Consider the following 85307-nt stretch of genomic DNA (forward strand, 5'->3'; position numbering starts at 1 on the left):
CAGCCCGGTGACCCGGGCGAACTCCTCGTCCTGGCTGACCGCGAAGAGCTGGCGCCGCAGCCCCACCGAGACCAGCAGCACAAAGGCGGCGAGGAGCGAGATCGCCAGCAGATCGGCGTCGGAGACGGTGGAGAGCGAGCCGAAGAGATAGGAGCCGAGGTCCCCGGTGGAGCCGGTGTCCGAGACATTGACCAGCAGCACACCGCCCGCCATGCCGCCGTAGAAGAGCATCGCGAGGGCGATGTCGCCGCGCGCCTTCCCGTACATCCTGATCAGTTCCATGGTCACCGCACCGGCGACGGAGACCAGGGTGGCCATCCAGATGGGGCTGGTGGAGAGCAGGAAGCCGAGGCCGACACCGGTCATCGCCACATGGCCGATGCCGTCGCCCATGAGCGCCTGGCGGCGCTGGACGAGATAGATGCCGATGGCGGGGGCGGTGACGCCGACCAGGAGGGCCGCGAGGAGCGCCCGCTGCATAAAGGCGGTTTCGAGGATGTCCATGGCGATCAGGTCAGCAGTCCTGTGCGGAGCGGCTCATGGGCCGCGTGCGGATGTACGTGGTCATGGCCGGGGAGGGCGTGCTGGCCCACCGCCTCGGGCGGGGGTCCGTCGTGGACCACACAGCCGTCGCGGAGCACCACGGCCCGGTCGATCAGCGGCTCCAGCGCGCCCAGCTCGTGCAGGACGAGCAGCACACTGGTCCCGGCGGCCACCTGGCCGCGCAGGGTCTCGGCGAGCACCTCCTGGCTGGCGAGGTCCACACCGGCCATCGGCTCGTCCATGATCAGCAGCTCGGGTCCGGCGGCGAGCGCACGGGCGATCAGCACCCGCTGGTGCTGGCCGCCGGAGAGCGCCTCCACGGGGTCCTGGGCCCGGTCGGCGAGGCCCACCAGCTCGATCGCCCGGTCCACGGCGGCCCGGTCGGCCCTGGAGAGCAGCCCGAAGCGGGCCCGGGAGAGCCGGCCGGAGGTGACGACCTCGCGGATGGTGGCGGGCACCCCGCTGGCGGCGGTGGTGCGCTGGGGCACGTACCCCACCCGGTGCCACTGGCGGAAGCGGCGCAGCGGGGTGCCGAAGAGCGAGACCTCGCCCTCGGTCAGGGGGACCTGGCCGATGACCGACCGTACGGCGGTTGACTTGCCGGAGCCGTTGGCGCCGAGGAGGGCCACCACCTCGCCGGGGGCCACGGTCAGATCGACACCGCGCAGCACCGGGCGGGAGCCGAGCGAGGCGCGGGCGCCCCGCAGGGCTATGACGGGGTCGTGCGAGGGGGGCGCCACGGTGGTCTCCGATCTCTGGCGGGCGGTCGGTGGGCCGAGGGGGCTCACTTCGCCCCCAGGGCCTTCTGGAGGGCGGCCAGATTGGCCTTCATGACCTCCAGGTAGTCCGAGCCCGGGGAGGCGTCGGTGATCCCTTCGAGCGGGTCGAGCACGGCGGTGTCCAGACCGGCCTCGGAGGCGAGGGTCTTCGCCGCGCGGTCGCTGGCGAGGGTCTCGAAGAAGACGGTGGTCACCCCGTCCTCCTTCGCGACGGTGCGCAGCTCCTTGATCCGGGCGGGGCTGGGCTCGGCCTCGGGGCTGATGCCGGAGATGCCCTCCTGGATCAGGCCGTAGCGCCCGGCGAGATGGCCGAAGGCGGCATGGGTGGTGATGAAGGTCTTGGTGTCGGTGGTGCGCAGGCCGTCCCGGAAGGCGGTGTCCAGCTTGGTCAGCTCGGAGACCAGGGTGTCCGCGTTCTTGCGGTAGGTGGCGGCGTTCTCCGGGTCGGCCTTGGCGAGGGCCCGGCCGACGCCCTCGGCCATGTCGGCGTACTGGACCGGGTCGAGCCAGCTGTGCGGGTCGGTGCCGCCGGCGTGGTCGTGGCCGTGCCCGTCGTGGCCGTCGTCGCCCGCGCCGGTGTCCTGCTCGGGCTGCTCGGTCTTCTCGGTCTTGTCGCCGGTGTCCTTGTGGCCGTGGCCGTCGTCGTGGCCCGTGTCGCCGTGCTCGTCGCCGTGGTCATGACCGTCGCCGTGGCCGTCGCCGTGGTCGTGCGACTCCTCGTGACCGGATGACTCCTCGTGGCCGTGCGTGTCCCCGGGCTCGTGGTCCTGGGTCTCCTCGCCGGCCTTCGGCAGCCCCTTCGTCAGGGTGGCCGCGTCCGTGCGGTGGTCCACGCCGGACTGCTCGATGGCCTTGTCCACGGCGGGCTGGATGCCCTTGAGGTAGAGGATGTACCCGGATTCGCCCAGCTCGGCGGTCTGGCGCGGGGTGAGGTCGAGATCGTGCGGCTCGACACCCGGCTTCGTCAGGGTGGAGACCGTCACCGCGTCGCCGCCGATGCGCTCGGCGAGGAAGGTCATGGGATAGAAGGACGCCGTCACCTTCAGCCTTCCGCCCTCCCGGCCGTCGCCGCCGTCGGTGAGGGAGCAGGCGGAGAGCGCCGCCAGGCCGAGGGCCAGGGCCCCGGCGATGGCGGTGGTGCGTATGTGACGTCGCGCGTTCATGACTGTCATTTTCAACAAAAATGGAAACGATTGTCAACAAGCGGGGGTGCGGGACCCCGGGCGAGAGGAGTCGCCGGCCGATCATCCGGCTCCGCCCGGGTACGACTCGTGCGTCAGCAGGGCAAACGCTCTCCTTTGCCCCGGCAATCGATTTGGTCCGAGGGGTACGCGCGCCGGTAACCTGAATCAATCGCCGTTCGTCGTCGTCATCAATGAAGAGAGCACCGTGGCCGCCGACAAGATCGAGACCATCGTCAGCCTCAGCAAGCGCCGTGGCTTCGTCTACCCGTGCAGTGAGATCTACGGCGGTCAGCGTGCCGCCTGGGACTACGGGCCGCTGGGCGTGGAGCTGAAGGAGAACATCAAGCGTCAGTGGTGGCGCTACATGGTCACCTCGCGTGAGGACGTCGTCGGACTGGACTCGTCGGTGATCCTGGCCAGCGAGGTCTGGGAGGCCTCCGGCCATGTCGCGACCTTCTCCGACCCGCTCACCGAGTGCACCTCGTGTCACAAGCGCTTCCGCGCCGACCACCTGATCGAGGCGTACGAGGAGAAGCACAGCGGCCGCACCCCCGAGAACGGCCTGGCCGACCTCAACTGCCCCAACTGCGGCAACAAGGGCACCTTCACCGACCCGAAGCAGTTCTCGGGTCTGCTCTCCACCCACCTCGGCCCGACCGCGGACTCCGGCTCGATCGCCTATCTGCGCCCCGAGACCGCCCAGGGCATCTTCACCAACTTCAGCCAGGTGCAGAACACTTCCCGCAAGAAGCCGCCGTTCGGCATCGCGCAGATGGGCAAGTCGTTCCGTAACGAGATCACGCCCGGCAACTTCATCTTCCGCACCCGCGAGTTCGAGCAGATGGAGATGGAGTTCTTCGTCAAGCCGGGCGAGGACGAGCACTGGCAGCAGTACTGGATGGACCAGCGCTGGAACTGGTACACCGGCCTTGGCATGCGCGAAGAGAACATGCGCTGGTACGACCACCCCAAGGAGAAGCTCTCCCACTACTCGAAGCGGACCGCCGACATCGAGTACCGCTTCCAGTTCGGCGGCAATGAGTGGGGCGAGCTGGAGGGTGTCGCCAACCGCACCGACTACGACCTCACCGCGCACTCCAAGGCGTCCGGCCACGACCTGTCGTACTTCGACCAGGAGGCCGGGGAGCGCTGGACGCCGTATGTCATCGAGCCCGCCGCCGGTGTCGGCCGCACGATGCTGGCCTTCCTCCTCGACGCGTACAACGAGGACGAGGCGCCGAACGCCAAGGGCGTCATGGAGAAGCGCACCGTGATGCGTCTCGACCCGCGCCTCGCGCCGGTCAAGGTCGCGGTGCTGCCGCTCTCCCGCAACCCGCAGCTCTCGCCGAAGGCCAAGGGTCTCGCGGCCGATCTGCGCCAGCACTGGAACATCGAGTTCGACGACGCCGGCGCCATCGGCCGCCGCTACCGCCGTCAGGACGAGATCGGTACGCCGTTCTGTGTCACGGTCGACTTCGACACCCTCGACGACAACGCGGTGACGGTGCGCGAGCGCGACACGATGAAGCAGGAGCGGGTCTCCCTGGACCAGATCCAGGCGTACCTCGGTTCGCGGCTGCTCGGCTGCTGAGGACCGTGACGCGGTGACCGTGACGCGGTCCGCCGCGCCATGACGTGCTGCCGAGGGGCCGGCCGGGCGATGTGCCCGGCCGGCCCCTCGGCGTTCCGCTGCCCCGCCCCGGCGGCCCGTCGCGCGGGGGCGGCGGCCGGGTGCCGGAGGGCCGGTGGCCGGGTCGCCCGGGGATACTCTGGTGCGGCGCGTGCGCCCGGTGGCGTACGCTCCAGGGCATGTCTTCGTTCTTCCAGATCTACGAGTGAGAGAGCGGCGGCCGTCCGCCCTCATCTGACGAACCACCAGTCATTCCTCACCACGATGGGAGAACACCGTGGCCAAGAGCCGTAACAACCTGCTCGGCGTCGGCGGACAGCGCAAGAAGCTGTCCCGGAGCGATCAGCAGGGTCTGGGGCAGGCCCGCGAGGCCGACCTCAGGACCGCCGCCGACCACAAGGCCGAGCTGGTGCGCAAGATGCGCGAGCGGGCCGGGAACCCGGCCCCCGCCGACAGCGCGACCGACGCGGACACCACCGCCCAGGGCGGCACGGACAGCTCCGACGCCCAGGGCTGAGCCCCTCGCGGAGCCCCTTGGCGCCCGAGGCTGAGCCCCCGGGGCGCCGCTTTCGGCCCCGAACGGCGAGAACAGCACGGACCCCGGACCGATGATCGGTCCGGGGTCCGTCGTTCTTCACAATCGCGTACGACCGGAACGGCGCCGCCGACCCCTCCGGAACGTGCCGCAGGACGACCCCTCCGGCACGGGCCGGGCGAGGGCTCAGCGCGGCAGCCGGGCCGCCACCGGGACCATGTCGCCGGTGGTGGCGATGCCCACCGTCCACAGGCTCCGGCTCCCCGGCACCCCGGCGATCGACCGGATGACCAGATCCGGGGCGGCGGCCCGCTCCCAGCGGCGGTCGGCGCCGTCCCAGCGCAGCAGCACCGGGGCGGACGCCTTGCCGCCGCCCGCCCAGAGGGCGCCGTCCGCCGTCCGCACCACGGCCCGCAGCCGCCCGTCGGCCACCCTCGGTGTGCTCGGCTCCGTCCAGACCCGTCCGTTCCAGCGGGCGGTGTACGGGCGCTCGGTGCCATCGGTGGCCACCGCGCCGCCCACCGCCCAGACCTCACCGGACGGGGTGACGGTGACGCCGCCGAACCAGCGGTGCTCACCCGCCGCCACCGGGGTCGCCACCCGCTTCCAGGACGTCCCGTCCCAGTGCAGGACCAGCGAGGACTGGGTGCCGTCGGCGGTGGCGTACGAGGAACCCACCGCCCAGATGTCGTCCGCCGCGACCACGGCCAGGGCCGTCAGCTCGCCGGGGCCGGTGGCCGGCAGGGCGTGCCGCTCCCAGGCGGTGCCGTTCCACCGCTGGATCGCGGGCCCGCTGTTCTTGACCCCGCCCACTCCGGCACGGCCCACCACCCAGGCCGCGCCGTCCGGCGCGGTGGCGACGGCGTCCGGCACCACCCGCCCGGCCGGATCGGCGGCGAGGGCACGATTGGTCCAGGTGGTGCCGTTCCAGTGCGCCGTACCGGCACCGACGGCCCAGATGTCGTCCTCGGCCCGTACCGCCAGGGACTGCGGCCAGTTCCCGGCCGGCAGTCTCGACTCCTCCGTCCAGGAGGTGCCGTTCCAGCGCAGGGCGACGGGCTCACCCGTGGAGAGACCGGACAGCCGGTGCCCGATCGCCCACACCCTGCGGGAGTCGAGGCCGGCCACGGCGGTCAGATCGCCATGGGCGAAGGGGACGGCACTGGCCCGCCAGGGGCCCTTGAGGGCGAGCGGGGCGGCGGCGGCCGCGGTGTTCAGGGGGGTGGCGGCGCCGTTCGGACCGAGGTCCGCGGCGATCACCCCGCCGGTGGCTATCGCCGTCGCCGTCAGCACCGCGATCAGCACCGGGCGTCGCCGCCCCGCCGAACGCCGGGGGTCGGTCGTCGTCTTCACGGGTTCCCTCTTCCTCTCCGTATGGTCGGTACTGCCGGTACCACCGGTACGGTCGCTGTGGCCGGTCACGGGGCGGTGGTCTTGATGACGAAGTCGAAGGCGCCCGCGTAGACGCCGTCGGTGGGCCCGGTGAGCGCGATCGTGCAGGCCCGGTTGATGATCGTGTCGGCGGCGTTCAGGGCGGCGAAGTCCCTGCCGTACGCCCGGGTGTCGTCGGGGAAGTACAGCTGGGTGATCAGCACCGGCCCGCCCGGGGTCTGCACCATGGTGTGGATGTGCGGGGCACGGGTGCCCCAGCGGCCCGCGTAGTCCCGGGGGATGATCGTGCGCAGCCGGTAGGTGCCCCGGGCGGTCGTGTACTGGTGGCCCCGGAGCGAGAAGCCCGCGGTGTCGTAGTCGCCGTTCTGGTCGCACTGCCAGAAATCGATCAGGGTGCCCGGCAGGGGGCGGCACGCGGCGTCGTAGACGGTGCCGGTCATCACCACCTCCACCCCCTTGATGCCGGGGGTGATCAGATCGGTCCGCTCCGGGGTCTCCGGCTTGAACAGCGGCCCCTCCATCGCGGCGGGTGTCTCATGGCCGTCGCAGGCGGGGGTGAGGGCGATCGGCCGTCCGGCGCGCCGGGCCGCCTCGACCGCGGTCATCGGCGCCGCGGCGGCGGACGGCACGGCCAGGGCCGATGCCCCGGCCGCGCCCAGGGCGGCGGCGGTCACCGTGATCGAGCCGGTCCTGATGAAGGACCTGCGGGACCCGGGCCGGGGCTCCCGTACCGCGCCCGGCGCGCTCTCGGGGTGGTCGTCACGCATGCTGGGTCTCCTCATTCGTCCACAGTGCGGGGGGCTGGACGGGGGCACACCCGGAAGCCTGCGAGGGGCGCGATGCCCCGGGGTGCCCCGCAGGGCCAGCGTGGCTTCGGTGGCCCGGAAGCGGATCAACCACATGACCGGTCGGGTACGGGGCGACGCGTCCGCGTGACGAAACGAAACCCTGGGGGAGGGCGGCGTACCGCCCGGCGTACGGGGGTAGGGGGCGCTGCTCCCCGGTCCCCACCCGGGTGCGCGGCGGCCTGCGGCCGGGCACAGGGGCACGGGGGCACATGGGTGCAGGCGTGCCGGTTCGGTGCGGGTGGGCGGGTACGCGGGTGCCGGGTGCGGTCGGGGTCACCCGCGCCGGGTACGCCGGGCGGCGGGGTCGGTGGCCTCGTCGCGAGGGTCCCGGGTGCCGTGGGGGCAGGGGGCAGGGCCAGACGTCAGGCGTCAGGGCCTCGGGGTCGGGCGGGTGCGGGTGACCCAGAGGGCGATGCGGGTACGGGAGCGGATGTTCAGCTTGTCGCGGATGTGGTTGAGATGGGTGGCCACCGTGCTCGGGGAGACACCGAGACGGGCGGCAATCTCGCGGTTGGTCAGCCCCTCGGCGATCAGCAGGGCGATGGCCGTCTCACGGCCGGTGAGCCGTTCCTCGCCGGGGGCGGAGACCGGGGCGGCGGCGTCCCCGGTGTCGGCCAGGGCGTACGTCCGCAGCTGCGGCCAGCGCAGCCCCCGGCCGCCCGAACCGGCCCGTTCCCGGGCCAGGGGCGGCAGCGCCGACGCGGCACGGGCCGCCGCCGTGCCGACCCGTCGCCGCCAGGGTTCCTCCGGCGCCGCGCCCAGCCGCTCCCGTAACGCCTCCGCCGCGGCGAGGAGCCGTAACGCCCGCTTCACCGCGCCCTGCTCCGCCGCGATCACCGCGAGCCCCTCCAGGGGCTCCACCGCGTACGGGTCCGGCTCCCGCTGCGGGGCCGACCGCAGCGCCTCGGCGAACAGCTCGCGCGCCGCCCCGGGTTCGCCGCGCTCCAGCCGTACCGCACCGGCGGTGTGCAGGGCGAGCCGCACCCGGTGTCCGGCGCCCTCCGCCCGCAGCACCGGAAGGCATTGCTCCAGGAGCGTGTCGGCCTCGGCCGCGGCCCCGGTGCGCAGCAGTGCCCCGGCCAGCCGGTGGCGGCACCACGCCTCGTCGGCGGGGCGGGCGAGCGCGGTCACCAGGGAGAGGGACGCCCGCAGATCGGCGACGGCGCCGGTGAGGGCGCCCGCGCGCAGCCGTGCCTCCGCGCGGGCGTCCAGCGCGTTCGCCAGCAGCGCGGGATCGCCGTCCGTCCGGGCCACGGCCACCGCCCGCCCGGCGCGGCGGAGCGCGGCCGGGGTCTCCCGCCACCGGCAGGCGAGCCGCGCGGCGAGCGCCAGCGCCCCCGCCTGCCAGGGCGTACCGGACTCCAGTGCCCCGGCGCCGGTCAGCAGGGTGAGCGCGGCGGCGGGCCGGTCCCGCCGGAAGTGGATCCGGGCCAGCTCCAGGACGAGCCGCAGATGCGGGCGGCGGCCCTCGGCGGTGGCGGCGGCGACCACCTCGGCGAGGTTCTCGTACTCGTCGTCCCAGGGGCCCGGGGTCCCGTCCGGGAAGACCGCCCGGCCGCCGGGGTCCGCCAGGCCGAGGAGCCGCTCGGCGGCCCGTTCCCGTACGGTGTGCGCCTCCCCGGCCGAGGCCAGCCGGGCCAGCGCGTACGCCCGGACCGGACCGAGCAGCCGGAAGGGGGCGGGTGCCGTCGCGGTGTCCTCGCCGGGGACCCGGGCGATCAGGGACTTGGCCTCCAGCGCGCAGAGCGTCCGTACCACCTCCGCCCGGCCGCGTTCCGGGACGAGGGCCGTGGCCGCCGCGACCCCGAAACCGCCCGGCAGCACCGACAGCCGCCGGAACAGCTCCCGTTCGCGCGCGTCGAGCCGCCGGTGGCTCCCGTCGATCGCGGCGGACAGATCGCGGTGGCGCGCCGGGCCCGCCCGGCTGCCGTCGGAGAGCAGGGCCGGGCCGTCGTCGAGACCGGCCAGGATCTCGCCGGGGCCGAGGGCTCCGCTGCGCCGGGCGGCCAGTTCGACGGCGAGGGGCATCCCGTCGAGCCGCCGGCAGATCTCGGCGACCGGGTCGGCACCGGGGACGCCGTCCGCGAGGGCGGGTACGGGGGCGGGTACGAGGGGATGGACGGGGGCGTACGCGGCCGCCCGTTCCCGGAAGAGGCGTACGGCGTCCGATTCCTGTCCGGGGCCGGTGGGGGAGAGGGCGAGACCGCCGAGGCGGAACACCACCTCGCCCGGTACCCGTAGCGCCTCCCGGCTGGTGGCGAGGATCCGCAGCCGGGGGCAGCGCCGCAGCAGCTCCGCCACGAGCCGGGCGCACTCCCCGGCCAGGTGCTCGCAGGTGTCGAGGACGAGCAGCACCCGCCGGTCCCCGACCGTCCGGGCGACCGTGTCGACGACGTCGACGGCGTCGGCCGCCCGGCTCCCGTGCCAAGCCCCGCACCGGGCGGGCTCGGGACCCGGGCATCCGCGGGGCGGGTTCGCGGTGAAGGCGGCGGCCACCGCCGGGGCCAGGGCGCCGGGGCCGGTCACCGTGTCCAGTTCGGCGAGCCGGGCCGGGGTCCGGGTCGACGCGGCGAACTCCAGGGCGAGCCGGGTCTTGCCGATGCCGCCGGGGCCGGTGAGGGTCAGCAGCCGGGCGGTACGGAACAGGGCGCGCAGCCGGGCGAGTTCACGGCGGCGGCCGACGAAGGAGTCCAGGGGGCGCGGCGGTTCCCGGCCGGGGAGGGCCCGCGCGGCTTCCGTCTCCCCTTCCGGTACGGGGGCGGGGGCCAGGGGCGCGGGGGCCGCCGGGGGCGTGGGGCGGGTGCGGGGGGTTCCGTCACGGCGGTGACGGAACGATTCCGCGCCGAAGGTCTCCCCGGAGATGCCGGTGACTCCGGAGACCCCCGTGACCCCGGAGACACCGGTGACCCCGGAGACGGCCGCGACGGCGGTCCGGCGGCGGAAGGCGCGTTGCCGACAGACCCCCGAGCAGTATCGGGCCGGACGCCCGCCCCGGCTGCCCCGGCCCGGCAGTCCCGCCCCGCACATCTCGCACCTTCGGTCGGCCCTCATCCGCCGCATCCTGACGCAGCGGACGGCCGGGGACCATCATGTGTCCGGTGGCTCTTCGGCCCCGCTCCGCCACCGGCCCGTGTTTGCCGTGTCCGGGGTACGGACGGGCAGCGGATCGTGCCCTCGCGGACGGCCGGACGGCCCGGACCGGGCCGTCCGGACATGCGACCGTTGCGGTGCCCGGTGCCAGGGATCGGCTGTCGGGCGTGCGCCGTTCCGGGCCCACTCCACCATGGGCCGGTCCCGCTGTGCCGGGCCGCTCCCGGGCCCGGACGGCGCGCATGACGTGGCCCGTTCCCCCGGCCCGTCCGCCCTCTCCCGGCCCTCCGGCCTCCCCCGTACCCGCCCCGCGACCTCCCCCGTACCCACCCTGTGCCGGGGCTGTGCCGGTCCGGTAACACCCCTTGTCCGTAAGGATTCCGTGGGCGTCCCATGTGCACGGGCGGTGGGTTGTCAGTGCCCGGGGTTAGCGTGGAGACACACAACGAGGGGATCACCAGATCATGAATCGCACGGTCGTTCGCGCGCTGTCCGTTACCGTCGCCGTCGCGGCGGCGCTGGCCACCGTCACCGCCTGCGGCGGCTCCGACGACACGGCGGGCGGGGACGGCGGCAAGGGCGGCACCCTGCTGAAGCTGGACCCGGTCGCCGCCCTGCGCGAGGTCCAGCAGAAGACCGGTGACGCCCAGTCGGCACGGATCGAGGGCACCACCACCATGGGCGAGATGATGTCCATGGAGCAGTCGGGCGTCCTCGGCTGGTCCGACGGTGTCTCCGGCGAGATGGAGATCACCTACACCGGCGGCACGATGGCGCGGACCATGAAGAGCTCCGGGGTCACCGGCCCCGTGCAGGCGCGGTACTTCAAGGACGGCTATGTGATGAACATGGGCGCCGCCGCCGCCCAGCAGCTCGGCGGGAAGAGCTGGATCCGCTACACCTACGAGGATCTGGAGAAGATGGCGGGCGCGGCCGGCAGCGTCCTGAAGGACCAGATCCAGAACAGCACCCCGCAGCAGTCGGTGAAGGCCCTGCTCGCCTCCGGCGATGTGAAGAGGGTCGGCCAGGAGAAGATTCGGGGAGTGGAGACCACCCACTTCTCCGGGACCGTCGATGTCGCCGAGCTGTCCACGGCCAACAGCGATCTGGACAAGGGCCAGCTGGAGCAGTTCCGCAAGCAGCTCAGCTCCGCCGGGATCACCACCCAGGAGGTCGACATCTGGGTCGACAAGAACCATCTGCTGGTGAAGAAGGTGGAGAGCGGCAAGATGAAGACCGGCTCCTTCGACAGCACGCTCTACTACAGCGACTACGGCACCAAGATATCCGTGGAGCGCCCGCCGGCCTCGGACACCGTCGACTTCCAGGAGCTGATGGCCGCCGCCGGCCAGGGCTCCTCCTGACCGGGGCCGAACGGGGCCGAACGGGACCGACCCGGGCCGAGGGGGACTCGGGCCGTCGGGGACTCGGCGGGACCGGCCGGGGCCGACGGGGACCGGGCAGGACTCGGCGTGACCGACCGGGACGGGGCGGGGTCGTCGGGGGCACGGGCGGGCCGCCGCGCCTGCCCCTCCGTCTGCCCCGGGGATTCCTGACACCACAGGGCGCCATGAGGACGCTGGAGACAGCCGCCGTCGTGCGGTGGGTCCACCCGCGTGCGTCCCCCTGAGCGTTCCGGCCCCGGCCGGGACCCGCCCCGTGAGGAGTCCCATGAAGCTCATCCGGAAGACGGCGACGGCCCTGGCCGTGCTGCTCGCCGCCACCGTGCTGCCCGTCGCCCCGGCGGCGGCCGCCACGGCGGAGCGGCCCGCGCCGCCCCGCAGCTGTCTGGTCGCCGTCGACACCGGCGAGGCCACCTGCTACGACAGCCGCGCCGACCACACCCGGGCGCTCAACCGGCTGCGGGGGGTCCGCGCCGAGATGGGCTCCCTCTACAGCGACGCCAACTACCAGGGGGCCCGGCTCACCTTCCACGGCACCCTTGGCTGCTACTTCCAGTACCCCGAGTTCGCCGATCTGAGCCGGTACGGCTGGAACGACATCGCCAGCTCGGCACAGGCCACCGCCTACTGCCCCTCGATGTCGCTCTACGACCACACCTGGTGGGCGGGCGACTCGATGTGGTTCCGCGCGATGGAGCCCTGGCTGAGGGGTCTGAACGACCGGATCTCCTCCGTCCGGCTCGGCTGAGGTTCGAGCGGTCTGAGTGGTCTGAGCGGTCTGAGAGACCCCGGCTCCCGGACCGGGCCCGAGGCCCGTGGCCCCGGGTCGGTCCGGGGGCCGGGCTCAGGCCCGTGCCCGGTCCGGGGTGCCCCGGGGCTCGGGCCCCTCCAGCTGTTCGGCACAGCGCAGGGCCGTGCCCATGGCCCAGCGGCCACTGGTCGCCGCGCCCACCACCAGGATCACCAGGCCCGCCGCCGCGACGATCCACCAGGCGGCGCGGCTCGCCTCCACGAACGCCGCCGCGTAGCCGGGGCCATGGGCGCCGACGGTCACCCCCGCCGCCAGCACCGTGCCGATCACCGCGACGCCCAGGGTCTGCCCGATCTGGCGGCTGGTGGAGGCGATGGCGGCGGCCACCCCCGCCTGCGCCCGGGGCATCCCGGAGACCGCCGTATTGGTGATGGGGGTGTTCACCAGGCCGAAGCCGATACCGAAGAGCACATAGCCGAGGAAGAGCAGGGTGTCGGAGGTCTCCGCCTCGAAGGCGGCGAAGAGCACTCCGCAGGCCCCTATGGTCGTCCCCGCGATCAGCAGCGGCAGCCGTGGGCCCCGGCTGCCGACCAGCCGCCCCGAGATCGGGGAGCAGACCAGGGTGAGCCCGGCCATCGGGAGCATGTAGAGCCCGGCGTGGAGCGCCGAGTACCCCCGGACATCCTGGAGATAGAGGGTGTTGAGGAAGAGGAAGCCGGCGAGGGAGGCGAAGGCGCACACCGCGATCACGGTGGCCCCGCTGAAGGGCGCGCTGCGGAAGAACCGCAGCTCGATCAGGGGCTCGCGGCGGCGGGGCTCGTACACCAGGAAGCACACCAGGGCGACGGCGGCGATCCCTCCGAAGACGGCGTTCCGCTCGATGATCGCGTAGGTCAGCGAGCCGAGCAGCACCATGATCAGCAGCTGGCCCACCGGGTCGGCCCGCCGGGGGTGCGGCGCCCGGGACTCCGGTACGTACCGCAGGGTCAGCAGCAGCGCCGCGATGCCCACCGGCAGATTGACCCAGAAGATGGAGCGCCAGCCGACGGTGTCCACCAGGAGGCCGCCGACGAGCGGCCCGGCGGCCATGGAGATGCCCACGACGGCGCCCCAGGCGCCGATGGCGCGGGCCCGTTCCGCCGGGTCGGTGAAGACATTGGTGATGATCGACATGGCGACGGGGTTGAGCATGGAGCCGCCGACCGCCTGGATCATGCGGAAGGCGACCAGGGACTCCAGGGTGGGGGCGAGCGAGCAGAGCGCCGACCCCAGGGTGAAGAGGACCAGCCCGGCCATGAAGACCTTCTTGCGGCCGATCCGGTCGGCGGTCGAGCCCGCCAGCATCAGCAGCGAGGCCAGAACCAGGGTGTAGGCGTCGATCGTCCACTGGAGTCCGGAGACCGAGGCGTCCAGCTCCCGGCCCATGGAGGGAAGCGCCACATTGAGGATGGTGTTGTCGAGGCTGACGATCAGCAGACTCATACAGCAGATCGCCAGGACCAGCATCCTCCGCCGGGAGGTCAGCTCGGACATGGCATCGATAGTACGGCTAACTAACCACTCCCGTCCGATCGCGACGCGCCATACGGGACAATGGACGGATGACCACGCTCGTCCCCGCCTCCGGCCCCGTCCCCCCGCCCGCGCGGACGCCCGCCCCGACGCTGGCCATCGGCCCCCACTCGGTCCAGCCGCCGGTGGTCCTGGCGCCCATGGCCGGGATCACCAATGCGCCCTTCAGGACCCTGTGCCGGGAGTTCTCCCGGGGCAAGGGGCTCTTCGTCAGCGAGATGATCACCACGCGGGCGCTGGTCGAGCGCAATGAGAAGACCATGCAGCTGATCCACTTCGACGCGAGCGAGACGCCCCGGTCGATCCAGCTGTACGGGGTGGACCCGGTCACCGTCGGCAAGGCGGTCCGGATGATCGTGGACGAGGATCTGGCCGACCACATCGATCTCAACTTCGGCTGCCCGGTCCCCAAGGTGACCCGCAAGGGCGGTGGCTCCGCGCTGCCGTACAAGCGGCCCCTGCTGCGGGCGATCCTCCGCGAGGCGGTCGCGGGCGCCGGAGCGCTGCCGGTCACCATGAAGATGCGCAAGGGCATCGACGACGACCACCTCACCTATCTCGACGCGGGCCGGATCGCGGTCGAGGAGGGCGTCACCGCCATCGCCCTGCACGGCCGCACCACCGCCCAGCACTACGGCGGCACGGCCGACTGGGAGGCCATCGCCCGGCTCAAGGAGCATGTCCCCGAGATCCCCGTGCTGGGGAACGGGGACATCTGGTCGGCGGCGGACGCCCTGCGGATGGTGCGGGAGACCGGGTGCGACGGGGTGGTCGTGGGGCGCGGCTGTCTGGGGCGCCCCTGGCTCTTCGGCGATCTGGTGTCGGCGTTCGAGGGCGACGGCACCACCGCCGCGCCGACGCTGCGGGAGGTCGCCGCCGTGATGCGGCGCCATGCCGAGCTGCTGGGGGAGTGGATCGGCGACGAGGCGCGCGGGGTGATCGACTTCCGTAAGCATGTGGCCTGGTACCTCAAGGGCTTCGCGGTCGGCTCCGAGATGCGCAAGCGGCTGGCGATCACCTCCTCGCTGGCCGAGCTGGACGAGCAACTGGGGCTGCTCGAACTCGACCAGCCCTGGCCGCTGGGGGCGGACGGGCCGCGCGGCCGTACCTCCGGCAACAACCGGGTGGTGCTCCCGGACGGCTGGCTGAAGGACCCGTACGACTGCTCCGCCGTCGGCGCCGACGCCGAACTGGACACTTCGGGCGGCTGAGCTACGGCCCCAGCCGGTCCGAGGGGCGGCGCGGAGTGCGTGATTCTCACCACCCTTGATAAGGGTTGCGCTCAGATGAGCGAATCTTTGGTGGATGCATCTTTCGGAAGGGTGGCACCCAGTGCCACCCTTTCTGGCTTCACCCCTCCATGAATCCGGCACTCTGTGTCAGCTCTACGCGGGCTGCGGGTTGCCTTCCGTGGGCATGGCTTCAGAGGTTGAAGGAATCCCTCCGGGAGCCGGGGGAGTGACCGGGCTTTCGATCCGCTGGCGGACGAGTGGTTACGGCCGTATGACGGCCAAGTGGACCTCCCCAGGCGCCTTCGATCTGGGTATGTTCCTCGCCGTCAGGGCAGCCACCGAGCCTCGAAAGGTCGAGAGCCGTGTCGGAAAGCAAAGATCACTCGGGCCAGAAGTTCGTTTATGACTTCACCGAAGGCAACCGGGACCTGAAGGACCTGCTCGGCGGCAAGGGCGCCAACCTCGCGGAGATGACCAACCTTCAGCTGCCCGTTCCGCCGGGGTTCACCATCACCACGGAGGCGTGCAAGGTCTATCTCGCCAGCGGTGAGGAGCCGGCCGCCCTGCGCGACGAGGTGAGTGCGCACCTCGATGCCCTGGAGACCCGGATGGGCAAGCGGCTCGGCCAGGCGGACGACCCCCTGCTGGTCTCCGTCCGCTCGGGGGCCAAGTTCTCCATGCCCGGGATGATGGACACCGTCCTCAACATCGGTCTCTCCGACGAGTCGGTCGAGGGGCTGGCCCGGCAGGCGGGGGACGACCGCTTCGCCTGGGACTCGTACCGGCGGCTCATCCAGATGTTCGGCAAGACGGTGCTGGGGGTCGACGGCGACCTCTTCGAGGAGGCGCTGGAGGAGGCCAAGGCGGCCAAGGGCGTCGGGGTGGACACCGATCTCGACGCCGACGATCTGCGGAAACTGGTCCGCGCGTTCAAGGGGATCGTCTCCGTCCGGGCCGGCCGGGCCTTCCCGCAGGACCCCCGGGAGCAGATGGACCTCGCGGTCCGGGCGGTCTTCGACTCCTGGAACGGCGACCGGGCCCGGCTCTACCGCCGCCAGGAGCGCATCCCCAACGACCTGGGCACCGCCGTCAACATCTGCTCCATGGTCTTCGGCAATCTCGGCCCCGACTCCGGTACCGGGGTCGCCTTCACCCGTGACCCGGCCAGCGGCCAGCAGGGCGTCTACGGCGACTACCTCCAGAACGCCCAGGGCGAGGACGTGGTCGCCGGTATCCGCAACACCGTTCCGCTCGCGGAGCTGGAGACCATCGACAAGGCCTCCTACGACCGGCTGATGCAGATCATGGAGACGCTGGAGAACCACTACCTCGACCTCTGCGACATCGAGTTCACCATCGAGCGCGGACAGCTGTGGATGCTCCAGACCCGGGTCGGCAAGCGGACCGCCGGGGCCGCCTTCCGGATCGCCACCCAACTCGTCGACCAGGGGCTGATCGACGAGGCCGAGGCGTTGCGGCGGGTCAACGGCGCCCAGCTCGCCCAGCTGATGTTCCCCCGCTTCGACGAGGGCGCCACCGTGGAGCTGCTGGGCCGGGGCATCGCGGCCTCGCCCGGCGCGGCCGTCGGCAAGGCGGTCTTCGACTCGTACACCGCCGTCAAGTGGTCCCGCTCGGGTGAGCGGGTCATCCTCATCCGCCGGGAGACCAACCCCGACGACCTGGACGGGATGATCGCCGCCGAGGGCATCCTCACCTCGCGCGGCGGCAAGACCTCGCATGCCGCCGTGGTGGCCCGGGGCATGGGGAAGACCTGTGTCTGCGGCGCCGAGGAACTGGACGTCGACACCAAGCGGCGGCGGATGACGGTCGGCGGCACGGTGATCGAGGAGGGCGATGTCATCTCCGTCGACGGCTCCACCGGCAAGGTCTACCGGGGCGAGGTGCCGGTGGTGCCCTCCCCCGTGGTCGAGTACTTCGAGGGCCGGATGCACGCCGGGGCGGACGACGCCGATGAACTGGTGGTGGCCGTCCACCGGATGATGGCCTACGCGGACCGGGTACGCCGGCTGCGGGTGCGGGCCAACGCCGACAACGCCGAGGACGCCCTGCGGGCCCGCCGCTTCGGCGCCCAGGGCATCGGCCTCTGCCGCACCGAGCACATGTTCCTCGGCGAGCGCCGCGAGATGGTGGAGCGGCTGATCCTCGCCGACACCGAGGAGCAGCGCTCCTCGGCACTGGAACAGCTCCTTCCGCTCCAGCGGCGGGACTTCGTGGAGCTGTTCGAGGCGATGGACGGGCTGCCGGTGACGGTGCGCCTCCTGGACCCGCCGCTCCATGAGTTCCTGCCGGACATCACCGAACTCTCGGTACGGGTGGCGCTCGCCGAGGCCCGCGAGGACCACAACGAGAACGATCTGCGGCTCCTCCAGGCCGTCCACCGGCTCCATGAGCAGAACCCCATGCTGGGGCTGCGCGGGGTACGGCTCGGACTGGTCATCCCGGGGCTCTTCACCATGCAGGTCCGGGCCATCGCCGAGGCGGCGGCGGCCCGGAAGGACGCCAAGGGCGACCCGCGCGCCGAGATCATGATCCCGCTGGTGGGCACCGTCCAGGAGCTGGAGATCGTCCGGGACGAGGCCGAGCAGGTCATCGCCGAGGTCGAGGCGGCCACCGGGGTGGAGCTGAGGCTGGCCCTCGGCACCATGATCGAGCTGCCCCGGGCCGCGCTGACGGCGGCACAGATCGCCGAGGCCGCCGAGTTCTTCAGCTTCGGCACCAATGACCTCACCCAGACGGTGTGGGGGTTCTCCCGGGACGATGTGGAGGCCAGCTTCTTCACCGCCTATCTGGAGAAGGGGATCTTCGGGGTCTCACCCTTCGAGACCATCGACCGGGACGGGGTCGGCGCGCTGGTGCGGAGCGCGGTGGTGGCGGGCCGGGCCACCCGGCCCGGACTCAAGCTCGGGGTCTGCGGGGAGCACGGCGGCGACCCGGAATCCGTCCACTTCTTCCATGAGGTGGGCCTGGACTATGTCTCCTGCTCGCCGTTCCGTATCCCGGTGGCACGGCTGGAGGCGGGCCGGGCGGTGATCCTCTCCCACGGTGGCGGCTGACCCTTGCCCACGGCGGCGGCTGACCCTCACCCACGGTGGTGGCCGACCCTTGCCCACGGTGGTGGCCGCTCGGCCACCACCGCGACCCGTGAGTTTCCGGGGCTTCCTGTGGCTTCCTGGGGTTTCCGGGGATTCCACCCGGCGTTGCGGAGCACTTCTGTAAAGGCCCTGTCGATTTATCGCCTTGCCTCTTGATCCGCCTTGCGGGAGGGCCATGCGGTACGAGTGTGAGGCCGAACACACTCACTGTTGCAAGGATCTTGAATAACCCAATTCGACTGCCGTTCGGCCTGTGAAAACAAGGGGCGGGGCGCGGCCGTGGATCCCCATCCATGGCCGCGCCCCATTACCCCAGCCGGACAGGGAGCCGCACCTTCTGTCACCCGCCGCCGGATGTGCGAAGCCCCCCACGGTCTTCGTCCATCCATCGGAGACAGAGGGAACCTGCCCGACGCCGTACAGCCTTTCGGTTCGCACCCAACTCGGGCGAGACATTTCAACTCTGGCTGAAACCCCATGGTGACCGGCTGTGATGGAGTGCATACTCAGTGATCGGGGGCAATTGCGGGTGCAACAGTGGGGGTTCCGTGCTTCGTATCCATTTCACCGGTGACGACCTGGCCCGGGTACGAATGGCAGCCAAGCCAGACGTGTTGTGGGAAACGATTCTCAGTTTTCACCGATTGAGAGAGCGGCGCCGCGCTCAGATGTTCGGTGAATGGCGATCGGAAGCCCGTGCGCGGTTGAATGGTGAAACAAACCTGCTGTCCGCACTGGTGCCACCCCGGGGCTATTTCCCGGATTTCCTCACTCCGCCCGGAGCCGGTGGCGGTCTGGACGCGGGACTGGAGGTGATCCGTGCCACTCCGCCCGAGCGGATGCACATCGAACTCTCCCTGGTCCCGGCGGGCCGGGGCGCTCTGGAGAAGTTCCCCGAGCGCGCCGCCGAACGGGGCTCCGACGGCACCGCCGAGCGGTCCGGCCGGCTCGCCGGGCTCGCCGAGGGGCGCCCCGGGGCGCTCGCCCGGCTGGTCTGCGTCCTCCGGGGCTACCACCGCGCCGCCATCGAGCCCTACTGGGGACACATCCAGGCGCGGGTGGAGGCCGACCGCGCGATACGGGGCCGCGCCCTCCTCGACGGGGGCGCGGCGGAACTGCTCGGTACCCTGCCCCCGGTGCTGCGCTGGCGGGCGCCCGTCCTGGAGGCCGACTACCCCGTCGACCGGGAACTCCACCTGGACGGCCGGGGGCTGCTGCTCCAGCCTTCCCTCTTCTGCCGGGGCACCCCCGTGGTCTACCGGGATGTCACCCTGCCACCGGTCCTGGTCTACCCCGTCGCCCACACCCCCGACCCGGCCTTCGGCGAGGGCACGCCGGGCGGCCTCGGCCCCTCCCTGGGCCGGCTGGTGGGCCATACCCGCTCCGCCGTCCTCCAGGCCATCCGGTACGGCTGCACCACCAGCGAGCTGGCCCGCCGGGCCGGGGTCTCGCTCGCCTCGGCCAGCCAGCACGCCGCCGTGCTCCGGGACGCGGGTCTGGTGCTGACGCTGCGGCACGGGAATTCGGTGCTGCACACCCTGACCCCGCTGGGCGCCGCCCTGCTGCGGGGCGGCGCCCCGGCGGAGGTCAGCGGCTGAGACCCCCTGGGGCACCCCCGTACAGCAAGATCCGGAAGACACTCCCTAGCGGCGGAAGGGGCCCGTCACCTCATAGGTGATCCCGCCCGACGACGACCCGCTCGTCCCGCGCTGGCTGGAGAAGTACAGCCGGGAGCCGTCCGGTGCGAAGGCCGGGCCGGTGATCTCCGACCCCGACTGCCCCTGGAGCCGCAGGAACGGCGCCACCACCCCGTCCGGGGTGATCACACAGATGTCCATGGAGCCGCCGTCCTCCGCGACGAACAGATCGCCCGAGGAGCTGCCCGTCACATTGTCGACGCCGGTCAGCGGGGCGCCCCCGCTGACCAGCGAGTCGTCATAGGCCAGCTCATAGGTGTCGTCGCGCAGATTCAGCTGCCACACCCGGTTGTCGCCCTTGGTGGTGAACCACAGCCGGTCGTCGGCGTAGTGGCAGCCCTCCCCGCCGCTGAACTTCTTCGCCCCCGCCACCTGGGAGCGGGTCGCCGTCGGCGAACCGTCGGGGTCCGGGACATCGGTCCAGCTGTACGGGCCCGAGGTGGCACTGCCCGCCGTGAGCACCTGGAGGGTCCCGGCGGACAGATCGCCCCAGACGGCGGGGAGGAAGCGGTAGAGACAGCCGCTGGACTCGTCCTCCGTCAGATAGACCGCCCGCCGTACCGGATCGGCCGCCGCCGCCTCGTGCTTGAACCGCCCGAGCGCGTCCCGCCGTACCGCCGGCCGTACCCCGTAGGGATCGGTCTCGTACACATACCCCCGGGAGACCTCCTCGCAGGAGAGCCAGGTGTTCCAGGGGGTCGCGCCGCCCGCGCAGTTCAGCCGGGTCCCCGACAGGATCCGATGGGCACCCGTGATCGTCCCCGAGGAGTCGAAGCGGATCGCGCCCGCCCCGCCCGAGGGGTCGATCTCCGAGTTGGAGACATAGACCCAGCCGGCCCCGTCCCTGAAGCAGGCCCCGCCGTCCGGGGCGTTGTGCCAGGTGTACGAGGAGTTCACGACCCGCTCTCCGGAACGGGCGACCACCCGGCCGGTGAAGCCGCCCGGCAGCCGCAGACCGTTGCTGTCGGCGGAGCCGAGCGCGCCATAGGGTCCGGGGCCCGGCTGGGCGGGGTCCGCGTGGGCCGCGCCCCGCCACAGCGAGCCACCGAAGGCGGCGGCCGACATGCCCACGACGGCGGTACGGAGCAGCCCGCGCCGGGGCACCCCCAGTCCGCCTCCGCCGGACCGTCCGTCGCCGGGCCGCCCGTCACCGCCTCCGCCGGACCGTCCGCCGGGTCCTCCGTACCGTGCACCGGCTGTCTCTCCGAGTCGTTCCCTGTGTCGTTCCATGCGTCGCTCCCGGGGGAAGTACCGGCCCGTGCCACCGATCGGCGGAACGGGTCGCGCGACGAGGGAACCTAGAGCCCCAGGTTTGACAGGGCGTCAACTCGCGATGACGGCAGATGGTCGGCTCCGGGGGGATCCCGTGACGGACAGGGCCGTTCCGGGCCGCCTCAGGGCTTCCGGGACTTCGGCGCGCCCCCAGTATCGGGGCCCAGCCGGAAGCGCAGCCGGCAGATCACCGCCTCCGTGTCCCGCCGCACCGCGTGCGCCAGCACCGCCCCGCGCTGGTTCTGGAGCACCCGCTGCCACAGCCGGTCCGGCTCCACCTCCGGGATCAGCACAGTCACCCGGGTGTTCGGGTGGTACTTGTAGATCCGGCGGACATACTCGGAGACCGGGCGTCCTATCGTCCGGTGCTCCGAGTACAGCTCCACCAGCTCCACCCCCGGACTCCACCGCTCCCAGTCCCGGCGCAGCGCCCGGGAGGCCTCCCGGTCCTCCGCGTCGTGCTGATGGGTGACGGTGACCGCCCGTACCTCGTCGCCCAGGGAGACGGCGGCGTTCAGCGCCTCGCTCGTCAGCCGGGACAGATGCGACACCGGGACGATCACCAGGGAGCGGTCCCGGTGCGGAGTCTCGGGCATCCGGCCCAGACCGATCCGCTCGTCGATCCGCCCGTACGCCCGGTGCACCCGCTCGAAGAGCAGCACCAGCGCGGGCAGCGCCACCACGATCAGCCAGGCCCCTTCGGTGAACTTGGTCGCGGTGACCACGACGGCGCTCACCCCGGTCAGCACCGCGCCCAGACCGTTGAGGACCGCCCTGGGCCGCCACCCGGGCGACCGCCGGGCGCGCCAGTGGATCACCATGCCCGTCTGGCAGACGGTGAAGCCGACGAAGACACCGATCGCGAAGAGCGGCACCAGGGTGTTGGTGTCCCCGCCGGAGAAGAGCAGCAGCAGGGTGGCGACGGCGCTCAGGGCGATCACCCCGTGCCGGTGCACCTCCCGGTCGGCCTTCAGCCGGAAGACATGCGGCAGATAGTTGTCCCGGGCCAGCAGGGACATCAGTACCGGCAGCCCCCCGAAGGAGGTGTTCGCGGCGAGCGCCAGCAGCACCACGGTGGCGAACTGCACCACATAGAAGGGCCAGTCGTGGCCGAGCGAGGCCTCCGCGAGCTGGGCGAGGACGGTGACGCCCTCCACCGGCTGGATCCGGAACCGGCCGATCAGCACGGAGAGCCCGATCAGCATCACCCCGAGCAGCGCGCCGAGCGCCACCTCGGTCCGCTGGGCCCGCCGGGCGGCCGGGGCGCGGAAGGAGGGGACGGCGTTGGCGACCGCCTCCACCCCGGTCAGCGCCGAGCAGCCGGCCGCGAACGCCTTGATGAGCAGCAGCGCGCCGACCGTGGTGGCGTTCTCCCCGATCACGGCGGCATGGCCCTCGGCGGTCTCGGTGGAGACCGGGCCGTCCCGCAGCAGCCCGACCGCGATCACGGTCAGGATCGATCCCACGAAGACCGCCGTGGGGACGATGAACGCCCGTGCCGAGTCCACGATCCCGCGCAGGTTCACCCCGGTGACCAGGACCAGCACCCCGAGGCAGAGCCAGAGGCGGTCGTCGTGGAGACCGGGGAAGGCGGAGGTGAGCGCCGCCACGCCCGCCGTCACCGAGACCGCCACATTCAGGACGTAGTCCAGGACCAGCGAGGCGGCGGCGAGCAGTCCGGTGCGCCGGCCCAGATGGGCACGGGCCACCGCGTAGGAGCCGCCGCCGTCCGGGAAGGCGGCGATGACCTGGCGGTACGAGGCGACCAGCACGACCAGCAGGGCCGCGATGGCCAGGGTGACCGGCAGGGTCCAGCCGAGCCCGATACCGCCCGCCGTCGCCAGGACGAGGACGATCGCCTCCGGGCCGTACGCCACCGACGCCATCGCGTCCAGGGAGAGGGCGGCCAGCCCCTGGAGCGCGGTGAGCCGGTGGCGTTCGGCGGTACGGGGCGGCGACACCGGGGCGGCCGGGCCGGCCGGGGCGTCGGAGCCAGCGTCGGGTCCGGGTCCGGGTTCCGGCACCGTGGTGGCCCCGGAGGCGGCGAGGGGTACGGGGGTGGGCGCGGCGGTGGGGACGGGCTCGGATGGCGGGCCTCCGGATCCGCGCCGTCCGCCCGGTCCGGTGCCGGGAGCCCCGGGCGGCGTGGAGAGAGTCGTCATCGTGCGGGTCCTTCGATGGTGAAGACCCGGGGTGCGGACCGGTACGGCCGGACCGCGCCCCGGGGGGTGGGCAGCCCCAGCGTGAGGCTGCCCTTCCCGCCGGACGGGCCGTGTTGTCGAGTCCCTTGCGCCCATGGGGCCGGTCTTCACGCGACATTGACGCGTGTGGAGAAATCCCGTCAGGGGTTGCCGGTGTCGCGGACAGGGAAGGGGCCGGGGGCCTACCGTTCCCGCCTATGGAGAGTGAGAGAAGCGACAGTGACAACGGCGGGGCCGGTGGGAGTGGAGCGGAGGGCCGGGCGGGGGCGCCGGGCGGCCCGCTCCGCTCACCCGTACTCGCCGAGGACCACCGGTGGGTACGCGATCTGTGGGCCGCCGCCTTCTGCGCCCTGAACCTCTTCGCCCTGCTCCATGTCGTGGACCTCTGCTCGGGCGAACTCGGCGCGGCCCGCTCCGCGCTGTGGACCGCGCTGGCGCTCACCCTCTTCGTGGTCCTCTTCCCGCCCCGGGTGACGGCGGGCCGCCACTGGTTCGCCGTCCGGGGGCTGTTCCGGGAGCGCAGGGTCAGCACCGATCTGCTGACCCAGGTCGCCCGGCGGGAGGGGGTGGCCCAGCGGATCGTGCTGCGGGACGCGTGCGGCGGCCGGGTCGAGGTGGACCCGGTCACCCTCACCGGCAACCCGCTGCTCTGGCACGAGCTGGCCCTCGGGGCCCGCAGGGCGAGGGCGAACGGGTCGCTGACGACCGGGGACGGCGTCCTCCAGGGGCTCGCGGACCGGATGGGCCGTATCGAGGCGGACACCGCCCGGGCGGTCTTCGAGGCGTCCGGGCTCCGCTGACCCCGGCCCTGCTGATCCCTGCCCTCCCGGGCGAGCGGGTCCGGCCAGGTGTCAGCCCGTGGTGGTACGGGGGCCCTCAAGCCCCTCGTACACCACCCCCGTCAGCTCCTCCGACGCCGCCCAGAGCCGCTCCCCGGAGGTGTCGTCCAGGGTCCAGCGGGCCCGCCGGGACGGGGCGGGGGAGCCGCGCCAACCCAGCAGGGCGGGACCGGTGAAGGAGTCGGGCGCCACCCCCGGGGCGGTCGCCGCGTACAGCGTCGGCAGCGCCCCCGCCGAAGGGGACTGCGCGAACAGGGCGTTGGAGGCCCGTACCACCCGCTCCGTCAGCCGCCGCCCCTCCATCCGGGCCCCGGCGCTCTGGAGATTGGTCGAGGCGTACCCCGGGTGCGCCGCCGCCGCGACCACATCGGAGCCCACCGCCGCGAGCCGCCGCGCCAGCTCATGGGTGAAGAGCAGATTCGCCGTCTTGGAACGGGCGTACGCGATCCAGCGGCGGTACCGGCGCTCGCTGTTGGGATCGTCCAGGTCCAGATCGGCGAGGCGGTGCAGGGCGCTGGAGACCGTGACCACCCGGGCCCCCGGGGTGCCGAGCAGCCTCGGCAGCAGCAGCCCGGTGAGGGCGAAGTGACCCAGATGGTTGATCCCGAACTGGCTCTCGAAACCATCGGCGGTACGCCTCAGGGGCGGCGCCATCACCCCCGCGTTGTTGATCAGCAGATCGAGCCGGTCACCCGGGAGCCCCGCCGCGAACTCCCGTACCGAGGAGAGATCGGCCAGATCCAGCGGACGGAACTCCACCTCGGCACCGGGCAGCGCCGCCCTGATCCGGTCCCGGGCCGCCCGGCCCCGCTCCGGGCTGCGGCAGGCGAGCACCACACCGGCCCCCTTGCGGGCCAGCTCCCGGGCGGTGATCAGCCCGATACCGCTGTTGGCGCCGGTGACCACCGCCGTCCGCCCCCGCTGATCCGCCATCGCCCCGCCGCGCCAGCCCGTCATCGTCCTCGCCCTCACCCGTCGGATGTGCTCTCACGGTCCCCCGGGGGCCGGGACCGGCCCCGGACCGGACCGGACGAACAGGGTAGGAGTCCCGCGCGCCGGGTGCCACCGCCCCACGGGTGAGTTCCCGCAGCGGCCCCCGACCGGTGGGGCGGGCCATCCCCGGGTAATTCGCTGGCGGTCCCGGCCCCCGTCGATAGTGTGGTCATCGGTCCGCCCGTGCGCCCGTGTGCCCAGGTGCCCATGCCGCACCGGGGCGGGGCCGCCGCTGTCCGGGCGCGCCGCCGCCGCCCGCCGTCCATCGCACCGCCCGCCGCCTCCGCCGCTGCCTCCGTCCTCCCTGACGCCCCCGCTGTCCGTACCGCCCCTCTCGTCGCCGTCGTCACCGGTACGGAGGAGGCGGCCGCAGGAGCGTCCCCCGCGCCGACCGAAGGACTCCATGACCTCTCCGTCCCCGCTCTCCCCCGCCGATGTCGTCGCCGGACTCCGCGCGGCGGGCTGTGTCTTCGCCGAGGAGGAGGCCCGGCTGCTGCTCACCGCCGCCGAAGCGCCCGGCCCCGGCCTGCTCGCCGCGCTGCTCGCCCGGCGGATCTCCGGCGAACCGCTGGAGCACGTCCTCGGCTGGGCCGAGTTCCGGGGCGCCCGGTACGCGGTCGACCCGGGTGTCTTCGTCCCCCGTCCCCGTACCGCCTTCCTGGTCGACCGGGCCGCCGCCCTCGCACCCCGGGGCTTACCCGGCACCCCGGTGGTGGTCGACCTCTGCTGTGGCTCGGGCGCGCTCGGCGCGGCGCTCACCGCCGAACTCGGCGGGGCCGAACTGCACTCGGCCGATATCGACCCGCCGGCCGTGGAGTGCGCCCGCCGCAATGTCGCACCGGCGGCCGGGACGGTGTACGAGGGCGACCTCTGCGCCCCGCTGCCCCGGCGGCTGCGCGGGCGGGTCGATCTGCTGCTGGCGAATGTGCCCTATGTGCCCACCGCCGAGATCCGGCTGCTCCCGGCCGAGGCCCGGGACCACGAGGGCCACCTCGCCCTCGACGGCGGCGCGGACGGACTCGATGTGCTGCGCCGGGTCGCTGCGGAGGCGCCCGGCTGGCTGGCCCCGGGGGGCTCGTTCCTCTGCGAGACCGGCGAGCGGCAGGCCGCCGAGGCGGTACGGATCATCCGGGCGGCGGGTCTTGAGCCGGGGGTCGCGCGGTGCGAGGAGCTGTGGGCGACGGTGGTGACCGGCACCCGCTCCGGCACCCGCCCGCGCGCCTGACCCCGTACCCGACCCCGTCCTGACCCCGTACCCGACCCCGTCCTGACCCCGTACCCGATCCCGTCCTGACCCCGTACCCGATCCCGTCCTGACCCCGTACCCGATCCCGTCCTGACCCCGTACCCGACCGTGCGTCCGTCCCGACGATCTAAGGTCGCCTTCGTGCCTGACATATCGCTGACCACGCTGTTTCTGCTCGCCCTCGCCGCCCTGGCGGCCGGCTGGATCGACGCGGTGGTGGGCGGGGGCGGACTCCTGCTGCTCCCCGCGCTGCTGATCGGTCTGCCCCAGGCCCCCGCCGCCCATGTACTCGGCACCAACAAGGGGGTGGCCATCGTGGGAACGGCGGGCGCCGCCGTCACCTATCTGCGCAGGGCCCCGGTCGACAGGCGGACGGCGGTACGGATCGGTCTCGCCGCGCTCACCGGATCGATGGCCGGGGCGTTCTTCGCCGCCGGGATCAGCAGTGAGGTCCTGCGTCCGGTGATCATGGTGGCCCTGCTGGCCGTCGCCGCCTTCGTCCTGCTGCGGCCCGGCTTCGGCACCCTGGACGAGGACCGGCGGAAGCAGGTGACCCGGGCCCGTAAGATCGCCGCGATCGTCCTGGTCGGCGGCGGGATCGGCTTCTACGACGGGCTGTTCGGGCCGGGGACCGGGACCTTCCTGGTGCTGGCGCTCACCGCCGTGCTCCACCTCGACCTGGTCACCGCATCGGCCACCGCGAAGATCGTCAATGTCTGCACCAACGCCGGGGCGCTGGCGATGTTCGCCGCCCAGGGTTCGGTCTACTGGCAGCTGGCCGGGGTGCTCGCGGTCTTCAACCTGCTGGGCGCCACGGTGGGGGCGCGGATGGCGCTGCGGAAGGGGAGCGGGTTCGTCCGGGGGGTGCTGCTCACGGTGGTCCTGGCGCTGGTGGCGAAGCTCGCCTTCGACCAGTGGGCCTGAGCCCGGGCCCGAAGGCCCGCAGCGGCGGCCGGTCAGGAGTGCTCAGCCCGCCCGGGTGCCCCCGGTTCCGGCTCCGGAGCCACCCGGGAGCACCCCGATGAGATGGGCGTAGGCGACGACATTCCCCCGGTAGCCGGTCTTCCGGCTGAACCCCCCGCCGCAGGTGATCACCCGTAGCTCGGCGCGGCCCCGGGAGCCGTACACCCGTTCCTCCGGGAACTCCTCCGCCGTGTACACCTCGATGGCGTCGACGGTGAAGACGGCGGTCCGGCCGTCCCGGCGGGACACCTCGACGCGGTTGCCCTTGCGCAGGGCGCCGAGTCCGTAGAAGACGGCGGGTCCACGGGCGTTGTCGACATGCCCGGCGACGATGGCGGTGCCCAGCGCCCCCGGGGCGGCGCCCTCGCGGTACCAGCCGGCGAGATTGCGGTCGCCGGGCGGTGGCACCTCCAGACCGCCGTGCCGGTCGAGCCCGAGCCCCATGAGGGGGGTGTCCACATCGATGTACGGGATCCTCAGCCGCCGGGGGGCCGACGGCGGCAGGGGATCGGCCGCGTCGTCGCTCCAGGCGTGCGGTCCGGCGGCGAGCGCCTGGGCGGCGGAGGGGGAGGGCGGGGTGATGTCCCGGGAGCCGCTGTGCACCAGCCACAGCCCGGTGCAGACGGCGAGGGCGAGGCACCAGCCGGTGAACCGGTCGCTCATCGCCCCTCCGTCGCCGTTGGCCTGTGGTCCCTTGCGTTCTCTCGCGCTCGTCCATGAGGCGGTCCCGGGGGCATGGAGGTCCCCCGTCCCCGGAGGCTGGATCCTCCGGGAACGGGGGACGGGGCGGGCAGGGACAACGGCCCCGGGGCCGTCCGTCCCTCAGCCGCTCAGCGCGCCGCTCGCCCGGCGCCGCAGGAGCAGGGTCCCGCCGGCGGCGGCGGTGACCAGGACGGCCACCCCCGCCGCGACCTGCCCGGTGTCGGGGCCGACACTGCCCCCGACTCCGGTCCGCACATGGCCACTGGGCTGCTCGTACTGCTGCCCCTGGCTCTGGCTGTGGCCCTGGTTGTTGTGGGCCTCGCCCTGACCCTGGCTCTCGCCCTCACCACGGCTCTCACCCTGGCCGGAGCCCTGGTTCTCGCTGTGGCGGCCGGAGCCCGAGTCGTTCTCGTTCTTGTTGCTGTAGGGGTCCGAGACGTCCTGCGCCTGTCCCGTCACCGAGGTCGTATGCGCCCCCGGGGCGGCAAGCGCTCCGGGGGCACCGAGTCCTATGGTGGCGACCGCCAATACGGCCGAGGACAACAGGTGGACGGTGGTGCGCATGGCATCCCTCCGGAGACAGCGGTACTTGTCACGACACACCAGAGGTAAGGCGCACCACAGGGCACCCGCATGCTGACCAGGTGTCAGATCATGGGTCCTTGATCGGCGTGTCGCGCTGGACTTTCTGCATCACCGCAGGTCAGGCAAGGTGACGACGCATCAGTGAACGTCCGTGCCGATCGGGTGACCCCCGTCCCCCGGTCGGCGCAGCCCGGTTCCGGGGCCGGTCGCTTGACCTCAATCTTGGTTGAGGTAGGAGTCTCGTCCCCATGGACCTCAGCACGCGGGAGACCCCGCGCACTCCGTCTGCCCCGGCGTCCCCCCTCCGGCTGGCCGTGATCCTCGCCAGCAACAGGGAGGGCCGCCTCGCCCCCACCGTCGGGAACTGGTTCCTCGAACACGCCATGGCGCACGAGGAGTTCTCCGTGGACCTGATCGACCTCGCCCAGGAGGAGCTGCCGACCGCGCTCACCAGCGACCCGCCGCCCGCCCTGGAGCGGCTCTCCCCCCGGCTCGCCGGGGCGGACGCGTTCGTCGTGGTGACGCCCGAGTACAACCACTCCTTCCCGGCCTCGGTGAAGGCCCTCGTCGACTGGCACTTCAGCGAGTGGCGGGCCAAGCCGATCGCCTTTGTCGCCTATGGCGGGATGTCCAGCGGGCTGCGGGCGGTCGAGCAGCTGCGGCAGGTCTTCGCCGAGATGCACGCCGTCACCATCCGTGACACGGTCGCCTTCCACAACGTGCACGCGCGGTTCGACGCGGAGGGGCGGCTCAAGGACCCGGCGGGCAGCGACAAGGCGGCCGGGGCGATGCTCGACCAGCTCGCGTGGTGGGGGCACGCGCTGCGGGAGGGGAAGGCGGTACGTCCGTACACCGGCTGAGCACCCGGGGGGAGCGGGGCGGTGGCGCGGGACCGGCGCCGCCGCCCGTACCGTGGGCCCCTGTCCATCCGTACGCACGGGACCGAGGGAGCCGACATGGGGGACCCGACACCACGCCCGACGCCGTCACCCGCATCCACGGAGGCGCGGGCGCAGGCACAGGCGCACGTACCGGCACCGGCACCGGCATCCGCACCGGTGGCGCTGACGGTGCTGACGACGACCGACAGCGCGGAGAGCGCCGGGGAGCTGGCCCGGGGCGCGGTCGAGGCCCGGCTGGCCGCGTGTGCGCAGATCGACGCGGTCGTCACCTCGGTCTACCGCTGGGAGGGGGAGATCAGGAGCGACCAGGAGTGGCGGATCCTCTTCAAGACCACCCCGGGCGCCTATCCGGCCCTGGAGGCCCAGCTGATCGCCGCGCACCCCTATGACACCCCGGAGATCATCGCGACCGGGGTGGTGGCGGGCAGCGCCGCCTATCTGGAGTGGATCGCCGCCGAGACGGCCCCGTCCACCGGGACCGCCGCAGCGACCCCCTCCCCGGCCGCCTCCGGTGCGCGGGAGCGGGTGAACGAGGGGTGAGGGGGATACCCGAGCTGCCGTTCTTCGTGTACGGGACGCTCCGCCCCGGCGAGGCGAACCATGCCCGCCACCTCCTCGGCCGCACCGTCGCCGAGGAGCCCGCACGCTGGCCGGGTGCGGTGCTGTACGAGGGCCCCGGCTATCCCTGGGCCCTGGAGCGCCCCGGGGCCCCCGGTGGCCCCGCCGAGGCGGGTGGGACGGGTGACACAGGAGTCGCCGGGGAACTGGTGACCGCCGCCCCGGGAAGCTACCGGCGGGTCCTCGCCGATCTCGACGCCCTGGAGGAGTTCCTCGCCCCCGGGGACCCCCGCAACCTCTATGAACGGGTCACCCGGGAGGTCCGCCGGGCCGATGGCACTCCCGTACGCGCCTGGGTCTACCTCACCGCCCCCGGCCCGGCCGCCGCCCTGCGCGGCGGCACCCCGATACCCGGCGGCGACTGGCTCGCCCGCCCGGTCCGCTGAGCACCACGGGCCCACCGCCCACTGCCCACTGCCCACCGGGCGCCGCCGAGCCCCCGGGGCGCCGGGTCGCCGCCCGCCCGGCCTCAGGCCCGCCGGCCCAGCAGCGCCAGCAGCCGTGCCTGATGGCTGTCCCCGGGCGGCGGCTCGATCGGCGGGGCGAAGAGCCCGGACTCCGACAGCCCGGCGGCGTACGGGGTGACCTCGTCCAGTGCGAACGCCACCAGCGCCTCCGGCAGCCGCTCCGGTGCGCCGATCGCCCGGGACAGATCCCAGGCGTGCACCACCGCGTCCGTGGTCATCTGCGCGCAGTAGGCCACCGCCGGGGTCTGCCCGTACGACAGCCACACCGTCCGCTCCAGCGCCCCCGGGGCCGCGAAGGCGGCCCGGGCGGCCCGGGCCGCCGTGTCCCAGGCGGCGACCGGCCGCTTCCCCAGCACATCGCCGTCGAAGGCGTCGCCCACCTCCGCGACGGTCGCCCCCTCCGTCACCAGATCGGGCACCCACAGCTGCTCGGCCGTGAGGTGGTTGACCAGCTCGCGCACCGACCACTCCGAACAGGGCGTCGGCTCGTCCCACTGGTCCGCACGGACCGCGTGGACCCGCTCCCCGAAGAGCGCCAGCGCCTCGGCGTGCCGGGCCAGCAGGGTCTCGCCGTCCTGGGTGCCGTTTGCGTCGTTGATTCCCATGGGGCCACTGTCGCGCGCCCGGGTGGGCGGCGCGAGCCGCCGCCCGGGTGGCCCCGCTCCCCGTACCCCCGCCCCGGAGACCGACCCGCGCCGCGACGGTCCGTGAACGGGCCCCGCGAGCGGTCAGGAGCCCAGCGCCTCCGCCACGCCCCGCTCCTCCCGGCCCAGATAGCGGGGGTCGGGCCGGGTCACCGCGTCCAGCGCCGCCTTGCCCGCCGCCGCCATCTCCCGCACCCCGCCGTAGATCCAGGTGGAGTCGAACGGCTCCGCGACCGGCACCCCGTACGACTCGACCCCCGCCGCCCGGCAGAGTGCCACCGCCCGCCGGATATGGAAGCCCTGGCTCACCAGGATCGCCCGGTCCACACCGAAGATCTTCTTCGCCCGGACACAGGAGTCCCAGCTGTCGAAGCCCGCGTAGTCGCTGACGATCCGCCGCTCGGGCACCCCCCGCTCGATCAGATAGGCCCGCATGGCGTCCGGCTCGTCGTACTCCGCACGGCTGTTGTCCCCGGTCACCAGGACCACCCGGGCCTTGCCCCGGTGGTACAGCTCCGCCGCCGTATCCAGCCGGTGGGCCAGATACGGCGTGGGTCTGCCGTCCCAGAGCCCCGCGCCGAAGACCACGGCCACCTCCTGGGCGGGTACCTCGGCCACCGAGTGGACATGGCGGTCGGCGACCCGGTGCACCCAGGTCGCCGGGAGGAGTCCCAGGACACAGAGGAGCATGACCGATCGCACCAGCCAACGCCGCCCGCGCTGGGTACGGGGCATCCGGGGCCGCAGACGGTGGAGCCGGGAAGCGGCGGAGGGTCCCTGGTCGGAAGAGGTGCCGGAAGGCGTGTCGGAAGCGGTCATACCTGGTCAGACGCGGTGGGCCGGTGTTCGGTTCGCCCCGGAATACCCGGGGGAGCACCCGGGGACCGCCCGGGGACACCTGGAGGCGGAGCACCCGGGTGCTCCGAAGTGGGCGGGCCGGTCCCCTCCGACGGACCGGTCCGCCCCCAGGGACCGGTCCGATTGTCGGCCGGTGCGGTTACGGTCGGACCATGGCAGGCACCACTGGCACCACCCATGACATGGGTCACCCCCACTCCACCGGCGAGCACACCCCCGGGAGCCCCGGCGACCCCAGCCACGGATACCACCCGGCCGACACCGCCCGCTGGGCCCCCGAGCCCGACAAACGCCCCGGCCGGACCGCCTTCCAGCGCGACCGCGCCCGGGTGCTCCACTCCTCCGCGCTGCGCCGCCTCGCGGGCAAGACCCAGGTCGTCACCCCCGGCACCCGCCACGACGCCTGGGACGCCAGCCCCCGTACCCGGCTCACCCACTCCCTGGAGTGCGCCCAGGTCGGCCGGGAGCTGGGCGCCGCCCTCGGCTGCGACCCGGACCTCGTCGAGGCCGCCTGTCTCTCCCACGACATGGGCCACCCCCCGTTCGGCCACAACGGCGAGGCGGTGCTCAATGAGATCGCCCGCCCCATCGGCGGCTTCGAGGGCAACGCCCAGTCGCTGCGACTGCTCACCCGGATCGAACCCAAGCGCTTCCTCCCCACCCCCGGCGGCGGGGTGGCCAGCGTCGGCCTCAACCTCACCCGCGCCGCCCTCGACGCCGCCACCAAGTACCCCTGGCCGCGCGGCGGCCGCCCTGCCGACCCCGCGTCACCCAAATTCGGGGTGTACGAGGACGACCTGCCCGTCTTCGCCTGGGTCCGCGAAGGCGCCCCTGACCAGCGCACCTGCTTCGAGGCCCAGGTCATGGACTGGTCCGACGACGTCGCCTACTCCGTCCACGACCTGGAGGACGGACTGCACGCCGGACACATCGACCCCCGGCTGCTCACCGCCGACGCCGAGCGGGCCGCCATCGCCGAGGTCGCCATCGGCCGCTATCTCCCCTCCGACACCGACCCCGGGGAGCTGTCCGAGGCCGTCGACCGGCTCCTCGCCCAGGAGTGGTGGCCGCACGGGTACGACGGCTCCGCCCTCGCCCAGGCCCGGCTCAAGGACGCCACCAGCCAGCTCATCGGACGGTTCTGCCTCGCCGCCGAGACCGCCACCCGCCGGGCGTACGGCACCGGACGGCTCACCCGGTACGCCGCCGAACTGGTCGTCCCCGAGGAGGCCCGCCAGGAGTGCGCCGTCCTCAAGGCGGTCGCCCATCTCTATGTCATGCGCCGCGCCGACCAGGAGGCGCTCCGCGCCGACCAGCGGATCGTCCTCTCCGAGCTGGCCGAAGCGCTCGCCATGGACGCACCCGACGGGCTGGAACCCCAGTTCAACGACCTCTTCATGGCGGCCGGCGACGACGCCGCCCGGTTCCGGGTGATCGTCGACCAGATCGCCTCCCTCACCGACGCCGCCGCCCTCGCCCTGCACGCCCGCCTCACCGGGCGCTGACCACCGGGGCGCCCCGCGTGCTCGGCTCCCGGGGCGCTCCCCGGCCGAACACCCGGGTGCTCCGGAGCTGGCCACCGGGGTGCTCCCACCGGGGGCGCCCATGAGACACGCCGGACCACTCCCTCTTCCGCCATCCCGCCCGGTGCGGGACGCTCGCACAGAAGCGATCAGCGCAGCAGCCAGAACGAGGAGGCATCACGTGGTCGACGGACATCGGACCTTCGTCATCGTCGGCGGAGGACTCGCCGGGGCCAAGGCCGCCGAGACCCTGCGCACCGAGGGCTTCACCGGACGGGTGATCCTCATCGGTGACGAACGCGACCACCCCTACGAGCGTCCACCCCTGTCCAAGGGGTATCTCCAGGGCAAGGAGGAACGCGACAGCGTCTTCGTCCACGAGGCCGCCTGGTACGCCCAGGCCGATGTGGAACTCCACCTCGGACAGACCGTCGTCGCCATCGACCGGGCGGGCCGCACCGTCCACCTCGGCGACGGCACCGTCCTCCACTACGACAAGCTGCTGCTGGCCACCGGGGCCGAGCCGCGCCGGCTCGACATCCCCGGCACCAGCCTCGCCGGGGTCCACCATCTGCGCCGGCTCGCCCACGCCGAACGGCTGCGCCAGGTCCTCGCCGCCCTCGGCCGGGACAACGGGCGGCTGGTCATCGCCGGAGCCGGCTGGATCGGCCTGGAGGTCGCGGCGGCGGCCCGCACCTATGGCGCCGAGGTGACGATCGTCGAGCCGGAGCCCACCCCGCTCCACCAGGTGATCGGCCCCGAACTCGGCCAGATCTTCGCCGACCTCCACACGGAGCACGGCGTCCGCTTCCACTTCGGCGCCCGGCTCACCGAGATCACCGGCCAGGACGGCATGGTCCTCGGGGTGCGCACCGACGACGGCGAGGAACACCTCGCCCACGATGTCCTCGCCGCCATCGGCGCCGCGCCCCGCACCGCCCTCGCCGAGGCGGCGGGGCTCGCCCTCGCCGACCGGGCCCATGGCGGCGGCATCGCCGTCGACGCCTCCCTGCGCACCTCCGACCCCGACATCTACGCGGCCGGGGACGTGGCCGCCGCCCACCATCCGCTGCTCGGCGCCCGGCTGCGGGTCGAGCACTGGGCCAACGCCCTCAATGGCGGCCCGGCCGCCGCCCGCGCCATGCTCGGCCGGGAGGTGACCTACGACCGGGTGCCCTACTTCTTCTCCGACCAGTACGACCTGGGCCTGGAGTACTCGGGGTGGGCGCCGGCCGGTTCGTACGACCAGGTGGTGCTGCGCGGGGACGTCGGAAAGCGCGAGTTCATCGCCTTCTGGCTGGCGGAGGGGCGAGTGCTCGCCGGGATGAATGTGAATGTGTGGGATGTCACCGCCCCGATCCAGGCCCTGATCCGTTCCGGCGCCGCCGTGGACCCGGAGGCCCTCGCCGACCCCTCCGTACCGCTGACCTCGCTGGCCCCCGGCGACACCGGCTGATCCGGTGCGTCCCGCCCGCCCCGGCCCGATCGGGTCTCCCGCCCGCGCGGGCCCGGCCGGGCGGCCGGGCGGCCGGTGATGTCCGTGGCCCGCCGTAGACTTCACCCGTGGCCGGCAGGATCAACGATGACGACATCAAGGCGGTACGGGACGCGGTCCCGATCGACGCCGTTGTGTCCGAGTACCTCCAGCTGCGGAACGCGGGCGGCGGCAATCTGAAGGGCCTCTGCCCCTTCCACGACGAGAAGTCCCCCTCCTTCCAGGTCAGCCCGAGCAAGGGTTTCTTCCACTGCTTCGGCTGCCAGGAGGGCGGGGACACCATCGCCTTCGTGATGAAGATCGACCACCTCACCTTCTCCGAGGCGGTCGAGCGGCTCGCGGCGGGCGCCGGCATCACCCTGCGGTACGAGGAGGGCGGCTACAACCCCAGCCATCAGCGCGGTGAGCGCATCCGGCTGGTGGAGGCCCACAAGATCGCCGCCCAGTACTACATCGAGCAGCTGGAGACCGCGCCCGACGCCGCCACCGGCCGCGCCTTCCTCGCCGACCGGGGCTTCGACCAGGCCGCCGCCCAGCACTTCGGTGTCGGCTACAGCCCCCAGGGCTGGGACCACCTCACCCGCTATCTGCGCGGCAAGGGCTTCAGCGACAAGGAGCTGACCCTCTCCGGGCTCTCCCAGGAGGGCCGCCGGGGCCCCATCGACCGCTTCCGGGGACGGCTGATGTGGCCGATCCGCGATATCTCCGGCGATGTCGTCGGCTTCGGCGCCCGCAAGCTCCACGAGAGCGACAACGGCCCCAAGTACCTCAACACCCCCGAGACCGCCATCTACAAGAAGTCCCAGGTGCTGTACGGGATCGATCTCGCCAAGAAGGAGATCGCCCGCACCAGCAGCGCCGTCGTGGTCGAGGGCTACACCGATGTGATGGCCTGCCATCTCGCCGGGGTCACCACCGCCATCGCCACCTGTGGCACCGCCTTCGGCGGCGACCACATCAAGATCCTCCGGCGGCTGCTGATGGACCATGCGTCCGCCGAGGTGATCTTCACCTTCGACGGTGACGCCGCCGGGCAGAAGGCCGCGCTGCGCGCCTTCGAGGACGACCAGAAGTTCGCCGCCGAGACCTCCATCGCGATCACCCCCGGCGGGATGGACCCCTGCGACCTGCGGCTGGCCGAGGGCGATGCCGCCGTACAGGGGCTGGTGGAGTCGCGGACCCCGCTCTTCGAGTTCGCGATGCGGCACATCGTCCGACGGCACAACCTGGAGAATCCGGCGGGCCGGGCCGCCGCCCTGGACGAGGCGGCCCCTCTGGTCGCCAAGATCAAGAACATGGCCGTCCAGCACCAGTCCGCCGTCCAGCTCGCCGGGATGGTCGGCATTCTGGACGAGCAGTTCGTGGTCAAGCGGGTCGGCCAGCAGGCCCGCTGGGCCCGGGACCGGGGCGGCCGGGGCCCCGCGCCCGGCCCCGGCGAGCGGCAGCGCGGGCCGCGCGGAGCGGCCGCCCCCACCGCCCCGGCGGTCTCCGGCCCCGCGCTCCATCTGCGCAGCCCCGCCCACCGCACCGAGCGCGAGCTGCTGAAGCTCGCCCTCCAGCGCCCCGAGCTGGTCTCTCCGGCCTTCGACGCCTATGGCGTGGACGAGTTCACCGCCCCGCCCTACGCGGCGGTGCGGCAGACCGTCGCCGAGGCGGGCGGCGCCGAGCAGGGGCTGACCGACGGCCCCGGCTATCTCGCCCGGGTCCGGGACACCGCCCCCGACGACACCGTCCGGGCGCTCGTCACCGAGCTGGCGGTGGAGGCGATCCACTGCCGCACCGTCGACGAGGTGTACGCCGGGACCCAGCTCGTCCAGGTCCGGCTGCGCGCCGTCGACCGGCGGATCGCCGAGGTCCAGGGCTCACTGGCCCGGCTGGGCCAGCACGCCGACCCCGAGCGCCTCTCCGCCGTGCAGAACGAGCTGTGGGTGCTCCAGCAGTACGCCCAGTCCCTCCGCGCCCACGGCGCCGCGGCCCTCTGATCCCGGGGGCTCCGGGCGTACCGCCGCAGCAGGCTCCGGGCATACGTCCCGGGCGGCTCCCGGCGTACCGCCCCGGGTGGCTCCGGGCATACCGCCCCTCCCGCCCCCCGCACCCCGGAATGGGCCAGGGGGTAACCACCGGGTCACAGCCAGGACTCAAAAAGTCGCCGCACGCCCCTCGTGGCGGCTGTGTGTCGTACCCCACACTGGGGAAGGTGCCTGGGCCTCGGAGCGCGGTCGGTCCACCCCGGTGGGCCATCCCACCCGTGGATCCTTTCATCGGGTACGGGACGACGGCGGCCCGGTCGCCCCGTCCCGCTGCCGCACGCCCCCCAACCGGCAGCGATCACCCTGGAGGTCGCCCCCGTGCAGACCCGGAGCCTGACCGAGACCCTGGCTGAACGTTCGGCCCCGCCCGAGCCGATCGCGACCGTACCGGCGCAGGGGCCACCCGCCCACCACCCCGAGGGCCCCTCCGGCGCCCTCCCGGAGCGGGAGGAGAGGGCCCCGAGGTCCGGGCCCTCCCGGACCGCGCGGGGCGGCAGCGGCAGCGGCAGCCCGTCCTCCGATCTCTTCCGCCAGTATCTGCGCGAGATCGGCAGGATCCCGCTGCTCACCGCGGCCGAGGAGGTCGAACTCGCCCGCCGGGTCGAGGCCGGGCTCTTCGCGGAGGAGAAGCTCGCCTCCACCCCCGACCTCAACAGCTCCCGGCTCGCCGTCGACCTCGACCGGCTCGTCGTCATGGGCCGGATGGCCAAGCGCCGGCTCATCGAGGCCAATCTGCGGCTCGTGGTCTCCGTCGCCAAGCGCTATGTCGGCCGCGGACTGACCATGCTCGACCTGGTCCAGGAGGGCAACCTCGGGCTGATCCGCGCGGTCGAGAAGTTCGACTACACCCGCGGCTACAAGTTCTCCACCTATGCCACCTGGTGGATCCGGCAGGCCATGTCCCGGGCCCTGGCGGACCAGGCGCGCACCATCCGGGTCCCGGTCCATGTGGTGGAGCTGATCAACCGGGTGGTCCGGGTGCAGCGCCGCATGCTCCAGGAGCAGGGCAGCGAACCCACCCCCGAGGAGGTCGCCGCCCAGCTCGACCTCGCCCCCGAGCGGGTCAGCGAGGTCCTGCGGCTCGCCCAGGAGCCGGTCTCGCTCCATGCCCCGGTGGGGGAGGAGGACGATGTCGCCCTCGGCGATCTGATCGAGGACGGGGACGCCGCCTCGCCGGTGGAGTCCGCCGCCTTCCTGCTGCTGCGGGAGCATCTGGAGGCCGTGCTCTCCACCCTGGGCGAACGGGAGCGCAAGGTGGTGCAGTTGCGGTACGGGCTGGTAGACGGCAGGCCGCGCACCCTGGAGGAGATAGGACGGATCTTCGGCGTCACCCGCGAACGGATCCGCCAGATCGAGTCCAAGACCCTCAACAAGCTGCGCGACCACGCCTTCGCCGACCAGCTCCGCGGCTATCTCGACTGAGCCGACTGAGCCGACTGAGCCGCACTGGGCCGGCCGAGCCGCACCGGGCCGACCAGCCGGACCGACCAGGACTGCGACGGCCGGGACGACCCGCTCAGTCGACCTCCGCCACCGCGTCCGCGAACTGCGCCGAGTACAGCCTGGCGTACGCCCCCTCGGCGGCCAGCAGCTCGTCATGGCCGCCCTGTTCCACGATGGCGCCGTTCTCCATCACCAGGATCACATCGGCGTCCCGGATGGTGGAGAGCCGGTGCGCGATCACAAAGCTGGTCCGGCCGTGGGCCAGCCGCGCCATCGCCTTCTGGATCAGTACCTCCGTACGGGTGTCGACCGAGCTGGTCGCCTCGTCCAGGACCAGGATCACCGGGTCGGAGAGGAACGCACGGGCGATGGTGATCAGCTGCTTCTCGCCCGCGCTGACCCCGGTGCCGTCGCCGCCGTCGTCGGAGATCACCGTGTCGTACCCGTCCGGCAGGGTCCGGATGAACCGGTCCGCGTGGGCGGCGCGCGCCGCCTCCTCGACCTCCGCCCGGGTCACCGTACGGCCCTGGGCCGCGCCATAGGCGATGTTGTCCGCGATGGTGCCGCCGAAGAGCCAGGTGTCCTGGAGGACCATGCCGATGGAGGAGCGCAGCCCGTCCCGGGAGAGTTCGGTGACATCCACCCCGTCCAGGGCGATCCGGCCGCCGGTGACCTCGTAGAACCGCATCAGCAGATTGACCAGCGTGGTCTTGCCCGCGCCGGTCGGGCCCACGATCGCGACCGTCTGACCGGGCTCCACCCGTAGCGACAGATCCTCGATCAGCGGCTTGTCCGCCTCGTACCGGAAGGAGACCTTCTCCAGGGAGACCTGTCCGGCTGCCCGCCCGGGGCGCTCCACCGGGGTGGCGTCCGGCTCCTGCTCGTCGGCGTCCAGCAGCTCGAAGACCCGCTCGGCCGAGGCCACGCCGGACTGCACCAGATTCGCCATCGACGCGACCTGGGTCAGGGGCATGGAGAACTGCCGGGAGTACTGGATGAACGCCTGCACCTCGCCGATCGACAGCGACCCCGAGGCCACCCGGAGCCCGCCGACGACCGCGACCAGGACATAGTTCAGATTGGAGATGAAGAACATCAGCGGCTGCATGACCCCGCTGTGGAACTGCGCCTTGAACCCGGCCCGGTAGAGCGCGTCGTTCTGCTCGGCGAACTCCTCGGCCGACTCCCGCTGCCGTCCGAAGACCTTCACCAGGGAGTGGCCGGTGTACATCTCCTCCACATGGGCGTTGAGCCGGCCCGTGGACTGCCACTGCTGGACGAAGTGGGGCTGGGAGCGCTTGCCCACCCGGGCCGCCACATAGACCGCCAGCGGCACCGTCACCAGCGCGACCAGCGCCAGCAGCGGGGAGATCCAGAACATCATCCCCAGCACGCCCACGATGGTCAGCAGGGAGTTGACCATCTGGCCCAGGGTCTGCTGGAGGGTCTGCGCGATGTTGTCGATGTCATTGGTGACCCGGCTCAGCACCTCACCCCGCTTGGCCCGGTCGAAGTAGGAGAGCGGCAGCCGGGAGAGCTTGGCCTGCACCTCCTCGCGCATCCGGTGCATGCTGCGGTTGATCACCTTGATGGAGAGGCGCGAGGCCACCAGCGTCAGCAGCCCGGAGACCACGAAGAGCGCCAGCGCCACCAGCAGCACCTCGCCGACCGCGCCGAAGTCGATGCCCCGCCCGGGGACGAAGTCCACCCCGGAGAGCATGTCGGCGAGACCGCCGTCGCCCTCGGCGCGCAGCCCCTCGACGGTCTGCTCCTTGGTGGTGCCCTCGGGCAGCTCCCGGCCGACGACCCCGGCGAAGACCCGGTCGGTGGCCCAGCCCAGCACCATCGGTCCGGTGACCGAGAAGCCGACGCTCAGTACGGCTGTCGTGAACATCACCCACAGCAGCGTCCGGTCCGGGGCGAACTGCCGCAGCAGCCGTTTCCCCGAGCCCTTGAAGTCCATGGACCGCTCGGCGGAGCCGCCCATCATCATGCGCGGCCCGCTCATGCGGCCTCAGCCTCCGTCAGCTGCGAGAGCACGATCTCGCGGTAGGTCTCGTTCCCGGCCATCAGTTCCCGGTGGGTGCCCGTACCCACGACCCGGCCCTCGTCCAGGACCACGATCCGGTCCGCCTCGCGGATGGTGGAGACCCGCTGGGCGACGATCACCACGGTCGCCTCGGCGGTCTCGGCCGTCAGCGCGGAGCGCAGGGCGGCGTCCGTGGCGTAGTCGAGCGCCGAGAACGAGTCGTCGAAGAGATAGATCTCCGGCCGCTGCACCAGGGTCCGCGCGATGGCGAGCCGCTGGCGCTGACCGCCGGAGACATTGGTGCCGCCCTGGGCGATCGGCGCGTTCAGCCCGCCCTCCAGGGCGCGGACGAACTCCGCCGCCTGGGCCACCTCCAGCGCCGCCCACAGCTCGTCGTCGTCGGCGTCCGGCCGCCCGTACCGCAGATTGGTCGCCACCGTCCCGGAGAACAGATACGGCTTCTGCGGTACGAGTCCCACCGTCCGCGCCAGCAGCCCGGGATCGAGTTCGCGGACCCCGACCCCGTCCACCAGCACCTCGCCGGCGGTGGCGTCGAAGAGCCGGGGCACCAGCCCGAGCAGGGTGGACTTGCCGCTGCCGGTGGAGCCGATGATCGCGGTGGTCTCCCCGGGGCGGGCCAGCAGGGAGACCCCGCGCAGCACCGACTCCTCGGCGCCCGGATAGCTGAAGGAGACCGCGCGGATCTCCAGATGGCCGTGGCGGGACAGCTCCCGCACCGGCGCGGTGGGCGGCACCACGCTGGAGGAGGTGGAGAGCACCTCCTGGATCCGCTCGGCGCACACCTCGGCGCGCGGCAGCATCATGAACATGAAGGTGGCCATCATCACGGCCATCACGATCTGCATCAGATAGGCGAGGAAGGCGGTCAGCTGACCGATCTCCAGCGCCCCGCTGTCCACCCGGTGGGCACCGAACCAGACCACGGCCACCGAGGAGATGTTGACCACCGTGAGCACCGTGGGGAGCATCAGCGCGGTCAGCCGCCCGGTGCCGAGGGCCACCTCGGTCAGATCGGTGTTGGCGCCCCGGAAACGCTCCTGCTCATAGCGGTCGCGGACGAAGGCGCGGATGACGCGGTTGCCGGTGATCTGCTCCCGCAGCACCCGGTTCACCGTGTCCAGCCGCTCCTGCATGGAGCGGAAGAGCGGGCGCATCTTCACCACCAGCACCGACACCGCGATGCCGAGTACCGGGACGACGGCCAGCAGGACGGCGGAGAGCCGCACATCCTGGCCCAGGGCCATCACGATGCCGCCGACGCACATGATCGGGGCGGAGACCATCAGGGTGAACGCCATCAGCACCAGCATCTGGACCTGGAGCACATCATTGGTGGTCCGGGTGATCAGCGAGGGGGCCCCGAAGTGCCCCACCTCGCGGGCGGAGAAGCTCTGCACCCGGTCGAAGACGGCGGCCCGGACATCCCGGCCGAGTGCCGCGGCGGTCCGGGCGCCGTAGTGGATGGCGCCGATGTTGCACACCACCTGGACCAGGCTGATGGCGATCATCACCCCGCCGAGTCTGATGATCTCCCCCGTATCGCCCCGGACCACACCGTCGTCGATGATGTCGGCGTTGAGGTTCGGCAGATAGAGGGTGGCGCTGGTCTGGAGCAGTTGCAGGACCACCAGCAGGGCTATGGGTTGTTTGTACGGAGTCAGATGCGTCCGCAGCAGTTGTATCAGCACGCTGTCTCTCGGGCTCGGCGAAGGAGGGGGTGTGGTTTCGGGGACACCCCATCTTGCTGCACCCGGTGCCGTGAACCCATGGGTTTGTTACAAGCCCCGGTCAAGACCGTGTGTGCGCCGCCCGGTCCGCCGGGCGGTCGCTCAGATGCCGAACGCCATGCCGAACGCCCCCGGATGCAGCTGCTCCCGGGTGGCCGTGTACTGCTGGCGCACCGCCCGGCCCACCGCCGGGTCGTCCCCGGGCTCCAGCACATGGAGCGCCGCCTCGGGCCACACCGGCGGGGCGGTGGGGGAGAGGGTTCCCTGGGCCACCCCGAGGGTCCAGGCCGCCTGCCGGGCGGCGCCCATCGCCGCGTAGTCGGCGGGCTGCGGGACCACGACATGGGCGCCGAAGATCCCCGGGGCGCAGTTCTGCACGGCGGGGAGCGCGGCACTCGCGCCGAGCAGGAAGACCCGGCGGACCTCCACGCCCCGTGCGCGCATCACATCCAGCGCGTCCGCGAGGGAGCAGAGCATCCCCTCGACGGCGGCGCGGGCCAGGTGCTCCGGCTTCATCGACTCCCGGCGCAGCCCGCTGAGGGTGCCCGCGGTGTGCGGCAGCCGGGGGGTGCGCTCGCCCTCCAGATAGGGCAGCAGCACCAGTCCGGAGGCGCCCGGGGTGGACTGGGTCGCCAGCTCCGAGAGGGCGTCGAGGTCGTCGAGGCCCAGCATCTCGGCGGTGCCGCGCAGCACCCGTACCGCGTTGAGGGTGTGGACCACCGGCAGATGCAGTCCGGCGGCGTCGGCGTACGAGGTGATCAGCCCGCTGGCGTCGGCCAGGGCCTCGTGGTGGACGGCCATCACGGAGCCGGAGGCGCCCAGCGAGATCACGGCGTCCCCGGGGCGTACCCCGAGGCCCAGCGCGGCGGCCATGGTCTCGCCGGTGCCGGCCGAGATCAGCAGCCCCTCGGGGGTGGTGCCGGCGGCCTCGGCGGGGCCCAGGACGTCCGGCAGGGCGCACGGGTGGCCGAGGGCCAGCTCGACCAGGTCGTGGCGGTAGGAGCCGGTGGCGGCGGACCAGTAGCCGGTGGCGGAGGCGCTGCCCCGGTCGGTGGTCCGGCGCTGGGGCCGCCCCAGGAGCTGCCAGACCAGCCAGTCGTGCGGCTGGAGCACCGAGGCGATCCGCTGGGCGGACTGCGGTTCGGTACGGGCCAGCCAGCGCAGCTTGGCCACCGGGTGGGTGGCCTGCGGCACCGAGCCGACGGCGTGGGCCCAGGCCTCCCGGCCGCCCAGTGCCTCGATCAGATCGGCGGCGGCGACCTGGGCGCGTTTGTCGTTGCCGAGGATCGCGGGCCGGACGAGACCGCCCTGCTGGTCGAGCGGGACCAGCCCGTTCTGCTGGGCGGAGACCCCGATGGCCTGGACCCCTTCGAGGAGCCCGCCGCCGGCGGCCTCGCCCAGGGAGAGCAGCCAGGCCTGTGGATCGACCTCGACGGCCTTCGGGTCCACGGGGTGCGGGGCATAGCCCTGCCGCAGCACCGCACCCGTGTCCGAGTCACAGACGACGATCTGGGTGAACGCAGATGAACTGTCCAAGCCGGCGACTATCCCCATGGAGGGGCATTCTGCCCCACCGCGGGCCCGGCGGTGTTCAGGTGTTGCTGGTTCCCCAGTCGTCCTCGGCCCCGGAGGTCCGCTCCCGCAGCGCGCGCACCCTCCCGGCCACGGACTCGGGGATCCGGTCGCCCACGGTGTCGCTCACCGCGTGGAAGGCCTTCCCGGCGAACTGCCGGCCCCCCAGCGCGGCGGACTCGGCCGCGTTGCGCACCGCGGGGTTCTGCGAGAACTCCCGGACGCTCTTCCTCAGCTGCTCGTACCGTTCGCGTCCGGCGCGGGTACCGAGGACGTACCCCACCGCGAGTCCGGCGACGAACGTGAGCCTGTAGCGCATGGCACTGCCACCCTTCGCTTGCGTCCGCAGGTGCTCGCCCGCCTACCCCGGACGGCCCGTGATCATCCGGGGACCGTACCGATTGGCGGAGCACCCCCCTGCTTGCGCTAATGTATGTGTCGCAGCGAACAAGCGCCCTCCGGGACCATCCCGGGAGGTACGTTCGGTGCACGCGAGACAATCCCCTGTAGCTCAATTGGCAGAGCAGCCGGCTGTTAACCGGCAGGTTACTGGTTCGAGTCCAGTCGGGGGAGCGCGATCCCCTGTAGCTCAATTGGCAGAGCATTCGGCTGTTAACCGGAGGGTTGCTGGTTCGAGTCCAGCCGGGGGAGCGATCGGAACAGGGCCCCTTCGGGGTCCTTTTTCGTATGTTCCGCACATGTTCGGGAACCGTGCGGGCCGCCACGTGGTCTTCTCCGGTGAGCGTTGCCGACCATCCGGAGCAGGAGATCGTATGAGCGGCTATGCTGCGGCAGACGGCGCGCACACCTGTGCGCGACGCGCCGTTAGGGGCGGTAGCTCAGCCGGTTAGAGCAGCGGACTCATAATCCGTCGGCCGTGGGTTCGAGTCCCACCCGCCCCACCCGTGCGCCCCGCGTACAGAATCGTTCTGAGCAGCGACGACGATTCTGTGCGGGGCGCTTTTGTGTTTCCGGTCACATTCCGGAGGGGTCGTTCGCCGATCCGCCGGCGGCCCCGGAGCAGGATGATCACAGCACGCCCGCCGAAGATCCGCACGTGGACGCGCGGGTCCGGGCGCGGGGAATCCCCATCCGGCCCAGCGGACCCGGTCCGTCCAGTTCCATCCCGGTTCATCCGGCTCCCACTCCCGCCCGGCCCGTCCCGCTCCGCCGGGGCTCCGGGCCTGCCGGGGGGTCAGCCGAAGGTGGTCTCGCGGAAGAGGCGGCGGGCCGTGCGGAGGACGGGCTGGGCGCGGGTGGGGGTGGCGTTGGCGAGGACCGCGACGGCGGTACGCGCGTCCGGGCTGAAGGCCGCGTAGGAGGTGAAGCCGCCCGTACCGCCGGTGTGCCAGAGCAGGGTACGGCCGTTGATCTCGCGCAGGTCCCAGCCGAGGGCCTGGTCGTCCCGGCCGCTCGGGCCCGGCCGGTGGCGGGTGCGGACCACGGCGAGGGCCTCGGCCAGCGGGCCCGGCGCGCCCGCCGGTTCGAGGAGGGCGCCCAGATAGCTGAGGAGATCGTCGGCACAGGAGTAGAGCGCGCCGGCCCCGGCGAGCGCGTCGAAGCGCCAGTGCGGCACCGGACGGCCGCGCCGGTGCCCGGTCGCGGTGTCGGCCGCGAGGTCGGCGGCGTCCGGGACCAGGGTGCGGTCGAGCCCCAGCGGCCCGAGGACCCGGGCGGTGAGCAGCGCCGGGTACGGGGTCCGGGCGGCCCCCGCGAGGAGATGGCCGAGCAGCCCCACGCCGAAGGTGGAGTACCGCACGGGCCGGGGGCCCGGCCGGGGCCGCAGCCGGGCGGTGGCCCGGTGGAGATCGGCCGGACCGTAGGCGGCGTACGGGTCCCCGCGCCAGTTCCGCAGGGCCTTGGCGTAGAGGTTGGCCGGGAGCCGGGGCAGCCCCCCGCTGTGGGTGGCGAGATCGGCGAGGGTGACGCTCTCGGACCCCGGCCGGGGCCGGGCCCCCGGTGGCAGATGGGTCTCGATCGGGTCGTCGTACCCGACCGTCCCGGCGGCGGCCATCTCGGCGAGGAGCAGGGTGGTGAAGGTCTTGGTGAGGGAGCCCAGGGCGAAGAGGGTGCCGGGCCCGGCGGGTGGTGCCCCGCCGCCGGGCCGCCCGCGGTGGCCGAAGGCGGCGGCGGCCCGGTCGGGCCCGCGGATCACCGCCCCGGCCGCCGCGGTGGCGGTCCCGTCGTCCACGAGCCGCCGGACATGGCGGAGCAGGGCCCCGGCCGTGTCGGGACGGCTCATGCGCGGCCCGCCCCCGCCGTGGTGAGGGTGAGGGCGCGGGAGATCGTCAGGGTGCCCGCGACGGCGGCGACGATGGTGGGGTGGTGGTGGTTGACCCAGGCCTGCTGCGCGTCCGGCGGCGGCACGGTCAGCCCGTTGGGCATCATGCCGTCGTCCTGCTGGGCGCGGGCCACCTGCTTCCACACCTCGGGGAAGAAGAGCGGCCGCTTCAGACAGGTCCCCACGATGAGGAACTCCAGCAGCAGATCCCAGAAGCGGGTCTCGGCGAAGACCTCCACCCAGACCGGCAGCCACAGCTGGAGGTAGTCCTGGAGCGGTTCGGCGAGCCCGTCGGGGTCATTGCCGTAGTCCGTCAGATGGAAGACGGTGTGGGTGACCCCGTAGGCGTTGTTGGCGTCCATCATCCAGGGCTCGGGGGTGCCGCCCAGCCAGGTGCGGTCGGTCAGCTCCTTGATGTCGTCCTGGACGGGGACCCCGATCCGCCGGGCCGACGCGGCGACCGCGAGCCTGCGGTTGGGCACATGCTCGGTGGAGCGCGCCGCCCGCAGCCCCATCAGATGCGCCGACAGATCGTCCATCCGCTGATGGCGCAGGCCCACGGCGGCGAACAGCCCGTAGATCTCCATGGGGTGGGTGGCCGCGGGGGTGTAGACCTGGAGCCGGTAGAGCAGCTCCCCCTCGTCGAACTGCCGCCAGGCGTAGTCCAGCAGCGACTCCGCGGTGGCCGCGCACCGCCGGCCGGCGACGGCCTCCCGGTGCACCGTGCTCACCGCCAGGGTCAGTTCGCTGAGCGCCTTGAGCTGGTCGGCGTCGATCTCATAGTCGGGTACGTCACGACCGAGCGCGAACGCGCCGCGCATCCGCCCCAGCCACTCCGTCGCACCCTCACTGACCTGCCGGGCCAGCCGTACCGCTTCGGCGTCCATGCCCTCTCCTTCGTGAACTGTCAGCACGGTGTACGCGCCATCAGGCGGCGGGCTACGGCCACTTCGAGCTGCACCCGGGGATCGTCGGCGCCCAGCACCTCCAGATGCTCCAGCGCGGGGGTGACCAGGTCCGGTGCGGCGGCCGGGGTGTCCAGGACCAGCCAGCGGGCCATCCGTGCCGCGCTCAGCAGATCCCGGCGGAGCAGGGCGCGCACCAGGCCGCGGGAGAGGTCCAGCCGGCGCCCGGCGAGCTGGGAGCGGAGGGCCGTGTCGGTGAAGGGGTGGGCCGCGGAGGCCAGCGGCACCAGGACCGCGGTCAGCGACATCCAGTCGGGGGCGAGCCCTCCGGAGAGGGGCGGGGCGGGGGCGAGCCCCTCCCAGTCGGTCCCGTCCACCCCCAGGGCGGCGAGCGCGCGGACGAGCGCGGCGTCCCGGGCCCCCCAGAGCGCCGCCTCCAGTGGTTGATGCCGCGGTGCGGGGTGAGCCCGCACCGCGGTCCGCACCAGCGCCGCGTCCTCGGCCGGCAGAGGGCGTCCTGTGAGGACGAACGGGGTGAGCACATCCGCGCCCAGCACCCGCACGGCGGCGAGGCCGCCCGTACGGTCACCCCAGGCGTCGAGGGAACGGCGCACACCGAAGGTGTCGCCGCCCTTCTGAAGCGCCCGGGTGAGCGCGCCCGCCAGCACACACGTGGCCGTCTCGACCGAACTCGGCGACGGCTGATGCGAAGTCGTCATCGACCATGCCCTCAGAACGCCGCCGCGCAGGCGAGGTTCTGGACCGAACCGCCGAAGGCGTCCTCGATGGGCTCGTTACGGCGGGGGTTGGCGGAGAGGAGCAGGGCGAGCAGGAGGATGCCCGCTCCCTCGACCGAACCCGGGCCGAAGCTGCGCGAAGCCTCGCCCTCGGCGGCGATGAGGGCGTGGACTTCGTGCGTGACCGTCAGATCGGCGGTCATATTTTCCACAGACATGATAATTCCTTTCTGTCGTGGAATTGCTCTGGACGAAGGGGCTATTCCATATCTGCTATGGGGCGAAACAGATCCGTTCCGGGAAGGTACGCAGGGTGATCAGTGGGGAGGGGTAGGGTGCCTGTGGGTGGTTGGGCGCGCAAGTTTTCTAGCGTATGCGGGCTTCTGGGAATGATGGGAAAGGCGAGTCCGTGTGGTGCGCGTGATGCTGTCGCCCGGGGGGTCGGCGCCGGTGGCGGCCGGGTCGCGAACCCCCGTACCGCATCCCGGTAACACCGCTCCGACGTGCGGTGATCGCCCTCGTGCGGGGGTGTCCGCAGGGCCGTACGGCTCCGTTGGGTGGACGGAATACCCTCACCCGGCCGCTCTCCGGTTGCGCCGGAAAAGAAATTCGGGCAAGGGGCGGCGGCGGTGAATCGAAGACCGGGCGGCGGATGTCGGGAGGCCGGTACACGGTAGCCGATGAGCGGCTTCGATCCACCGGGGAGATACCTTTTTCGCGGCCCGGCCGAGTTCACCCCCGCGGACGAAAGCAGAGGGGAAACGGAGGGAAAAAGGGCGGAGGGGAAGGGGGTGGAGAACAGGTGTACGGGTGCGGGATTCACCGGAACGGCGGAAGAGGGCGCCCGGTGGACCGGGGTGACGGCCGCCCGGCGCGGCCCGCTGATCTGCCACCCGGTATCGGTGCATCACCTTGCAGATGCGTGTTCGATCGACATAGCGTGCCGCATATGCAGTCCTACACCATCGGTCAGGCCGCCCGTCTGCTCGGCGTCAGCCCCGACACCGCGCGCCGCTGGGCGGACGCGGGCCGGTTCGCGACCCATCGCGACGAGGGCGGTCGCCGGGTGGTCGACGGGCGCGACCTCGCCGCCTTCTCCGTGGAGCTGGCCCAGTCGGCGACCGGGGACGACGACGTCCCCCGGACCTCGGTGCGCAACGCGTTCGCCGGGATCGTCACCGCCGTGAAGCTCGGCGATGTGGCCGCCCAAGTCGAGATCCAGGCGGGGCCGCACCGGCTGGTCTCCCTGCTCACCCGGGAGGCCGTCGAGGAACTCGGCCTGGAGGTCGGCATGCGGGCCACCGCCCGGGTCAAGTCGACCAATGTCCATATCGACCGCGTCTGACCGCCCGGCGCCGACCCCGTCCGCCCGCCCGGCATCCGTCGCTTCCGTCCGCCTGCCACCGACCACCCGGCCGCCCGAGGGGCCGGGTCGGGGACCCGAAGGAGTACACCCATGAGGCCCGCCGCCCACCGCCGTTCCCTGACCGCCGCCGCGCTGACCTGCGCCCTCGCGGTCTCCCTCACCGCCTGCGGCGGGGACGACAGCGGGAACGGCGGCGACGGCGGCGGCGACGGCAAGGCCAAGGACACCCGGCTGACCGTCCTCGCCGCCTCCTCGCTCACCGACGCCTTCACCACCGCCGGGGCCGCCTACGAGAAGGAGCACCCCGGCACCAAGGTCGCCTTCTCCTTCGCCGGCTCCCAGGAACTCGCCGCCCAGGTCCGCCAGGGAGCCCCCGCCGACGCCCTGGTCACCGCCGACACCACCACCATGGACGGACTGCGCGCCGACACCGGAAAGCCCACCGTCATCGCCAGGAACCGCCTGGTCATCGCCGTCGCCGACGGCAACCCCCACCAGGTCGACGCGTTGAGCGACCTCACCGACACCGAGCTGAAGGTGGTCCTCGCCGCCCCCGAGGTCCCCGTCGGCCGCTACAGCCGCCAGATCCTCCAGGAACAGCGGCTCACCGTGAAGCCGGTCTCCCAGGAACCGAATGTGCGCGCCGTCCTCAGCAAGGTCCAGCTCGGCGAGGCCGACGCTGGGCTCGTCTACCGCACCGACGCCGCCACCGCCGAGGACACCACCGACGCCATCACCGTCCCCGACGCGCAGAACGCCATCGCCCGCTACCCCGCCGCCACCCTGAAGGAGTCGAAGAACACCGAAGCCGCCGACCGGTTCGTCACCTGGCTCAGCGGCCCCCGGGCCCAGAAGATCCTCCAGGACGCCGGATTCCAGCGGCCATGACCGCCACCGACCGTCCGCCCCGGGACGCGCGGTGAGACGCGCCCCGGGGCGCGCCGGCACCCGGGCACCGCTGCTGCTCACGGTGCCCGCGCTGCTCGCCGTGGCCTTTCTGCTGCTGCCCCTCGCCGGCATCCTCGCCCGTACCGAGTGGGGCGAACTCGGCACCCATCTCACCGACCCCGCGGTGGTCGAGGCGCTGCGGCTCTCCCTGGTCGTCTCCGGCTGGGCCCTCGGGCTCTCCCTGCTCCTCGGCGTCCCCCTGGCCTGGCTGCTGGCCCGGGTCCCCTTCCGGGGCAAGGCCCTCGTCCGCTCCCTGGTCCTGCTGCCCATGGTGCTGCCGCCCACCGTCGGCGGTGTCGCCCTGCTGCTCGGCTTCGGCCGCCGGGGCCTGCTCGGCCCCTGGCTGGAGGAGAACCTCGGCATCGTCCTCCCCTTCCACACCGCGGGCGCGGTCGTCGCCGCCACCTTTGTCGCGATGCCGTTCCTCGTCATCAGCCTCGAAGGCGCGCTCCGCGGACTGCGCCCCCGGTACGAGGAGACCGCCGCCTCCCTCGGCGCGTCGCCGGTACGGGTCTTCGCCACCGTCACCCTGCCGATGGTCGCCCCCGGGCTGCTCGCCGGGGCGGCGCTCACCTGGGCCCGCGCCCTCGGCGAGTTCGGGGCGACGATCACCTTCGCGGGGAACCTCCCGGGCGCCACCCAGACCCTGCCGCTCCAGGTCTATCTGCTGCTCCAGCAGGACCCGAGGGCCGCCACCTCCGTCTCCCTGCTGCTGCTCGCCATCGCCATGGCGGTCCTGGTGGCGCTGCGCGGCCGGTGGACCCCGAGGGCGGCGGAGCCCGCGCCCGCCGGGCCGCCCCCGGCGGACGAGGAGCCCGGCCCGGGCGGAGAGGCCGTGGGTACGGGACCTGTGGGTACGGATTCCGGCGGTACGGGATCCCTCGCCATGGGGCCGGTCGCCATGGAGCCCACCTCCCTCCACGCCGACCTCACCGGCTTCACCCGGCTCACCCTCGACGCCGCCCCCGGCACCACCCTCGCCGTCGTCGGCCCCAACGGCGCCGGGAAGACCACCCTGCTGCGCGCGCTGCTCGGGCTCACCCCCCGCGCCCACGCCGCCCTGCGCCTCGGCGACGACGAGATCACCCCGCTGCCCCCGCACCGCCGGGGCGTCGCCTGGGTCCCGCAGGACGGTGCCCTCTTCCCCCATCTGACCGCCCTCGGCAACACCGCGTACGGGCCGCGCGCCCAGGGTGTGCCGCGCGCCGAGGCCCGCCGCCGGGCCCAGGAGTGGCTGGACCGGCTCGGCGTCGGGGAACTGGCCCACCGCAGACCCGACCGGATCTCCGGGGGCCAGGCCCAGCGGGTGGCGCTCGCCCGCGCGCTGGCCGCCCGCCCCCGGCTGCTCCTCCTCGACGAACCGCTGGCCGCGCTCGACCAGACCACCCGCGCCCGGGTCCGGCACACCCTGCGCACCCATCTCGCGGGCTTCGCCGGGGTCTGTCTGATCGTCACCCATGACCCGGTGGAGGCGCTCTCCCTCGCCGACCGGGTGCTGGTCCTCGACGGCGGGCGGGTCCGCCAGGACGCCCCGCCCGACGAGATCGCCCGCCGCCCCGGCACCCCCTGGGTCGCCCGCATGCTGGGCCACAACGCCTGGGCGGGCACCCTCACCGAGGGCGGGCTGCGGCTGCCCGGCGGGGCGGAGCTGACCGCCGCCGACCCGCTGCCGCTGCCCGCCGGGACGCCCGCCCTCGCCGTCGTCCCGCCCGAGGCCGTCTCCGTCCACCGCGCCCGCCCGGCCGGCGACACTCCGAACGCCTGGCGCGGAACGGTACGGGAGATCACCCGGGCCGGCGGCCGGATGCGGATCCTGATCACCTCGCCGGAGCTGCCGGAGCTGATCGCCGAGGCCACCCCCCGGACCGTGGCCGAGCTGCGGATCGGCGACGGTACGGAGATCTGGGCGGCGATCCCGGCGACGGCCGTCACCCTGGGCGCGCGCTGACTCCCTCCGGCCGGAGGGCCGGGTGACCGGACGACCGGGCCGGGCTCAGTCGAAGGAGGGCATCGGGCCCTCGGTGTCGGCCGTGTCGATCACCGTGAACACCGCGCCCTGCGGGTCCATCAGCGGCGCGAACCGCCCGAAGGGGCTCGGTGTCGGCCCGTACAGCAGCTGCCCACCGAGCCGTACCGCCGTCGCCACCGTGTCGTCCACCCCGGAGACGGCGAAGTACACATTGATGAACGGGTCGGCCGCCTCGGGGAAGTTCGCCGTCATCCGCAGCCGTCCCGCGACCGGGGCGCCCGCCACCTTCCAGACGTTGAAGTCGACCTTGTCGCTCACCATCCGCTGGACCTCGAAGGGGAAGACCACCGGGAAGAAGGCGTCCGCCTTGCGGGTGTCCCGGGTGCAGACCTCGGCCCAGACGAAGGCGCCCGGCTCACCGGTCCTGCCGAAGCCCTGGTGGTCGGCCGCCTGCCAGGCGCAGAACGGCACCCCGCTCGGGTCGGTCGCCCGCACCATCGTGCCGAAGGAGCCCACCTGGACCGGCTCCTCGGCCAGGGTGCCGCCGTTCTCCCGGATCCGGGCCGCGGTGGCCGCCGCGTCGGGGGTGGCGAAGTACAGATTCCAGGCCGTCGGCTCGTCGGAACCCGGCATCTTCGGCGATATCGCCGCCACCAGCTCCCCGTCCACGCTCGCCTGGGTGTAGCCGCCGTACTCCTCGGCGCTCTCGCCGAAGGTCCAGCCCAGCAGCTCACCGTAGAAGTCCTGGGCGGCCGGGGGATCGTCGAACGACGCGTCCGCCCAGCACGGGGTGCCCTCCGGTCGTACGGCCATGGTGCTCCCGCCTTCCCTGCGTGCGGCCCCCTCGCTCCCACGCTAGGCGCGACTGCGGGTCGCCGCGCGCCGACCCGCAGTCACCGCAGGTCAGAGGCTATGTGGGCAAGGAGGCGGTCAGGGACCGCTTCAGTACCTTGCCCATGTCGTTACGGGGCAGCGCCTCCAGGAAGCGGACCTCCCGGGGGCGCTTGTGCGGGGCGAGCCGGGCCGCCACATGGTCTGCCAGCTCCCCGGCGGAGGGCCGGTCCGTCCCGGCGGCCGGGACGATCCAGGCCACCACCCGCTCCCCGAGATCGGCGTCGGGCTCACCGGTCACGGCGGCCTCCCGCACCCCCGGGTGGTCGAGCAGCGCGTTCTCGATCTCCCCCGCGCCGATCTTGTAGCCACCGCTCTTGATCAGATCGGTGGCCCGGCGGCCCACGATCCGCACCGCGCCGTCCGCCTCCCGCACCGCCATGTCCCCGGTGCGGAACCAGTCGCCGTCGAAGGCGCCGGCGGTCGCGTCGGGACGGTTCAGATAGCCGGTGAACAGCTGCTCGCCGCGGACCTGGAGTTCGCCGATGGTCGTCCCGTCGTACGCCCCGATCTCGGTGCCGTCCTCCTCCACCAGCCGCAGCCCGACACCGTGCAGCGGCACCCCGACCGAGCCGGGTCCGCCGCCGCTGCCGTCGGGCAGCACACTGGTGCTGATCAGGGTCTCCGTCATGCCGTACCGCTCGACCACCCGGCGGCCGGTGGCCGCCTCGATGCGCCGGTGGTCCGTCAGGGGCAGCGCCGCCGAGCCCGAGACCAGCAGCCGGGCGCGGCCCAGCGCCGCGCACAGCTCCGCGTCGCCGTCGAGCGCCCCCGCGATCCGGTGGTACATCGTCGGCACCCCGAAGAGCAGGGTGCCGCCGTCGGCCAGCTCCCGGGCGACGGCCGCCACCGAGAACGCCCCCGGGTGGCGCAGCTCACCGCCCCGGCGCAGGGGGCCCAGCACTCCGAGGATCAGCCCGTGCACATGGAACAGGGGCAGCGCGTGGACGAGGACATCGTCGGCCGTCCACGACCAGGCGGCGGCCAGCGCGTCGAGATTGGCGGTCAGCGCCCGCCGGGGCAGCATGGCGCCCTTGGGCGGGCCGGTGGTGCCGGAGGTGTAGACGATCAGCGCGGTGGACCCCGGGTCCGGCGCCGTCTCCGGTACGGGGGAGGCCCCGGCGGTTCCGTGGACCGCGATGTCGACGCGCTCGATCCCGCGCAGCGCGGGCGGCAGTTCGTCACCGGGGGCGGCCAGGATGAGTGAGGGGGCGCTGTCCTTGAGGATGTGCGCCAGTTCGCCTTCGCCGGTACGGGGGTTGAGCGGGATCACCGGGACCCGGGCGAGAAGTCCGGCGACCACCCCGACGGCGGTCTCCAGGGTGGGGGTCGCCCAGACCGCGACCCGCGCGGCCCCCTGGATCCGCACCGCGAGGGCGTCCGCCGCCCCGGCCAGCCCACCGTAGGTCAGCGCCCGCGCACCGAACCGGAGCGCGGGCCGCTCGGGCGAGGTCCGCAGGGCGGGGAAGAGATCGCTCACGTTCGTCCTCTCGAAGTCCGCGAGAGCCTTCCGACCCCCGTACGGCAGCGTAGGCCCTGCCCCCTCCGCTTCCCGCCGCGACGGCGGATCGTCCCACGGCCGTGCCCGGCGGTGCCCCACGGCGGTGCATTTCTTCCCGCCGCGACGGCGGGAGGCTCCACCGGCGTGTCCGGCGGTGCCCCACGGCGAGGTGGATGTTCTGCGGCTGACGGCCGGGCAGGCCGTCTCCTCCGCGGCGACGACGAGAGGCTCCACCGGCGTGCCCGGCGGTGCCCCACGGCGGTGAATCTCCTCCCGCCGCGACGGCGGGTCGTCCCACGCACCTGTCCGGCGGTGCCTCACCGTCAGGTCGCTCGGGTTCGGTGGGGAGGCGTCAGCGAGGGGACTCCCAGGTCGTCGTCGAGCCATCGGAGGTCACCGACACCCGCAGCCCCGGACGGCCGTCCGGGAGGGTCACCGTCGCGTCGACCTCGATCGTGAGCGAGGAGACACCCGGGTGCTCCGTCGCCGCGAGGAGCGCCTCCCGGACCGCGACGGTCGCCCGCCGTCCGGTGCCCGCGCCGACGAGGGTGTCCACCGCGCCCCGGAACCGTACCGACGGCCGGAAGCCCAGCCGGTCGGCGGCGCCGGACACCTCCCGCAGCACCCGTCCCCGCAGCCCCGTCGGCGCGTCCGCGGGCGGCTGCTGGAGCGCGACGATCGCGGTCCGTACCTCCTGGATGGTGGAGTCCAGTTCATCGATGGCGCGGCCCAGCAGCTCCCCCGCCGAGGGGTCCTGGTCCGCCGTCCGCCGCCGGGTGGACTCCAGCATCATCTCCGTGGCGAACAGCCGCTGCACCACCAGATCGTGCAGATCGCGGGCGATCCGGTCGCGGTCCTCGTACACCGCGAGCCGGGCCCGGTCCTGCTGGGCGTCGGCGAGCACCAGCGCCAGTGCCGCCTGGGAGGCGAACTGGGTCGCCAGCAGCCTTTCCACGGCGGTGTACGGGCGGGCGCCCTGGCTCCGGGGCAGGGCGAGGGTGCCGATCAGCCGCCCCCCGCTCTGGAGCGGCAGCATCATCGAGGGGCCGAACCGGCTCCGTACCGGGGTGGTCATCCGGGGGTCGGTCGCCGAGTCCTCGACGAAGACCGGCTCCCCGCCCAGCAGCTGGACCAGGACGGGCGACCCGGGTTCGATCATCGTGCCCACCAGACCGCCCGGGTCGTCCGGCGCGCTCGCGACCACGATCTCCATCCCGCCCCCGCCGGTGGGCTGGAGGACCACCCCCGCCGCCGCCCCGGCGAGCACCCTGGCCCGCTCGGCGACGGTGGCCAGCGCGTCCAGGGGGCTCACCCCGGTCAGCAGCGCGGTGGTGACGGCGGCGGCGCCCTCGATCCAGCGCTCCCGCTGGCGGGCCGTCCCGTACAGCCGGGAATTGCCGATCGCGATGGCCGCCTGGGAGCCCAGCACCCGCAGCACCGCGAGGTCCTCGCCGGTGAAGGCGGTCTTCCGCCCGCCGGAGGGGCCGGCGAGACAGAGGGTGCCGAAGTCCTCGGAGCCGACCCGGAGCGGCACCCCGATGAGATCCCGCGCGGCGGGCCCGGTGTCCGGCAGCCCGGTCAGCCCCGGGGCGCCGTCCGGCGGCGTGCCGATCCGCTCCCGCTCGGCGGGGCCGAGACCGGAGGTGAAGAGGGCGGCGAGGCCACCGCGTTCGGGGTCGGTCACGCCCAGGGCGCCATGGCGGGCCCCGGTCAGCTCGGTGGCGGTGTCCACCAGGCGCTGGAGGGTGGGGGCGAGGCCGAGGTCGATACCGACCCCGAGGACCGCTTCGAGCAGCCGGGACAAGCGGGGCCCGCCGTTCCCGTTCCCCGTACGGGCCCCGTCGTCCGTGTCGTTCACCCCGCCCGGACCCCCGGAAAGCCGTCCCGGGCCCTGGGAGAGCCCACCCGGGTCCCGGGAAGGCCCCGGGGGACCCCTGCGGGTGCCGGGGCCCGCGGGCTCACTCCTCCACCTCCGCCAGCGGATTGAGCACCAGCGGCTGGATGTTCCCCTCCAGCATCGCCCCGAGCCCCAGCACCGCGCAGACATCCGGCCGGTCGGCGATCCGTACCGGCATCCCGGTGGCGTCCCGCAGCATCTGGTCGAAGCCCGGCAGCAACGCGCTGCCGCCGACCATGGTGATCCCCCGGTCCGCGAGGTCCGCGACCAGATCCGGCGGGCAGTCCCGCAGCACCTTCCCGATGCCGTCGATGACCGAGGTGAGCGGGGTGTGGATGGCGTTGCGCACCGCCGCCGTGTCCACCCGTACCGAGCGGGCCAGACCGGTGGCCACATCCCGCCCGTGGATCTCCGTGGACTCCGGCCCGTGCGAGTGCAGCCCGTTCCCGTGCAGCGCCAGCTGGAGCGGGCGGACCGACTGGCTGGGCAGCATCAGCTCGTGCTGGGTGCGCAGATGCTGGATGACCGCGTTGTCGATGGCGTTGCCGCCGACCGGGATCCGCTCGGCGGTGACGATGGAGCCGAGGGAGAGGACCGCGATCTGGGTGGTGGCCGCCCCGCACACCATGATCATGGTGGCGGTGGGCTGTTCCACCGGCAGCCCGCAGCCCACGGCGGCGGCGATCAGCGTGTCCACCAGCTCCACCCGGCGGGCGCCCAGCCCAACGAGGGTCTCGACCGACGCCCGCTGGGCGAGCGGATCGCTCAGATGGGGGGTGCAGGCGGCGGCCCGCAGCCGGGGCTTGCGGCGCAGCTGCCGCCGGAGCTTCTCGCCGAGGAGATGGCGGATCATCCGCTGGGCCATCTCGATGTCCACGACGGTGCCGCCGGAGATGGGGCGGACCACCCGGATGTAGTCGGGGGTGCGGCCGGTCATCTTCTCGGCGAGCGCGCCGACGGCGATGAGCGAGCCGTTACGGGTGTTCACGGCGGCGACGCTCGGTTCGTCCACGACGAGCCCCACCCCCTTGACATAGACCCTGGTACTGGCGGCGCCCAGATCGACGGCGATATGGCAGCGGCGCAGCTGGTCGAGACTGACGGTCACGGCTGATCCTTCCGGGTGCGGTGCCTGATGGCATCGTCCGGCGGTGCGTGCGGTGGCGCGCGCTGAGTGGGCCGCTCGGGGGGTACGGGGCTGACTTTCCGCCAGATGACGGTGTGTCCGCTTGACGGGTACGGGCCCCGCGCCCCCGCCGGGCGGCCACCCCCGGCGCCCTCCCCGACCGCCGCCCGGGGGCCCGGTCGTCATCCCGGCTGTCATCCCCGGGGTGGGACGAGCCGCTGGAAGAGCCCCCAGGTGAACTCCGCCACCGCCCGCTCCCCGCCCGGGAGGGTGAGCGCGAGGGACCACCGGGTGGGGGCCGAGCCCTGCATCGGCGCGGCCGGCGGGAAGGCGCGGGCGGCCTCGTCCACCGTGCAGGCCCAGGGGGTCAGATCGGCGGCGGTGCGCAGCGTGGGCCCGCTCGCCCCCGGGGCCCGTACCAGCCACTCGTTCCACACCTGGCCGCCCGGGGTGGTGACCAGCACCTCGAAGCGGAGGTCCGGCCAGAGCGGTACGGGCCAGCGCAGCGCCCGGCACTCCAGGTCGCCGATCCGGCGCGGCTCATCGCTCTCGGGCGCGCCGAGGACCGCGTGGTAGCGGCGGAGCGCGCCGGGGCCCCGGGGCGCGTGCGCCGACGCCTGCCAGCGGCGGTTGGCCTCGCGCATCCGGGCGGTGGAGACGCTTAGGTCGTCTCTTTCGGATCTTGCTGGGCTCGCGTGCCCTGGCACCGCACCTCGCCGCGTTGTCGTCAATCACCAATGCTCCGCAGTGGCTCAATCCTCCGCCTTGCGATGCACGTCACCAGACCCCGCTCCCTGATCCAGCCTGATCCGAAAGAAACTCCCCAGCTCGCGGCGGGCGTCCTCGACGGGGCCGGGGTGGAAGTCGGCCATCCGGCGCAGCAGGACGAGTTGGAAGTCGAGCGGCCCGAGCGGTGGGGTGGTGGTCATACGGCCATCCTGGCGCCCCGCCCGCCGCCGGAGCGAAGGCGCCGGGCCTCCGGGAGGCTCAGCCGTCGTCGCGCCCCGCCGCGGGCTCCTCGCCCAGCATCCGCAGCAGCAGATCCCGCAGGACCCCGCGCTCCTCCTCCGAGAGCCGGCCCAGCGGCTCCCGGGCGAAGTCCAGGGACTCCCGCACCCCGGCCACCGTCTCCGCCCCCGCCGGGGTGGCGGCGGCGAGCTTGACCCGGCGGTCGTGCGCGTCGGGGCGCCGCTCCACCAGGCCGCGCAGTTCCAGCCGGTCCACGATGCCGGTGACATTGGACGGCTCGCACTTCAGCCGCTGGGCGATCCTGCGCATGGGCATCGGCTCCAGGGCGAGCAGCCCCAGCACCTTGGCCTGTGAGCCGGTCAGCGTGTACTGGGCGGCGGCCTGCTCGTACTCCGCGGTGTAGCGGGCCACGACGGTGCCGATGAGGTCGATGACTTCGAGGGTGACGGGATCCGGACGTGTGCTGGGGGCCATGACACTCAGCGTACCCCGATACTTGACATCATGAAATATCCATGGGCATGGTTGTTTCAGTAGATGAAGCAAATCGAGGAGGACCCGAACCATGTCCGCACTTCCCGCGACCGGTCGCGCATGGCATCTCGTCGCCCGTCCCCACGGCTGGCCCAAGGCGGAGGATGTCGCCCTGCGTGAGGTTCCGGTGACGGAGCCGGCCCCGGGCTCGGTCCTCGTGCGCAACCGGTACTTCTCCGTCGACCCCTATATGCGCGGCCGGATGAACGATGTGAAGTCGTACATCCCGCCCTTCCGGCTCGACCGCCCGATGGAGGGCAGCGCGGTGGGCGAGGTCATCGCCTCCGCCGCCGAGGGCATCGCCGTCGGCGACCATGTCCTGCACTTCCTCGGCTGGCGCGAGTACTCCGAGGTCCCGGCCGCCCAGGCGGTCAAGGTCGACCCGGAGCTGGCCCCGCTCTCCGCCTACCTCGGTGTGCTGGGGATGCCCGGCCTCACCGCGTACGCCGGGCTCTTCGAGGTCGGCGCCTTCAAGGAGGGCGACGCCGTCTTCGTCTCCGGCGCCGCCGGCGCGGTCGGCAGCCTGGTCGGGCAGCTGGCGCGGATCAAGGGCGCCTCCCGGGTCATCGGCTCGGCGGGCTCCGAGGCCAAGGTCAAGCTCCTCACCGAGGAGTACGGCTTCGACGCGGCCTTCAACTACAAGAGCGGCCCCGTCGGCGAGCTGCTGCGCGAGGCCGCCCCCGACGGCATCGACCTCTACTTCGACAATGTCGGCGGTGACCACCTGGAGGCCGCCATCACCTCCCTCAACGACTTCGGCCGGGCCGTCATCTGCGGAATGATCTCGCTCTACAACGAGACCGAGAACCCCCCGGGACCGCGCAACCTCCCGATGATCATCGGCAAGCGGCTGCGCCTGGAGGGCCTGATGGTCAACGACCACCAGAAGCTCCAGCCCCGTTTCGTCCAGGAGGTGGCCGGCTGGATCGCCTCCGGTGAGCTGCGTTACGACGAGACCGTGGTCGAGGGCATCGAGAACGGCTACGACGCGTTCATGGGCCTGATGCGCGGTGAGAACACCGGCAAGATGGTCGTATCCCTCTGACCCCTGTGGGCGCGTAGGGCCGTGCCCCGCCCGCGCTGCGGACGGGGCACGGCCCACCTCTCGAAAGACCCGGGTCAGCGGTTCAGCAGCGCCCGCCCGATCTGCGAGAACGCACCCTTCGGGTGGTCCCGGAAGAGCGGCTGCGTCCCGAAGAGCGCCACCGGCACCCCGCTCGCCGAGGTACCGCTGACGACCGACGGCCGGCCCGCCGCGTCCGCCGGACCACCGGTGCCCGCACCGGTCGCCCGCCAGTGGCCCGCGACCAGCGGATTGCCCTTCGCGTACGACTGGTCGACCCGTACCCCCGTCCCCAGCTCGGTGAACCACACCGGGGTGTAGACAAACGAGTGCGCCTGGGCGCCACCGGTGATCGACCCGCCCGCGTTGGTCACCCGTACCACGCCATTGGCGTCCGGGTTGCCCGCCACGGCGGTCGCCTGGAGCAGCCCCGCCGCCTTGGTGAAGGCGGCGCCGCCGTTCCCGACACCGACCACGCCGACCTTGCTCGCCGTGAAGGCGTCCCGGGCGGCGGGCGTCAGCGCGCCATGGCTCAGACCCGTGGAGACGATCAGCGACTCCACGCCCGACCAGTCGAAGCCCGCGTTCAGCACCGCGGTCGACACCGGCACCACATCGAAGCCCATCTCCCGCAGGGCGAACAGCTCGCCCGCGTTCACCGAGGCGGCCACCCGGGTGCGCTCCATCGGTGCGACACCCCGGTCCCTGGTCGCCGTGAACCGCACACCCAGCCGCTGTGCCAGCTCGGTCGCCCGCTTATGGGCCGTGACCGGGACGATCGCCGCCCCGTCCGTGGCCCGCCGGACCGCGACACCCTGCTTCAGCAGGCTGTTCACCGCCTCCAGCTCCTTGGGGTCGGTCAGCTCCAGACGGAGTGCGCCACCCCGGGCGACCTCGCCCGTCGGGGCCGCCGCGGTCACCTCACGGGCGGTCACCCGCAGCGGGCCCTTCTCGGCGCGGACCACCGTCGCGCCCCACAGCCGGCCCAGGCTCCACCCCGAGATGTCGTACATCGCCGACACATCGGCGCTGATGTCCCGGCCGTCCGCCAGCATCACATTGGCGATACCGCGCTTGGGCTGGCGCATGTCCACCACATACGAGCCGGACGGGTGGACCTTTCCGTCCAGCCGGAACGGCACCCGCGCCCGCTCCACCCGGACATCGTTGGCGATCAGATGGTCGACCAGCCGGGCCGCCGCCACCGTGCTGCGCTGTCCGCGCCCGGCGGGGATGACATAGGCACGGGGGAAGGTCGCCGTGTAGACGTCCTCCGGACCGATCCCGGGCACCCCCGGCACCGTCTCGGACGAGATCGGCCGCTGGGCCTCGCCCGCCGCGCCGCGCCGGAAGGTCTCGATCTGGTCGGCGATCACCGAGGAGCGGTGGGTACGGGTGTAGTCGAGCGTCGCCCGCATGGCCGCGCCCGCGATATCGGTGTTGATCGCCGCCCGGCGGCGCAGCTCCGTCTCCGGCAGGGTGTCGTAGTCCCGGTTGTTGACCCGCATCGGGAACTCGATGGTGTGCGAGGCCACGGCGCCCTGGAAGGGCATGTACTGCGGGGTGAAGATCGGCGGCCAGTCGTCCCAGCCCTCCGTCCAGTCACGGAAGGGGATCTCCGCCGGGAGGACGCCGTCCTTCTCGGAGGTGTAGCCGAGCGCGTTGACGGCCTTCTCCATGCCGAGCGCGTTGGCGTAGGAGTTCTTCAGGAAGAGGTCGTACTCGTAGTTCTCGCCGTGCGGCGGGGTCGTCGGCTCGATCAGGGTGCCATTGACGTACCCGTGCAGATCGAGCATCACGGCGGGCTGCTTGTCGATGGCGAGCCGCCGGATCGCCCGGGTCTCGGGCTGGGTGGCGGTGATGAAGTCGCGGTTCAGATCGAAGCCGTTGGCGTTCGCCCGGGTCCCGGCGACCCGGCCGTCCGGGTTGGCCGTGATGTTGAGATAGATCCGGTTCTTCGCCAGCAGACCCCTGGTCCGGGAGTCATTGGCCCTGGCCAGCTCCTCGATCAGGTCGAGGGCCGCGTCCGTGCCCTCCCACTCGTTGCCGTGGATGTTGTTGTTGATGAAGACCGGCGTCTTGTACGAGGAAGCGATTTTGCGGTCGCGGGCGGCGTCGGCGGGGTCGTTCTCGATCCGCTCCCGCATCCGCTCCTGCGCACGGACGTCGGAGGCGCTCTCCGGCGCGGTGACGGTGACGAGATACAGCTCACGCCCGCTCGCGGACTTCCCGGCGATCTCGACGCTGACCCGGTCGCCCAGCTTCTGGAGGGCGTTGAGCCGGGGCGCGATGGAGTGGTACGGGACCAGGCCGAGCTTGATGGACTTGTCGGCGGTGTTCACGGGCGGGACCGTGAGCACGGTGCGCCGGGGGTAGGCGGAGGACTTTCCGCCGGGGATGTGGTCCCGTCCGGCGAGGGCCCGTTCGGCGGCCGAGCGGGGGGCCTTGGTGAAGACGGAGTCGCCGTTGCCCCGTTCGCGGACGGGGTGCGTGCCGTCGGGGCCCTTGCCGGGGCCGGGCGCCGCGGCGGCCTGTACGGGGGCGAGAAGCGCGGCGGCGGTGAGCGCCGCGGTGGCGGCCAGAGCGGGTCTGGATATGCCCATGCGTGGTACCTCCGGTGGATCGGGGGGCCGACCGCCGGGGCCCGCTCCGGAGGTGGGGGCCCCGGACCCGCGGGTCACGACGATCGATGACGCACGGTCTACCTGTGGTGGCCACGAACAATCAAGGGGTTGATTTTTCGTGTCGGGGAGGCTCCACCGGCCCCGGCGGAGCTTTCCGGACGCCCGATAGGGTGAGGTCATGCGTGATCTCGGTGTGGGTTTCGGCTACTTGATGAAGGGCCAGCGCTGGGTCGGCGTGCACGGCCGCTGGCTCGGGTTCGGGCTGTTGCCCGGCCTGGTGACGCTGGTGCTGTACGCCGCGGCCCTCGCCGGGCTCGTCTGGGGCGGCAACGACCTCGTGGGCTGGGCGACCCCCTTCGCCGACGACTGGTCCTCGCCCTGGCTCGGGCTCTTCCGGGGCTTTCTGACCGCGCTCCTCTGGGTCCTGGCGCTCTTCCTCGCGGTGATCACCTTCACCGCGGTGACCCTGCTGGTCGGGCAGCCGTTCTACGAGTCCCTCTCCGAGGAGGTCGACCGCAGCGAGAGCGGCCACGCCCCCGAGTCGGGGCTGTCGTTCTGGCGTGATCTGTGGGTGTCGGCCCGGGACTCGCTGCGGATCCTGGTCCGGGTCGCGATCTACGGGGTGCTGCTCTTCGCCGCGGGGTTCATCCCGGTGGTCGGGCAGACCGTCGTCCCGGTGCTGGGTGTCTGTGTCACCGGCTACTTCCTCGCCGAGGAGCTGACGGCGGTCGCCCTCCAGCGGCGCGGGGTGCAGCTCAAGGAGCGGCTGCGGCTGCTGCGCGGGCGGAAGATGATGACCCTGGGCTTCGGGGTACCGCTGGCGGTGGCGTATCTGGTGCCGTTCGTGGCGGTGTTCCTGATGCCGGGCGCGGTGGCGGGCGCGACGCTGATGGTACGGGAGCTGAGCCCCGACAGCCCCGACAGCCTTGGGTCACCCGACACCCCGGGTGGCCCGGACGCCGTCCAGGCCCCGCCGCCCGCGACCGCCCCGTACGGCGGCGGCGGACCCGTACCGAACAACCCGTACACGACCTGAGACGTCTCCGGGCCGGTTTCCCCCAGGGGAGCCGGCCCGGACCCGTTCAGGGCGTCGGTACGGGTGCCGGTACGGGCACGGGGAGGTCGGCGAGGGCCAGCCCGGGGTCGGCCGGGCCCGCCGTGGCCACCAGGGAGCCGTCCGGGGCCCAGATCCCGCTGTCGCCGGGGCAGTCGCCGACGTCCCAGCGGCCCAGCAGATTGGCGAGCACCACCGGGAGGCCGGACTCCCGGGCGCGGACCGGATAGACCTCGGTGAAGGAGTCGTTCCCGCGCTCCAGCGCCGAACTGGCCACATACAGCGCGCACCCGTCCGCCGCCGCCCGCCGGGCCACCTCGGGGAAGCGGTTGTCGTAGCAGACCGCCAGCGCCACCCGTACCCCGTCGAGGGTGAAACGGCCGTCCCGCTCGCCCGCCGCGAACAGCTCCAGCTCCTCGCCGTGCAGACGCACCTTGTCGTAGCGGGCCGCGGACTCCCCCTCCGGGCCGATCACCAGCGAGGTGATCGTGGGCCGGGTGGCGCCCGCCCCGGGCGCGACGACGGCGTTGACCACCGCCGCCGTCCCCGTCTCCCGGCAGGCCCGGCGCACCGGCTCCAGCCGGGGGTCGTCCTCGGTGAGCCAGAGCCCGGGGTCCCGCGCGATCGGCTCCAGCGCGTAGCCGGTCGCCACCAGCTCCGCGAAGACCACCAGCCGGGCGCCGCGCGCGGAAGCGTCGCGGACCAGCCGGGCGACCGTACGGAGATTGGCCCCGACCTCGCCGGGAACAGGGGTGAACTGTGCCGCTGCCGTTCTCATGGCCCCATGATGCCCGCCGCCGCCCGCCCCCGGGCCACCGGAGCGGGCCACGGCACCGGAGCCGGCCACGTCACCGGGGCAGGCCGGGACACCGGACCGGGCCGGGGCACCGGATCAGGCATAGCCGTCCGGGTCCAGCGGCAGCCGGGCGCCCCGGCTCTGGGCGATCCGGTGCACATTGCGCAGCGCCTCGGTCAGCTGGGAGAGCATCTGCCGCAGCTGGTCCGTGGGGATCTCGTCCTCCGCCAGCAGATCGTCGGCATGGTCCAGCAGATCGCCCGCCAGACCGAGTTGCACACTCTCGACGGTGTCCGCGACCCGGGAGATGTAGCCGCTGCCGTCGCTGTCCAGATAACAGGGTTTGCCCTCCGGGGTCGCCCAGGGCAATAGCCGGGCCTCGTGCGCTCCCTGGCCGCTCATCGGCGCCGCCCTTCCCCGCCCAGGGCACGGGGGAGCGGACGGGGGATCGGACGGCGGACCCGGGGCACATGCGCTGCGCTGCGCGTGTCCCGGTGCTCGGCCGTGTACGGGGGCATAACCGGTCTCCGTTCTGCCGTGGCACGGGCACCAGAACGCTACCCCTGGCCGGACACCGCGGAACCATGATCGGTGCGTGGGGCCCGCCCTGCCGTCCGGCGGAACGTATCGCCGGACGGCGGGCGGCGGGAGGGCGCCGCGCCGTCAGCGCCCGGCCGCGACCCGGATGATCTCCCGTACCTGTCCGACGATGTCCCGGCGGTTCGCCAGGAAGGCCGGGTCGGTGATCTCCGTCGTGTTCCCGGGTCCGAACTCCAGTACCGGGGTGTGCACATGGCCACCCGGCGTGGACAGCCCCAGCCGGTCCCGCAGCAGCGTCGCCCGGTAGGCGATCTCGTTCGACAGATAGTTGCCGCCGCCACCCTGGCGGGCCGTGGACCCGGGGGTCGGGCCGCCGGGACGGACCACCGGCTCGCTGCCGCCCGCCGGTATCTCCGTCACCGAGGTGTTGTCGTACACCGGGAAACGGCCCGTCGGCGCGGCGACGATCGCCGTCGCGGGCAGCGTGGACGAGGTCCACTGCGGCTGGCTCCCCGGATCCCGTACCGGCACCGTCTCCGTCCGGGAGACATTCTCGTTGTCCGGGAAACCGCCCCGCCAGGCGCCGTTGGTGCGCTCGATGTCGAACCGGCCCGGACGGCCCTGGCTCACCGTGGTGAAGACATCGGCCTCCGGCAGCCGCTCGCGCAGCGTCCGCTCCACCGTGCCGTCGGCGAAGTCCCGCCAGCGGACCGGGAAGACGGCCGTCTCGATCCGCGCCGGGCCGTCGGCGGTACGGATCACCGTGCCGTCCAGCGCCAGCGCGGTCGCCCCCGACGGATTGCTGATCCGGATGTCCCGGTCCAGGGTGAAGGGGTCGAAGCCGGTCATCACGATCCGCTTCAGCGGCTCGCCCCGGTGCCGGTGGCCCCCGGGGAAGTCCATCGAGTCCTGGCCGCGCGAGGCGCGCTCCACCTTCGCCAGCAGCTTCGCCCGCCGCTCCTCGGTCAGCGCGAACGACGGCTGCCAGGTGCGCAGTTCCGCGGTCATGCCGAGGCGCGCCCAGTACAGCGGGCGGTCGTCGTCCCGGCTCAGATCGCCGAGTGCGGGGCCGCGCCCCTGCACCCGGTCCACCGCGCGCTTCCAGAGCGCCGCGCCATGGCGTTCGGCGGCCCGCTGGGCCTCGCGGTAGGAGTCCGCGGCGTCCAGCGCGCGGCCGAACGCCGGGGCCACCGGGGCGAATCCGCTGCGCCGCAGGATCTCCTGGGGCACGGCCCGCTCCAGCCGGGCCTCCTCGGCGGTGGGCGCGGCCGGCGCCGGTGCCGGGGGCGCGGCCGCCGCCGGGCCGGGCACGGCGAGGGTGAGGGCCGCGGCGAACGCGGTGCCGAGCACGGTGGCACGGGCGCGTATCGGGGACATACGGCAATCCTTCCGTCGGGGGTGGCGGAAGTATCGCCTCATGATCGTCCTCCTGGCCAGACCCGTACCGGGCGCGGGAGGCGTCCCCGGCCGCCGGGGAGAGGCCCCCGCCCCGGGAGACGTCCCCGGCCGCCCGGGAGAGGTCCCCGGCCGGGACCGTGCCGTGCGGGGCTCACCTCGGGGGCCGCTCCGCGGTGATGTTGCGGTACGCGATCTCCGCGAGCGCCCCCTGGCCGTCCTTGCTCGGGTGGAACCAGTCCCAGCGGCTCAGCAGATCGGTCCCGAAGCGGTACTCGAAGACCGCCCCGCCGTCGTACCGGCAGCGGCTGTCCTCGGCGCAGACGTCCTTCAGGACGCCGTTGTACGCCACCACCCGCTGCTGCACGGCCGCCCGCCGCTGCTCGGCCCGTACGCTCGCGTCCTCGGCGTCGCCCAGCATCGAGGAGCAGATGCCCAGCTTCCAGACCGCCCGCCCCAGCGGGTCGTCCTTCCCGGTGGACCAGAGCCGCTTCAGATCCGGCACGCTGGAGACATAGACCTGGGCCTTCGGGGCGGTGCGCCGCAGCTCCCGCAGGGCGCCGCTGAAGGAGGCCCGGAAGTCCGCCACCGGGGTCATCGACTCCGGCGCGTCCGCACAGGCGTCGTTGGCGCCGACCAGCACGGTCACCAGCTCCGGCTTGCGGGCCGCCGCCCGGGCCATCTGCGCGGGCAGATCGGCGACCTGGGCGCCGGTGCGGGCGTAGTTCCAGGTGCGCTGGGCGACCCCGGTGGCGCCGCCGCCGATCAGCCGCATCGCGAGGCTGCGGACCTCCTTGTCGGTGCCGGTGGCCCAGGACGCCTCGGGGCAGTCCGAGAGCACCAGACAGGCGTCGAAGGCGCGGGTGATGGAGTCCCCCACCGCGGCGATCGAGTCCGGGCTGCGGTTCCAGACCGGGCCGCGCTTCACGGGTGCGCCGCGCTCCTCCTGCTCGGACGACGTGTCACACGCCGTCAGCGTCCCCGTGGTCAGCAGGGCCGCCAGGGCGAGGGCGGTGGCCGCCCGCCGCCCACGCCGATGTCTCCCGGCGGTCCGTCCGGCCCCCGGCGCGTGGTCCTCGCGCGCGGGCCGGCCCCCAGGAGCCTCGTGGGTCTCGTCCATCCCGGTTTCCCCTCCGATTTCGACTGCCCCCGAGGTCCTGCCGAGTGAAAGCGTGGTGTGTACGGTCCCGGGACCGAGATTACGTCACCCCCGGGGCAGCCACGCACGATAGCTTTTCCCCGTCGACGCAGAGGTTTCACGCCCGGCGGCCCCGGCGTTTCGGTAAATTACCTCACGTCACATGCTGTCCCTTTTGTGGAGATTAACTCCCGATGCTGTTTACTGAGGCCGCTGGGAAGACGATCCTCGTCCCACACTGGAGGTCCCGGTGACGACACGTGGTGTTCTGTACATTCACTCCGCACCGCGCGCGCTCTGCCCGCATGTCGAATGGGCGGTCGCGGGCGTGCTGGGGGTCCGGGTCCAGCTGGACTGGATCCGGCAGCCCGCCGCGCCCGGCACCTGGCGGGCCGAGTTCTCCTGGCAGGCCGGGGTGGGGACGGCGTCCCAGCTGGCGTCCGCGCTCAGAGGCTGGCATCTGCTGCGGTTCGAGGTGACTGCGGAGCCCTGTGCCAAGGCCGAGGGCGAGCGCTACAGCGCCACCCCCGAACTGGGGATCTTCCATGCCGTCACCGGGATGCACGGGGACATCCTCATCCCGGAGGACCGGCTGCGGGCGGCGCTCCAGCGGGCCGCGCGGGACGGGACCGATCTGGCGGCGGAGATCGAGAAGCTGCTCGGCAAGCCCTGGGACGACGAGCTGGAGTCCTTCCGGTACGCGGGTGAGGGCGCACCGGTCCGCTGGTTGCACCAGGTGGTCTGACGGCCCGTCCGCCCGGCCCCCCGGCGACCTCCGGCTTGCTTCGGCGTACCCCGTACCGGAACGGGCGAGGCCCGCACCCCCTCGGGGGCGCGGGCCTCACTCATGTCGTCGTCCGTGCCGTCTCCGGGCGCCCGGCGGCGGCGGTCGGACCGAACGGACCGGCGGCGGTCAGACCGAACGGAACGCCAGCACCACGTTGTGGCCGCCGAAGCCGAACGAGTTGTTGATCGCGGCGATCGTGCCGTCCGGCAGGGCGCGCGGGGCGCCGCGCACGATGTCGGCGTCGACCTCCGGGTCCAGCTCGTCGACGTTGATGGTCGGCGGGGCGACCCGGTGGTACAGCGCCAGCACGGTGGCGACCGTCTCCACACCGCCGGCCCCGCCCAGCAGATGACCGGTCATCGACTTGGTCGCCGAGACCGCGACATGGTCGAGGTCGTCGCCGAGGACCTGGCGCAGCGCCTTGACCTCCGCGACATCGCCCTGCGGGGTGGAGGTGGCGTGCGCGTTGAGGTGCACGATCTGCTCGGGCTTGAGGTCCGAGCTGTCGAGCAGGTTGCGCAGGGCGGCGGCGATGCCCCGCCCGCCGGGCTCGGGCTGCGCGATGTGGTGGCTGTCGGCCGACAGGCCCTGCCCCAGCACCTCGCAGTAGACCCGGGCGCCGCGCCGGGCGGCGTGCTCGGCCGACTCCAGGACGACGACACCCGCCCCCTCGCCGAGGACGAAGCCGTCGCGCCCCGTGTCGTACGGGCGGGAGGCCGTCTCCGGCGACTCGTTGTTCTTGGACATCGCCATCATGCTGGCGAACGCGGCCACGGGCAGCGGATGGATCGCCGCCTCGGTGCCGCCGGTGACGACCACATCGGCACGGCCGGTGCGGATCATCTCCACGGCGTAGCCGATCGCCTCGGCGCCCGAGGCGCAGGCGGAGACCATGGAGTGGACACCCGCACGGGCGTTCACCTCCAGGCCGACATTGGCCGAGGGGCTGTTCGGCATGAGCATGGGCACGGTGTGCGGGGAGACCCGCCGCGCGCCCTTCTCCTTCAGTACGTCGTACTGGTCGAGCAGGGTGGTCACGCCACCGATGCCGGAGGAGACGACCACACCGAGCCGGGTCGGGTCCAGCGGGCCGTCCTCCTCGGCGGGACCGGTGTAGCCGGCGTCCGCCCAGGCCTCCCGCGCGGCGATCAGCGCGAACTGCGCCGAGCGGTCGAGCTTGCGGGCCAGCGGGCGGGGCAGGACCTCACTGGGGTCGACAGCCGCGGTCGCGGCGATCCGCACCGGCAGATCGGCGAAGCGCTCGTCGTCCAGGAGCCGGGCTCCGGAGCGTCCGGCGAGCAGACCCTCCCAGGTTGACGCGCTGTCGCCACCCAACGGTGTGGTTGCGCCGATACCGGTGACGACCACGGTGTGATTGGTCGAGTTCACAGGAATTCATTCTCCACGTGTAGGGGGTGCACTGAATGTGTACGGCGTCACCGCCAGGCGGCGACCAGCGCGTTCAGTCCTGGGCCGGGGTCCGTTCGACGGACCCCAGGGATCAGCCCTGGTGCTTCGCGATGTAGTCGGCGGCGTCACCGACCGTCTTGAGGTTCTTGACGTCGTCGTCCGGGATCTTCACGTCGAAGCGCTCTTCGGCGGCGACGACGACCTCGACCATGGACAGCGAGTCCACGTCCAGGTCATCGGTGAAGGACTTGTCCAGCTGGACGTCCTCGACCGGGATACCGGCGATCTCGTTCACGATCTCCGCGAGACCGGCAACGATCTCTTCCTGCGTGGCGGCCATAGTGGCGCTCCTTCGATGTATATAAGAGGGTGTGATGTCCGGAAATTCCGGATATCACGTCCGGGGTTACCGGCCCGGGGTCCGATCGGGGAACCGGCCCGGGAATGCTCCGGTTGCCTAGGGGAGGGTAACGACCGTAGCCGCGTAGACGAGACCTGCCCCAAAGCCGATGACGAGCGCCGTGTCGCCGCTCTTGGCCTGACCGGTCGCCAGAAGCCGCTCCATCGCGAGCGGAATCGAGGCGGCCGAGGTGTTGCCGGTGGTCTCCACATCACGCGCGACCGTGACATGCTCCGGCAGTTTGAGGGTCTTCACCATCGAATCGATGATCCGCATATTGGCCTGGTGCGGAATGAAGACATCCAGGTCGTTCGCGGTGATCCCGGCCGCGTCCAGCGCCTGCTGGGCGACCTTCGCCATCTCGAAGACGGCCCAGCGGAAGACCGCCTGGCCCTCCTGCGTGATGGCGGGGAACCGCGCCACGGTGCCGTCACGGTAGTCCGTCCACGGCACGGTCTGCATGATGGTGTCGGACTTGTCGCCCTCGGAGCCCCAGACCGTCGGGCCGATCATGGGCTCCTGGGAGGGGCCCACGACCACGGCGCCCGCGCCGTCGCCGAAGAGGAAGGCGGTCGCCCGGTCCTCCAGGTCGGTCAGATCACTCAGCCGCTCCACCCCGATGACCAGGACGTACTCGGCGGAGCCATCGGTGACCATGCCCCGGGCGAGGGTCAGGGCGTAGCCGAAGCCGGCACAGCCCGCCGAGATGTCGAAGGCCGCGGGACGGTTGGCGCCGATCCGGTCGGCGATCTCGGTGGCGACCGCCGGGGTCTGCTTGAAGTGCGAGACCGTGGCCACGACGACCCCGCCGATCTGCTCGGGGATGACCCCGGCGTCGGCGATGGCCTTTCCCGCGGCCTCCACGGACATCGCGCACACCGTCTCCTCGGGGGAGGCCCAGTGCCGCGTGGCGATGCCCGAGCGGGAGCGGATCCACTCGTCGGAGGAGTCGATCTTCTCCAGGATCACCTCGTTCGGCACGACGCGGGTGGGACGGTAGCCGCCCACACCCATGATCCGTGCGTACGGGGCGCCCTTGCTGGGCTTGATCTTCGCCATCTCTGCGGATCTCCTTGTCAGACTCTGTCGGCCCGCTCAGGCCGCTGAATGCTCAGCGGCGAGCGTACGGGCCGCGTCCAGATCGTCCGGGGTCTTCAGAGCGTGCGTCTTCACGCCCGGCAGGGCGCGCTTGGCCAGATTGGTGAGCGTGCCACCCGGAGCCACCTCGATCAGCGCGGTGGCACCGCGGGCGGCGAAGGTCTCCATGCAGAGGTCCCAGCGCACCGGGTTGGCCACCTGGCCGACCAGCCGCTCCACGACCTCGGCACCGGTGGCCACGGCCCGCCCGTCCTTGTTGGAGACATACGACAGCGTGGGGTCCGCGGGCGTCAGCTCGGCCGCCGCCTTCTCCAGAGCGGTGACCGCGGGCGCCATATGGACCGTGTGGAAGGCCCCCGCCACCTTCAGCGGGACGGCCCTCCGGACCCCCTCGGGCAGCTCCTCCGCGAAGGCGGCGAGCTGCTCGGTGGTGCCGGCGGCGACGATCTGACCCGCGCCGTTGACATTGGCCGGGGTCAGCCCGAACCGCTCCAGATGCGGCAGCACCACCTCGGGGTCGCCCCCGAGCAGCGCCGACATCCCCGTCTCGGCGGCGGCGGCCGCCTCGGCCATCGCCAGCCCGCGGGTACGGACGAGACGGAGTGCGGCGGTCTCGTCCAGCACCCCCGCGAACACGGCGGCGGTGATCTCACCGACGCTGTGGCCCGCGACGATGCCCGGGGAGACCGGGCCCAGCGCGGACGCGGCCAGCAGACCGGCCGCGACCAGCAGCGGCTGCGCCACCGCGGTGTCACGGATCGCGTCCGCGTCAGCCTCGGTGCCGTAGTGGGCCAGGTCGAGGTCGATGGCCTCGGACCACCGCGCGACACGGTCGGCCGCGCCGGGGAGGTCCAGCCAGGGGGTCAGAAAGCCAGGCGTCTGGGCGCCCTGGCCGGGAGCTACGAGTACGAGCACCCTCACACTCTCTCTCGGTTCCGCCCCACCCCGCCCGTGGGGACAGGGACGAAGAACCGTCAGGGAGTTTGTTGGTGTCCCACAAAAGGTCAGGAGTGAAGATCGCCGTCGGCCAGCCGTCCGAGGATGAGGGCGATCCGCAGGGTGAAGGCCGAGCGGACATCGGAGGGTGACCAACCGGTGACATCGGTTACGCGTCGTAGCCGGTAGCGCACGGTATTGGGATGAACAAAGAGCATCCGTGCCGCTCCTTCCAGACTGCTCGCCTGTTCCAGGTACACACTCAGGGTCTCCAGCAGCGCGGAGCCCGCCTCTTCCAGCGGTCTGTAGATCTCCTCCACCAGCTGTTCACGGGCGGCGGGGTCGGCGGCGATGGCCCGTTCCGGCAGAAGATCGTCCGCGAGAACCGGCCGGGGGGCGTCCTGCCAGGCCGCGCACGCCTTGAGGCCCGCCGCGGCGGCCTGCGCCGAGCGGGTCGCGGCCAGCAGGTCCTGCACCACGGGCCCGGCCACCACCGGACCTGCGGCAAAGGGGCCGATCAGCGCCTTGGCGACCTGGAGCGGATTGTCGCTGCCGCCCGCGATCACCACCAGCCGGTCCCCGAGCACGCCGGTGAGGACCTGGAGCTTGGCATGGCGGGCGGCCCGGCGGATCGCCTCCACCGTCAGCTCGCTGTCGCCCTCGGGCGCGGTGCCGAGGACCACACAGACCCGGTCCGGTGAGCTCCAGCCGAGTGCGGCGGCCCGGGAGACCGCGCCCTCGTCCGCCTCGCCCGACAGCACCGCGTTGACCACCAGCGACTCCAGCCGGGCGTCCCACGCCCCGCGGGCCTCGGCGGCCTGGGCGTACACCTGGGCGGTGGCGAAGGCGATCTCCCGGGCGTAGACGAGCAGCGCCTCGCGCAGCACCCCCGAGTCCCCGGGGGCGGCCACCTCCTCGATGGCCGTCTCCATGACCTCGATGGTGGTCCGCACCATCTCCACGGTCTGGCGCAGGGTGATGGCCCGGGTCAGTTCGCGCGGGGCGGTGCCGAAGACATCGGTGGAGATCGCCTGCGGGGTGTCCGGATGCCGGAACCACTCGGTGAACGCGGCGATACCGGCCTGGGCGACCAGACCGATCCACGACCGGTTCTCCGGGGGCATCGCCCGGTACCAGGGCAGCGTCTCGTCCATGCGCGCGATGGCGTTCGCGGCGAGCCGGCCGGACGACTGTTCCAGTCGGCGCAGGGTCGCGGAGTGCGGGTGGGCGTCGTTCGTTGCAGGTTCGGGCACGGGGACAAGAGTGCCTTATCAGGACGGCGTAGCTAAGTGCCGGGGGCGATCCGTCCGTCCGGGACGCCGGGGAGTGGGACCCGCGGCTACCGTGGCCTACGGTGGGGGCGTGATTGACGTACGCCGTGCGGGGGACCGCTACCGGGGCGGTGAGCCGGAGGCCGGCATCATCACCCGCCACGCCTTCTCCTTCGGGCCGCACTACGACCCGGACAACCTCCGCTTCGGCGCGCTCCTCGCCTGCAACGAGGAACGGCTCGACGCCGGCGCCGGGTTCGCCGAGCATCCGCACAGCCATACCGAGATCGTCACCTGGGTCGTGGAGGGGGAGCTGACCCACCGTGACTCGGCGGGCCATGCCACCGTCGTACGCCCCGGGGACCTCCAGCGGCTCAGTGCCGCCTCCGGGGTCCGGCACACCGAGCGCAACGACGGCGACCGGCCGCTGGTCTTCGTCCAGATGTGGCTGGCGCCGCTGGAGCCCGGCGGGGATCCCGCGTACGAGGTCGTCCGGGGGGTCGGGGACCGCTATGAGCTGCCGGGGGCGGGTGCGGTGCTGCACATCCTCCGCCCGGCGCCCGGTGAGCGGGTCGCGCTGCCCCCGGCGCCCGCCGTCCATGTGCACACGGTCCGGGGCGCGGTACGGGTCGGCGGGACCGATGGGACCGACGGGACCGACGGGACGGAGCTGGGCCCGGGCGACGCCGCCCGGATCGGCGGCGGTGGGACCGTCTCCCTGTGGGGGGCGGCGGGCCCGGCCGAGGTGCTGGTCTGGGCGATGGGCTGACACCGGGCCGTCGGCCCGGCACCGGCCCGTATCCAAGCCGCCCGATCCTGAGCCGCCCGTACCGGAGCCGTTCCCGGCCTCAGCCGGTGCGGAGTTCGGCGAGGACCGCGTCGGTGAAGGGCGGCCAGGCCTCGACGGCCCAGGGCCCGAAGGCCCGGTCGGTCAGGGCCACACAGGCGGCCCCCGCGTCCGGGTCGATCCACAGGAACGTCCCCGACTGGCCGAAGTGCCCGAAGGTCCGCGGCGACGAGGAATCCCCCGTCCAGTGCGGCGACTTGCCGTCCCGGATCTCGAAGCCGAGACCCCAGTCGTTGGGCCGCTGCCTGCCGTACCCGGGCAGCAGTCCGTCCAGACCCGGATGGGTGACGGTCATCGCCTCCAGGACCGTCCGGGGATCCAGCAGCCGGGGCCGCTGCACCTCGGCGGCGAAGCGGACCAGATCGGCGACGGTGGAGACGCCGTCCCGGGCCGCCGAGCCCTCCAGCGCGGTGGCGGCCATCCCCAGCGGCTCCAGCACCGCCTGGTGCAGATAGCGGTCGAAGGGGATGCCGGTGACCTTGGCGACATGGTCCGCCAACACCTCGAACCCGGCGTTGGAGTAGGTCCTGCGGGTGCCCGGGGCATAGGTCGCCCGGTGCTCGTCATAGGCGAGACCGGAGGTGTGCGCCAGCAGATGACGGACGGTGGAGCCCTCGGGGCCCGCCGGGTCGTCCAGTTCGAGCGCGCCCTCCTCGTAGGCGATGAGCACCGCGTACGCGGCCAGCGGCTTGGTCACCGAGGCCAGCGGGAAGCGGTGGTCCACCGGACCGTGGGTACCGGCGACCGTGCCGTCCGCGCGGACCACGGCCGCCGCCGAGATCGGTACCGGCCAGTTGTCGATCGTCGCCAGGCTTCGCATGCGTACGAGCCTACGGCCTGCCCGGAGGCCGGTCCCAGCGGGGATCCCGCGTGCCGGGAGGGGCCCGGGGGCATGGGTGCCATGGGCGTACTCCGGCCTGCGTTCTTGCCTGGAGTGCACTCCAGCGTTTTAGCGTGGAGGCATGACGCTGATGGACAGCAGCAGCCCGGCGCCCGTGCGGCCGGTGGGGCGGGACCGGTACACGATCAGTGAGGTCGCCGCCCGGACCGGGCTCAGCGCGTACACCCTCCGCTGGTACGAGCGGATCGGGCTGATGCCCCATGTCGACAGATCCCACACCGGGCAGCGCCGCTTCACCGACAGTGATCTGGACTGGCTCGACTTCGTCGGCAAGCTCCGGCTGACCGGGATGCCGGTCGCGGACATGGTCCGCTTCGCCGAGCTGGCCCGCGCGGGCGAGCACACCATGCGGGACCGCCGCGACCTGCTGGTGCGGACCCGGGCCGATGTCCTGGCCCGGGTCGCCGAGCTGAGGGACACCCTCGCGGTACTGGACTACAAGATCGATTTCTATGGCGGGGCCCTGGGAGTGACGGAGGCGGTGGAGACGGCCGGCCCGCGGACAGCGGCCGTTCCCGACTGCTCCACCGCTCCCGGTGCCACCGTCACCACCACGACCACCACGACCACCACGACCACCAAGGACTGAGCTTCCGATGAACGAGCAGCAGATCGCACAGGTGCGTCTCGGCTCCGACGGCCCCCTGGTGGGGGTCCAGGGCCTCGGCTGCATGGGCATGAGCGAGTTCTACGGGGACACGGACGAAGGCGCCGCGCGCGCCACCCTGGACGCCGCGCTGGAGAGCGGTGTCACCCTTTTCGATACGGCGGACATCTACGGCCGGGGGGCCAACGAGGAGTTCCTGGCCCCCTTCGTCGCCGCGCACCGGGACAGCATCACCCTCGCCACCAAGTTCGCGATCGAACGCACCGACGACCCGGCGTACCGGGGGGTGCGCAACGACCCCGCCTACGTCCGGAGCGCCGCCGAGGCCAGTCTGCGGCGGCTGGGCGTCGAGGTGATCGACCTCTACTACATGCACCGCAGGGACCCCGGGGTGCCGCTCGCCGACTCGGTCGGTGCCATGGCCGAGCTGGTGAAGGCGGGCCTGGTGCGCCATCTCGGGCTGAGCGAGGTGACCGGGGCGGAGCTGCGCGAGGCGCACGCGGTGCATCCGATCGCCGCGCTCCAGTCCGAGTGGTCGCTCTTCAGCCGGGACGTGGAACGGACCGCGGTCCCGGCGGCGGCGGAGCTGGGGGTGGCGATGGTGCCCTACTCGCCGCTCGGACGGGGCTTTCTGACCGGCTCGTTCGCCGACGCCTCGGCGGAGCTGCCCACCACCGACTACCGGGCCCATCTGCCCCGCTTCACCGGCGAGAACGCACGGGCCAACGGGGAACTCCTGGAGCCCATCCGCCGGATCGCCCGGGCCCACGACGCCACCCTCGCCCAGATCGCGCTGGCCTGGGTGCAGCGGCAGGCGGACACCCACGGGCTGGCGGTGGTCCCGATCCCCGGCACCCGTAAGCCCTCCCGGCTGTACGAGAACACCGCGGCCACCCGGGTGCCGCTGACCGAGGACGACCTGGCCGCCCTGGAGCCGCTGGCCGGGCTGGTCGCCGGGGACCGCTATCCGGACATGACCTTCACCTCGGCGTCGCGGGAGTAGGTCGTCCCTTCCGGATCCTGCCGGGCTCGCGTGCCCCGGCCCGCACCCCCGCTTCCGGTACGGGCCCGTACCGGAAGCGGGGCCGCGGGCCGGCGGGCGGCGGCGGGCTACAGCTCCGCCAGCAGCTCCGCCTTCTTGCAGCTGAACTCGTCATCGGTGACCAGGCCCGCCCGGTGCAGCTCGCCGAGGTGCCGGATCCGCTCGGCGATGTCGGCCGGGTCCCGGCGGGCGGTGCGCAGCGCCGGGACGGGTGCCCGCCCGGACCGCTGGACCGACTCCAGTACCGCCGCCGCGAACGGCAGCGACTCGTGCACCGGGCCGTTGCGCGGCCCGAAGACCACCGCGGCGGGGTCCTTGTCGACCTGCGCCGGGCGCTCCGGCTCCGCCCGGGGGAGCAGCCGCAGATAGCCGTGGGGGGCGTCCGGCGACCGCCACTCGACCCCGCTCAGCTCGCTCACCGCGAAACTCTGGTCGCCCGCCTTCCACTTGGTGGACGAGGCGCCCGTCCACGACCAGCGGAAGTCGACGCTCTTCCCGTCGAAGGAGGCGCGGGCGTCATACGCCTTGAAGTTCAGTGGCGCGCTGGGCGCCGCCACCGCGTACCGGTCGGCCGGACGGTCCGCGTCCGAGCCGAGCATGCCGCGCAGCTGCGCGGCCCAGTACTCGGCCGCCGCCTCGCCGTCGGCCGGGACCACCAGTCGATAGGGGTCGTTCGCCTCCTTGAGCTGGCCTGCCGCCGCCTCCATCAGCGGATCCGCGCCCGGTCGTGGGGACAGGCGCAGGATCACCGCCCCTCGCTTCCCCGGGGAGAGGACCACCGACGCCAACGCCTCGTGGGGGATGCGTCGTTCGCGGAGCGCCTGGAACAGCTTCGGCGTGCGGTGTCCCCGTTCGAAGCGGATGAGCACGGAGTCGGCCTCGAACTCCCATGTGGCTTGAATTCCCGCCAGTACATCACCCATACGCATCATCGTAGGCGCCGCCGGGCCGCGCGTCGCCCCTTGGGCGCAACCTGCTGTTCATGATGTTCTACGCGCGTCAGACCGCCGCTTCACCGGAAATGTCACGGCGGCAGCCGTCGTCGTGACCCGCGCAGCTCACCCCTTCATAGGCTCCCACGCCTATCTCCGCGAAATTGACCACGCTCTCCGTTCCCGGCTCGAAATAACCGCTGTGGCCGATAGCGCCCGCCGCCGATACCACCCGGGCACCGAATTCGGGGGCCACCGGGTCCTCGCCGTGGCCGATGCCCCCGACCTCCAGATGCGGCACCGCCCCGATCCAGTCGTCACCGTCCCGCGCGGCCCACACCCGGGCCCGCGCCCCCAGCTCGGTGACGTGCGAGGCGCGCATCCCCGGGCTGCCCGCCACCGCGATATCGGTCACCCGCGCGGGCAGCCGGCGCGCCGCGAGGCCGCAGACCACCGAACCGTAACTGTGGCAGAAGAGCGCCACCCCGGCCCGCCGGGGCAGCGCCCGGGTCAGCGCCGCCAGCCGCCGCGCCCCGCCCTCGGCGAGCCGCCCGGTCACCGAGTCCACCCCGATCCCGGCGGGTGCGGTGTAGTCGGCCCAGGCGATGACGGCGGTACGGGTACGGGGGGCGGCGGTCCGCTTCGCGGCGTACAGCGACTGCGCCATCCCCACCGGCGCGGTGTACCGGCGGGCGGAGCGCTGGAAGGTCAGCAGACCGGTGTCGACCCCGGGCACGACGACCGAGATCCGCCGCGCCCGCTCCAGATCGCCGAGGACCTCGGCGACCCGCCCGTGGCCCGCCGGGTCGAAGGCGAGGATCTGCCGCCCGGGGCGCATCAGCGCGGCCAGCCGGTGGATCCGGAGCAGGGTCAGCCGGCGCCCGTCCGCGCTGAGCCGGGCGGTGGCCGCGCGGACGCGCTCCTGCCGCAGCGCGTGCCCCAGGGCGATCCGGTTGGCGCGGTAGCGCAGCGGCGCGGGGGCGCCGTTGAGGTTTCCCACGACCAGGGGGAAACGCCGGGCGAGCCGGTCGCGCTCGGTGCCCGTCAGCGGGGCCAGGAAGGCAGCGATCCGCCGGTGCGGGCCGTCCGGCGCGGGCAGCGGCCGGCCCAGCACCCGGGCGGTGCGCCACTGCGCCAGCTGGGCCGCGCGCGGATCGCGGGGCGCCCCGCCGTGGCGTACGGCGGACCAGCCGGTGGTGGCCAGCATCAGCAGCACCACGGCGAGGGTGAGCACCGTGCGCCAGCCGGTGGGCGGGGCGGGCCGTGCGGGGGAGAGCGCCGGGGCGGGCGCGGGGGAGGGGCCGATGGAAGTCACTGCGGGACACCCTAGGAGACGGCTCCCATGACCCGGGTGAACCGTGAGGTGGATCACGTGTCAGAGGGTGCGAACAGGGGAAGGGGCGTCTCCTGTTCGGGTGGCCCCGTGCCCCGGCGGAGCGGTCAAGGGGAGGGGTCAGCCCCGGGTGGACCGGATCACCCGTGGGGGTGGTCCCGGGACGGATCCCGCTTCGGGCGCCCGTCGGCCGGGACAGGGTGTCCGGTCATACGATCCGCTCGACATCCCGGGGAGACCATGAGCACCACCGTCACCACCGCGACCGCCCTCGCCGCCGTTCTGCTCGCCCTCGCCGCCGCGCCCGCCCCCGCCACCGCCCTGCCCCGGCGCGCCGAGTGCCCCACGGGTGCGCTCTGCCTCTGGGAGCGGACGGAGTTCCGGGGCGCCCGCCAGCTCCATGAGCTGTACACCCTGGACATCGACAGCTGTGTCCCGCTGCCCCCGGGCACCACCGCCGAGTCGCTCGCCAACCGCACCGGGCGGCCGGTGACCACCTACCAGTCGCCGGAGTGCGCGGAGACCGGCGAGTTCGAGACCTATCCGGGCTCGGGGACCTGGGTGCCCGCCTCCCCGTATCTGATCCGGGGCCTCATGATCCGGGAGAGCTGACCCCCCGGGGCGCCGGGACCCCCGGGGTGTCGGGACCGTGCGAGTACGGGGACGTCCGGGTACGGGACCGTCCGGGTACGGGGCCCCGGCGCACGCCCCCGTACCCGGCACCGCGCCCCGTACCCGCGCCGGTCAGGCGTCGCCGCCCGCCGGACCCGGGTCCGCCGCCTTCACATCGAGCAGCCGGTACCGGTCGATCGCTTGCTTCGGCGCCGACCGGTCGATCTTTCCGTCCCGCGCCAGCTCGCTCAGGACCGCCAGCACGATCGAGGGCGCGTCGATGTGGAAGTACCGCCGCGCCGCACCCCGGGTGTCCGCGAAACCGAAGCCGTCCGCTCCCAGCGAGGTGTAGCGCCCCGGCACCCAGCGGGAGATCTGGTCCGGCACCGACCGCATCCAGTCCGACACCGCCACGAACGGGCCCTGGGCCCCCGACAGCTTGCGGGTGACATAGGGGACGCGCTCTTCCTCCTCCGGGTGGAGCAGATTGTGCTCGTCCGCTGCCACCGCCTCGCGCCGCAGCTCGTTCCAGGAGGTCGCCGACCAGACATCGGCGCGTACGTCCCACTCCTCGGCCAGGATCCGCTGCGCCTCCAGGGCCCAGGGCACCGCCACACCGGAGGCCATGATCTGCGCCGGGACGGTGCCCGCCGTGCCCTGCCGGTAGCGGTGGATGCCCTGGAGGATGCCCTCCACATCCACGTCCGCCGGCTCGGCGGGATGCTGGATGGGCTCGTTGTAGACGGTCAGGTAGTAGAAGACGTCCGGGTCCTCGCCGGGGCGGTGTTCCCCGTACATCCGGCGCAGCCCGTCCCTGACGATGTGCGCGATCTCGAAGCCGAACGCCGGGTCGTAGGCGACACACCCCGGGTTGGTCGAGGCCAGCAGCTGGGAGTGGCCGTCGGCGTGCTGGAGCCCCTCGCCGGTGAGCGTGGTGCGGCCCGCGGTGGCCCCCAGGACGAAGCCCCGGGCGAGCTGGTCGGCCATCTGCCAGAACTGGTCGCCGGTGCGCTGGAAGCCGAACATCGAGTAGAAGACATAGACCGGGATCAGCGGCTCGCCATGGGTGGCGTAGGAGGAGCCCGCCGCGATCAGCGAGGCGGTGCACCCGGCCTCGGAGATCCCGTCGTGCAGCATCTGGCCGGTGGGGGACTCCTTGTACGCGAGCAGCAGATCGCGGTCGACCGACTCGTACTGCTGGCCCAGCGGGTTGTAGATCTTCGCGCTCGGGAAGAACGAGTCCATGCCGAAGGTGCGGTACTCGTCCGGCGCGATCAGGACGAAGCGCCGGCCGATCTCCTTGTCCCGCATCAGATCCTTGAGCAGCCGGACGAAGGCCATGGTGGTGGCGATGGACTGCTGGCCCGAGCCCTTGCGCACGGCCGCGTAGGTCTTCTCCTCGGGCAGCGTCAGCGGCTTCGCCCGGACCACCCGGGTGGGCACATAGCCGCCCAGCGCCCGGCGGCGGTCGTGCATGTACTGGATCTCCTCCGAGGCCCGGCCGGGGTGGTAGTACGGCGGCGGGCCGCTCTCCAGCCGGGCGTCGGTGATCGGCAGGTGCAGCCGGTCCCGGAAGCCCTTGAGGTCGTCGACGGTGAGCTTCTTCATCTGGTGGGTGGCGTTGCGGCCCTCGAAGTTGGGACCCAGGGTCCACCCCTTCACCGTCTGCGCCAGCACCACGGTGGGCTGGCCCCGGTGCTCCTTGGCCGCCTGGAAGGCCGAGAACACCTTGCGGTGGTCATGGCCGCCGCGCCCCAGATGGAGGATCTGCTCGTCGGTCATGTTCTCGACCATGGCGCGCAGCCGGTGGTCCCCGCCGAAGAAGTGGTCACGGATGTACGCGCCGGTCTCGGTGGCGTACGTCTGGAACTGTCCGTCCGGGGTGGTGTTCAACTTGTTGACCAGGACACCGTCGCGGTCCTGGGCGAGCAGCGGGTCCCAGGAGCGGTCCCACACCAGCTTGATCACATTCCAGCCGGCGCCCCGGAAGACCGACTCCAGCTCCTGGATGACCTTGCCGTTGCCGCGGACCGGGCCGTCGAGGCGCTGGAGGTTGCAGTTGACCACGAAGGTCAGATTGTCCAGCCCCTCGCGGGCGGCGATGGTGAGCTGGCCCAGCGACTCGGGCTCGTCCATCTCGCCGTCGCCGAGGAAGGCCCAGACATGGGAGCGCGAGGTGTCGGCGATCTCCCGGGCCTGGAGATAGCGGTTCATCCGGGCCTGGTAGATCGCGCCCAGCGGGCCGAGGCCCATGGAGACGGTCGGGAACTCCCAGAAGTCCGGCATCAGCCGGGGGTGCGGATAGCTGGAGAGGCCGTTGGGGGCCTTGGACTTCTCCTGGCGGAAGGCGTCGAGCTGGGCCTCGCTCAGCCGGTCCAGCAGAAAGGCACGGGCGTAGATCCCGGGCGAGGCATGGCCCTGGAAGAAGATCTGGTCACCGCCGTCGCCCTCGTCCTTGCCCCGGAAGAAGTGGTTGAAGCCCACGTCGTAGAGGGAGGCGGAGGAGGCGAAGGTGGCGATGTGACCGCCGACACCGATCCCCGGGCGCTGGGCGCGGGAGACCATCACCGCCGCGTTCCAGCGGGTGGCGTTGAGGATCCGCCGCTCGATCTCCTCATTGCCGGGGAAGAAGGGCTCGTCCCGGGTGGCGATGGTGTTCACATAATCGGTACTGCGCATCTCGGGGACGGCGACGCGCTTCTCGCGGGCCCGCTCGATGAGGCGGAGCATCAGATAGCGGGCGCGCTCCCGGCCCCGTTCGTCCACCGCCGCGTCGAGTGAGGCCAGCCATTCCCGGGTCTCCTCCGGGTCGAAGTCCGGGACCTGGCTGGGGAGGCCGCCAATGATGATCGGGTTGCCATCTGTTCCGGAAGCCACGCTATTCCTTCGCTGCTCGAAGAAGTCTGCCGGAGGGGTCCGTCGGAGTTCCGGCAGAGGTGTCAGGCGGTGCCGTGCCGCCTCCCATCGTGTACCCCGGGGCGCTAAACGTCATCTTTACCGAGGGGTAACCCAAGATCCCGATTTCGGGGGGTGCGACCCTGGAGGCACCCGGTCCGTTCCGCCCCGGCGCGGGGGCGGAATCGGCGTGGCGCGGGGACGGAAGGGGCCCGGCGCGGAGGCGAAAGGGGTGACCCGCCACCTTACGTCCGAAGGCGGGAACGGGTCGCGCCGGGGTGTTCGGTTCCAAAAGGCGTCACCGATCGACGTAAAGTGGCAAACGCGGCTGAATCGTGTGACAGCTTGCGCGGATCGTGGCCGAACGTGTCTGGAGTTGCGTCGGGACGGGCGCAAACGTCACCGTTTCGGCGGTCCGGACGGCCGGGTACTTGCGCGATCCGTCCCGCCCGTGTGGACTACGGCCAACGCCACGCGTACGCGCGAGGCCGCGACATCTACCGAACATGATCAGGAGGCAAGCCGTGAGCGCGACCGCGGACCACGCGGAGGAGCGGACCAACCCGGCCACCAGGCTGGGGTTCGAGCCCGGACAGGTGGTCCAGGAGATCGGCTACGACGAAGACGTCGACCAGGATCTCCGTGATGGAATCGAGTCCGTGATCGGCCAGGATCTCGTGGACGAGGAGTACGACGACGTCGCCGACGTCGTCCTCCTCTGGTTCCGGGACGAGGACGGCGACCTGACGGACGCCTTGGTGGACGCCATCGGTCTACTGGAGGACGGCGGCACCATCTGGCTGCTGACCCCGAAGACGGGCCGGGACGGGTACATCGAGCCGAGCGACATCAACGACGCCGCACAGACCGCGGGTCTCTCGCAGACCCGCAGCATCAGCGCGGCCAAGGACTGGTCGGGCAGCAGGCTGGTGGCCCCCAAGCGCTAAAGCCGTCACGGAGAGTGAGCCCCGGGATCCGATGAGCCCCGGGCGATAAGACCTGGCCGGCTCCGGAGCCATCCGCTCCGGACCGTACGCCTGGGCCATGAGGCCCTCTGGGCCCTGTGCCCCGGCCCCCTCCGGTACCGCCCGAGGGGGCCTTCGCGCGTCCCGGACGGCACCCCCTGGGGGCCTTCGCGCCTCCCGGGTGGCACCCCCTAGGGTTGGGGGCGTCAGTGAAAGGCTCGGGAAGGGAAGCACCCATGGCGATCGAGGTCGGCACCAAGGCGCCGGATTTTGCGCTGAAGGACAACCACGGCCGGACCGTCCGCCTCGCCGATTACCAGGGCGAGAAGAATGTGGTGCTCCTCTTCTACCCCTTCGCCTTCACCGGCGTCTGCACCGGCGAGCTGTGCGCGCTCCGTGACGAGCTGCCGAGGTTCGTCAACGACGACACCCAGCTGCTCGCCGTCTCCAATGACTCCATCCACACCCTGCGGGTCTTCGCCGAGCAGGAGGGTCTCGAGTACCCGCTGCTGTCGGACTTCTGGCCGCACGGTGAGGCCTCGCGGGCGTACGGCGTCTTCGACGAGGAGAAGGGGTGCGCGGTGCGCGGCACCTTCATCATCGACAAGGCGGGTGTGGTGCGCTGGAGCGTGGTCAACGCCCTGCCCGACGCCCGTGACCTCACGGAGTACGTGAAGGCGCTGGAGACGCTCTGACCGCGGGCCGGATCCGGGCCGCGCACCGGTCGGGGGCCCGCTCCCGCACCGGCCGGGGGTTCGCCCCCGCACCGGCCGGGGCCCGCTCCGCGCGCCGCCGGCGGGGGCTCCGCGTGAAGTCCGCGTGATGTCCGCGCGTCCTCCTCGCCAAAGCCTGTCCCGTCCGGGAACCGGTCACTAGGATCCATTCGTTGATCCGGTACAAGTACGTACGACGGGGGCGCTGCCCCTGAAACACTCTGGAGGGACTCGTGGGAGTCAGCCTCAGCAAGGGCGGCAACGTCTCGCTGACCAAGGCCGCGCCCGGTCTGACCGCTGTCATCGTGGGCCTCGGCTGGGATGTCCGTACCACCACCGGTACGGACTTCGACCTGGACGCCAGCGCCCTGCTGGCCAACGCCGAGGGCAAGGTCACCACCGACGGCAACTTCATCTTCTTCAACAACCTCAAGAGCCCCGACGGCTCTGTGGAGCACACCGGTGACAACCTCACCGGTGAGGGCGAGGGAGACGACGAGCAGATCAAGGTCAGCCTGGCCACCGTGCCCGGCGATGTCGACAAGATCGTGTTCCCGGTCTCGATCTATGAGGCCGAGAGCCGTCAGCAGTCCTTCGGTCAGGTGCGCAACGCGTTCATCCGCGTGGTCAACCAGGCCGATGGCAATGAGCTGGCCCGCTATGACCTGAGCGAGGACGCGTCGACCGAGACCGCCATGGTCTTCGGTGAGCTGTACCGCCATGGCGCGGAGTGGAAGTTCCGTGCCATCGGTCAGGGGTATGCCTCGGGTCTGCGCGGTATCGCGCAGGACTTCGGGGTCAACGTCTGATCGAGGCCCGGTCGCGCGGGCGGGCGGCGGGACGGTGAGCCGTCCTCCCGCCCGTCCGGGCCCGTCCGGGCCGACGCCTTCTACTCGCGCTTCCTCCCGTTCAGGCTTCGCGGCTT

The 85307-nt window shown here is 72.7% G+C and carries 71 protein-coding genes, 3 tRNA genes and 2 pseudogenes (1 of these 76 cut by a window edge); 33 read left to right on the forward strand and 43 right to left on the reverse strand.

What is annotated here, in order from left to right:
* The 3 genes in view from ABT354_RS04685 to ABT354_RS04695 are tightly spaced (at most 44 nt apart) and all read right to left on the reverse strand, a layout consistent with a single transcriptional unit that may run on beyond the window.
* Positions 1-504 carry the 5' portion of a metal ABC transporter permease gene (locus tag ABT354_RS04685; protein WP_351488956.1) on the reverse strand. 405 nt of this gene lie to the left of the window's left edge, so 504 of the gene's 909 nt are visible here — the first part of the coding sequence; the start codon lies at positions 502-504; the stop codon falls past the left edge of the window.
* 5 nt (positions 505-509) lie between these two features.
* Entirely contained in the window at positions 510-1283 is a 774-nt protein-coding gene (locus tag ABT354_RS04690) for a metal ABC transporter ATP-binding protein (protein WP_351488959.1), read from the reverse strand.
* 44 nt (positions 1284-1327) lie between these two features.
* Positions 1328-2485: a metal ABC transporter substrate-binding protein gene (locus tag ABT354_RS04695; RefSeq protein ID WP_351488962.1), complete on the reverse strand. Its 1158-nt coding sequence runs from the start codon at positions 2483-2485 to the stop codon at positions 1328-1330.
* 226 nt (positions 2486-2711) lie between these two features.
* Here ABT354_RS04695 and ABT354_RS04700 point away from each other — a divergent pair, with 226 nt between their 5' ends.
* Both ABT354_RS04700 and ABT354_RS04705 read left to right on the forward strand, forming a co-directional pair.
* The gene (locus ABT354_RS04700) at positions 2712-4097 is read left to right on the forward strand and encodes a glycine--tRNA ligase (protein WP_351488965.1); all 1386 of its coding nucleotides are present in this window, start codon (positions 2712-2714) and stop codon (positions 4095-4097) included.
* A gap of 316 nt (positions 4098-4413) precedes the next feature.
* A complete protein-coding gene (locus tag ABT354_RS04705; RefSeq protein WP_351488968.1) occupies positions 4414-4653 on the forward strand; it encodes a DUF6243 family protein in 240 nt (79 codons plus the stop codon).
* A gap of 204 nt (positions 4654-4857) precedes the next feature.
* On the opposite strand, the gene ABT354_RS04710 is transcribed toward ABT354_RS04705, so the two are convergent.
* The 3 genes from ABT354_RS04710 to ABT354_RS04720 all read right to left on the reverse strand — a co-directional run bounded on the left by ABT354_RS04710 (position 4858) and on the right by ABT354_RS04720 (position 9962).
* Positions 4858-6024, reverse strand: a complete 1167-nt coding sequence (locus ABT354_RS04710; RefSeq protein ID WP_351488971.1) for a hypothetical protein — start codon at positions 6022-6024, stop codon at positions 4858-4860.
* A gap of 65 nt (positions 6025-6089) precedes the next feature.
* On the reverse strand, positions 6090-6830 hold the full coding sequence (locus ABT354_RS04715; RefSeq protein WP_351488973.1) for a dioxygenase family protein: 741 nt from the start codon (positions 6828-6830) through the stop codon (positions 6090-6092).
* A 450-nt stretch (positions 6831-7280) separates the two neighbouring features.
* Positions 7281-9962, reverse strand: coding sequence for an ATP-binding protein (locus ABT354_RS04720; RefSeq protein WP_351488976.1), 2682 nt, complete (start codon positions 9960-9962; stop codon positions 7281-7283).
* 503 nt (positions 9963-10465) lie between these two features.
* On the opposite strand from ABT354_RS04720, the gene ABT354_RS04725 reads away from it, so the two are divergent.
* Both ABT354_RS04725 and ABT354_RS04730 read left to right on the forward strand, forming a co-directional pair.
* The gene (locus ABT354_RS04725; protein ID WP_351488979.1) at positions 10466-11365 is read left to right on the forward strand and encodes an SCO4651 family lipoprotein; all 900 of its coding nucleotides are present in this window, start codon (positions 10466-10468) and stop codon (positions 11363-11365) included.
* A 307-nt stretch (positions 11366-11672) separates the two neighbouring features.
* Positions 11673-12152 carry a hypothetical protein gene (locus tag ABT354_RS04730; protein WP_351488982.1) on the forward strand — a complete coding sequence of 160 codons (480 nt, stop codon included), beginning with the start codon at positions 11673-11675 and terminating at the stop codon, positions 12150-12152.
* A gap of 96 nt (positions 12153-12248) precedes the next feature.
* Here the strand turns inward: ABT354_RS04730 and ABT354_RS04735 are convergent, their stop codons facing one another.
* Positions 12249-13688, reverse strand: a complete 1440-nt coding sequence (locus ABT354_RS04735; protein ID WP_351488984.1) for an MFS transporter — start codon at positions 13686-13688, stop codon at positions 12249-12251.
* 68 nt (positions 13689-13756) lie between these two features.
* On the opposite strand from ABT354_RS04735, the gene dusB reads away from it, so the two are divergent.
* The 3 genes from dusB to ABT354_RS04750 all read left to right on the forward strand — a co-directional run bounded on the left by dusB (position 13757) and on the right by ABT354_RS04750 (position 19670).
* Entirely contained in the window at positions 13757-14938 is a 1182-nt protein-coding gene (gene dusB / locus ABT354_RS04740; protein ID WP_502983317.1) for a tRNA dihydrouridine synthase DusB, read from the forward strand.
* A 383-nt stretch (positions 14939-15321) separates the two neighbouring features.
* A complete protein-coding gene (ppdK, locus tag ABT354_RS04745) occupies positions 15322-18033 on the forward strand; it encodes a pyruvate, phosphate dikinase (RefSeq protein ID WP_351488987.1) in 2712 nt (903 codons plus the stop codon).
* A gap of 587 nt (positions 18034-18620) precedes the next feature.
* The gene (locus ABT354_RS04750; protein ID WP_351488990.1) at positions 18621-19670 is read left to right on the forward strand and encodes an ArsR/SmtB family transcription factor; all 1050 of its coding nucleotides are present in this window, start codon (positions 18621-18623) and stop codon (positions 19668-19670) included.
* Positions 19671-19715: 45 nt separating this feature from the next.
* Here ABT354_RS04750 and ABT354_RS04755 read toward each other — a convergent pair whose 3' ends face one another.
* Together ABT354_RS04755 and ABT354_RS04760 are read right to left on the reverse strand one after the other, a co-directional pair.
* A complete protein-coding gene (locus ABT354_RS04755; protein WP_351488993.1) occupies positions 19716-20873 on the reverse strand; it encodes an alkaline phosphatase PhoX in 1158 nt (385 codons plus the stop codon).
* A gap of 290 nt (positions 20874-21163) precedes the next feature.
* Positions 21164-23203, reverse strand: coding sequence for an APC family permease (locus ABT354_RS04760; protein ID WP_351488996.1), 2040 nt, complete (start codon positions 23201-23203; stop codon positions 21164-21166).
* 236 nt (positions 23204-23439) lie between these two features.
* Between ABT354_RS04760 and ABT354_RS04765 the strand changes: the two genes are divergently transcribed.
* Positions 23440-24042 carry a hypothetical protein gene (locus ABT354_RS04765; RefSeq protein ID WP_351488999.1) on the forward strand — a complete coding sequence of 201 codons (603 nt, stop codon included), beginning with the start codon at positions 23440-23442 and terminating at the stop codon, positions 24040-24042.
* Between the two features lie 51 nt (positions 24043-24093).
* Here the strand turns inward: ABT354_RS04765 and ABT354_RS04770 are convergent, their stop codons facing one another.
* Positions 24094-25038 (reverse strand): oxidoreductase, encoded by a 945-nt coding sequence (locus ABT354_RS04770; protein WP_351489002.1) that lies wholly within the window; start codon positions 25036-25038, stop codon positions 24094-24096.
* Between the two features lie 439 nt (positions 25039-25477).
* Here ABT354_RS04770 and ABT354_RS04775 point away from each other — a divergent pair, with 439 nt between their 5' ends.
* On the forward strand, positions 25478-26299 hold the full coding sequence (locus ABT354_RS04775; RefSeq protein ID WP_351489005.1) for a putative protein N(5)-glutamine methyltransferase: 822 nt from the start codon (positions 25478-25480) through the stop codon (positions 26297-26299).
* Positions 26300-26461: 162 nt separating this feature from the next.
* The gene (locus ABT354_RS04780; protein ID WP_351489007.1) at positions 26462-27244 is read left to right on the forward strand and encodes a sulfite exporter TauE/SafE family protein; all 783 of its coding nucleotides are present in this window, start codon (positions 26462-26464) and stop codon (positions 27242-27244) included.
* A gap of 42 nt (positions 27245-27286) precedes the next feature.
* On the opposite strand, the gene ABT354_RS04785 is transcribed toward ABT354_RS04780, so the two are convergent.
* A complete protein-coding gene (locus ABT354_RS04785; protein ID WP_351489010.1) occupies positions 27287-27946 on the reverse strand; it encodes a class F sortase in 660 nt (219 codons plus the stop codon).
* A 159-nt stretch (positions 27947-28105) separates the two neighbouring features.
* The gene (locus ABT354_RS04790) at positions 28106-28549 is read right to left on the reverse strand and encodes a GVDTG sorting domain-containing protein (protein WP_351489012.1); all 444 of its coding nucleotides are present in this window, start codon (positions 28547-28549) and stop codon (positions 28106-28108) included.
* Positions 28550-28818: 269 nt separating this feature from the next.
* On the opposite strand from ABT354_RS04790, the gene ABT354_RS04795 reads away from it, so the two are divergent.
* The 3 genes and pseudogenes from ABT354_RS04795 (at position 28819) to ABT354_RS04805 (ending at position 30476) form a co-directional block, all read left to right on the forward strand.
* Positions 28819-29430, forward strand: coding sequence for an NADPH-dependent FMN reductase (locus ABT354_RS04795; RefSeq protein WP_351489015.1), 612 nt, complete (start codon positions 28819-28821; stop codon positions 29428-29430).
* 198 nt (positions 29431-29628) lie between these two features.
* A pseudogene (gene cutA, locus ABT354_RS04800) lies at positions 29629-29940 on the forward strand (divalent-cation tolerance protein CutA); the annotation flags it as partial.
* A 68-nt stretch (positions 29941-30008) separates the two neighbouring features.
* Positions 30009-30476: a gamma-glutamylcyclotransferase family protein gene (locus ABT354_RS04805; RefSeq protein WP_351489018.1), complete on the forward strand. Its 468-nt coding sequence runs from the start codon at positions 30009-30011 to the stop codon at positions 30474-30476.
* A gap of 83 nt (positions 30477-30559) precedes the next feature.
* Here the strand turns inward: ABT354_RS04805 and ABT354_RS04810 are convergent, their stop codons facing one another.
* Both ABT354_RS04810 and ABT354_RS04815 read right to left on the reverse strand, forming a co-directional pair.
* Positions 30560-31162 carry a TIGR03086 family metal-binding protein gene (locus ABT354_RS04810; protein WP_351489020.1) on the reverse strand — a complete coding sequence of 201 codons (603 nt, stop codon included), beginning with the start codon at positions 31160-31162 and terminating at the stop codon, positions 30560-30562.
* A 123-nt stretch (positions 31163-31285) separates the two neighbouring features.
* On the reverse strand, positions 31286-31936 hold the full coding sequence (locus ABT354_RS04815) for a SanA/YdcF family protein (RefSeq protein ID WP_351489202.1): 651 nt from the start codon (positions 31934-31936) through the stop codon (positions 31286-31288).
* A 275-nt stretch (positions 31937-32211) separates the two neighbouring features.
* Here ABT354_RS04815 and ABT354_RS04820 point away from each other — a divergent pair, with 275 nt between their 5' ends.
* The 4 genes from ABT354_RS04820 to ABT354_RS04835 all read left to right on the forward strand — a co-directional run bounded on the left by ABT354_RS04820 (position 32212) and on the right by ABT354_RS04835 (position 38529).
* A complete protein-coding gene (locus ABT354_RS04820) occupies positions 32212-33564 on the forward strand; it encodes a deoxyguanosinetriphosphate triphosphohydrolase (protein WP_502983318.1) in 1353 nt (450 codons plus the stop codon).
* 199 nt (positions 33565-33763) lie between these two features.
* Complete coding sequence (locus tag ABT354_RS04825) at positions 33764-35038, forward strand: NAD(P)/FAD-dependent oxidoreductase (protein WP_351489022.1); 1275 nt, start codon at positions 33764-33766, stop codon at positions 35036-35038.
* A gap of 107 nt (positions 35039-35145) precedes the next feature.
* Positions 35146-37059, forward strand: a complete 1914-nt coding sequence (gene dnaG / locus ABT354_RS04830; protein WP_351489025.1) for a DNA primase — start codon at positions 35146-35148, stop codon at positions 37057-37059.
* Between the two features lie 366 nt (positions 37060-37425).
* Positions 37426-38529 carry an RNA polymerase sigma factor gene (locus ABT354_RS04835; protein ID WP_502983319.1) on the forward strand — a complete coding sequence of 368 codons (1104 nt, stop codon included), beginning with the start codon at positions 37426-37428 and terminating at the stop codon, positions 38527-38529.
* 94 nt (positions 38530-38623) lie between these two features.
* Here the strand turns inward: ABT354_RS04835 and ABT354_RS04840 are convergent, their stop codons facing one another.
* The 4 genes from ABT354_RS04840 to ABT354_RS04855 all read right to left on the reverse strand — a co-directional run bounded on the left by ABT354_RS04840 (position 38624) and on the right by ABT354_RS04855 (position 44218).
* Positions 38624-40558 (reverse strand): ABC transporter ATP-binding protein, encoded by a 1935-nt coding sequence (locus ABT354_RS04840; protein WP_351489027.1) that lies wholly within the window; start codon positions 40556-40558, stop codon positions 38624-38626.
* Positions 40555-42288, reverse strand: a complete 1734-nt coding sequence (locus tag ABT354_RS04845; protein WP_351489030.1) for an ABC transporter ATP-binding protein — start codon at positions 42286-42288, stop codon at positions 40555-40557. The genes ABT354_RS04840 and ABT354_RS04845 overlap by 4 nt, the downstream gene beginning before the upstream one ends.
* Positions 42289-42429: 141 nt before the next feature.
* Positions 42430-43881: an FGGY family carbohydrate kinase gene (locus ABT354_RS04850; protein ID WP_351489032.1), complete on the reverse strand. Its 1452-nt coding sequence runs from the start codon at positions 43879-43881 to the stop codon at positions 42430-42432.
* 37 nt (positions 43882-43918) lie between these two features.
* Positions 43919-44218: a YtxH domain-containing protein gene (locus ABT354_RS04855; protein WP_351489035.1), complete on the reverse strand. Its 300-nt coding sequence runs from the start codon at positions 44216-44218 to the stop codon at positions 43919-43921.
* Positions 44219-44399: 181 nt separating this feature from the next.
* Between ABT354_RS04855 and ABT354_RS04860 the strand changes: the two genes are divergently transcribed.
* The 3 genes from ABT354_RS04860 to ABT354_RS04870 all read left to right on the forward strand — a co-directional run bounded on the left by ABT354_RS04860 (position 44400) and on the right by ABT354_RS04870 (position 44801).
* A tRNA-Asn gene (locus ABT354_RS04860) sits at positions 44400-44472 on the forward strand.
* 5 nt (positions 44473-44477) lie between these two features.
* A tRNA-Asn gene (locus ABT354_RS04865) sits at positions 44478-44550 on the forward strand.
* Between the two features lie 177 nt (positions 44551-44727).
* Positions 44728-44801: transfer RNA gene (locus tag ABT354_RS04870), tRNA-Ile, on the forward strand.
* A 293-nt stretch (positions 44802-45094) separates the two neighbouring features.
* On the opposite strand, the gene ABT354_RS04875 is transcribed toward ABT354_RS04870, so the two are convergent.
* The 4 genes from ABT354_RS04875 to ABT354_RS04890 are packed head-to-tail and all read right to left on the reverse strand — an operon-like array spanning position 45095 to position 48040.
* Positions 45095-46141, reverse strand: coding sequence for a serine hydrolase domain-containing protein (locus ABT354_RS04875; protein WP_351489038.1), 1047 nt, complete (start codon positions 46139-46141; stop codon positions 45095-45097).
* Entirely contained in the window at positions 46138-47067 is a 930-nt protein-coding gene (locus ABT354_RS04880) for a DUF6895 family protein (RefSeq protein ID WP_351489040.1), read from the reverse strand. The genes ABT354_RS04875 and ABT354_RS04880 overlap by 4 nt, the downstream gene beginning before the upstream one ends.
* Before the next feature lie 20 nt (positions 47068-47087).
* Positions 47088-47804, reverse strand: a complete 717-nt coding sequence (locus ABT354_RS04885; RefSeq protein ID WP_351489042.1) for a hypothetical protein — start codon at positions 47802-47804, stop codon at positions 47088-47090.
* Between the two features lie 11 nt (positions 47805-47815).
* On the reverse strand, positions 47816-48040 hold the full coding sequence (locus ABT354_RS04890) for a hypothetical protein (protein ID WP_351489045.1): 225 nt from the start codon (positions 48038-48040) through the stop codon (positions 47816-47818).
* Between the two features lie 731 nt (positions 48041-48771).
* Between ABT354_RS04890 and ABT354_RS04895 the strand changes: the two genes are divergently transcribed.
* The 3 genes from ABT354_RS04895 (at position 48772) to ABT354_RS04905 (ending at position 52084) form a co-directional block, all read left to right on the forward strand.
* Positions 48772-49167 carry a TOBE domain-containing protein gene (locus ABT354_RS04895; RefSeq protein ID WP_351489048.1) on the forward strand — a complete coding sequence of 132 codons (396 nt, stop codon included), beginning with the start codon at positions 48772-48774 and terminating at the stop codon, positions 49165-49167.
* 111 nt (positions 49168-49278) lie between these two features.
* Positions 49279-50076, forward strand: coding sequence for a molybdate ABC transporter substrate-binding protein (gene modA / locus ABT354_RS04900; RefSeq protein WP_351489051.1), 798 nt, complete (start codon positions 49279-49281; stop codon positions 50074-50076).
* A 31-nt stretch (positions 50077-50107) separates the two neighbouring features.
* On the forward strand, positions 50108-52084 hold the full coding sequence (locus tag ABT354_RS04905) for an ABC transporter permease (protein ID WP_351489054.1): 1977 nt from the start codon (positions 50108-50110) through the stop codon (positions 52082-52084).
* Positions 52085-52129: 45 nt separating this feature from the next.
* On the opposite strand, the gene ABT354_RS04910 is transcribed toward ABT354_RS04905, so the two are convergent.
* The 7 genes and pseudogenes from ABT354_RS04910 to ABT354_RS04940 all read right to left on the reverse strand — a co-directional run bounded on the left by ABT354_RS04910 (position 52130) and on the right by ABT354_RS04940 (position 58963).
* Entirely contained in the window at positions 52130-52918 is a 789-nt protein-coding gene (locus ABT354_RS04910) for a VOC family protein (RefSeq protein WP_351489057.1), read from the reverse strand.
* A gap of 97 nt (positions 52919-53015) precedes the next feature.
* Positions 53016-54476 carry an acyl-CoA synthetase gene (locus tag ABT354_RS04915; protein WP_351489059.1) on the reverse strand — a complete coding sequence of 487 codons (1461 nt, stop codon included), beginning with the start codon at positions 54474-54476 and terminating at the stop codon, positions 53016-53018.
* 373 nt (positions 54477-54849) lie between these two features.
* The gene (locus tag ABT354_RS04920) at positions 54850-56355 is read right to left on the reverse strand and encodes a sensor histidine kinase (RefSeq protein WP_351489062.1); all 1506 of its coding nucleotides are present in this window, start codon (positions 56353-56355) and stop codon (positions 54850-54852) included.
* Positions 56356-56455: 100 nt separating this feature from the next.
* Positions 56456-57502, reverse strand: a complete 1047-nt coding sequence (locus ABT354_RS04925; protein WP_351489065.1) for a rod shape-determining protein — start codon at positions 57500-57502, stop codon at positions 56456-56458.
* A 212-nt stretch (positions 57503-57714) separates the two neighbouring features.
* Positions 57715-58209 (reverse strand): annotated as a pseudogene (locus ABT354_RS04930) (hypothetical protein); the annotation flags it as partial.
* A 63-nt stretch (positions 58210-58272) separates the two neighbouring features.
* Complete coding sequence (locus ABT354_RS04935; protein ID WP_351489212.1) at positions 58273-58449, reverse strand: hypothetical protein; 177 nt, start codon at positions 58447-58449, stop codon at positions 58273-58275.
* Between the two features lie 58 nt (positions 58450-58507).
* Positions 58508-58963, reverse strand: coding sequence for a MarR family winged helix-turn-helix transcriptional regulator (locus ABT354_RS04940; protein WP_351489068.1), 456 nt, complete (start codon positions 58961-58963; stop codon positions 58508-58510).
* A gap of 91 nt (positions 58964-59054) precedes the next feature.
* Between ABT354_RS04940 and ABT354_RS04945 the strand changes: the two genes are divergently transcribed.
* Positions 59055-60068, forward strand: a complete 1014-nt coding sequence (locus tag ABT354_RS04945) for an NADP-dependent oxidoreductase (RefSeq protein WP_351489070.1) — start codon at positions 59055-59057, stop codon at positions 60066-60068.
* 74 nt (positions 60069-60142) lie between these two features.
* On the opposite strand, the gene ABT354_RS04950 is transcribed toward ABT354_RS04945, so the two are convergent.
* Complete coding sequence (locus ABT354_RS04950) at positions 60143-62689, reverse strand: M14 family zinc carboxypeptidase (protein WP_351489072.1); 2547 nt, start codon at positions 62687-62689, stop codon at positions 60143-60145.
* 199 nt (positions 62690-62888) lie between these two features.
* Between ABT354_RS04950 and ABT354_RS04955 the strand changes: the two genes are divergently transcribed.
* Complete coding sequence (locus tag ABT354_RS04955; RefSeq protein WP_351489074.1) at positions 62889-63746, forward strand: EI24 domain-containing protein; 858 nt, start codon at positions 62889-62891, stop codon at positions 63744-63746.
* Between the two features lie 46 nt (positions 63747-63792).
* Here the strand turns inward: ABT354_RS04955 and ABT354_RS04960 are convergent, their stop codons facing one another.
* The 4 genes from ABT354_RS04960 to ABT354_RS04975 all read right to left on the reverse strand — a co-directional run bounded on the left by ABT354_RS04960 (position 63793) and on the right by ABT354_RS04975 (position 67615).
* The gene (locus tag ABT354_RS04960; RefSeq protein WP_351489077.1) at positions 63793-64542 is read right to left on the reverse strand and encodes a carbon-nitrogen hydrolase family protein; all 750 of its coding nucleotides are present in this window, start codon (positions 64540-64542) and stop codon (positions 63793-63795) included.
* Positions 64543-64656: 114 nt separating this feature from the next.
* Entirely contained in the window at positions 64657-64962 is a 306-nt protein-coding gene (locus ABT354_RS04965) for a hypothetical protein (RefSeq protein ID WP_351489079.1), read from the reverse strand.
* 261 nt (positions 64963-65223) lie between these two features.
* Complete coding sequence (locus ABT354_RS04970; protein WP_351489081.1) at positions 65224-66477, reverse strand: pyroglutamyl-peptidase I; 1254 nt, start codon at positions 66475-66477, stop codon at positions 65224-65226.
* Positions 66478-66649: 172 nt separating this feature from the next.
* Complete coding sequence (locus tag ABT354_RS04975; RefSeq protein WP_351489083.1) at positions 66650-67615, reverse strand: SGNH/GDSL hydrolase family protein; 966 nt, start codon at positions 67613-67615, stop codon at positions 66650-66652.
* A 268-nt stretch (positions 67616-67883) separates the two neighbouring features.
* On the opposite strand from ABT354_RS04975, the gene ABT354_RS04980 reads away from it, so the two are divergent.
* Positions 67884-68378: a DUF3145 domain-containing protein gene (locus ABT354_RS04980; RefSeq protein WP_351489086.1), complete on the forward strand. Its 495-nt coding sequence runs from the start codon at positions 67884-67886 to the stop codon at positions 68376-68378.
* Between the two features lie 168 nt (positions 68379-68546).
* On the opposite strand, the gene fabF is transcribed toward ABT354_RS04980, so the two are convergent.
* The 5 genes from fabF to ABT354_RS05005 form a co-directional block, all read right to left on the reverse strand.
* Positions 68547-69809 carry a beta-ketoacyl-ACP synthase II gene (gene fabF / locus ABT354_RS04985; RefSeq protein ID WP_351489089.1) on the reverse strand — a complete coding sequence of 421 codons (1263 nt, stop codon included), beginning with the start codon at positions 69807-69809 and terminating at the stop codon, positions 68547-68549.
* 112 nt (positions 69810-69921) lie between these two features.
* On the reverse strand, positions 69922-70170 hold the full coding sequence (locus tag ABT354_RS04990) for an acyl carrier protein (protein ID WP_351489092.1): 249 nt from the start codon (positions 70168-70170) through the stop codon (positions 69922-69924).
* 117 nt (positions 70171-70287) lie between these two features.
* Positions 70288-71289 (reverse strand): ketoacyl-ACP synthase III, encoded by a 1002-nt coding sequence (locus tag ABT354_RS04995; protein ID WP_351489095.1) that lies wholly within the window; start codon positions 71287-71289, stop codon positions 70288-70290.
* Positions 71290-71325: 36 nt separating this feature from the next.
* Positions 71326-72243: an ACP S-malonyltransferase gene (locus ABT354_RS05000; protein ID WP_351489097.1), complete on the reverse strand. Its 918-nt coding sequence runs from the start codon at positions 72241-72243 to the stop codon at positions 71326-71328.
* A gap of 89 nt (positions 72244-72332) precedes the next feature.
* Positions 72333-73517 carry a PucR family transcriptional regulator gene (locus ABT354_RS05005; RefSeq protein WP_351489098.1) on the reverse strand — a complete coding sequence of 395 codons (1185 nt, stop codon included), beginning with the start codon at positions 73515-73517 and terminating at the stop codon, positions 72333-72335.
* Positions 73518-73626: 109 nt separating this feature from the next.
* On the opposite strand from ABT354_RS05005, the gene ABT354_RS05010 reads away from it, so the two are divergent.
* A complete protein-coding gene (locus ABT354_RS05010) occupies positions 73627-74304 on the forward strand; it encodes a pirin family protein (RefSeq protein ID WP_351489100.1) in 678 nt (225 codons plus the stop codon).
* A gap of 79 nt (positions 74305-74383) precedes the next feature.
* On the opposite strand, the gene ABT354_RS05015 is transcribed toward ABT354_RS05010, so the two are convergent.
* Positions 74384-75202, reverse strand: a complete 819-nt coding sequence (locus ABT354_RS05015; RefSeq protein WP_351489103.1) for a serine hydrolase domain-containing protein — start codon at positions 75200-75202, stop codon at positions 74384-74386.
* A gap of 142 nt (positions 75203-75344) precedes the next feature.
* Here ABT354_RS05015 and ABT354_RS05020 point away from each other — a divergent pair, with 142 nt between their 5' ends.
* The gene (locus ABT354_RS05020; protein WP_351489106.1) at positions 75345-75872 is read left to right on the forward strand and encodes a MerR family transcriptional regulator; all 528 of its coding nucleotides are present in this window, start codon (positions 75345-75347) and stop codon (positions 75870-75872) included.
* 7 nt (positions 75873-75879) lie between these two features.
* On the forward strand, positions 75880-76893 hold the full coding sequence (locus ABT354_RS05025; RefSeq protein WP_351489108.1) for an aldo/keto reductase: 1014 nt from the start codon (positions 75880-75882) through the stop codon (positions 76891-76893).
* 107 nt (positions 76894-77000) lie between these two features.
* On the opposite strand, the gene ABT354_RS05030 is transcribed toward ABT354_RS05025, so the two are convergent.
* Complete coding sequence (locus ABT354_RS05030) at positions 77001-77855, reverse strand: DUF4429 domain-containing protein (RefSeq protein ID WP_351489110.1); 855 nt, start codon at positions 77853-77855, stop codon at positions 77001-77003.
* Between the two features lie 76 nt (positions 77856-77931).
* On the reverse strand, positions 77932-79071 hold the full coding sequence (locus ABT354_RS05035) for an alpha/beta hydrolase (protein ID WP_351489209.1): 1140 nt from the start codon (positions 79069-79071) through the stop codon (positions 77932-77934).
* Positions 79072-79437: 366 nt separating this feature from the next.
* Between ABT354_RS05035 and ABT354_RS05040 the strand changes: the two genes are divergently transcribed.
* Positions 79438-79809 carry a peptidase inhibitor family I36 protein gene (locus ABT354_RS05040; RefSeq protein WP_351489112.1) on the forward strand — a complete coding sequence of 124 codons (372 nt, stop codon included), beginning with the start codon at positions 79438-79440 and terminating at the stop codon, positions 79807-79809.
* A gap of 132 nt (positions 79810-79941) precedes the next feature.
* Here ABT354_RS05040 and aceE read toward each other — a convergent pair whose 3' ends face one another.
* Complete coding sequence (aceE, locus tag ABT354_RS05045) at positions 79942-82686, reverse strand: pyruvate dehydrogenase (acetyl-transferring), homodimeric type (protein WP_351489115.1); 2745 nt, start codon at positions 82684-82686, stop codon at positions 79942-79944.
* 542 nt (positions 82687-83228) lie between these two features.
* On the opposite strand from aceE, the gene ABT354_RS05050 reads away from it, so the two are divergent.
* The 3 genes from ABT354_RS05050 (at position 83229) to ABT354_RS05060 (ending at position 85191) form a co-directional block, all read left to right on the forward strand.
* A complete protein-coding gene (locus ABT354_RS05050; protein WP_351489118.1) occupies positions 83229-83651 on the forward strand; it encodes a DUF3052 domain-containing protein in 423 nt (140 codons plus the stop codon).
* Positions 83652-83905: 254 nt separating this feature from the next.
* Positions 83906-84364 (forward strand): peroxiredoxin, encoded by a 459-nt coding sequence (locus ABT354_RS05055; RefSeq protein WP_351489120.1) that lies wholly within the window; start codon positions 83906-83908, stop codon positions 84362-84364.
* A 251-nt stretch (positions 84365-84615) separates the two neighbouring features.
* A complete protein-coding gene (locus tag ABT354_RS05060; RefSeq protein WP_351489123.1) occupies positions 84616-85191 on the forward strand; it encodes a TerD family protein in 576 nt (191 codons plus the stop codon).
* Positions 85192-85307 lie beyond the last annotated feature (116 nt).

The organism is Streptomyces sp. NPDC000594 (genome assembly GCF_040299965.1).
Lineage (GTDB): Bacteria > Actinomycetota > Actinomycetes > Streptomycetales > Streptomycetaceae > Streptomyces.

Excerpts from the sequence above, each read along its gene's own strand:
- ABT354_RS04820 (WP_502983318.1), top strand. The coding sequence starts at position 32,212 with ATGGCAGGCACCACTGGCACCACCCATGACATGGGTCACCCCCACTCC.
- dusB (WP_502983317.1), top strand. The coding sequence starts at position 13,757 with ATGACCACGCTCGTCCCCGCCTCCGGCCCCGTCCCCCCGCCCGCGCGG.
- ABT354_RS04795 (WP_351489015.1), top strand. The coding sequence starts at position 28,819 with ATGGACCTCAGCACGCGGGAGACCCCGCGCACTCCGTCTGCCCCGGCG.
- ABT354_RS04815 (WP_351489202.1), bottom strand. The coding sequence starts at position 31,936 with ATGCCCCGTACCCAGCGCGGGCGGCGTTGGCTGGTGCGATCGGTCATG.
- ABT354_RS05035 (WP_351489209.1), bottom strand. The coding sequence starts at position 79,071 with ATGCTGGCCACCACCGGCTGGTCCGCCGTACGCCACGGCGGGGCGCCC.
- ABT354_RS04720 (WP_351488976.1), bottom strand. The coding sequence starts at position 9,962 with ATGAGGGCCGACCGAAGGTGCGAGATGTGCGGGGCGGGACTGCCGGGC.
- ABT354_RS04785 (WP_351489010.1), bottom strand. The coding sequence starts at position 27,946 with ATGAGCGACCGGTTCACCGGCTGGTGCCTCGCCCTCGCCGTCTGCACC.
- ABT354_RS05040 (WP_351489112.1), top strand. The coding sequence starts at position 79,438 with ATGAGCACCACCGTCACCACCGCGACCGCCCTCGCCGCCGTTCTGCTC.
- ABT354_RS04965 (WP_351489079.1), bottom strand. The coding sequence starts at position 64,962 with ATGAGCGGCCAGGGAGCGCACGAGGCCCGGCTATTGCCCTGGGCGACC.
- ABT354_RS04970 (WP_351489081.1), bottom strand. The coding sequence starts at position 66,477 with ATGTCCCCGATACGCGCCCGTGCCACCGTGCTCGGCACCGCGTTCGCC.
- ABT354_RS04770 (WP_351489002.1), bottom strand. The coding sequence starts at position 25,038 with ATGACGGGCTGGCGCGGCGGGGCGATGGCGGATCAGCGGGGGCGGACG.
- ABT354_RS04890 (WP_351489045.1), bottom strand. The coding sequence starts at position 48,040 with ATGTCTGTGGAAAATATGACCGCCGATCTGACGGTCACGCACGAAGTC.
- ABT354_RS04955 (WP_351489074.1), top strand. The coding sequence starts at position 62,889 with ATGCGTGATCTCGGTGTGGGTTTCGGCTACTTGATGAAGGGCCAGCGC.
- ABT354_RS04790 (WP_351489012.1), bottom strand. The coding sequence starts at position 28,549 with ATGCGCACCACCGTCCACCTGTTGTCCTCGGCCGTATTGGCGGTCGCC.
- ABT354_RS04950 (WP_351489072.1), bottom strand. The coding sequence starts at position 62,689 with ATGGGCATATCCAGACCCGCTCTGGCCGCCACCGCGGCGCTCACCGCC.
- ABT354_RS04885 (WP_351489042.1), bottom strand. The coding sequence starts at position 47,804 with ATGACGACTTCGCATCAGCCGTCGCCGAGTTCGGTCGAGACGGCCACG.
- ABT354_RS04765 (WP_351488999.1), top strand. The coding sequence starts at position 23,440 with ATGGAGAGTGAGAGAAGCGACAGTGACAACGGCGGGGCCGGTGGGAGT.
- ABT354_RS04735 (WP_351488984.1), bottom strand. The coding sequence starts at position 13,688 with ATGTCCGAGCTGACCTCCCGGCGGAGGATGCTGGTCCTGGCGATCTGC.
- ABT354_RS04990 (WP_351489092.1), bottom strand. The coding sequence starts at position 70,170 with ATGGCCGCCACGCAGGAAGAGATCGTTGCCGGTCTCGCGGAGATCGTG.
- ABT354_RS04840 (WP_351489027.1), bottom strand. The coding sequence starts at position 40,558 with ATGAGCGGGCCGCGCATGATGATGGGCGGCTCCGCCGAGCGGTCCATG.
- ABT354_RS04960 (WP_351489077.1), bottom strand. The coding sequence starts at position 64,542 with ATGAGAACGGCAGCGGCACAGTTCACCCCTGTTCCCGGCGAGGTCGGG.
- ABT354_RS04850 (WP_351489032.1), bottom strand. The coding sequence starts at position 43,881 with ATGGGGATAGTCGCCGGCTTGGACAGTTCATCTGCGTTCACCCAGATC.
- ABT354_RS05025 (WP_351489108.1), top strand. The coding sequence starts at position 75,880 with ATGAACGAGCAGCAGATCGCACAGGTGCGTCTCGGCTCCGACGGCCCC.
- ABT354_RS04935 (WP_351489212.1), bottom strand. The coding sequence starts at position 58,449 with ATGACCACCACCCCACCGCTCGGGCCGCTCGACTTCCAACTCGTCCTG.
- ABT354_RS05020 (WP_351489106.1), top strand. The coding sequence starts at position 75,345 with ATGACGCTGATGGACAGCAGCAGCCCGGCGCCCGTGCGGCCGGTGGGG.
- ABT354_RS04875 (WP_351489038.1), bottom strand. The coding sequence starts at position 46,141 with ATGAGCCGTCCCGACACGGCCGGGGCCCTGCTCCGCCATGTCCGGCGG.
- ABT354_RS04895 (WP_351489048.1), top strand. The coding sequence starts at position 48,772 with ATGCAGTCCTACACCATCGGTCAGGCCGCCCGTCTGCTCGGCGTCAGC.
- ABT354_RS04995 (WP_351489095.1), bottom strand. The coding sequence starts at position 71,289 with ATGGCGAAGATCAAGCCCAGCAAGGGCGCCCCGTACGCACGGATCATG.
- ABT354_RS04910 (WP_351489057.1), bottom strand. The coding sequence starts at position 52,918 with ATGGCCGTACGACCGGAGGGCACCCCGTGCTGGGCGGACGCGTCGTTC.
- ABT354_RS04760 (WP_351488996.1), bottom strand. The coding sequence starts at position 23,203 with ATGACGACTCTCTCCACGCCGCCCGGGGCTCCCGGCACCGGACCGGGC.
- modA (WP_351489051.1), top strand. The coding sequence starts at position 49,279 with ATGAGGCCCGCCGCCCACCGCCGTTCCCTGACCGCCGCCGCGCTGACC.
- ABT354_RS04855 (WP_351489035.1), bottom strand. The coding sequence starts at position 44,218 with ATGCGCTACAGGCTCACGTTCGTCGCCGGACTCGCGGTGGGGTACGTC.
- ABT354_RS05055 (WP_351489120.1), top strand. The coding sequence starts at position 83,906 with ATGGCGATCGAGGTCGGCACCAAGGCGCCGGATTTTGCGCTGAAGGAC.
- ABT354_RS04945 (WP_351489070.1), top strand. The coding sequence starts at position 59,055 with ATGTCCGCACTTCCCGCGACCGGTCGCGCATGGCATCTCGTCGCCCGT.
- ABT354_RS05030 (WP_351489110.1), bottom strand. The coding sequence starts at position 77,855 with ATGGGTGATGTACTGGCGGGAATTCAAGCCACATGGGAGTTCGAGGCC.
- ABT354_RS04725 (WP_351488979.1), top strand. The coding sequence starts at position 10,466 with ATGAATCGCACGGTCGTTCGCGCGCTGTCCGTTACCGTCGCCGTCGCG.
- ABT354_RS04940 (WP_351489068.1), bottom strand. The coding sequence starts at position 58,963 with ATGGCCCCCAGCACACGTCCGGATCCCGTCACCCTCGAAGTCATCGAC.
- ABT354_RS04715 (WP_351488973.1), bottom strand. The coding sequence starts at position 6,830 with ATGCGTGACGACCACCCCGAGAGCGCGCCGGGCGCGGTACGGGAGCCC.
- ABT354_RS05015 (WP_351489103.1), bottom strand. The coding sequence starts at position 75,202 with ATGCGAAGCCTGGCGACGATCGACAACTGGCCGGTACCGATCTCGGCG.
- ABT354_RS04695 (WP_351488962.1), bottom strand. The coding sequence starts at position 2,485 with ATGAACGCGCGACGTCACATACGCACCACCGCCATCGCCGGGGCCCTG.
- ABT354_RS04730 (WP_351488982.1), top strand. The coding sequence starts at position 11,673 with ATGAAGCTCATCCGGAAGACGGCGACGGCCCTGGCCGTGCTGCTCGCC.
- ABT354_RS04880 (WP_351489040.1), bottom strand. The coding sequence starts at position 47,067 with ATGGACGCCGAAGCGGTACGGCTGGCCCGGCAGGTCAGTGAGGGTGCG.
- ABT354_RS04975 (WP_351489083.1), bottom strand. The coding sequence starts at position 67,615 with ATGGACGAGACCCACGAGGCTCCTGGGGGCCGGCCCGCGCGCGAGGAC.
- ABT354_RS04810 (WP_351489020.1), bottom strand. The coding sequence starts at position 31,162 with ATGGGAATCAACGACGCAAACGGCACCCAGGACGGCGAGACCCTGCTG.
- ABT354_RS04775 (WP_351489005.1), top strand. The coding sequence starts at position 25,478 with ATGACCTCTCCGTCCCCGCTCTCCCCCGCCGATGTCGTCGCCGGACTC.